The following is a 115,343-nucleotide window of genomic DNA, read 5'->3' on the forward strand; positions in this document are numbered from 1 at the left end:
CGGCACGGGTCCCGCCGCCGAACGCACCACCCGGCCGGTCAGCGGTCCCGTGCACGGGCCCGCGCGGGTGCGGCGGTTCGAGGGGCGCGGCGCTGTAGCCGGCCTGCTCCACGGCCGCCACGAGCCGCCCCGGGTCGACGTCCACCGGATGACTCACCCGGGCCCGCCCGGTGGCGAGGTTGACCGTGGCCGTGACACCGTCCAGCCGGCCGAGCTTCTTCTCCACGCGCCGTACGCAGGCCGCGCAGGTCATGCCGCCGACCGTCAGATCGGTCGTCACCGGGGCGTCCACCGGTTCGGCGGCCATCAGACCCCTCCCCCGCGCCCGTCGCGCCCGCCGTCCACGGGACGGGCCGCGCCGCCCCGCGCGCTCGGGCCGCCGGGCCGCAGGTCACCGAGGCCGAGATGCCCCGTGTGCCCGGAGTGGCCGCCGCCTCCGCCGCCGCCGTCGCTGCTTCCGTCGGTGCTTCCGTCGGTGCTTCCGTCGGTGCTTCCGTCGGTGCCGGAGCCTCCGCCGCCGCTCGCGGGGCCGTGGATGCCCGGCGCGACCGGCCCGACGACGGCACCGGAGGCGTAGGACGCGGCGAAGATCAGGACCAGCAGCAGGAGGAAGCCGCAGAGCGCGGGCGGCACCGGGAACGTCCGCAGCACCGCGCGGGTACCGGAAGGGGGCTGCCGGGACTCGTCCATCAACCGCTTCTCCCTGTCGGAGGGCGCGACGTCGGCCGGATCGCGACGTGCCCCTCAGGGGTCGTACGGGATCCCGCGCGAGTTCCCCGGCCATTCAAGTGACCTGCGTCACACCACGGCCCGGGCCGGACGCACCACCCGCTCCCCTCCCCGACCGTCCACCGTCCGCCCGCCCACCGTCCGCTCGTCCGGCCGTCCGCCCGTCCGCCCGCGTGCCACCGCCACCGTGCGCCCGGTTGCCGGTTGTATGCACGGTATGTCGGATCCCGGGACGCTCATCCTCATCATGACCATCGCGGTGCTGTCCCCGCTGCTGGCGCACGGCGCGAGCCGCTGGCTGCCGGTGCCGCTGGTCATCTTCGAGATCCTGCTCGGGATCCTCGTGGGCCCCGACGTACTCGGCTGGGCCGGGCACGGCTCCCTCATCGACGCCCTGTCCGAGCTCGGACTGGCGATGCTGATCTTCCTGGCCGGCTACGAGATCGACTTCGGCGCGGTGCGCGGCAGTCTGCTGCGCCGGTCGATCGCCGCGTGGGGCGTGTCCCTCGCCGTGGGGCTCGCCGCCGCGTTCGCCCTGAACGGCGGGGCCGCCACGAAGAGCTTCGTGATGGGAACCGCCCTCACCAGCACGGCACTGGGCACGGTACTGCCGGTCCTGCGCGACTCGGGACAACTGCGGGGGCCGTTCGGCACCACGGTGCTGGCGTTCGGCGCGGTCGGCGAGTTCGGGCCGATCATCGCGATCGCGGTGCTGCTCAGCGGGCGCGGGGCGGGCAGGTCGACCGTGCTGCTGCTCGCGTTCGCCGCGATCACGGCCGTGGCCGTCTGGTGGGCGCTGCGCCCCCGCCCCGCCTGGTTCTCGCACGTGGTGCGCCGGACCCTGCACAGCAGTGGACAGTTCGCGGTGCGCTACGTGATGCTGCTGCTCGCCCTGATGCTCGGTCTGTCGGAGGCGTTCGGCCTCGATCTGCTGCTCGGGGCGTTCGCGGCGGGGGTGGTCAGCCGGCTGATCCTGCTCGGGTCCGTGCCCGAGAGCAGCGAGGAGGTGATGGCCCGGATCGAGGGGATCGGCTTCGGTTTCCTGGTTCCGGTGTTCTTCGTGGTCACCGGCATCGACTTCGACCTGGACGCGCTGCTGGACGACGGCCGCCCGCTCGTCCTGCTCCCCGTGCTCCTGCTGCTCTTCCTGCTCGTGCGGGGCGGTCCGGTGCTGCTGCTCGCCCCGCCGGGGATGCCGCGGCACCTCCGGCTCGCCCTGTCGCTGCACGCCTCCACCTGCCTTCCGCTCGTCGTCGCGATCACCACGATCGGCCTGGACGACGAGGTGATCGGCTCGGGCGAGGCGGCGGCCATGGTCGGAGCCGCCATGGTGTCGGTCCTGGTCTTCCCCCTGTTCGCGCTGCGGCTGGGCGCGAAGGGGGCGCCGGTACGTGCGGAGGACGAGGAGACGGAGGCGTGGTGAGGGCCCGCAGGGGCCGAGGAGAGCCCGGCGGCGGTGAGGACACGGCCGGTGAGCACACGGCGGGGCCGGAGAGGACACGGGGCCGGAGAACACGCGAACAGGGCGGGGAGGACACGGAAGCCGGCTGCGGACGCCTGCTGCGGGCGCGGGGTGCCGACGCCGGCAGCGGACGCCGGCAGGCCCTGGCCGGCCGGGCCGGGGGCCGCGCCCGCCGCCCCGTCACCTCGCGGCGTTAGCATCCGGGCCATGACTACCGAACTGAACGGCACCTCTCCCCTCGGCGTCGAGATCGGCGCCCTCACCGGCGGTTCCGCCGACCTGGCCGCCTACGCGGGCAAGGCCGTGCTGATCGTGAACGTGGCCTCGAAGTGCGGTCTGACCCCGCAGTACAGCGGGCTGGAGCAGTTGCACGCCCGCTACGCCGAGCAGGGCTTCACCGTCCTCGGCGTGCCCTGCAACCAGTTCCTCGGGCAGGAGCCCGGTTCGGCCGACGAGATCGCGCAGTTCTGCTCGGCGACGTACGGCGTGACCTTCCCGATGACCGAGAAGGTCGACGTCAACGGGGAGGGGCGGCACGCGCTGTACGACCGCCTCGTCGGGTTCGCGGACCCGGAGGGGCACAGCGGCGACATTCGCTGGAACTTCGAGAAGTTCCTCATCGGCCGCGACGGGCAGGTCGTCGCCCGGTTCTCGCCGCAGACCGAGCCGGACGCCGCCGAGCTGGTGGCGGCCGTGGAGAAGGCCGTCGGCTGAGGAGAAGAGCGTCGGCCGAGGACACGGCCGCGGGCCGGGCGGTGGCGGCGTGGACGCCGTCCGCGGCCGGTGCCGAGCCGGTGAACCCTTCCGGTCGCGGCACCGGGCTCGCGGACCCGGCAGCCGGGGCGGCCCCGGCTCAGAACGCCACCCGGCGCCGGACGGAGTGGGGTCCGCGCGGCGCCGGGTGCAAGCCGAGCCCCCTCGGCTAGGACGGCGAGCTGGTCGAGAGGGCTCTTCGCTTGGTTCTTGTTGAGTTGTCGTGTCATGGGCGGGGGATCAGGAGGTCCCTCCCCCTCACGCCTTGACGGACGTCACGAACGCCTGCCACGCGCCGGTGGGGAAGGCGAGGGTCGGGCCGTCGGTGACCTTGGAGTCACGCACGGACAGTGCGGCCGGGACAGGGGACTTGACCTCGACGCACGCGCCGTTGCCCTGGGAGTAGGACGACTTGACCCACGTGTCCGTCGCGCCCTGCTTGATCGCCATTTTCGCTCCAGTAGCCAGTTGCTTGCCGAGTTGCTGAGTTGCTGAGTTGCTGTGTTTGCGCCAACCCAGGTGCCCGATTGGCGTGATCGACGCTACTCGCCAACTCCACTGACCGGAGGAGCCATTCACTCGACCGGGTGACATATTCCAGAGGGACTTCCCTCTCGGCCGGGCGGCGGTGTATGTTTCCGCGCCAGCATCCTGGCGCCCTACGGAACGGTTTCTGCAACCGACCCGGCCGACGCCTCTCAGCGCTCGCTCGCGTAGTCCTTGGCCACCCGGGAGATGAACTCCCGTGTCTGCTCGACGTTCAGGGCCTGCGCCCTCAAGTGCTCGTACATCACGCTGTACTTGGACACGTCCTGCGCCTTCTCCAGGTACAGGTCGCTGGTGACGCCCTCGATGTAGACGACCGTGGAGTCGGCGGCGTCCGGGAACTCCAGGATGGCGTACTGGCCGCTCACGCCGGGGTGCGCGCCCATGGAGAACGGGATCACCTGCACGGTGACGTGCGGCAGCTGCACCATCTCCAGCAGGTGCTCCAACTGCTCGATCATCACCTGCCGGTTGCCGACCTCGCGGCGCAGCGCCGCCTCGTCGACCACCGCCCACAGGCGCAGCGGGTTCTCCGCCGCGGAGATCCGTTCCTGCCGGCGCATGCGCACCTGTACGCGCTTGTCGACGTCGCCCGGCGCGGCCTCCGGCAGGGCGCCGGAGATGAGCGCCTCCGCGTAGCCGCGCGTCTGGAGCAGGCCGGGCACCACCTGCGGGTCGTACACCCGCAGACTGGCCGCGTCCGTCTCCAGCCCGATGTAGACGCTGTACGGCACATCGCCGAAGGCGTGCCACCAGCCCTGCTGGCGGGAGTCCTTGGCCATCTGCATCAGCGACTCGACGACGCGCTGGTCCTCCACCTCGTAGACCCCGCACAGGTCGCGGACGTCGCGCTGGCTGATACTGCGCCGGCCGTTCTCCAGGCGGCTGATCTTCGACTGCGACACCAGCAGCCGTTCGGCCACCTCCTCCGCCGTCATGCCTTTGAGCTCACGGAGTCTGCGCAGCTCCTGGCCCAGCCGACGCCTCCTGACGGTGGGATTGACATTGGACGCCACGGGACGTGCACCTCCGGCTGCTGCCTGTCTTGACACTTTGCGTATCTGCTGTTGAGCAGATTGCCACCAAGGTGCTTCCTACCGCTGGCAAACGGGGGATATGCGCCGGGTGCACGACAGTGAACGCGCGAGGGCCCGCTCCGGACACGTCCGCGCCCGGATCCGGACACGGACGAGCGGGGCGGCAGGACTCCGTGGTCCTGCCGCCCCGCTCGTCCCGGCGGCTCCCGGCAGCGGGTCCGGGGTCGTACGGCGGCACTGGTGCGCGGCGCCGGCGAAGGCGCCGCGGCTGTCCGGGACACCTGCCCGGGGGCGTCGGGACCGACCCCGGCCGGGGGTCTGCCCGGGGCCCTGGGACCGTGGGGCCGTCCCGGGCCGTGGAGGCCGGCCGTCCCGGCCGTGCGGCTGCGGTTCAGTGGGCTCCGGCGCGGGCCATGGGGCTGCGGTGCGGCTGCGCCGGAACGCCGTGGGCGGGCTCCGGCGCCGGCCTGACCGCGGCAGCCGGGCGTCCGGGGGCCTGGGCCTGACTGCGGCGCGGCTGGGCGGCGGCACCGTTCTGGACGTCCATGACGGCGTGCGCCACGAGACCGCCCATGGGGTCGTGCCGGATCAGATCCCGCAGCCGGGAGCGCGAGGAGCGGCCCTCGTTGCCCGGATACAGGTGCTTGCCGAGGCCGACCGCGTGGGCCAGGGCGGCGAGCGCCGCGGTCCGCGGGTCCGGCGGCACACCGGTGCGGATCGCGGAGTCCAGCCGTGCCCTGATCTCACGGCTGATCGCGGTGTCCGTCGCCTGGTAGCGCGTCGTCGGCAGCACTCCGCACATCTGTCCCGCCACGGCGGCGACCATGCCGCACCGCTCCAGATGCGAGAGGTAGGTCTGGCGGAGCCCGAGACGCGGCCCGCCGATCCAGTGGACGGCCCGCACCGGAGCGCCGCGCCTTCGCAGCAACTCCAACGCGCAGTCCAACGTCGGATCTCCTGTCGGCCGTGGCACCACCACGGCGATACGATCCCCGTCTGGGGCTATCCGTCCGGCCAGCGCCAGCTCCACTAGCTGCGCTCCGGCCAGACCGAGGTCGAGCGACTGCGGCTGCGCAGTGGTACCCGTGGCCGGGTCCAGTGCCAGCAGCAGAAGCTCCTCCGGAAGTGTTCTGCGGCTCCTGCCCATCCATGCCTCCCCGCGTGGATGAATGACAGGGTGACCCCTCTCACATTGGTCTGTCGAGGGTGCGTGACCTGTTTGTGAGGGAACCGGTAGGTATGTCGTTCTCGTCTACCGCTTCGGCCAGGGCCGCACACAGGACACTGGTACATGGTTCGGACAGCGGCGCGGACGCGGGTCCGGGCGGCGGCACACGTTCAGTCAGGCGCACGCAGTGCGCGCGGCACGGAGGAGGCATCGGTGGCGGGCGAGTCCCCCGACAGGTCGAAGCAGCGCGAGTCGTCGGCAGAACCGACGCCGGAGACCGCGGCCCCGGTTCCCGGTTCCCGGCCCGAACCCGGTGACCCCCGGCTCGCCGTGGCCCGCGAGTCCCGCCCACCGGCCCGGCCGGGCGCGACGGACACGGCCACGACCGTCCTCGCCCTCCCGCCGAAGGACGCCGACGGGGAGACCGGCGCCGGCACCGGGGACCGCCGAGAGGACGGCCCCGGGGACGATTCCGGGGACGATTCCGGGAACGGCGAGGACGACGCGCGCCTCCGGGCCGCGGTGGCCGCGTGGGTGACCACGGGCGACGGCGACGGCGACGGCCGCGGCGGGGATGCGGAGAAAGGTTCCGCGGCGTCCGCGCAGGCTGCTCCCGCCGGAGACGCCGAGGACTCCCCGGCGGGGGACGCGTCCGGAGCGGACGCCGCCGCACGCCCCGGCACGGACGCCGAAGCGGGCGCCGAAGCGGGCGCCGAAGCGGGCGCCGACACCAGGGCGGACACCGGCTCCGTCTCCGACTCCGACGTGGACGGTGACGGTGACGGTGACGGTGATGGCGACGCTCCCGCGGCCTCCTCCGACGACCAGGACGACCGCGACGACCACGACGGCCAGGACGGCCAGGACGGCCACGACGGCCAGGGCCGCGAGGACGTCCCGGCCGGCGCCGGCTCCGCCGGGGACCCGGCCGTGGACGGCGACAGTGCGGGCACCGCGACCGGAACCGGCCCCGCCGGGCGCCCGGACGCCGAGGCGGACACCGGCGGCACGGACACGGACACGGACGCCGAGGCACCCGCAACGGCGGACGGACCCGCGAACGAACGCACGGACGAACCCGCGGACGAACCCGCGGACAAGGACTCCGGCGCGGACACCGCCACCGCGGACGGCGACGCCGCAGCCCTCGCGGGTGACGGGCCCGCGTCCCCCGGCACGCGTCCGGCCCCGGACACCGCGCCGGACCCCGGCAAGGGCGCCGGCAGCACCCCCGCCGACGGCGACGCCACCGCCGTCGGCACCGGCACCGGCACCGGCACCGGCACCGGCACCGGCACCAACGAGCGCACCGGCGCCACCGGCCCCCGTCCCGGCGCCGCGTCCGAAGCCGCCTCCGGGCCGGCCTCCGCGGCCGCCCGGCCCTCCGGGTCCACCGAGGCCCGCCCGTCCTCCGGGGCCTCCGGCGGCAGGCCCGTCGACCAGCCCACGGCGGTCTTCCGCAAGCTCGGGGACGTGCCGCCCGACCGGCCGACGACCGGCCTGAAGCTGGGGGACGCCCCCGAGCGGACCACCCAGCAGCCGCTGCCGCCCCGGCCTCCGCTGGATCTGCTGGCCGAGCTGACGAACACCCCTCCGCCGCCGCAGACTCCGCTGCGACAGGCGGTCCGCCGGGTCAAGATCTGGACCCCGCTGGTCCTGCTCCTGCTGATCGTGTTCGCAGTCGTGCAGACTCTGCGCCCGCTTCCGGCGCCGGAGCTGACACTCACCGCGAAGGACAGCCACACCTTCCCCGGTGGCCTGCAGGACATCCCGTGGCCGGAGAAGGGGCAGGCCGCGCTGGACGTGCAGGGCATCGGCTCGTTCGGCTCCTCCGGTGAGGAGAAGCCCGTGCCGATCGCCAGTGTCGCCAAGGTGATGACGGCGTACCTGATCCTGCGCGAGCACCCGCTGAAGAGCGGTGAGGCCGGTCCGAAGATCGAGATCGACCAGACCGCGCAGGACCAGTCGGACGCGGGCCAGGAGTCGACCGTGCAGGTCACGGCGGGTGACTCGATCACCCAGCGGGAGGCGCTGGAGAGCATCCTGATCGCCTCCGCCAACAACGTGGCACGTCTGCTGGCCCGCTGGGACGCGGGTTCGGAGAGGGAGTTCGTGGCGAAGATGAACGCCGCGGCCGAGGACCTCGGTATGACGAACACCACGTACACCGACCCCTCGGGCCTGAACGACACCACCGTCTCCACCGCCGTGGACCAGGTGAAGCTCGCCAAGGCCGCGATGAAGGAGCCCGCGTTCCGCGAGGTCGCGGCGATGATGTCGTACGACGACTACAAGGGCGTCAACCACTCCAACTGGAACCAGCTGGTGGGCCGCAACGGCGTGGTCGGCATCAAGACCGGCACCACGTCCTCGGCGCTCGGCAACCTGGTGTTCGCGGCGAAGAAGGACGTCGACGGCGAGACCCGGACGATCGTCGGCGCGGTGCTGCGGCAGCCGGCGGGCGGGTTCGACAACACGATCCTGCAAGGCGCCCTGTCCGCGGGCGACACGCTGATCAAGGCCGCGCAGGAACGGCTGGAGTCGGCGACGATCCTCAGGAAGGGCGAGGTCGTCGGCTATGTGGACGACGGCCTCGGCGGCCGCACCCCGGTCGTCACCACGGAGGACGTCACCGCGGTCGGCTGGGCGGGCCTGACGGTGAAGGTGAACTTCGCCGCCGACGAGCTGCCGCGCACCGCGAAGGCGGGCACCCGGGTGGGCACGCTCACCGTCGGCGACGGCGGGACGGCGGGCGCGGTGAAGGTGCCGGTGGCGCTGCGGAGCGAGCTGACCGAACCGGGCTGGACGGACAAGCTGACCCGTATCGCCTGATCCACGGCGGGTCCCCGGACTCCCGGCGGTCACGCGGCCCGCCGACGCTCCCCGTGCGGGGTGGCGGCGGCGGGCCGCGTGCTAGCGTCACGAAACGGTACAAGTACAAGTACGAGACAGGTACGAGACAAGTACGAGACAGGTACCGGACAAGTACCGGACGAGTACGGAACGAGCACCGGACCGGCGCGAGCCGGGCACGGGCCATGTGCGGGCCAGGTGCGGCTCACGTGCGAGCACGCGCGGGCCGCGTACAGGTCGGTACGAGGAAGCACGGAACAAGCACGGGACAGGACCGTCGGTCGCGAGAGCCCGGCCGGACGGCCGCGGGGGCCCGCGGCCGACAGCAGAAGACGGGACACGGGGGTGCCAGCAGGTGGCCACTGCGGAGCCGACACGCGCCGAGAACGCCGGTCAGGGGCCGGGCGCCGGGCCGCGAATACCGGTCCCGGCGCAGCCGCGCACCCGCTCCCGCGGGGTTCCGGCCGTCGTCCGCGAGGCGCTGTCGCGGTATCCGGCGCTCGTCTTCACGGCCCTGTCGGGCCTTCTGCACGTCTTCTGGTTCTTCACGTTCGCGAACAGTGGTGGTGATCTCGCCGCGCAGGACGCGTGGGCGGAGTTCGTCGGCCGCCATCCCGACTCGGCGTACAACCTCGCCTGGTACGGGGGCATGCACCCGGTGTCGTACAGCGTGGTGTCGCCGTATCTGATGTCGGTGCTCGGGGTCCGGACGACGATGATGATCGCCGGGACGGTGTCGGCGGGCCTGCTGACGCTGGTGCTGACCCGCAGCCGGTCGGTGCGCAACCCGCTGTGGGCCTCACTCGCCGGGGTGTTCGCCTTCCTGTGCAACGCGATCTCGGGCCGGGTGACGTTCGGGCTGGGCACGATGTTCGCGTTGGGCGCGGTCGCCGTGGTGTTCTGCTGGCCGCACAAGTGGCGCTACAAGCGCTGGGCGAAGGCACTGTGCGCGGCTCCGCTGGCCGCACTCGCCACGATGTCCTCGCCGGTCGCGGGGTTGTTCGTGGGCCTGGTCGCGGTGGCGCTGTTCCTCCAGAAGCGGCTGCCGGGTGCGTGGGCGCTCGGTCTGGGACCGACCGCCGTGGTGGCGGTGTCGGCGTGGGCGTTCCCGTTCTCCGGCACGCAGCCGATGTCGTTCTGGTCGGCGTTCCTGCCGCTGGTGTACGCGGGCGTCGTGTTCGCGGTGGTGCCGCGGGGCTGGACCACGGTGCGGATCACGGCCGCGGTGTACGGGCTGGCGGTGCTGCTGGTGTGGCTGATCAGCTCGCAGATCGGCTCCAACATCACCCGGCTGGCGATGCTGTTCGCGGGGGTGGCGCTGGTGGCGGCGCTGCCGTTCGCGGTGCCGCGCTCGCGCCGCTGGTACGCCATCGTGATCGCCTCGGTCGGGTTCGTGACGTGGATCGGCGTCAAGTCGGCCGGCGACGTCGTGCACACCACTCCGGCCGCGTCCTGGGCACGCGAGCTGGCGCCGCTGGTGCACCAGTTGCAGCGGGCCGGCGCCGACAAGGGCCGGGTGGAGGTGGTGCCCGCCCGGTCGCACCGGGAGGCCTCCGCGCTCGCGCCGTACGTGAACCTGGCCCGCGGCTGGAACCGGCAGGCCGACATGGAGCGCAACCCGCTCTTCTACGACGACACCCTGAACTCGGCGAACTACCGGGAGTGGCTGCGTCGCTGGGCCGTGCACTTCGTGGTGCTGCCGAAGGACGACCCGGACGGGGAGGGCGCCGAGCGGGAGCGGGAGCTGGTGCAGCGGGGGCTTCCCTATCTGCGGCAGGTGTGGGGGGACGCCAACTGGCGGCTGTTCGCGGTGACCGAGCCGACCCCGATGGCGGACCCGCCGGCCACGGTCGAGCGGGCCGAGCAGGGTGAGGTGACCCTGACGGTCAGCGAGCCGGGCCGGATCCTGATCCGGGTGCCCTACTCGCCCTGGCTGAAGCTGGTCGACGCCGACGGCAGGGGTGTGGACCCGCCGCAGGAGACGGAGGCCTCCAAGGCGCGGCCGGCGGGCTCCGCGAAGACGTACGAGAACGTCGCCGGCTGCCTCATGGAGACCGAGGAGGACGACCTCGGCGACAAGTGGACCGAGCTGCTGGCCCCCCGCGCGGGCACCTACCGTCTCGCCTCCCCGTACGACCTGCCACGCGGCACGCCCTGCCCGGAGGAGCTGCGCTGAGCGCCGCACCGGGGCGGTCGGCCGACCGCCCCGGTCCACACGGCCCGGTCCACACGGCCCGGTCGGCGCGGCCCGGTCGGCGCAGCCGGCCGGGGCAGCCCGGTCAGCGCAGCCGGTCCACGTGGCGGTCGGTGCCGGGCACGGTCGGCACGAACGGCGCCGCCAGCTCCACCCGGCCGCCTTCCACGGCGAGGTCCGCGAAGTGCTCCTGCCAGCAGTCGCGCGGGTCGGCCTCCAGGAACCACAGCAGGGTCAGCCGGGTGTCGACGCCGTCGACCTGCCGGACGTAGGACATGCGGTCCAGGGGCAGCGGGGTGGGCCGGAAGACGGTGACGAGGGCGGCCGGGGAGCCGGCCAGCCGCCGCGGCAGCTCCCGTGCGCACATCCGGTCGAGCAGGGCGGCCCGTTCCGCGGGCGAGCCGGCGTCGACGACCTGGAGCACGAGTCCGGCGTACGGGTGGTCGAGCGCGTGGATGTCGCGGGGCCCGGCGGCACCGTCGCGGTAGACGGTGGCCTCGTGGTCCTGGAACGCGGTGAACACGTGGGTGCGCTCGCGGTGGACGCGCGCGTCCCGGTTGAGGCGGCGGTTGATCGCCACGGTCCAGCGCATGTGGTCGTCGTAGCGGCCCTCGGTGATCCAGTACGTGGACAGGTAGCAGCCCGCCGTGACGGGTGCGGCCACGGCCGACTCCGCGGGATAGCGCAGCAGTTGCAGATCGCGGGTGGCCACCCAGCGGCGGCCCGCGAACATCCAGGGCATGGCCATCGCGCCCGCGTAGTAGTGGTCGTCCTCGTACCAGCGGTTGTAGGCGTACTCGTGGCCCGGGTGCGGCTCGACCAGGGTGATCAGCGCGTGGCCGGGGCGGACGGCGTAGGGGCCGACGGAGGCCAGTTCGGCGTACTGCTCGCTGCGGGTGTCGTCGCTCATGCCGGTTCCCCTTTCCGGTCCTCCCTCCTATCCTGACGGACCGTCAGATGATGCGCCAGGGTGAGGGAGGGCTCGCATGGCACTGCTCACGGGCAGGACCGTGGTCGTCTCGGGGGTGGGGCCCGGGCTCGGTCACCGGGTCGCGGCGGCGGTCCTGCGCGACGGCGGCACGGCCGTCCTCGGGGCCCGTACCGAGGAGCGTCTGGCCGCCTGCGCCGCCGCCCTCGACCCGGAGGGCACGCGGACGGCGTACCGGGCGACCGACATCACCGACGAGGCCCGCTGCGAGGCGCTCGCCGCTCTGGCACGCGAGCGGTTCGGGCGGATCGACGCCGTCGTCCACGTCGCCGCCTGGGACGGCCTGTTCGGCGGGCTCGCGGACGCGGACTTCACCACCTGGCAGCGGGTGCTCGACGTCAACCTGCTGGGGACGCTGCGGATGACCCGGGCCTGTCTGCCGCTGCTCCGGGAACGCGGCGGCTCGGTGGTGATCATCGGCACCCAGTCGGCGGTGGCGGCGCCCTCGCAGGTCCGGCAGGCGGCCTACGCGGCCTCGAAGGGGGCGCTGACCAGCGCGATGTACTCGCTGGCGCGGGAGCTGGGGCCGGACCGGATCCGCGTCAACACGGTGCTGCCGGGCTGGATGTGGGGCCCGCCGGTGCAGGCGTACGTGCGGTTCGCGGCACACACGGACGGCGTGGCCGAGGAAACGGTGCTGGAGCGGCTGACCTCACGGACGGCACTGCCGGAGCTGGCGACGGACGCGGACGTGGCCGACGCGGCGGTGTTCCTCGCCTCCGACCGGGCGCGGTCGATCACCGGCCAGTCGCTGCTGGTCAACGCGGGCGAGGTGATGCGCTGAGCGGCACGGCGGGGCTGCCGGGGAGGGCCTTCCCGGGAAGCCGCCCCGGGGACGCGGGCCCCGGCCGGAGAGAAGACCGGTCCGGCGGTCGGCCACAGTTGACGCGCCGCGGCGGTCGGCAGCCGCTGACCGGTCGCGCCGGTCGGCAGCCGTTGACCGCTCGCGCCGGTCGGCCACCCTTGACCGGTCACGGCCGGTCGAGGCGGCGGATCGCGGCCCGGCCGGCCCCGGCCGGGCCGCTGACGGCCGGGTGCGGGACCTGGGCCGCGACCGGGCGGCGGCCTTCGGTCACGACCGGGCACGGACCTCGGGTCACTGCTGCCCGGTGCCGCGCGGGTAGCGGGCGAGCCAGCCCGGTGCGACGCCCTGCGGGCCGTGCAGGGCGGGCCCCTGCGTCATCTCCATGGCGAAGTCGTCGGCGAGTTCGAGGAGGGTGGCGCGGCCCTCCAGTTCGGCGAGCCAGGCCGGCGGCAGGGACGTCTCGCCGTGCAGGGCGCCGAGCAGTCCGCCGGTCAGACAGCAGGTCGCGGCGGACGGGCCGTCCTGGTTGGCGGCCAGCCGCAGGCCGTGCCGGACGTCCTCGGCGACCAGTGCGCAGTACACGGCCGCCGACAGGACCTGTCCGGCCGAGCCCGCGCCGGACAGCTCCGCCACCTGCTCCGGGCCCGGGGCGCCCCGGCGGACCGCGTCCAGTGCGCGCCCCAGCGCCTCGGTGACCGGCTCGTGTCCGGGGCGCGCGGCGAGCAGGCCCGTCGCGTGCCGGACGGCCCCGCCGAGGTCGTCGCCGCGGGCGAGGGCGTGCACGATCACGGCGTAGCCGCCCGCGGTGAGGCAGGCCGCCGGATGCCCGTGCGTCTGGGCGGCGCACTCCAGCGCGAGTTGCATCACGAGCTGCGGCTCCCAGCCGACGAGCAGGCCGAAGGCCGCCGAGCGGGCCGCCGGTTCGGGGCCCGGGTCGGTGGGGTTCTTGGGGACCTCCAGGGTGCCCATGGTGGCGTCGCCGAGGCCGAGCAGCAGGGCGCGGGCGGGGCCGCGGCGGGCGTACAGCCACTCCTCGCGGGCCAGCCAGCCGTCGTCCTTGCGGCGCTCGTCGGGGCCCCAGTCGCGCTGGGTGGCCGCCCAGCGGAGATAGGCCCGGTGCAGGTCGGTCGGCGGGTGCCAGGCGCCGGTGTCGCGGCGGACCTGGGCGCGGATGAGGCCGTCCACGGTGAACAGACCGAGCTGGGTGAGGTGGGTGACCGCGCCGCGCCGGCCGTACGCGGGCGCCAGGTCGGTGAGACCGTCGGGTCCGTGCGCCGCGCGGATGCCGTCCAGGCCGAGGGTGTCCACCGGCGTACCCAGGGCGTCGCCGACGGCGGCCCCCAGCAGCGTGCCGCGCACCCTGCTGCGGAAGTCCTGCTGTTCGGCGCGGCCCCACACGGCCCCGGTCGTCGCACCCACCTAGACCTCCCCAGGGCACCGTCTGCACGGACGACAGTTCAGCACTGTAATCGACCTGGAACGGTCGGCTCAGGGCACGATCCGGTCCGTTTCGGAGCGCGTCCATGCCCGCGCCCGGGCGGCGGAGCGGCGGGAGGCGGGCCCGGACCGGCCGAGGGCGGCCGGGGCCCCGCCGAGGGCGGTCCGGTGGCGCGTCCACCTGCCGGTGACCGGCCGGTGGCGTGTCCCGGCCGGCCGGAGTCGCGCTCCCGCGCGGGCGGGGCGGCCTCGGGGATGATGGCCGCCATGTCCGCCGACCACTCCCCCCGCACCCCTGACAGTCCCGGCAGTCCCGGTACTCCCGGCAGTCCCGGTACTTCCGGCAGTCGCGGCACTGCCGGAAGTCGCGGCACTGCCGGCACTCCTCGTCTCCTCCCGCTGGCGGCCGGTGTGCTGACCGCCACGCTCGCGCTCTACACCGCCCTGGCCGCCTTCGGGAACATCACCGACTTCGGCTCCAACCGGCAGTTCGTGCGGCATGTGCTGGCCATGGACACCACGTTCCGGGACGAGGACCTGATGTGGCGGGCCGTGACCGGCGGAGCTCTCCAGGACACGGCGTACGTCGCGATCATCGTCTGGGAGACGGTCGCCGCGCTCGTGCTGGTCGCGGCGTCCTGGCGGTGGGCGCGGGGGCGCCGCGACGCGGCCCGGCGCGCCTCGACGTACGGACTGCTGATGCTGATGCTGCTGTTCGGCGCCGGGTTCGTCGGGATCGGCGGCGAGTGGTTCGCGATGTGGCAGTCGGAGGACTGGAACGGTCTGGCGGCGGCGACCCGGGTGTTCCTGATGAGCGGCGTCACCCTGGTCGTCGTCCACCTGCCGCAGCAGCAGGAGTCCCCCGCCGGACCCGCCTGACCGCTGTCCGCCTCCACCGCCGCATGCCGGGCACCGCCCGCGGAGGCGGCTTTGCGACCGCCCGGAGCCCCGGCCGGGTGAGCGGTCGTACGCGCCCGGTCCGACGCCCGCGAGGACGGAGGACGGTGGCACGGCCCCCGCGGGGCCGGCCGCGCGGACAGGTCAGCCGACCACCCGCACCGTCGTCCCCGGTGTCGCGAAGGCCCACAGGGCGTCGCCCGCGTCCTTCGGAGTGCGGATGCCGCCGGTGCGCCGGCCCTCCGCGGGCGGCGGCGAGGAGCCGTCCAGGGCGTTGGAGAAGGCGATGTTCACGCCGGACCGGAGGGCGAAGTACACCACGTGCTCGATCGGGACGCCGTCTGTGCCCTTGGTGCTCTCGGTGCGGGTGCCGACCGTGTAGCTGCCCGGGTCGGGGGTGACCGTGCCCGGCCAGACGGTGAAGCTGAGGCGCACCGCGTCACTCGCGTCGACGAGCCAGACCCGTTGCTGCGCGAGCGCGTAGACGATCCGTCGCCCGGTGCCGGACCCGGCCGGCGCCGCGGGCGGCTGCGTCGCGGCCGGGGACGGGGCGGGGCTCGCGGAGGCGGGGGCGGCGGGCCGGGCCGCCGTGGGCTGCGGGTGCGTGCCCCGGTCGGCCTGGACGGCGAGCACGGCGACGGCGGCGACCGCGCCCGCGGTCAGACCGGTGACCCAGGCCCACGAGGGCAGTCGGGCAGACACGGGCGCTTCTCCTCCGTCGACACGGGCAGCTCACCGCGGCCGCCACGGTCGGATCATCGTACTGCCCGGGCGGGGTGGTCAGTCGAGCACCGGCAGCAGGGGCGGCAGCCGGCCGTCCGATGCCTGCGCGGCCCTCCGGCGCTCCTCGGGGACCTCCCCGTACAGGGTGGTGCGGGGGCGCGCGGGGCGGCCGGCCGCCTCGGCGATGGCGACCAGGTCCGCGACCGACTTGTGCGAGCCGTACGACGACCCCGCCATACGGGAGATCGTCTCCTCCATCAGGGTGCCGCCCAGGTCGTTCGCGCCGGAGCGGAGCATCTCGGCCGCGCCCTGCGCACCCAGTTTGACCCAGCTGGTCTGGATGTTCGGGATGTGCGGGTGCAGCAGCAGGCGGGCCATCGCGGTGACCGCCCGGTTGTCGCGGGCCGTCGGACCCGGACGCGCGATACCCGCCAGGTAGACCGGCGCGTTGGTGTGGATGAACGGCAGCGTGACGAACTCGGTGAACCCGCCGGTGCGTTCCTGGATCCGGGCGAGCGTGCGCAGATGACCCAGCCAGTGCCGGGGCTGGTCGACATGGCCGTACATCATCGTCGAGGACGAACGCAGGCCCAGCTCGTGCGCGGTGGTGATCACCTCGATCCAGGTCGCCGCCGGCAGCTTGCCCTTGGTCAGCACCCAGCGGACCTCGTCGTCGAGGATCTCCGCCGCCGTGCCCGGCACCGAGTCCAGGCCCGCCTCCTTCGCCGCCGTCAGCCACTCGCGGACCGGCATCCCCGTGCGGCTCGCGCCGTTGACGATCTCCATCGGGGAGAACGCGTGCACATGCAGGCCGGGCACCCTCTCCTTCACCGCCCGTGCGATGTCGAAGTAGGCCGTGCCCGGCAGGTCCGGGTGGATACCGCCCTGCATGCACACCTCGACCGCGCCCACGTCCCACGCCTGCCGGGCCCGGTCGGCGACCTGTTCCAGGGACAGCGTGTAGGCGTCGGCGTCGGTGCGCCGCTGCGCGAAGGCGCAGAACCGGCAGCCGGTGTAGCAGACGTTGGTGAAGTTGATGTTCCGGGTGACGACGTACGTCACCTCGTCGCCGACCGCGGACCGGCGCACGTCGTCCGCGACCCGGCACAGCGCGTCCAGCGCGGGCCCGTCCGCGTGCAGCAGCGCCAGCGCCTCGGCGTCGGTCAGCCGGGTGGGGTCGTCCGCGGCCGTGCCGAGCGCCTGCCGCACGTCGGTGTCGATCCGCTCCGGCACCATCCCCGGCGCGGCCGCCTCACGCAGCGCGTCCCAGTCGCCGTACACCTCGTCGAAGTCGGCGCGGCGGTCACCGCTGCGGCCCTCGGTGTCGATGGACGCGTGCAGGTCCGTACGGCCGGACGGCGTGAAGACCTCGTCCGGCTCCTGCCAGGGCAGCCCCTCGGGCATCGCCCCGGCGCGCGCCAGCCCGGTCTCCGGGTCGGCGAGGGCGGCCACGTGCGGGCGCAGCCGCGGGTCCAGCCAGGGCTCGCCGCGGCGGACGAACTCCGGGTAGACGCACAGCCGTTCCCGCAGCTCGAAGCCGGACTCCGCGGACCTCTCGGCGAGTTCCCCGATCTGCGGCCAGGGGCGTTCGGGGTTGACGTGGTCGATGGTCAGCGGGGACACCCCGCCCCAGTCGTCGATGCCGGCCGCGATCAGCCGCCCGTACTCGCTGTCGACGAGGTTCGGCGGGGCCTGCAGGCAGGCGGAGGGGCCCAGCACGAGCCGGGCCACCGCCACCGCGGCCACCAGTTCGTCCAGGTCGGCGTCGGGCATGCCGCGCATGGCGGTGTCCGGCTTGGCGCGGAAGTTCTGGATGATCAGTTCCTGGACACCGTGGTAGGCGCGGGCGACGCGGCGCAGCGCGAACAGCGACTCGGCCCGCTCCTCGTACGTCTCCCCGATGCCGATCAGGATGCCGGAGGTGAACGGCACCGAGGAGCGGCCGGCGTCCTCCAGCACCCGCAGCCGTACGGCGGGTTCCTTGTCCGGGGAGCCGTGGTGCGGGCCGCCGGGCTCGGACCACAGGCGGGTCGCGGTGGTCTCCAGCATCATGCCCATCGAGGCGGCGACGGGCTTGAGCCGCTGGAAGTCCGCCCAGGACAGCACCCCGGGGTTGAGGTGCGGCAGCAGGCCCGTCTCCTCCAGGATGCGGACGGACACGGCGCGGACGTAGGCGAGGGTGTCGTCGTAGCCGTGCGCGTCGAGCCACTCGCGCGCCTGAGGCCAGCGGTCCTCCGGCTTGTCGCCGAGGGTGATGAGGGCTTCCTTGCAGCCGAGCGCGGCGCCCTTGCGGGCGACGTCCAGGACCTCGTCCATCGACATGAACATCCCGTGGCCCTCGCGGCGCAGCCGGCCCGGCACGGTGACGAACGTGCAGTAGTGGCAGGTGTCCCGGCACAGCCGGGTCAGCGGTATGAAGACGCTCCTGGAGTACGTGATGACGCCGGGGCGTCCCGCGGCGGCGAGGCCGGCGTCCCGCACCCGGGCGGCGGACGCGGCGAGGTCGTCGAGGGCCTCCCCGCGGGCCTGGAGCAGGACGGCCGCCTCGGTGACGTCCAGGGCGACACCGTCACGGGCGCGCCTGAGAGCGCGACGCAGGGAGTTCTCGGTCGGTCCGGTTCCGGAGGTCGCGGAAGTCGTCATTCTCGAAGCATACGGGCGCGCCGACCGGTGCTGACCAGCGCTTTGCGGACGTTGCGGCGGCCCGTCCGGAGAGCCCGGGCGGGCCGGCCGGCCGGGCTCCCCCGGCGGGCGGCCCGTCCCGGCCGCCGCCTCGGGCATGGCGCCGGGACCGTCCGGGCGGCTCACCCGGGCAGGAAGCCGGCCAGCGCGTCGAGCGCGCCGAGCACCTCCGGCTCGGCCGCGGGCGGCAGCTGCACGACGGTCTCCTCGATCCCGAGGTCGGCGTAGTGGGCGAGCTTGCCCGCGCTGGGGTGGACGGCGTACGGCACGACCTGGAGGGCGTCGGGGTCCCGGCCCGCGTCGGCCCAGCGGGCCCGCAGCGCCGGCAGCGCCTCGGTCAGGCCGCGTCCGCCGATGGGCAGCCAGCCGTCGGCGTAGGCGCAGATGTCGTCGAACAGGCGGGGTCCGGCCGCGCCGCCGACCAGGATGCGCGGGCCGGTGACCGCGCCGCGTGGCTTCCGGACCGGCTTGGGGTGCGCGAGGCTCGGCCGGACGGCGGCGAACTCACCGTCGTAGCCGGTGGGTTCCTCCGCCCACAGCGCCTGCATCAGCCGCATCCGGTCGCGGACCAGGGCGCGCCGGGTGCGCCACTCGACGCCGTGGTCGGCGGCCTCCTCCACGTTCCAGCCGAAGCCGGTCCCGAGGGTGAGGCGGCCGCCGGAGAGGTGGTCCAGCGTCGCCGCCTGCTTGGCCAGGCCGATCGGGTCGTGCTGGGCGACCAGGGTGATGCCGGTGCCGAGGCCGAGCCGCTCGGTCACCGCCGCCGCCTGGCCGAGCGCGACGAACGCGTCGAGGGTACGGCCGTACTCGCGCGGCAGTTCGCCGCCCGCGGGGTAGGGCGAGGTCCGCTCGACCGGGATGTGGGTGTGCTCGGGCAGATACAGCCCGTCGAACCCCCGCTGCTCCAGCTCGCGGGCGAGCCGGACCGGGGTGATCGTCTCGTCGGTGAGGAAGATGGTGACGGCGATACGCATGACCCATCTCTACCGGGCCGGGCCCCATCTGTCCATACCGACCAGTCGGCATCCGCGTGTCGCGGGCGGGCGGCGGCGCCGGCCCGGGCCGCCCCGCTCACCCCGCTCACCCCGCTCACCCCGCTCACCCCGCTCACCCCGCCCACACCAGTGACTGCACCTCGCTGTAGGCGTGCAGGGCGTAGGAGCCGCAGTCGCGGCCCACCCCGCTGAGGCCGAAGCCGCCGAAGGGGGCCTCCATGTTGCGGGCGACGGTGTTCACCCCGACCCCGCCCGCCCGCAGCCGGCGGGCGATCCGGAACGCGCGCGCGGTGTCGGCCGACCACACGTAGTCCAGGAGGCCGTAGTCGCAGTCGTTGGCGAGCGCGATCCCCTCCTCCTCGTCGTCGAACGGGATCACCACGACGACCGGCCCGAAGATCTCCTCCCGGGCCACCCGCATCCCGCCCGTGCACTCGGCGAGCACGGTCGGCGCGACGTAGAACCCCCGCTCCCGGTCCGGGCGTTCACCGCCCGCGACCACCACGGCCCCCTCCTTGCGGCCCAGTTCGACGTACGACTCGACGCGGTCGCGGTGCGCCGCGGAGACGACCGGGCCCACCACGGTGTCCCGGGCCCGCGGATCCCCCACCGTCAGCCGGCCCGCGTACGCCGCCAGCCGCTCCACCAGCCGCTCGTAGACCCCTCGCTGAGCCAGCACCCGGGTGGGGGCCGTGCAGATCTGGCCGCTGTAGAAGGAGAACGCGGTGCCGACGCCGGCGACCGCCGAGCCCAGGTCGGCGTCGTCGAGGACCAGCGCCGCACCCTTGCCGCCCAGCTCCATCAGCTGGCGCTTCATGTGCCGCCCGCACACCTCGGCGATCCGGCGCCCCACCGCGGTGGAACCGGTGAAGCTCACCATGTCCACGTCGGGCGACTCCACGACGGCCTCCCCGACCGCCACCGACCGCCCCGACACCACGTTCACCACACCCGGCGGGACCCCGGCGGCCTCCAGCGCCTCGGCCATCCGGTACACCGACAGCGGGTCCTGCGGGGCGGGCTTCACCACCACCGTGTTCCCCATGGCCAGGGCGGGCGCGACCTTCCCGGCGGGGTTGGCCCAGGGGTTGTTGTACGAGGTCACGCAGGCGACCACGCCGACCGGCTGGCGCACCGCCAGCGCACCCACCACGGACGCCCCGCCCAGCGGGCCCGCCTCGTTGACCTGCGGCGGGATCGCCCACTCGGCGGGCTCCACACGCGCGTACCGGCGGAACCGGGCCGCGCCCACCCCGACCTGCAGGGCGCGCGCCGTCGCGGTGGTCGCCCCGGTCTCCGCCTGCGCGAGCCCGGCGTACTCGGCGGCGTGCTCCCGGATGACGGCCGCGGTGCGGGCGAGCAGCGCCGCCCGTTCCTCCGGCGGCGTCCGCGACCAGGCGGGCAGCGCCGCACGGGCCGCCGCGCAGGCCGCGCGCACCTGCTCGGGCGAGGCCTCCGGGGCACGGCCGACGGCCCGCTCGGTCGCCGGGTCGACGACGTCGTAGTGCCCGCCCTCCGGCTCGGTCCAGGCACCGGCCACGAACAGCCTCTGCGGGTGCCGGTGGTCCGGGGCCGGCCGGGCCGGGCGGCCACCACCGCCCCCTCGCCCCGCCCCGCGCGCCATGCCGCTCACCCGGTCGCCTCCCTCGCCGCGCCCCGCCCCGCGCGCCATGCCGCTCACCCGGTCGCCTCCCTCGCCGTCGCGTCCCGCTGCGGTCATGCGGCTGCCGCCCTCCGCCCGTCCCGGACCGTCACCCGACCGCCCCTGCGCCCGCCCCGGCGGGCCGTCCGGCCGACACCGCCCGGGTGTCCCGGCCGCTCGGACGGCCGCCTGCGGGCGCCGCGGCCGCTCACTTGGTCGCCACCGTCCGGGTGTCCCGGCCCGAGCGCAGCACCCGGCCCCGCACCGTCCCGGTGACCCGCCCGTCCCGGACCGTCTCCGCCCCGTTGACCCACACGGCCCGGACACCCTCGGCCCGGGAGTCCAGGCGCGGGCTGTCGCCCGGCAGGTCGTGCACCAGCGTCGCGTCGCCGGCGTCGATCCGCTCCGGGTCGAACAGCACCAGGTCGGCGTGGTAGCCCTCGGCGATCCGGCCCCGCTCGCGCAGCCCGAACAGCCGGGCCGGGTCGTCGGTGAGCATCCGCACCGCCTCCTCCAGTCCGGCCAGCCGGCGCCCGCGCAGGCAGTCCCCGAGGAACCGGGTCGTGTACGGCGCGCCGCACATCCGGTCCAGGTGCGCGCCCGCGTCGGAGCCGCCCAGCAGGACGTCCTCGTGGCGCCAGGTACGGGCCCGCAGTTCCCAGGACGCCGGGTCGTTGTCGGTCGGCATCGGCCAGAGCACCGTCCGCAGGCCGTCTTCGACGCAGATCTCCACCAGGCAGTCGAACGGGTCCTGTCCGCGTTCGGCCGCGATGTCCCGGACCACCCGGCCGGTGAGCCCGGCGTTGCCTGCGCCGTAGGTGTCGCCGATGACGTACCGCGCGAAGTCGGTCAGCCGCCGGAAGACCCCCGCCTCCTCGGAGCGGGCGTGCCGCAGCAGCTCGCGCCGGACCCGCGCGTCCTGCAGCCGTTCGATGCGCTCGGGGACCGGCAGGCCCAGTACCGGGCCCCAGCCCGGGACGAGGTTGAGCGCGCAGAACGTGCCCAGTGACATGTTCATCGGGGTGAGGATCGGCATGGTCAGCGCCACCACGCGGCCGCCCGCCCGCCGGGCCCGCTCGGAGGCCAGCAGCTGCCTGGGCACCCGTTCGGGCCGCGCCGCGTCCACGGTGAGGACGTTCCAGTTGAGCGGGCGCCCGGCGGTGGCGCTCATCTCCGCGAGGAGGTCGATCTCCGGGTCGCTGAAGCGGTCCAGGCAGCCGGCCACGATCGCCTCCAGCTGGGTGCCCTCGTGCGCGCCGACCGCCGCGGACAGGGCGAGGAGTTCGGCGGGCCGGGCGTGCCGGGAGGCGACCGGTCGTCCGTCGCCGTCCGAGTGGGTGGCGGACTGGGTGGTCGACAGGCCCCAGGCTCCGGCGTCCATCGCGTCGTGGAGCTGCCGCAGCATGGCGTCCAGCTGCTCCGGGGTGGGCTGTCCGCCGACCGCGTCCGCGCCCATCGCGTACCGCCGCAGCGCGCAGTGGCCCACCATGAAGCCGGCGTTGACGGCGATCCGCCCGTCCAGGGCGTCCAGGTACTCCCCGAAGGTGTGCCAGGTCCAGGGCGCCCCCTCCTCCAGCGCCACCAGGGACATGCCCTCCACCTTCGCCATCATCCGCCGGGTGTAGTCGGCGTCCTGGGGGCGGGCGGGGTGCAGCGGGGCGAGGGTGAAGCCGCAGTTGCCGGCCGCGACGGTGGTCACGCCGTGCTGGAGGGAGGGCGTGGCGTACGGGTCCCAGAACAGCTGGGCGTCGTAGTGGGTGTGGGGGTCGACGAACCCGGGGGTCAGGACGAGTCCCGCGGCGTCCTCCCGGGTGCGCGACTCCTCGGTGATCCGGCCGACGGCGGCGATCCGGCCGTCGAGCACCCCGACGTCGGCGGTGCGCGCGGGGGCTCCGGTGCCGTCGACGACGGTCGCGCCGCAGATGACGTGGTCGAGCATGGGCGGTGGCTCCTTCGGCCGCTTCGGCTGTGCGGGGGGAGGACGGGAGCGGGACGGGACGCCCCGTCCGGTCTGCCGGGCGCGCCCGCCGGCCTGCGGAAGGCTTCCCGCGAGGCCGCGGGGCGGGCGCGGCCGGCCCGGTCCCGGGGCGGGCGCCCGCGGCGGGGCTCAGGCGCTGCGGCGGAACCGGGTGGTCCGGTGCACGGGGTCGGTGTCGACCTTCGGGATCACGTGCTCCCCGATCAGCCGGATCGTCTGCAGCGTCTCCTCCCGGGGCACCCCGGCGGGAAGTCCGAAGCACAGCTGGTCCGCGCCGGCCTGCTCCCACCGCTTGCACTGGCGCAGCACCTCGTCCGGGTCGCCGCAGATGAGCAGTTCCTCCTCGATGAGGACCTCGACGAACTCGGGGGTGTACTCGGGCAGTGTCTCGGGCCAGACGGGGAAGCCCTCGGGGCGGGGGAAGGTGTCGTGGTAGCGGAAGACGAGGGAGGGCAGGTAGTGGAGCCCGCCGTTGACGGCGATGTCGACGGCCTCGGCGTGGGTGGGGGCGCAGATCGCCGTCGTCGTCACCATCACGTTGTCGTTGACGAAGGCGCCCACCGGCTCCGCCTCCGCGATCGCCGTCTTGTACTGCGCCAGCACCCACTCCATGTCCGACACCTTCTGGATGCTGAAGCCGAGCACGCCGAGCCCCTTGCGGGCGGCCATCGCGTACGACGGCGGCGACCCGGCCGCGTACCACATCGCCGGGTGGGCGGCCCCGTACGGTTTGGGCAGGATCTTGCGCGGCGGCAGCGACCAGTGCTTGCCCTGGAAGCCGGGGTACTCGTCCTGGAGCCACATGCGGGGGAACTCCGCGATGGTCTCCTCCCACATCTCCTTGGTGTGGTTCATGTCGGTGATGCCGGGCAGGAAGCCGAGGATCTCGTGGGACCCGGCGCCCCGCCCGCTGCCGAACTCGAAGCGCCCCCCGGAGAGGTGGTCGAGCATGGCGACCTTCTCGGCCACCTTCACCGGGTGGTTGACCGGTGCGAGCGGGTTGAAGATGCCGGAGCCGAGGTGGATGCGCTCGGTCGCGTGCGCGAGGTAGCCGAGGAACACGTCGTTGGCGGACAGATGGGAGTACTCCTCCAGGAAGTGGTGCTCCGAGGCCCAGGCGTACTTGAACCCGCACCGGTCGGCCTGGATGACGTACTCGGTCTCGTCCATCAGCGCCCTGTGCTCGGCGAGCGGGTCGGTCTCGGCGCGCCTTCCCACGTATCCCTGTACAAAGAGCCCGAATTCCACGGAGGTTCACCGTCCCGGCGTCGAGTGTGCCGCTGCTGCGACCGGGCTGCTGGACGGAGCCCGGCTGCCAGTTTCTGACGTACCGTCAGGTCCAGGACTGTGACACCACGGCCCCGGATGGTCAATACCTGACGACTCGTCAGACAATGCTGATTCCCGCCAGCCATCCGCCGTCGATCACGAACGGCTGCCCGGTGATGTACGACGACTCGTCCGAGGTCAGGAACAGCGCCAGCCGCGCCACCTCCTCCGGCCTGCCGATCCGCCCCAGCGGCACCAGCCGCCGGTACAGCACGTCCAGCGCCCGCCCGGTCTCCTCCGGATCGGCGTCCGGGTCCAGCAGGGCGGGGTTCGACATGGGAGTGTCCACGGCGCCCGGACAGATCGCGTTGACCCGGATGCGCCGCGGCGCCAGCTCCAGCGCCGCCACCCGCGTGAGCCCCAGCACCGCGTGCTTGCTCGCGGCGTACGCCCCCACGGCCGCCATCCCGGTCAGACCGGTGTACGAGGCCGTGTTCACGATCGTCCCGCCGTCCGCCAGCCGCGGCGCCACCGTCTTCACGCCCAGGAAGCAGCCCACCTGGTTGACCCGCACCACCTGCATGAACTCCTCCAGCGGAGTGTCCGCCAGAGAGTTGAACCGCAGCACGCCCGCATTCGCGACCAGCCCGTCGATCCTCCCGTGCACCCGCAGCACGGTGTCGACGGCCGTCCGCCAGTCGGCCTCCTCGCCCACGTCGAGCCGCACGTACAGGCTCCCGAGCTCCTTCGCCAGCGCCTCCCCCGCCTCGTCCAGCACGTCGGTGACCACGACCTCGGCACCCTCCTCCCGGAACAGGCGCGCCTCCTGCTCGCCCTGCCCGCGCGCCGCGCCCGTCACCAGCACGACCCGGCCGTCCAGCCTGCCCATCGGTCCTCCTCTACAGCCGCGGCGCCACCTCGGCGCCGAACGCGGCGATCTGATCGGTGAGTTCGCTGCCGCTCCGGCTGCGGAAGCGCACCTGGAGCCGGTCCACGCCCATCGCCCGGTACGCCCGCAGCGACTCGGCGAGGGCCTCCGGGCCGCCGGCCAGGGTGCGGCGCCCCACGTCCCACCCGGGCCGCCCCACGTAGAGCGGCTCGGCGATGGCCCCGTAGGCGAAGGGCCCGTGCAGCCCGGCCGTCTCGCGCAGCCTCCGGATCCGGGCGATCCGCACCGCCAGCCGGTCCCGCGGATCGCCCTGCGGCAGCCATCCGTCGCCCTTCAGCGCGGCCCGGCGCACGGCCGCGGGCGACGACCCGCCCACCCACACCGGGACCCGGGCCTGCACGGGCCGGGGCCGCTGCCCGAGCCCCTCGAACGCGTACAGCTTCCCGTGGTGCTCCGGGAACTCCTCCGGCCCGAGCGCCGCCCGCAGCGCGTCGATCGTCTCGTCGAGTACGGCACCGCGCCGGGCGAAGGCGGCGCCGAGCGCCTCGAACTCCTCCGGCACGTGCCCCGCCCCGACCCCCAGCAGCAGCCGGCCGCCGCTGAGCCGGTCGACGGTGGCGTACTGCTTGGCCGTCAGCAGCGGATGCCGCAGACCGACGACGGCGACGTGGGACAGCAGCCGCACCCGGCGCGTCCCCGCCGCGAGGAACGCCAGCGTGGCGACGGGGTCGTACCAGACCGTGCTCATCGCGGCCGCCAGCCGCCGCGGCACCGCGACGTGGTCGCAGCAGGCGACGTACCCGAACCCGGCCGCCTCCGCCGCCCGCGCCGCCGCCAGCAGCTCCCCGGGTCCGGCGGCCGCCTCCCACGGCTCGGCGTAGAGCGTGCTCTGGGACTGGACGGGCAGCTGGATGCCGTACGCGAAGCCGCCCGACGGGCCGGAGACGACGGGGGCGAGCGGAACGGTGCCGGGGGTGGGGCTGGAGACGGAGGTGGGGGCGGAGGCCGGGTCGGAGACGGAGGTGGGGGCGGAGGCCGGGTCGGAGACGGAGGTGGGGGCGGAGGCCGGGTCGGAGACGGGGGCGGGGGCGGAGGCCGGGTCGGAGACGGAGGTGGGGGCGGAGGCCGGGGCGGAGACGGGGGCGGGGGCGGAGGCCGGGTCGGAGACGGGGGTGGGGGTGGTGCCGGGGTCCGGCGTCGCCGCGTGGGGCGTCATCGGGGCCAGAGCCCCTCGGGAGTGAGCCCGAGCAGCTCGATGGCGTTGCCGCGCACGATGCGGGTGACGGTGTCCGGGTCGAGGTGGGCCATCTGGGCCTCGCCGACCTCGCGGGACCGGGGCCAGGTGGAGTCGGAGTGCGGGTAGTCGGTCTCGTACAGGACGTTGCCGACGCCGATCGCGTCGAGGTTCCGCAGCCCGAAGGCGTCGTCGAAGAAGCAGCCGTGGACGTGCCCGGCGAACGTCTCGGAGGGCGGCCGGGTGACCCTGTCGGCGACGCCGCCCCAGCCGCGGTTCTCCTCCCAGACGGTGTCGGCGCGCTCCAGGATGTAGGGGATCCAGCCGATCTGCCCCTCCGCGTACATCACGCGCAGGTTCGGGAACTGCTCGAACTTGCCGCTCATCAGCCAGTCGACCATCGAGAAGCAGCAGTTGGCGAAGGTGATCGTGGAACCGACGGCGGGCGGCGCGTCGGCGGAGGTCGACGGCATGCGGCTGCTGGAGCCGATGTGCATCGCGACGACCGTGCCCGTCTCGTCGCAGGCCGCGAGGAACGGATCCCAGGCGCCGGTGTGGACGGACGGCAGCCCGAGGTGCGGAGGTATCTCGGAGAAGGCCACGGCCCGCACCCCGCGGGCGGCGTTGCGCCGGACCTCGGCGGCGGCGAGCCCCGCGTCCCACAGCGGCACGAGCGTGAGCGGGACGAGCCGGCCACCCGCCTGAGGGCCGCACCACTCCTCCACCGTCCAGTCGTTGTAGGCGCGCACGCACAGCAGCGCGAGCTCGCGGTCACGGGCCTCGGTGAAGGTCTGTCCGCAGAAGCGGGGGAAGGTGGGGAAGCACAGGGCGGACTGCACATGGTTGACGTCCATGTCGGCGAGCCGGGCGGGGACGTCGTACGAGCCGGGACGCATCCGCTCGTAGGTGATGACCTCCAGTCTGATCTCGTCCCGGTCGAAGCCGACGGCGGTGTCGAGCCGGGTGAGGGGGCGGTGCAGGTCCTCGTAGACCCACCAGTCGCCGACCGGCCCGTCGTCCCCCGGCGAACCCATGACGGGCTTGAAGCGGCCACCGAGGAAGGACATCTCCTTCAGCGGGGCGCGGACGATGCGCGGGCCGGTGTCCCGGTACTTCTTCGGGAGCCTGTCCGTCCAGACGCCGGGCGGCTCCACGGTGTGGTCGTCGACGGAGACGATGCGCGGAAAGGCGGGGTCGGTGTCCATGTCCGCCACGGTAGCGCTGATCTGACGGACCGTCAGTATCACTGCCGGGCGTTCCGCGCCGACCCCGGATGTGAGAGGCCTGTGCACGCCCACCAGCCGCGATGTGATCGGCGTCTCGCACGGCTGACGCACCCGCTGTCAACAAGGCACACTGACGGAGTTGTTCGGGATGCCTTGGGGGGACGGCGATGGACGGGGTACCGCGAGTACCGGAGCAGCGCAGCACGGGCCCGCACGAGCCCGTGCCGCTGCGCTTCGGCGTGCTCGGACCGGTGCGCGCCTGGAGCGGCCCGCAGCCGCTGACGACCGGCTCCCCGCAGCAGCGCGCCCTCCTCGCCGCCCTGCTGCTGCGCGAGGGCCGCACCGCCACCGCCGCCGAACTCATCGACGCCCTGTGGGGCGAGGAACCGCCCTCGCAGGCCCTGGCCGCCGTGCGCACCTACGCGTCACGGCTGCGCAAGGTCCTCGGGGCCGGCGTCGTGATCAGCGACTCCGGCGGCTACGCCGTCCGCGGCCTCGCCGAGGGCTCCCTGGACCTCGCGGTGGCGCAGGACCTCGCGGCCGAGGCCGAACGGGCCCGCCACGCCGGCGACCTGTGCCGGGCCCGGGAGACACTGGGACGGGCGCTGGGCCTGTGGGACGGCGAGCCCCTGGCCGGCGTACCCGGACCGTACGCCGAGGCACAGCGCGTCCGCCTGGACGAGTGGCGCCTCCAACTCCTCGAATCCCGCCTGGACATGGACCTGGAGCAGGGCTGCCACGCCGAGGCCGTCTCCGAACTCACCGCCCTCACCGCGGCCCACCCCCTGCGCGAACGCCTCCGCGAACTCCTCATGCTGGCCCTCTACCGCGGCGGCCGCCAGGCGGAGGCCCTCGCCGTCTACGCCGACACCCGCCGCCTCCTCGCCGACGAACTCGGCGTCGACCCCGGCCCCGGCCTGCGCGAGCTCCAGGACCGCATCCTGCAGGCCGATCCCGGCCTGGCCGAACCGTCCGCCCCGGCAGCCGAACCGTCCACGGTCCCCCTCCGCCCCGCACAACTGCCCGCCACCGTATCCGACTTCACCGGCCGGGCATCCTTCGTGCACCAGCTGACCGAAGTGCTGGCGTCGGCCGAAGGCCGCGTCATGGCCGTCTCGGCACTGGCGGGCATCGGCGGCGTGGGCAAGACGACCCTGGCAGTGCACGTGGCCCACCAGGCACGGTCGGCGTTCCCCGACGGCCAGCTGTACGTGGACCTCCAGGGCACCGGGCCGAGGGCGGCGGACCCGGAGACCGTCCTCGGCGCCTTCCTGCGCGCCCTGGGCACCGCGGACTCGGCGATGCCCGACTCCCTGGCGGAGCGGGCGGCGCTGTACCGCTCGGTCCTGGACGGCCGGCGCGTGCTGGTACTGCTGGACAACGCCCGCGACGCCGCCCAGGTCCGGCCGCTGCTGCCCGGCACCGACGGGTGCGCCGCACTCGTGACCTCCCGGGTGCGGATGGTGGACCTCGCCGGAGCGCACCTCGTCGACCTCGACGTGATGTCCCCCGACGAGGCACTCGCCCTGTTCACCAGGATCGTCGGCGAGGAACGCGTCAGCACCGAACGGCAGGCCGCGCTGGACGTGGTCGGAGCCTGCGGCTTCCTCCCCCTCGCCATCCGCATCGCCGCCTGCCGGCTCGCCGCCCGGCGCACCTGGACCGTCTCCGCACTCGCGGCGAAACTCGCCGACGAACGCCGCCGCCTCGACGAACTCCAGGCCGGCGACCTCGCCGTGAAGGCGACCTTCGAACTGGGCTACGGCGCACTCGAACCCGCCCAGGCCCGCGCCTTCCGCCTGCTCGGGCTCGCGGACGGGCCCGACATCTCGCTGCCCGCCGCCGCCGCCGTGCTCGGCCTCGGCCCCGACGACGCCGAGGACCTGCTGGAGTCGCTGGTCGACACGTCCCTGCTGGAATCCGCGGCCCCGGGCCGGTACCGGTTCCACGATCTCGTACGGCTCTACGCCAGGGCCTGCGCGGAGCGGGACGAATCGCCGCCCGGCGAACGCGACGCCGCGCTCTCCCGGCTGCTCGACTTCTACCTGACCACCGCCGCGCGCGTGTACGCCATCGAACGGCCCGGCGACCGCACCGTCGCCCACCTCGAACCGGGCCGCCAGGACCACGGCCGCCACTTCACCGACGCGCCCACCGCACTGGACTGGCTCCACGCCGAGGCCGAGCCCCTCCTGGCCTGCGTCCAGCAGTCCCTCGGCCCCGGCACCCTGCGGCGGGCCGTGGACCTCCTCCTCGCCGCGATCGACCTCGCCGAGTCCGGAGCCGGCTCCCGGCGCTACGAACTCACCGCCCTCGCGGCCCGCGACGCCGCCGCCGTCCTCGGCGACCTGCGCGCCGAGGTGCGTGCCCGCATCACCCTGGCCCAGGTCCTCAGCCAGGCAGGGCGGTTCGACGAGGCCGAGCGCGAGGCCGAGCAGGCCGACCTGCTCAACGGGCAGGCCGGCGACCCCTGGACCAGCAGCACCGCACCCAACCAGCTCGGCATCATCGCCAACTGCACGGCCCGGTTCGCCGAGGCCGAGGTCTACCTCCTCAGAGCCGTCGAAGCCTTCAGAGCCGACAGCAACCAGCCCGGCGAGGCCAGCGCCGTGTGCAACCTCTCCCGCGTCCTGGCCTCCATGGGCCGGACCGAGGAGGCCGTGGAACTCTCCAAGCGCGGCATCGACATCTACGACGAACTCGGCCTCTCCGTACGCCTCGCCAACGCCCGCTACGCCTCCGGAATCGTCCTCACCCAGGCCGGACGCCTCCCGGAAGCCCTGGACCAGCTCCAGCAGGCCGTTCAGATCTTCTCCGAGAGCCGGCAGCGCCTCTGGGAGGGCACCACGCACTTCCGCATCGCGCAGGCACATCTCGCGGCCCGGCGCCCCGCCCAGGCCGCCCAGCACGCCGAACAGGCCCTCGCCACCGGATGCATCGGCGGCGAGTGGATGCGCGGAAACGCCCTCACGCTCCTCGGCAAGTCCCTGCGCTCCCTGGGCCAGTCGGGGCGGGCCCACGCCTGCTGGACCGACGCGCTCGCCATCTTCGACCAGCTGTCCTCGCCCGAGGCGACGGAGGTGCGCGGGCTGCTCTCACCCAGCGCGGCGGCCTGACCCGGGGGCACCCCGGACACGGGCGCGGAGTCGGACAAGGCAGGGCGGGGGCGGGTCGGGGTCGGGGTCGGGGTCGGGGTCGGGGTCGGAACAAGACAGGGGCGGGACGGGGGCGGGGCGAGGCGGGGTGAGGGCACGGACAGGCGCGTTCATCGAACGTTTATGGCCACCTGCGACTCTCCCTGCATCGATCCGTCGCGTCGGGGGGCACACGGGTCGACCGGGCTCGCGGCTAGTGTGAGAGCCCTTGAACGTCTGTTCGGCGACCCTCGGGGGAGTCGCCGAACAGACGCTCCCCTTTCAGCACGTATTTCAGCAGTTCCTTCAGCAATTCCTTCAGCACATCCCGAACTTCCTGGGAGTACCAGTCATGAGCGATTCCACGCAGGCCGCGAACGCCGAGAACACCACGAGCGCCGCCGGCACCGAGAACGCCGAGGCCTTCGTCGTTCAGGACCAGCACTCGCCCGTGCCGCCGAAGGGCGAGGACACGGAGTTCACCACGCTCGACCAGCACTCGCCCGCACCGCCGGCCCTCGGCGCCGACGCCCTCACCACCATGGACCAGCACTCCCCGGCCCCGCCCGCCCTGGGCCGGGACAGCCTCTGACCTCCCGCACCGCCGGAGCAGGTCCGACCGCGGCGGCGCGGAGGGGAGCCGCCGCGGTCGAGGCATCCCCAGGGGGCAGACGCCCGACCTCCCCATACGGGACCCGATCCAGGCTGACCGGTCCGAGCCGCACCGGCCCCGAACCGGGCCCGCCCCCGAACGGGACACGCACCGGACCCGAACCCGAACGAGGCACAAACCCGGACTCGCACCGGACCCGAACCGCACGCGAACCCGAACCCGAACCCGAATTCAAACCCGACGCGAACCGGACGCGAACCGGACGCGGGCCCGAACAGAACCCTGACTCACCCCCAGCTCGACCCCGAGCCACCCCTGGTCGTCCCCAGGCACGCGTCCCCTGTCGGTGCCGTCGCCGACAGTGGAGGGCATGAAGCGCGAGGAGTTGAGAGCACTCGCGGAGGGTGGGGTACTGCTCGTCCCGCGAGCGGTGGCAGCGGGATGGCCCGGACGGACCCTCACCCGCCGCCTCAAGGCCGACGGATGGACCAGGATCAGGGCCGGCGCCTGGGCCGAGCCCGGCAGAGGCATCGGACTGGACGAACGACTCAGAGCGGTCCAGCTCCAGCACCCGCACCTCGTGGTGAGCCACGACTCGGCGGCCCGCCTGTGGCGCATCGAGACGCTGGGCAAGGCGGCGCCCCCGCCTCCCGTGGAGTTCACCGACGGGGAACTGAACTCCTGCAGCCGGCTCACAGGCCTGCGCGTGCACCGCGTCCCCCTGCCACCCGACGAGGTCACCGCACACGCCGGCCTGCGCGTCACCGAGGTCCCGCGCACTCTCGCCGACCTGCTGCACCACGGCCCCCGGGACAGCGCCGTCGTCGCCGTCGACTCAGCGCTCACCTACCGCCGGGTCAACGGTATCCGCCGCCCGCCCCTCACCACCCCGGCCGCCATCGCCCTCGCCATGGAAGCACCCCGCCGCGGAGCCCGCCGGGCCCGGGAGTGGCTCCGCCTCGTGGACCGCGGCTCCGGCTCACCCGCGGAGACCATGGCCCGCCTGCGCATGCACGACGCCGGCCTCCGCCCCGAGACCCAGGCCGAGGTCCACCCGCCCGGCGGCGGACGCCGCTACGTCGACTTCCTCTTCCGTGCCGCCCGACTCGCCGTCGAGATCGAGGGCTACGCCTTCCACGGCACCCGAGACGCCCACCGCCGCGACGTGTCCCGCTTCAACGAACTGATCCGCTGTACGGAGATCCGCCGCATCCTCCGCTACACGGCCGAGGACGTGTTCCACCGACCCGCCCGGATGATCACCGAGATCCACGAGGTGCTGGCCGACACGGAGAGGAGTCCACGAGAAGGAGCGCTTTGAACGCCGTTCCGTTCCCCGGAAGGAGGCGCGCCCCCTGGCCGCCGACACCGCCCCGGCAGTGCCGGCCCGAACCCGCCCCGAGCAGAGGCTGCGTGCCGAGGATGGCCACGGCATAGCGAGGGAAGCCCGGCAGCGCCTCGCCCCGCTCCGAGTTCGGGGGGGCAGCCGTCGTCCGGTGACAGGGTGCGCGCGGGCAGGTGCGGGCCAGTGCTGCCCGGAGGTCTCGGCGGCTGCCGTGTTGGTGGGCGTCGTGGGCGAAAGGCATCGGGGCAGCGGGTCGGTGGAGGTCGAGTCCGTGAGGGACGGGTCCGTGAGGGACGGGTCGGTGGGTTGCTCTCGGGGGTTGGAGTGGGGAGAGGTGAGGTGTGGGGGGCGTGCCGGAAGGGGGCGTGCCGGAAGGGGGCGTGCCGGAAGGGGGCGTGCCGGAAGGGGATCGGGGGTGTTGGTGTGGGGGTTGGCCGGTTGGCGGGGGTGGGGCCGCCCGCTTCTTTCGCAGTGTCGTGCTTGCGCGGGGCGCGTCAAGGGCGCTGCGCCTTCGGCTCCGCGTCGCCTGCGGCGATGGCCCTGCGGGCCACCCTTGACCCGCCCCGCTCCAGCACGGGTGGGAGCGTGCCGGGACCGCCGGGGAGAGCGGGGGGCCGGGAGCGTCGCTCGCAGCGGCGTTGCGCAGGTTCCACCCGGCCGGACGGCGCGTCCGCGCCTCGCCAGCACGCCGGCGGGCCGCAGCGGCTTCCCGCCGGTGGGGAGCGCGGGGTGGGCACCGGGACGGGCGTCGCATGGCCGGTCCTCGTCGGGCGGGACGCGCATCCGCGCCTCGCGAGCACGCCGGGACGGCCTGGCGGCTCCCGGCCGCGCGGGGTTCGGGGGTGGGCACCGGGGGGACGGACGTCGCATGGGCAGAGCCCGGGCGGGTGGGGGCGCATCTGCGTCTCGCCTGCACGCCGGGCAGGTTCGGCTAAGCTTCCCGCCGGTGGGCGGCTTTGGGGACGCCGGGGATGGGCGCCGAAAGGGCCGGTCCCCGTCGGGCGGGACGCGCATCCGCGCCTCGCCAGCACGCCGGGACGGCCTGGCGGCCACCCGCCGGTGGGGGTTTCCGGGGCAGGGACCGGGACGGGCGCGCTGAAAGGCCGGTCCCTGTCGGGCGGGGCGCGCATCGGCGTCTCGCCTGCACGCCGGGCAGGTTCGGCGGCTTCCCGCCGGTGGGCGGCTTCTGGGGACGCTGGATGGGGGCGCCGAAAAGGGCCGGTCCCCGTCGGGCGGGGACGCGGACTCCCGGCGCCTCGCCAGCACGCCGGCAGGCCTGGCGGCCACCCGCCGGCGGGGGTTTCCGGCAGGCGCCGGGGATGGGTGCTGAAAGGCGGGGTCCCTGTCGGGCGGGGTGCATCGGCGTCTGCCTGCACGCCGGGTGAGTTCGGCGGCTTCCGGCCGGTGGCGGGTGAGGGGGTGGGGGTGGTCTGTGGGAGGGGTGGTGTTGGTGGGGTTCGGGTGGGGTGGTTGAGGGGTGTCGGGGTGGTGATTGGAGGACTTCGGGTCACGTGCGGGGCAGGAAGGGGAGGGTGAGCGAGGGTGCGGGTGCCGAGTCCCCCTTTCGGCGTGCTGGAGTGTTGTGGGTGTGACTCACGGGGCCGGTGGGGGTGTCTGGTGCGTCGCCCGGGCGGGACTGACTGGCACGGACTGACCGGTGTGGCCGGTGTGGCCGGTGTGGCCGGTGTGGCCGGTGTGGCCGGTGTGGCCGGTGTGGTGTGGCTGGTGTGGCGGCGGCGCGGGCGTGTGCGGCTGTGTACTCGGCTGCCCGGCGGCAGCCGTCCTGACCCCGGCCTGTGCTCCCCCGCCTCACCTCACCTCCCCCACCTCCCCCAGCTCCCCCCCGCTCCTCCCTTTCCCTCCTCCCGTCTGTGCTGCCCCGCTGCCTCACCCGCCCCCTCACCCTTCCCCCACTCACGACCGCCGGTCACCGGCCGCCATCGGCCGGTGACCCCGGGGGGGGCCGCCCCGGGCACGCCCCCACAACCCGCCGGGGCGCACCGCCCGCCCACCGGACATCAGACACCGGACACCGGACACCGGACGTCTCTGCACCGGTCCTACCGGCCCACCGGTCCCACCGGCCCACCGGCACGCCCCCACACCCCCACCGGGCGCACCCCGCCACCGGCCGGAAGCCACCACACCCACCCCCACGAGAACCCGCCCCGCCAGACCCCTCCCCGCACCCACCCCGCCCCTCACCGACGGCCGCCGCCCCCCGGCGTGCAGGCCGGGCAGCGCCGATACACCCCACCCCGCAGGGACCTGCCATGCAACGCCCACCCCCAGCACACACACCGCCCCCCACCGGCCGGAAGCCGCCAAGCCGACCCGGCGTGCAGGCGAGACGCCGATGCGCCCCACCCGCCCGGGCCCTGCCATGCAACGCCCATCCCCGGCGCCCGCCCCCAAACCTCCACCAGCCGGAAGCCGCCAAGCCGCCCGGCGTGCTGGCGAGGCGCGGATGCGCGTCCCGCCGACGAGGACCGGCCCTTTCGGCACCCCACCCCGCAGGGACCTGCCATGCAACGCCCACCCCCAGCACACACACCGCCCCCCACCGGCCGAAAGCCGCCAAGCCGACCCGGGCGCAGCGGCAGGCTGAGACGCCGACGCGCCGCCGCCGTAGCCCCGCCATGGAACGCCCATCCCCGGCGCCGCAGTCCCGGCCGCCGGAAGCCGCCAAGCCGCCCGGCGTGCTGGCGAGGCGCGGATGCGCGTCCCGCCGACGAGGACCGGCCCTTTCGGCACCCCACCCCGCAGGGACCTGCCATGCAACGCCCACCCCCAGCACACACACCGCCCCCCACCGGCCGGAAGCCGCCAAGCCGACCCGGCGTGCAGGCGAGGCGCGGATGCGCGCCCCACCCGACGGGGACCGGCCATGCAACGCCCATCCCCGGTGCCCAGCCCCAAACCCCCACCGGCCGGAAGCCGCCAAGCCGACCCGGCGTGCTGGCGAGGCGCGGATGCGCGTCCCGCCCGACGAGGACCGGCCATGCGACGCCCATCCCCGGTGCCCACCCCCGCACTCCCCACCGGCGGGAAGCCGCTGAGCCCGCCCGGCGTGCTGGCGAGGCGCGGACGCGGTGGCCGTCCGGCCCGGCCGATGCTGCGCAACGCCGCTGGGGCGGAGACGCTGCCCGGCCCCCGCTCTCCCCGGGCCGTCCGCACGCTTCCCACCCGTGCTGGAGCGGGGCGGGTCAAGGGTGGCCCGCAGGGCCATCGCCGCAGGCGACGCGAAGCCGAAGGCGCAGCGCCTACCCGCCCCGCGCGAGCGCGACGGCTGAAAGAAGCGGGCGGCCCCACCCCCACCCACCGGCCAACCCCCACACCAACACCCCCGATCCCCTCCCGACACACCCCCTCCCGACACACCCCCCACACCTCACCTCTCCCCACCCCAACCCCCGAGCGCAGCCCAGGGACTGGACCCGCCCGACTCCGACCCCGATACCTCACGCCCACCCCCACCCCCACCCCCTCCCCTCCCCACCCCTCCCCACAAGCCCCCCGAGCCCTCCCGGCGCACGGACCCGCACCAGCCGTGCGCACACCGGCACCGGCCGACGGGCGTCACACCTCACCCTGCGGGCAGGGCCGGTGTGCGTGGGGGTACGCCTCGGCGGGGCTGCCTTTCGGTGCTCATGCTCGGCGTTGCTCTCGAACCCGCCGCCTGTGGGCGGCCGCGGAACCCACTCGTGTTCCTGTGAGGTGTCGATGCGGCCGCCGAGCCCGGGCCCCACCGCACAGCGCAGCGTCGCGTCGGTGGGAGCCCCGCCCGGCCCGGCAGTCTCCCGGGTCGGCGGCCCGCTTCTCACCCGCGTGAGCGCGAGGTCGGTGAGAGAGCGGGCGGCCCTCTCGGCTCACCCCGGGCGTAGGCCGGTCTTGACGAGCTTGCCGCTGGCGTTGCGGGGGAGGCGGTCGACGAACCTCACGTGCCGCGGCACCTTGAAGTTGGCCATCTCGCGGCGGGACCAGGCGATGAGGTCCGCTGCGGTCAGCGAGGAACCGGCCCGGCGCACCACGTAGGCCATGCCGACCTCGCCCAGCCGCGCGTCGGGGACGCCGATCACGGCCACGTCGGTGACGTCCGGGTGGAGGGTCAGGCGGCGTTCGATCTCGGCGGGGTAGGCGTTGAAGCCGCCGACGACGTACATGTCCTTCAGCCGGTCCGTGATGCGGAGGTTCCCGGCGTCGTCGAGGACGCCGATGTCGCCGGTGCGCAGCCAGCCGTCCTTGTCGAGGGCGTCCGCTGTGGCGGCGGCGTCCTGGTAGTAGCCGCGCATCACATTGAAGCCTCTGACCAGGATCTCGCCCGGCGCCCCGGCCGGGACATCGGCGCCGGCTCCGTCGACGGTCCTCACCTCGACCCCCGGTATCGCCCGCCCGGACGTTGCGGCGACGACCTCGGGCGGGTCACCCCGGCGGCACATGGTGACGACGCCGCTCGCCTCGGACAGGCCGTACGCGGTGAGGACCGTCTCCACGGCGAGGTCGCTGCGCAGGCGTTCGACGAGGCGGAGGGGGACGACCGCAGCGCCCGTCACCACCAGGCGCAGGGCGGTGAGGTCGTGGTCCCGGCGGGCCGGATGGTCCAGCAGGGACTGGAAGAGGGTCGGGGGGCCGGGGAGGACCGTGATCTGCTCGGCTGCGATGTTGGCCAGGGCGGTCTCCACGTCGAACACCGGCTGCGGGATCATCGTGGCCCCCCTGGTCAGGCAGGCGAGGACGCCCGCCTTGTAGCCGAACGTGTGGAAGAAGGGGTTGACGATCAGATAGCGGTCGCCGTGCCGCAGGCCCGCGAGCCCGGCCCAGGTGTCGTACGCCCGCACGCTCTGCGCGTGGCTGACCACCACGCCCTTGGGGCGTCCGGTCGTGCCCGAGGTGAAGACGATGTCCGACCACGAGTCGCCGTCGAGCGCCGCCGACCGGTCTCGGACCGCCCTTCCCTCCACCCCCTCCCCCGCGGCCAGGAAGTCCCGCCACGTCGTGAAGCCCGGGGGGACGTCTCCGGTCCCGGTCCCGGTCCCGGTCTCGGACCCGGACCCGGACTGCGCCTCAGACCCGGACCCGGACTTCGCCTCGGCCTCGGACTCGGCCTCGGACTGTTCCCCGGCCCCGGCAGCGGCGCTGGCCCCGGGGCCAGTGCCGGTGCCGGACAGCACGACCGCCGTCTGCAGTTCCGGGAGGCCGGGCAGTGGACGAGCCGCCGTACGGCCGCCGACTCCGGCGTCATCTGCTCGCCGTGCCGCCCCCTTCCCCTCTCCCCCGGCCCCCTCACCCCTCCCCGTCCCCGCCGCGCGGCGCAGGGACGCCACGTACGACGTGCCGAGGAAGGTGCCCGTCACGAAGAGGAGGCGGGTGCCGCTGCGGCGGAGCACGTCGGCCGCCTCCGCGCCCTTGAATCGGGTGTTCAGCGGGACCAGGACCGCGCCCGCGGAGACCGCGCCCAGGGCGGCGACGATCCAGTCGAGGGAGTTGGGCGCCCATACGGCGACGCGGTCGCCCGGTCGGACGTCCGAGGCGATACAGGCCGCGGCGGCGCGCTCCACCCGGCGGGCGAGTTCGGCATAGGTGACCCGTACGCGGCCGCCGGAGTCGATCACGGCTTCCGTGCCGGGGAACCGCTCGGCCGCGGACCGCACCAGATCGGGGATCGTCTGCCATTCTGCGCCGAACCGCCCGCTCTCCGCGGCACCGGACTCCGCGACCCCTGCAGCAGCGTCCTGCGTCTCCGCGGACCCGCCTCTCGTGTCACTGCCTCGCACGATCCGGCTCCCCTCACGATTGACCGACCCCTTCGACTGACAGGACGTCAGATTATCGCTAATCTGACGGATAGTCAGCTCACCCTGTCGGGAGGGGTCATGGCCGGGATCAAGGACGCCGCCGCCATCGTCGGGATCGGGCAGACCGCCTTCGCCCGGCACCTGCCCGAGGACGAGAAGACCCTCGCCTGCCGGGCCGTGCTCGCCGCGCTCGACGACGCCGGGATGGCGCCCGGCGAGGTGGACGCGGTCGCCTCGTACACCATGGAGGAGACCGACGAGGTGGAGCTGGCGAAGGCCGTCGGCTTCGGGGACCTGACCTTCTTCAGCCGCGTGCCGTACGGCGGGGGCGGGTCCTGCGCGACCGTCGCGCATCTGGCCGCCGCCATTGCCACCGGTCAGGCCACCGTGGGGGTGGCCTGGCGGTCGCGGAAGCGGGGCAGCGGGCCACGCCCCTGGACCGACACCGCCCGCCAGTTGCCCACCCCCGCCCAGTGGACGCGCCCCTTCGGACTGCTGCGGCCCGCCGACGAGATCGCGATGCTGGCCCGGCGCTACATGCACGAGTACGGCGTCACCCGCGAGCACCTCTTCAACGTCGCCCTCGCCTGCCGGAACCGGGCCAACCAGAACCCGGCCGCCGTGATGTACGACCGGCCCCTCACCCGCGAGATGTACATGACGGCGCGGTGGATCAGCGAACCCCTGTGCCTGTTCGACAACTGCCTGGAGACCGACGGGGCCTTGGCGTGTGTGGTCACCGGACGGGACCGTGCCCGCGACGGCCGGCGCACCCCGGTGCTGGTGCACGCCGCCGCACAGGCGCTGCCCGCCCAGCACCACGGCATGGTCAACTACTGGAACGACGACCCCCTCACCGGTCCCGCCTGGACCGCCGCCCGACAGCTGTGGAAACAGGCCGACTTCGGGCCGGAGGACGTGCATGTGGCCCAGATCTACGACGCGTTCACGCCGCTCGTGCCGCTGTCCCTGGAGGGCTACGGCTTCTGCCGGCGAGGGGAGGGCGGCGCGTTCACCGAGCAGGGCGCGCTGGAGACCGGCGGCCGGCTGCCGCTCAACACCGGCGGGGGCGGGCTCAGTGAGGCCTATGTGCACGGCTTCAACCTGATCACCGAGGGTGTGAAACAACTGCGCGGCGCCGGCACCGCGCAGGTCCCGGGCGCCGCCACCTGCCTCGTCACGGCCGGCGAGGGCGTGCCCACCTCCGCACTGCTCCTCCGGACGTAGCCGCTCCTCGGGCCGGGCGGAGAGGCGGAGGCAGAGGAGAGAGACGGAGACGAAGACGGAGACGAAGACGAAGACAGAGACGGAGACGGAGACGGAGACGAAGACGGAGGCAGAGGAGGGAGGCGGAGGCCGGAAGCGGCGGCTGCGAGCAGCGGCCGGGAGAGACGTGCGAGCCGAGGGAGCCCCGACATGCTCAGTCCCGTGACCGACGCCGACGGCGCACCGTTCTGGGAGTACGCGGCCCGCGGCGAACTGCGGGTTCAGACCTGCGCCGACTGCGGTGAACCACGGTTCCCGCCCCGTCCGTGCTGCCCCCGCTGCCAGTCCTTCGGGAGCCGGTGGAAGGCGGTGTCGGGGCGCGGGAGGGTGTGGTCGTACGTCGTGGCGCACCCGCCGCTGCTGCCCGCGTACGCGGCGCGGGCACCGTACAACGTCGTGGTCGTGGAGTTGGAGGAGGCGCCGCGGATCCGCATGGTGGGGAATCTCGTGCCCCGGCCCGGCGCTCCGCTCGGTTCGCTCGACGGCGGACGTATCCGGATCGGCGCCCGGGTGCGGGTCGTGTTCGCGGACGGGCTGCCGCAGTGGGTGCCGGCGTGAGCGCGCCGCCGGTGCGGCTGGACACCGGCGGCGACGACGGGGTCGCCGTCGTCACGCTGGACCGGCCCGAGCGGCTCAATGCGCTGGACCTGACCGCCGTCGATGAACTGGCCCGTATCTGGCGGGCGTTGCGGTACGACGACTCGGTGCGGTCCGTGGTGCTCACCGGGGCGGGGGTGCGGGCGTTCTGCACGGGCATCGACCGGGACGTCGTCGTACCGCAGCCGGGGTCTCCGTACATGCAGGACGACCCGCTGCTGCGGGCCGGGCCGAAGGCCAACGACCTGTGGAAGCCGGTGGTCGCCGCGGTGGAGGGGATGGCGTGCGGCGGGGCGTTCTATCTGCTCGGGGAGTGCGAGTTCGTGGTCGCGGGGGCGGGGGCCTCCTTCTTCGACCCGCACACGTCGTACGGGATGGTCAGCGCCTACGAGGCGGTGCTCATGGCGCAGCGCCTGCCGTACGGGGAGGTCGCGAGGATGGTGCTGATGGGGGTGCGGGAGCGGATCGGGGCGGAGCGGGCGTACGGTCTGGGGCTGGTGTCCGAGGTGGTCGCCGAGGGCGGGGCGCGGGAGGCGGCGGTGGCCTGTGCGCGGGTGATCGCCGAGTGCCCCGCGTCTGCCGTGCAGGGGTCGGTGCGGGCGCTGTGGGCGGCCCGGGAGGGGGCGCTGCTGCGGGGGTTCGCACAGGCGCCGCATCTGATCGCGCTGGGGAATCTGTCCGCCGGGCGGCAGGCCGAGCTGTTCCGGGAGCGGAAGCCGGCACCCGGCGGGCACCGTACGCGCTGAGCGTGCGGCGCGGGTCGCCGCGGCCCGTGCCGCCCGCCGTCATACGGTCGCGGGCGTCCCCGGCCCGCGTGGCGGGTGGCGCGGACCGGGCGTAGCGTCTGCCGTGAGAGCAGCGAGGAGGCCGAGCGCGGCCCGGGACGTGCGGGATCCGGCGCGAGGCTTTCGCCCCTCCCCAGCGACGGCCGCCGTCCGGCCCCTTCCGTGTCCCGGTACGACGGCCGTCCCCCCGTGCCCGAGTACGACGGCCGTCCCGCCGTGCCCGAGTACGACGGCCGTCCCGCCGTGCCCGAGTACGACGGCCGTCCCGTCACGCGCCGGTACGGCGGCGGTCCCGTCACGCGCCGGTACGGCGGCGGTCCCGTCACGCGCCGGTACGGCGACGGTGCCGTCACGTGCCGGTACGGCGGCCGTCCCGTCACGTGCCGGTACGGCGGCCGTCCCGCGGCGCCGGGCCGGGGGCGTGGGCGTGACCTGACCCGTCGGCGGGCTGTCCGCGCACCGGCGCCCGCGGGCTTCCCTGCCGGTGTGCGTGCCCGCACCCCTGACCGCACACGTCAGCAGGCATGTGAGCGCACGGGTGAGCGTGCAGTGAGCACATCCGTGATCGCATCCGCGGTCGCATCCGCGGTCGCATCCGTGATGGCATCCGTGCTCGCATCGGTGAGTGCCGTCGTGAGTGCCCTCATGAGGGCCCTCGTGGACGCGCACGTGACTGCCTCGTACCGGCGTCGCCGCGGCGGTACCGGCGCCACCGCGGCAGCCGTCGGAGGCGCCCCCGGCGGGCTCCGCGCCGGGCGCCGCGCCGGGTCGGCCCCTGGTGGGCGCGAGGGGGTGGGGCGGCTGGGGTGGCCGCCCCCGGTCAGGTCGTACGGGCTGTTCCGGTGCCCTTCTCCGCGTCGAGCGCGTACACGCAGCGGTCCTTGCTGCAGGCGTAGACGATGCCGTCCCGGACGACGGGCGAGCCGGTGATCTCCCCGCCGGTGGCGAGTTTCCAGCGCAGGCGGCCGTCGTCGGCCTTGAGGGTGTAGAGGAGGTGGTCGGTGGAGCCGAAGTGGATGCGGCCCTCGGCGACGGACGGGGTGCCGACGATGTCGCCGCCGGCCTGGAAGCGCCACTTCGGGGTGCCGGTGACGGCGTCCAGGGTGTAGAGGCCGTTGCCGCTGCCGACGTGGACGTGTCCGGCGGCGACGAGCACCGGCTCGATGGAGGCACGGCTCTCGGTGGCGATGCGCCAGCGGTCGCGGCCGTCGGTGGCGTCGAGGGCGTAGACGGTGCCGAGGTAGTCGGCGAGGTACACGCCGCCGCCCGCGACGGCGGGGCCGGGGGCGTGGGCGGGCGGGCTGAGGAACACGGCGGGCGCCTCGAAGTGCCATCTGACGTGGCCGGAGGCGATGTCGACGGCGAGGACGCGGGTGCCGGCGCTGATGTAGACGTGGCCGTCGGGGGCGGGGGTGAGACGGACGGGGACACCTCCGCAGGAGGCGGCGTCCCCGATGGGGTAGGACCAGCGCTCGTCGCCGGTACGGGCGTCGAGGGCGCGCAGCCGGGCGTCCTGCCAGACGTAGACGGTGCCGTCGTGGACGGCCGGGCCCGCCTCGGGGGACTCGAAGTCGGTCTGCGCTCCGGTGATCTCCCAGAGTTTCTGCCCGCTCGCGGCCTCCCAGGCCTGCACGCCGCCGCCGCGGGTGCCGGTGACGACGGTGCCGCGGTCGGCCTTCAGCGAGTACACCCACGCGTCGGTCTGCAGGCGCCACAGGTCGGCGCCCTCCCGGGCGTCGAGGGCGAAGAGGCTGGGGCCGTCCGAGGCGTGGATGCGGCCGTCGGCGACCGCCATGGACCAGGCGACGTCGCGGGTCTTGAAGCGACGGCGGCCGGTGGCGACGTCGAGGGCGTGCACTTCGAAGGAGGTGACGTAGACGAGGTCGCCGGCGACGGTGGGGGTGCCCCAGACGTCGTTGGACATGCGGAAGCGCCACGGGCGCCAGCTGCCGGGCGGCTCGGGGGCCGGGGCGGGCGGCTGGGCCGGGGCGGGTGCGGTGCCGTTGGCGCCGGGGCGGGGTCTGGACCAGGAGGCGACGAGGCCGGCCTCGGGCGGGGGTGCCTTGACTGCGGCGGCGCGGGCGTCGGCGACGCGCGGCCCCGGGCCGATGGCCAGGGCGGCGCCGGCCAGGCGTACGGGGCTGTCGTCGGGCGCGCCGTGCGGGGCGCCGACGGGGGCGGGCGGCACGGCCGGCGGGTGCTGCGGCGGGGGCGGGGCGGGAGGCCCGCCAGGGTGCCCGGCGGGAGGCCCGCCGGGGTGGCGGCCTCCGGCGCTGCGGCCGCCCCCGGCCGGGGCGGGCTTGGGTGCGAGGCGGCCGCCGCGGCGGGTCTCGATGAGGGCGACGGCCTTCTCGGGCAGCCAGGCGGAGGCGGTGCCGCTGTCGTCGGAGCCGGAGCCGAACAGGTGGGGGGCGAGCTGGGCCTGGAGGTCGGCGGGGGTGGGCCGGCCCGGGGCCTCCATCTGCATGCAGGACTCGATGAGGGGGCGCAGCTCCTCGGGCAGGCCCTGCAGGTCGGGGCCCTCACGCAGCAGCATGAAGACCGTCTCGACCGGGTTGGCGCCGTGGAACGGCGGGTGGCCGGTGGCGGCGAAGACGAGGGTGGAGCCGAGCGAGAAGACGTCGCTGGCGCCGGTCACGCTGCGGGAGTCCTTGGCCTGCTCGGGCGACATGTAGGCGGGGGTGCCGACGGCCACGTTGGTCATCGTCAGACGGGTGTTCGACACGCCGGACGCGATGCCGAAGTCGATCACACGGGGGCCGTCCTCGACGACGAGGACGTTGGACGGCTTGAGGTCCCGGTGCACGAGCCCGGCGCCGTGGATGGACTGCAGAGCCTCGGCGATGCCTGCCGCGAGCCAGCGCACGGCCGGTGCGGGCAGCGGCCCGCAGTCGTTGACCAGGTCCTCCAGCGAGGGCGCCGGGACGTAGGCGGTGGCCAGCCAGGGCACCGCGGCGCGCGGGTCGGCGTCCACGACGGCGGCCGTGTAGAAGCCGGAGACCGCGCGGGCGGCCTCCACCTCGCGTGTGAAGCGGACGCGGAACAACTGGTCCTCGGCGAGTTCCGTGCGGACCGTTTTGATCGCGACCCGCCGGCCGGACGCCGAGCGCGCCAGATAGACCAGCCCCATACCGCCGGCCCCCAGCCGTCCGAGCACCTCGAACGGCCCGATGCGCCGCGGATCGTGCTGCGTCAGCTGATCCACCACTTGCCTGCCACCTCCCCGTACGGGTCGCGCACCCCACCTGGGTACGCCACCCCGTGCAGCGTCTCACCACCGCACCGCCGCGGCGGCACGCACCCCGATTCTTCCTGGCCGAGCCCCGGGTTGCGAACCCGGGGAGAAGACGGGTGTCAGGGTGCAAAACAGTGCAAAAGTGGCAGCCGAGTGCTTGTCGGTCGCCGGGTCGCGCCCTGCCGGCCGGTGAGCCGGGGCGTCCCGGGCGCGGCGGTCAACCCGTTCTACGGTCGTGCCCCGCCGGCCGGCGAGCCGGGGCCGCGGCCCTGCCGGCCGGGCGGCTACCCGACGGGCCCGGGCCGTGCCGTGCGGCCTGCGAGGTCCCCCGGTCAGCGGGCCAGGACGGCGAACGACGCCCCCTGGTCGTCGGTGACCACCCCGACGGTGCCGTACGAGGTCGTGAACGGGCCCGCCTGGACCCGCCCGCCGAGCCGGTCCACGTCGGCCAGGGCCGCCGCGCAGTCCTCGACCCGGAAGTGGACGAGGAAGTGCGGGGGCATCTCGGCCGGGAAGACGTCGGTGACCGGGGCCCGGCCGAAGTCGGGCTCGGCGCCGGGCCCGAACAGGGCGTCGCGGAAGAGCTCGCCGTAGAACGCGTTGGCGGCGGCGGTGTCGCGGGCGTACAGCTCGGCCCAGACGAACGCCCCGGGCTCGCGGCGCACGCCGAAACCGGGGTGGCTGCCGGGCTGCCAGAGACCGAACACGGCGCCTTCGGGGTCGGCGGCGAGCGCGGCCGTGCCGAGGTCGCCCATGGGCATCGGGACCGCCACCACCTGGCCGCCCGTCTCGCGGATGCGCCGGGCCAGGGCCTCGACGGCCGGGGTGGCGAAGTACACCGTCCAGACGGTGGGCATCCGCCCGTCCGTCTTGTGGGCGAGCGCGGCGACCGGCTCGCCGGCCTTCAGGGCCCGGACGGAGCCGCTGTACCACTCCTCGAAGGTCCATCCGAAGAGCTCACCGTAGAACCGCTGCCCCGCCCGCAGGTCGGGGAGCTGGGCATCCACCCAGCAGGGGACGCCCTCCGTGTACCGCGATGCCCTGTTTTCGGCCATACAAGAAAAGTAACGGCCGCTCACGCAGCGCGCAGACCAGGCACGCCTTCCTCCGATCCGCTCTGCACCCCATTTGCAGTCGGCCGAATCGCGCTCCGATCACCCCTCGGTAAGCTGACGGCATGACAGGACAAGTGCGTACCGTCGACGGCCGCGTTGCCGGTCGACGCGGGCAGGCGACGCGGCAGAAGCTGCTCGACTGCCTCAGCGAGATGCTCAGCTCCTCTCCCTACCGGGACGTCAAGGTCATCGATGTCGCCCGGAAGGCGGGCACTTCGCCCGCGACCTTCTACCAGTACTTCCCGGACGTCGAAGGCGCCGTCCTGGAGATCGCCGACCAAATGGCGGCCGAGGGCGCCGGGTTGACGGAACTCGTCGAGGGCCGCAGCTGGGTCGGCAAGGCCGGCTGGCAGACGGCACAGGAACTCGTGGACGGATTCCTGGAGTTCTGGCGCAAGAACGACGCGATCCTCCGCGTGATCGACCTCGGGGCCGCCGAGGGCGACAAGCGCTTCTACAAGATCCGTATGAAGATCCTGAACTCGGTGAACAACTCCCTCGTGGAAGCCGTCGCCGAACTCCAGTCCAGGGGCAGGGTCGACAAGGACGTCAACCCGGCCGCCGTGGCGGGCTCCCTCGTGGCCATGCTCGCTGCCGTCGCCTCGCACCAGAAGGGCTTCACGTCCTGGGGCGTCAAGCAGGCCGAACTCAAACCGAATCTGGCCCTGTTGGTCTATCTGGGCGTCACCGGCAGGAAGCCCACGAGGTAGGGCCGCCGAGCCTGCCGCGCGGACCCTTCCCGTCCCCTCCCCCGTCTTGTCAAGCGCCCCGCGAGGGGCGCGGGGATCGTGTGAGGGACCTCCCCGCCGCCGCCCCGCCCACCCGTGAGCCGGGCTCCGCCTCGGGCGGGCGGCTCGGCCGGCCGGCGGCGCCCCCGCGGGGCACTCCGGCCCGCCCTGCGGCGCCGCGGTACCGGCCGCGGCAGGAGCCGCACGCGCTCCGCCGGAGCCGTACCGGCCGGATACGCCGTTACCAGTCGGATACGCCGTTGCCGATCGGATACGCCGTTACCGGTCGGACGAGACAAGCCACGCGGGTCGGCCCTGTCCCGCGGGCCGCGGTACGAGTCGTCCGCACGCCTCCTTCCACCTCACATGTATCCAGATACCACACATGTTCCATGCACCCTATATGCCCTATATGCCCAACAGGCCGCACAGGCGCCGAACAGGCCGCGCCGGGACCCGGCTCCGCGGCCACCCGAAGGCTCCGGGCCGGCCCCGTCGCCGCGCGCTCGGTGCCGCGCTCTCCCGCTCAGGCGGGCAGGGGCCGGTCCCGGACCACGTGCTTCATCACGAGCGTGGACGTGAGGCGCTGCACGCCCGGCAGGGTGGCGAGGCGTTCGTCGTAGAGGCGCTGGAAGGCGGCGAGGTCGGCGGTGGCCACCCGCAGCAGATAGTCGGGGTCGCCGAACAACCGCTGGGCGTCCAGGACGTGCTCGACCTCGGTGAGGGCCCGTTCGAACTCGACGACGGTGTCCCGGTCCTCCTGCCGCATGGACACGAACACGAGCGCCTCGAAGGTCAGCCCGACGGCCGTCGGCTCGACCACCGCGCGGTAGCCGCTGATCGCCCCGGACCGCTCCAGTTCACGCACCCTGCGGTGGCACGGCGACACACTCAGCCGCACCCGGCCCGCCAGCTCGGTGACGGTCAGCCGCCCGTCCTGCTGAAGCTCGGCAAGAATCTTCCGGTCCATGTCATCCATGAGGTAGATCTTCCCTCAGTTTATGCGAAGCCGGGAAAATTTCGGCAACACTTTCGGGCCATTCACGCATAGCGTTCCCGCCATGGACTCGGGAGCTCTTCTTTCCTTCCTCGCGATCGACCTGCTGCTGGTGTGCGTGCCGGGCGCCGACTGGGCGTACGCCATCGCCGCCGGGCTGCGCGGCCGGTCGGTCGCGGCGGCGGTCGGGGGCCTCGTCTCCGGGTACGCGCTGCACACGCTGCTCGCGACGGCCGGCCTGGCGGTGCTGGTGGCGGGCTCCCCCGCGCTGCTCACGGCGCTCACGGTGGCGGGCTCCTGCTATCTGGTGTGGCTCGGCTGGGGGGTGCTGCGGCGCCCGGGTGTCCCCGACGCGGACGAGGAGGCGGTGGACGGCGGCCGGACCGGGGTCTTCCTGCGCGGAGCGGCGATCAGCGGCCTGAACCCCAAGGGTCTGCTGCTCTATCTCTCGGTGCTCCCGCAGTTCCTCTCCGTCGGGGGCGGGCGGCTGCCGGTGCCGGCGCAGACCGCCACGCTGGGCCTGCTGCACATGGCGTGCTGCGCGGCGGTGTACGTGACGGTCGGCGTGCTGGCGCGCGCGGTGCTGGCCGCCCGCCCCGCGGCAGCGCGGGCGGTGACCCGCACCTCCGGCGCGGCGATGCTGGGGATCGGCACGTTCCTGCTGGTGCAGCACACCCTATGAAGGCGCCCTCGGCGTGACCCGGAACAGTCGGATCTCGCGCTCCACCCGCGCCTGGTAGGTGGCGTACGGCGGCCAGAACTCCACTGCCGCCCGCCAGGCCGCGGCCCGTTCCGGTCCGGTCAGGAGACGGGCCGTGACGGGGACGTCCCGGCCGTTCCAGCTGATCTCGGCGTCCGGGTGGGTGAGCAGGTTGGCGGTCCATGCGGGATGCCCGGCCCGGCCGAAGTTGGAGCCGACCAGCAGCCAGCGGAGTCCGCCTTCCTCGGGGATGCAGGCCAGCGGGGTGAGCCGGGGCAGTCCGCTGCGGGCGCCGGTGGAGGTGAGCACCAGACCCGGCAGCAGTCGGGCGCTGAGCAGCAGCCTTCCCCTGGTCAGCCGGTGGACGGCCCGGTCCAGGGCGGGGATGAGGTGCGGGGCGGCCCGGGCGAAGCCGCGCGTGGAGGACACCCTCTGCACCCACCGCAGGACCCGCCCTCCGGGGCGGCCGCTCACCGCGCGGCCTCCGTCCGGGTGAAGAGCCCGGCCGTGTCCGCGGCGTGGGCGCGCAGCCGGTGGACGGGGCCGAGGAGCAGCGCGTCCCCGGCCGCCCTCTTGAAGTACAGGTGGGCGTCGTGCTCCCAGGTGAAACCGATGCCGCCGTGGAACTGGATCGCCTCGGAGGCGGCGAGCCGGAGCGCGTGCAGGGCCTGGGCGAGGGCGAGGGGGCCGGCAGCGGGGTCGGCGTCGGCGACGGTGGTGGTGGGGGCCGCAGAGGTGGCGGTGGTGGGGGCGGCAGAGGTGGCCATGGTGGGGGCGATGGCTGTGGCGTCGGCCGGGGTGCCCGTGGCGGAGCCGGTGGCACAGCCGGTGCCGGAGGCCGCGGGGCCGGCAGCGGCGCCCGGGCCTGACGGCACGGTGGCGTGGTGGCCGGCGGACGCGGCGGCAACAGGGGCCCGGTCGCTCGCCCAGGCGGCGTAGCAGGCGGCCGAGCGGGCGGCCTCGACGGCCACATGGACGTCGGCCAGCCGGTGCTGGAGGGCCTGGAAGGACCCGACGGGCCGGCCGAACTGCTCACGGTGCCGCACGTGGGTGACGGTGAGCTCCAGTGCGCGCGCGGCGGCGCCGACGGCCTCGCAGGCGAGGAAGGCGGCGGCACCGGCGCCCACCCGGGCGAGGGCCGTGCGCACCTGGGCGGCGTCGTCCTCGCCGAGAAGCTCCGCGGGGACGTCGCGCAGGTGCAGCCGGGCCCGGGGCCGGGTCGCGTCCAGCGCGGTCTGCCGTACGCGGGTCAGGCCGGGGGCGTCGCCGGGGACGAGGTAGAGGAGGGTGCGGGAACGGGTGTAGCCGCCGGTGTGGGCGGGGACGAGGAGCAGGTCCGCGCTGTGCCCGTCGAGGACCTGGCCGGTCCCGCCGTACAGCCGCCAGGTGCCCGCCTCACGCCGCGCCTGCACGCCGCCGGCCCGGCCGCCTCCGGACCAGGGGCCGTCGTTGCGGCGGGTGAGGGCGAGGGCGGTGGCGAGCACGCCGCCGGGCGCGGCGAGGGCGGCGGTGAGGCTGCCGTCGGCGAGCAGCGGCAGCAGCTTCTCGCGCTGGAGGCGGGAGCCGAGGGCCAGCAGGGCGGGGGCGGCCAGAACGGTGGTCGCGAGCAGCGGGGAGGGCAGCAGGACGCGTCCGGTCTCCTCGCCGGTGAGGGCGAGGTCCGCGGTGGTGCCGCCGGCTCCGCCGCAGGACTCGGGCAGGGCCAGGCCGGGCAGGCCGAGCTGCCGGGCGAGGGCGGACCACAGGGCGCGGTCGTACCCGTCGGGTGTGTCCACTGCTTCGCGCACGCCCGTGGGGTGGGCGTGCAGCAACTCCCGCAGGGCGCGCCGGAACTGGTGCTGCTCGGGTGTGAGGGCGGTGTCCACGAAGACCCCAATCTGACGGGCCGTCATCTTAGGTCGGCGGAGACGGAATGCGAAGGGGCCGGACGGCGCGACCGCCACCACGGCCGTCACCGCCACCGCGACCGTCACCACCGCCGCGACCGGACCACCGGTACGGCCGGACCACCACTACGGCCGACGCCCGGTCGCGATCGGCACCGCGTCCGTCACCCGGGGGGCGCCCGGGAGGAGCCCGGGAGGAGCCCGGGGCCGCCCAGGGGTGCTCGGGGGGCGCCGGCATTGCGGCTGGGCGCCCCCGGCCGGGCGTCCTGCCGGACGTCTCGACCCGGCACCCGATCTGACGTACCGTCACTTCTCATGCCGGATGCTGCTGCGATCGTGGGTGTGGCCCTCTCCTCGTGCGGCCGGGTCGACGACGCGACCCCGTACGCCCTGCACGCCGAGGCGGCGCGGCGGGCGCTGGCCGACTCGGGGCTGGACCGGTCGGTCGTCGACGGGTTCGCCTCGGCGGGCACCGGAGTGCTGGCGCCCGTCGAGGTCGCCGACCATCTGGGGCTGCGGCCGACCTGGGTCGACTCCACGTCCGTGGGAGGCGCGACCTGGGAGGTGATGGCGGCGCACGCGGCCGACGCCATCACCGCGGGACACGCCCGCGCCGTTCTGCTGGTGTACGGCTCCACGGCCCGCGCCGACGTCCGCGCGGGCCGCCGCGGCGGCGAGGTGTCCTTCGGCGCGCGCGGGCCCGCCCAGTTCGAGGCGCCGTACGGGCTGACGCTGATCGCCAAGTACGCGATGGCGGCCCGGCGTCACATGACCGAGTACGGCACGACGGTGGAACAGCTCGCCGAGGTCGCCGTACAGGCCCGGGCGAACGCCGCGCTGAACCCCGACGCCCTGCACCGCGACCCGCTGACCGTCGACGAGGTGCTGTCCGCGCCGATGGTCGCCGACCCCTTCACCAAGCCGCACTGCTGCCTGCGGTCGGACGGCGGGGCGGCGGTGCTGCTGGCCGCGCGGGAGTACGTCCGTGACTGCCGCACCCGCCCGGTGTGGATCCTCGGTACGGGCGAGCACGTCTCCCATTCCGCGTTGTCGTCCTGGCCCGACTTCACCGTCTCACCGGCCGCGGTGAGCGGCCCGCTGGCGTTCGCACGGGCCGGGGTGCGTCCGGCGGACATCGACCTCGCCGAGATCTACGACGCCTTCACCTACATGACCCTGGTGACGCTGGAGGACCTCGGCTTCTGCGCCAAGGGCGAGGGCGGGGACTTCGTGTCCGGGGGACGGCTGCGGGTGGCGGGGGGCGCGCTGCCGGTAAACACCGACGGCGGCGGCCTCTCCGCCCAGCACCCCGGTATGCGGGGCCTGTTCCTGCTGGTCGAGGCCGTACGGCAGGTGCGCGGCGAGGCGGCCGGGCGCCAGGTCCGGCGGGCGGACGGCTCCCTGCCCGAACTCGCGGTGGCGTCGGGCACCGGTGGCTGGTTCTGCTCCTCGGGGACGGTGGTGCTGGGGAGGGGATGACCGGGCGCGGGGCGGACGGGCGCCCGGGGGAGGGGTGAGCCGTGGCCGGTACGGGAGCGGGCCGACGCGGCGCGACGGGCGACGCGAACGAGGGAGGCGAGGCGGTGCGGCGACGGAGGCGGTGCGGCGAGGGAGGCGAGGCGGCGAGGGAGGCGAGGCGGCGAGGGGGGCGAGGCGGTGCGGCGGGTGCCGTCCCGCGCTCCGCCGGGGGCGCGCCTCGTCCCGCGGCCCGCCCGGGGATACTGCGGGGCATGGCACAGGATCTCCATGAACTGCTGCGGTCGTTGCGGGTGTGGGACCCGGGGTTCACCACGCTGGCGCCGTTCGACCCGGACGCGGCACCCGACGAGCCGCTCGGTCTCTTCGCCCGCTGGATGGCGCAGGCGGTGGCGGCCGGGCAGCCCGAACCGCACACGATGAGCCTGGCCACGGTGGACGAGGACGGCCTGCCCGACGTACGGACCGTGATGCTGCACGGCGCCGACGCCGACGGCTGGTCCTTCGCCACCCATGTGACCAGCCGCAAGGGCCGCCAGCTCGCCCGTCACCCGTACGCCGCACTCGGGTTCTACTGGCCCGCGCAGGGCCGCCAGATCCGCCTGCGCGGCCCCGTGCGGACGGCTCCGCCCTCCGCCTCGCACGCCGATCTGCTGGCCCGCTCCACCGGCGCTCTCGCCGCGGCGCTCACCGGTCGCCAGAGCGAGCCGCTGGACTCGGTGGCCGACCTGACGCGGGCCTCCGAGGCCGCCTGGGAACGCGCCCGCGCCGAGCCGGAGGCCGAGGCCCCCACCTGGACCCTGTACCACCTGGACCCGGACGAGGTGGAGTTCTTCCAGGGCGACGGACGCCGCCGTCATGTACGCCTGCGCTACCAGCGCTCCGGACAGCACTGGGACAAGGGCCTGCTCTGGCCGTGACGGGCGCGGCCGGCGCCGCGGCCGGAGCAGGCCGGGCGGCACCGGCGGCCCCGCGGACGGCGGCGGCCCCGCGGACGGCGGCGGTCGCGGGGACGGCGGCAGCGGCGGTCCGCCCGAGGGCCGGGGCGGTCGGGCAGCGGTCGGCTCGGGCGGTCGCTACCGTCCGCCGGGCGGCCGGCCCGGGCAGTCCGCGCCCCGGCAGTGCGCGCCCGGGCGGTCGGGCCGACGGCTCGGACGGTGTCAGCCGGCCGGGTCCGGGTCGGTGGCCAGCCGGGCGTGCAGGTGCACGTCCCGGAAGGCCGCGCGGTGCTCGTCCGCCCACATCGCGCCGCGCAGAGTGCCTTCGTAGCGGAAGCCGCAGCGTTCGGCGATGCGGCAGGAGGCGTCGTGACCCACCGCGTGGCCGAGTTCCAGGCGGTGCACGTCGAGGCAGGTCAGCGCCCACCGGGCGGCGACCCGCAGGGCCCGGGAGGCCACGCCGCGGCCGCGGGCCTCGGGCAGCACCCAGTAGCCGACCCGGGCCGAACACGTGACGTGGTCGATCATGTTGACGCCGAGCTGGCCCAGCGTGGCGCCGCTGTCGGCGTCCGTCACGCGAAAGGTGACGTCGGTGCCGTCCGCCGCGCCCCGCGCCTTGGCCCGTAGCGAGTCCCGCGCGGCGGCGAGGTCGGCCACCGGCCTCAGTGGGGTGTTCCAGCGCCGGAACTCCGGGTCGGTCAGCCCGCGCAGCCAGGCCTGCGCGTCCGCCGGGGAGGAGGCGTCCCAGGGCAACAGCCGCAGGCCGTGGCCGGCCGGGCCGGAGACGGGGCTGGTGAGGAACCGTGCAGGCGTCGACGTCATGCACCCATTCAAGCGAGCCCGCGCCCCGGCCGGTCGGGCGGCCCGAACACCGGCACACCGTCCTGGAAGCGCGCGTCCAGCTCCATGCCCGCCCGCAGCGCACCCGCCGCGCACCCCACGATCAGCGTCGCCATGCGAGGCCCCTCGGCGAGGTCGACGACCGCCACCACGTACGGGGTGCGCTCCCGGAACGGCGGCAGGTCGCTGCGGTGCACCTCGGACCACGAGTAGAGCGTGGCCCGCCCGCTCGCCTCCTGCCACACCACGTCCTCACTCCAGCAGAACGGGCAGAACTCCCGCGGGTGATGGTGGGCCCGGCCGCACTCACGGCACCGGCGCAGCAGCAGCCGGCCGTCCGCCGCCGCCTGCCAGTAGGGCCGGGAGAAGGCGTCCGTCTCGGGAACCCCGGTCACCCGAACCACCCCAGCGCGCCGTCCAGCGACCATGCCTGCCACGACATCCCGAACAGCGCCACCACCGATATCAGCGCCATCATCGCGTTCTGCCCCTGTTCCGCCCAGTCGTGGACCATGAGGGCGAAGTACAGGGCGTTGAGCAGCAGTCCGCCGACGAGGGCGACCGGTGTCAGCAGACCCGCGACCAGCCCCAGGCCGAGGGCGAGTTCCACGTAGACGACGACGTACGCCATCACCCGCGGGCGGGGCGCCACCACGGTGCGGAAACCGGAGCGGACGGCCGCCCAGCGGTGCTCGGCCGCGATGCCCGCCGCCCACGCGATGCCGCTGCCCCGCTCGAACCACGCCTTCTTGTCCTTGTGCCGCCAGCTCTCCAGCCACCACAGCCCCAGCCCGACGCGCAGCACGGCGAGCCACTCCGCACCGGTCAGCCAGATCGCGTCCACGCCCGCGCCCCCTGTCTGCGTGCCGCCCAGAACAGAACTGACGGTACGTCAGTTCGGGAACGGCGGGAAGACGCCGAGGGGCCGCCGGGAGATCCGTGGCCGATTCCGGGAAGCGGCGGAGCGGCGCCGGGGATCGGGCAGGGGCCGGACGCGGGAAGGCGGTTGGGCGCGGGTGGAGTTGAGCGAGAAGGGCGCGAGAACGGCGCGCGCGGAGGGCGCCGGAGGGACGACCGGGCGGCGCACCCCGGGCGGCGCGCGTCAGGCAGCGCGCGTCAGGCAGCGCGCGTCAGGCGGCCGGGGAGGTGTCCGCACGGTGCGGTCACGCGTCAACGCCCCACTCGTGACCATTCCGCAACCAATTCCGGTCTTGACCGAGACCCATCAACGCCCTTACTGATTACGCTCGCGGACATGTCCGACTCCATACCGTCCGCACCCCTCACGGCTCCGCCCGCCGAACGCCCCGTCTACGTCGTCGGTGGCGGCCCGGGCGGGCTGGCCACGGCGCATGCCCTGCGCGCCCGGGGCATACGCGCAGTCGTGCTGGAGCGGTCCGACGCCGTCGGCGCGTCCTGGCGCCGCCACTACGACCGGCTGCGCCTGCACACCACCCGCCGGCTCTCCGCGCTGCCGGGACTGCCGATGCCCCGCCGGTTCGGACGGTGGGTGACGCGGGACGACCTGGTGCGCTACCTGGAGAAGTACGCCGAGCACCACGACCTGGAGATCGTGACCGGTGTCGAGGTCTCCCGCGTGGAGCGCTCGCCGGACGGCACCGGCTGGCTGCTGCACGCCACCGGCGGCCGTCTGCTCAGCGGTGCCGCCGTCGTCGTCGCCACCGGATACAACCACTCCCCCCTGATTCCCGACTGGCCGGGCCGCGAGGCCCACTCCGGCGACTTCCTGCACGCCTCCCGCTACCGCGACGCCGAGCCGTTCGCCGGCCGGGACGTGCTGGTCGTCGGCGCCGGCAACTCGGGTGCCGAGATAGCCGTCGACCTGGTGGAGGGCGGCGCGAAGCGGGTACGGCTGGCCGTGCGCACCACCCCGCACATCGTCCGCCGCTCCACGGCCGGCTGGGCCGCGCAGTACACCAGTGTTCTCGTCCGGCGCCTGCCGGTGCGCCTCGTGGACGCGCTCACCGGGCCGCTGACCCGGCTCGCCGTCCCCGACCTCGCCGCCCACGGCCTGCCCCGCCCCGGCAGCGGGCTCTACCTGCGCGCCGCCCAGGGCGCGATCCCGGTACAGGACACGGGCCTGATCGACGCCGTCCGCAAGGGCCGGGTGGAGGTGGTCGCCGCCGTCGACGCCTTCGACAGCGGCGACATCGTCCTCGCCGACGGCTCCCGCCTCACGGCCGACGCCGTCATCGCCGCCACCGGCTACACCCACGCGCTGGAAGGCCTGGTCGGTCACCTCGACGTCCTCGACGCCCGCGGAAGACCCCGCACTCGCGGTGCCCGCACCCTGCCCGGCGCACCCGGCCTGTACTTCACCGGCTTCACCAACCCCGCCAGCGGCATGCTCCGCGAACTCGCCCTCGACGCCCCGAAGATCGCCAAGGCCATCGCCAGGCAGGCCGGCTCGGAGGTCTCCCGCCTGCCCAGGTGACCGGCCAGACACGACCACACCCTCCGGCACGTCTCGGGCCGAGGAGCAGAGCACCCGCTCACGCACCACCGCAACGCCCCCGCCCGGAACGGACCTGGAGCAGACTCCCGTCCCCCGCCCCCGCCGTCCGCGCACGGGAGGGGGCCGGGCAGGTCAGCGCCGGTACGAGCCGGCCGTGATGCCGCCCCGCCCGCCGTCCGCGGCGGGGCGGTTCCGTGTCCGCGCCGGGGCCGTCCGCCCCGAAGCCGCCCCGTGTCCGCGCCGGGGCGGTCCCGTCCCGGCGGCGACCGCGGGACGGACGGCCGCAGACCGTCGACAGGTACACCCGGACGCGGGTCTCGCGACGCCCCGAGCGTTCCCCTCCCTTCTCCCTCGAAATGTTTGCGCGTCCTAGCAGTTCCTGACGTTGTGTCCATTCAGTAACCTGACAGAGCGTCAGTTACCGAGCTGTCACGACAGGAGCGGGCGGACCGATGCTTGGATCAACCCACGGCACCCTCACCACCGACTCCCGCCGGGCCCGGGCCATCGCCTGCGGAGAGCACCGTCCCGGGCCCGCCGTCCACGGCCGCCGGGACGGCGACCTCGACGTCAGCGGGCGCCCGCTGCACGCCGAGGTGCCCGGCCTGGACCGGCTGTTCCGGCCCCGGTCCGTCGCCGTGATCGGCGCCACCGACTCCGAGGGGCGCCCGGCCCGCGGCATCACCCGGCAGGTCATGGCATGGGCCGAGGAGCGGGGGGCCCGAGTCCACCCGGTGCATCCCCGTCGCCCACACGTCTTCGGTATCGCCTGCGTCTCCTCCGTCTCCGACCTGCCGGAGCAGGTCGATCTCGCTGTGCTGCTGGTGGCCGACCCCCTTCCGGTGGTGGAGGAACTGGCCGGGGCCAAGGCCAGGTTCGCCGTCGTCTTCGCCTCCGGTTTCGCCGAGACCGGTGCGCAGGGTGCTGTCGAACAGGAGCGGCTGGCGGCCGCCGCCGCCCGCTCCGGTCTTCGCCTGCTGGGCCCCAACACCAACCTGAACGCCTTCGAGAGGTTCCGCGAGGATCTCGACGGTCCGGCGATCGCGCTCGTCACCCAGTCCGGCCACCAGGGCCGCCCGCTCTTCGCCCTGCAGGACCTGGGTGTGCGGCTCTCCCACTGGGCGCCGACCGGAAACGAGGCCGATCTGGAGGCCGCCGACTTCGTCTCCTACTTCGCCGAGCAGCCCGAGGTCGGCGCCATCGCCGCCTACCTGGAAGGCCTGAAGGACGGGCGGGCCTTCCAGCTCGCCGCCGACCGGGCCGCCCGCAACCGGGTGCCGGTCGTCGCCGTCAAGGTGGGCCGCACCGAGACAGGCGCCCGGACGGCGGCCTCACACACCGGGAAGCTGACCGGCGCGGACGCTGTCGTCGACGCGGCCATGCGGCAGTGCGGCGTGATCCGGGTCGACGGGCTCGACGAACTCCAGGACACCGCGACCCTGCTGGCCCGCGCCCGCCCCCCGCGCGCCGACGGTGTCGCCGTGTATTCGATCTCGGGCGGCACGGGCGCGCACGTCGCCGACCTCGCCGTGGGCCTCGGCCTGCGGCTGCCGGAGCTGTCGCCGCAGAAGCAGGCCGAGCTGCACCAGTGGATACCGGCGTACCTGAGCGTGGCCAACCCGATCGACAACGGCGGGCATCCGGTGGGCGACGAACGCGGCCGGAAGATCATCGACGCACTGCTGGCCGATCCTGAGGTCGGAGTGCTGATCTGCCCGGTCACCGGGCCCTTCCCTCCGCTGAGCGACCGGCTGGTGCGTGACCTGGTGGAGGCCGCGGAACACACCGACAAGCCGGTCTGCGTGGTGTGGGGTTCCCCGGTGGGGACCGAGCCCGCATACCGGCAGATGCTGCTCGGCTCCTCCCGCGTGATCACCTTCCGCTCGGTGGGCAACTGCCTCTCCGCCGTCCGCGCCTACCTCGACCACCACCGCTTCCTGCGCGACTACCGCTCGCCCTTCGACGAGGCCCCCCGCACCCCCTCGCCCTCCTCCCGCAAGGCGCGCGATTTGCTGCAGGAGAGCGGCCAGTTGAGCGAACACGCGGCGAAGCAGCTGCTGCGCGCCTACGGCATCCGAGTACCGCGCGAGCAGCTGGTGACCAGCGCCGCGGCGGCCGTGCGCGCCGCCGCGCTGGTGGGCTACCCCGTGGTGATGAAGGCCTCCGGGGCCCGGATCGCCCACAAGACCGAGCTGGGCCTGGTCAAGGTCGGGCTCACCTCGGCGGCGCAGGTCCGCGACGCCTATCGCGAGCTGACCGACATCGCCCGCTACGAGGGCGTCTCGCTGGACGGTGTGCTGGTGTGCCAGATGGTCGAACAGGGGGTGGAGATGGTGGTGGGCGTCTCGCACGACGACGTGTTCGGGCCGACCGTGACCGTCGGCCTGGGCGGCGTGCTCGTGGAGGTCCTGCGGGACACCGCCACCGGCGTGCCGCCGTTCCACGAGGAGCAGGCGCGCAGCATGCTCGCCGGGCTCCGCGGGCGGGCCCTGCTGGACGGGGTGCGGGGGCGTCCCCCGGCAGACGTGGACGCGCTGGTCGAGGTGATCCTGCGGGTGCAGCGTATGGCGCAGGAACTGGGCGAGGGCCTCACCGAGCTCGACATCAACCCGCTGATGGTGCTGCCGCGGGGCCACGGCGCGGTGGCGCTGGACGCGCTGGTGGTGTGCCGCTGAGATGGACACGCCCTCCACGCCCTCCACGCCTTCCGCATCCGGCCCGGCCGAGCCGCCCGCCCCTGCTGCGGCAAGAGGCCGTACATATAAGACGCGCATGGTTGATTCCCCCCGATCTCCGGAAAAGTCCACTGCGTCATTGCTACAGCACGCCACTGACAACGCCGTCCTGCACCTGACGCTCAACCGCCCCGAAGCACTCAACGCCATCACCCCCGACCTGCGGGAACTCCTGGTCGAGCAGCTTGTGGAGGTCTCCGCCGACCCCGGCGTGCGGGCGGTGGTGCTCACCGGTGCGGGCCGCGGCTTCTGCGCGGGCGCGGACCTCCGCGCCGGTCCGGCGGTCCGGGGGCGGTCCGTCCCGCCCGCTCCCGACGCCCCGGGCCCTCGCCGGGCCGCGGACCGGACCGGGGACGGTACGCGGGACGACTCCGCTGGCGAGCGGGTGGCCGGCGACGTGGCCCGCACGCTGTGCCGGGGCGCGCAGCGGCTGATCGCCGCCGTCCTCGACTGCGAGAAGCCGGTGATCGCCGCCGTGAACGGCGTCGCGGCCGGCCTCGGCGCCCACCTCGCGCTCGCCTGCGACCTGGTCCTGGCCGCCGAGTCGGCCCGTTTCGTCGAGGTGTTCGTACGCCGCGGACTCGTCCCGGACGCCGGCGGCGCCTACCTCCTGCCCCGGCTGGTCGGGCCGCGGCGGGCCAAGGAGCTGATGTTCTTCGGGGACGCCGTCGCCGCCGCCGACGCCGAACGGCTGGGCCTGGTCAACCGGGTGGTGCCGGACTCCGAGCTGGCCGACGAGGCCCGCGCCTGGGCGGCCCGCCTCGCCACCGGCCCCACCCGCGCCCTCGCGCTGACCAAGCAGCTCGTCAACGCGTCCCTCGACACCGACCGGGGTGCCGCGTTCGCCGCGGAGGCGGCCGCACAGGAGATCAACCTGACGACCGCGGACGCCCGGGAGGGACTGGAGGCCTTCACCCGCCGGCGCCCGCCGGACTTCACCGGCCGCTGACCGGCCCGCGCCGCGCCCCGGCCCGCACCCCGGCCGGACCCCTACGCCGGGCCCTCACGGAATGCCCGGCCCCCGCCACCATCCGCCGAGCCCCTCCTCCGCCAGGTCCCGCGCCGGTCCGCCGGCCTCATGCCCTGAGGACTCCGGCGTCCCCCGCCCGTCGTATCTCCGTCCGCCCGTCCTGCTGTCCGCCCGTCCTGCTGTCCTGCCGTGCTCCCGTACTCCCGTACTCCCGTGCTCTCGCGCTCCCGTGCTCCCGTGCTGTTGTCCTCCCGTGCTCCCCGTCCCGGCGCCGGTCCCGCTCCCGCTCCCCGTGCCGGTCCCGTCCAACCGTCGACCGGTCAACGACCGCCTTCCACCCTCCCGTGTAGACCTCTCTCCAGCCCTTCCTATCTGATACCCCGTCAGCTTCAATGAGGATGTGATGGGAACCGCAGGGATGGCGGCAGCCGCCGTCCGCTACCTCAGGACGTCCGGCCCCGGTGCGCCGCGTCCGCGCCCGGTGGAGGCACTGCCCCGACCGGAGTTGCGCTGCGTGAGTGCCGACGAGCGCGCCCCGGTGGACCCGGGAACATTCCGCAGAGTCCTCGGGAACTTCGCGACCGGCGTGGCCGTTGTCACTTCACCTGCCACCATCGGCGAGGCCTCCCCCGCAGGTTTCGCCTGTCAGTCCTTCGCCTCCCTGTCCCTCGACCCGCCCCTGGTCGTCTTCATGGTCGGCCGTACGTCGAGGACCTGGCCGCGCATCGCCCGCGCGGGCAGCTTCTGTGTGAACGTCCTGGCCGCCGACCAGGGCGGGTTGTGCCGAGCCTTCGCCGTGAGCGGCGGTGACAAGTTCGCCGGTGTCACCTACGACGCGGCGCCGGTGTCGGGTGCGCCGCGCCTCGCGGGTGCGGTGGCGTGGATCGACTGCGCGATCCACGCCGTCCACACCGGCGGGGACCACCTGATCGTGGTCGGGCGCGTCGACGCCCTCGGCGAGGCCGGTCCGGGGGACCCGCTCCTCTTCCACCGGGGCGGCTTCACCCGGCTCCACGACTGACTCGCCGGCTTGCCACCACCCCGGTGGCGACGCAGCAGGGCGAAGCCCGATCGGCGCGAGGAGGCACGCCGGACTCCTCGCCAGCGGGGCTCCACGCCGGTGAGGCCTCCCTCCAGCGGGCCTTCCCTCCAGTGAGGCCTTCACCCGGGGGCCTTCCCGCCGGTGGGGTGCCGGTCGGCCTCGCGGCCCGACGGGCGCGACGGGACGGGAGCGACGGGACGGGAGCGACGGGACATGCGTGGCGGGACATGCGGGCGGGACGGGCGCGACGGGACATGCGCGACGGGACGGGCGTGTCCGGCGAGACGGGGCGCCGCCCCGGCAGGGCGCACCGGCGGGGCACACCGGTCGGTCACGCGGCGAGCGGAGCGGCGGCTCGTGCACCCGGCTGCGCGCGACGGATCACCAGGACCATGAGGGCGGCCGCCGCGCACAGGGCGCCCGAGGCGACCCAGACGACGTCGTAGGAGCCGAACGCGTCGCGGGCGACGCCGCCCAGGAAGGCGACCAGGGCGGCGCCCACCTGGTGCGAGGCCAGCACCCAGCCGAAGACGATCGCGCTGTCCTCGCCGTACTGCTCCCGGCACAGGGCGAGGGTCGGCGGGACGGTGGCCACCCAGTCCAGGCCGTAGAAGACGATGAAGAGGACCATCGGCGGATGCACGTTCGGCGCGAGCAGCATCGGCAGGAAGAGGAGGGAGACACCACGCAGGGCGTAGTAGACGGCAAGCAGGCGACGGGCCTCGTAGCGGTCGGTGAACCAGCCGGAGGCCACTGTTCCGGCGACGTCGAACACGCCGATGACGGCGAGCAGCGAGGCGGCTGAGGTGATCGGCATGCCGTGGTCGTGGGCGGCCGGGACGAAGTGGGTCTGGATCAGCCCGTTGGTGGAGGCGCCGCAGATCGCGAAGGAGCCGGCGAGCAGCCAGAACGGCCCGGTGCGCGCGGCGGAGGCCAGCACGCGCACGGCCCGGCGGGCGGCACCGGGGACGGGGCCGGGCTTCGGCACGAACTCCGTCGCACCGTACGGTCGCAGGCCCACGTCCGCCGGGTGGTCGCGCAGCAGCAGCCAGACGAAGGGCACGACGGCGAGCGCGGCCAGGGCCACGGTGACGGCTGCCGGGCGCCAGTCGTGGGTCGCCACGATCCAGGACAGCAGCGGCAGGAAGATCAGCTGTCCGGAGGCGGACGCGGCGGTGAGGATGCCGGTGACCAGGCCGCGCCTGGTGGTGAACCAGCGGTTGGTGACGGTCGCCGCGAAGGCCAGCGCCATGGAGCCGCTGCCGAGGCCGACCAGCAGGCCCCAGCACAGCAGCAGTTGCCAGGGTGAGGTCATCCAGACCGTGAGGCCGGCGCCCAGGGCGATGACGGTGAGGGCGACGGCCACCACACGGCGGATGCCGAAGCGGTCCATGAGGGCGGCGGCGAACGGCGCGGTCAGCCCGTAGAGCGCGAGGTTGACGGAGACGGCGCCCCCGATGGTGCCACGGGACCAGCCGAACTCGTCGTGCAGCGGGTCGATCAGCAGGCCGGGAAGGGAGCGGAAGGCAGCGGCGCCGATGATCGTCACGAAGGTGACGGCGGCGACGAACCAGGCACGGTGGACGCGTCGGCGGCGGTGTACGGAGGCGTGGTTCCCGGGAGTCGTCCCGGGGAGGTCGGTCGTCTGGCTCACGGCACTCAGCCTCCGGGGTGCGGTCCCGCTCATCGAGTGGCCCGGAGGTCAGTGTTCGCTAGGATCGGGCCATGACCCTCCGCATCCCCGAGCCGGCGTTCCGCCCGCACCGCGTGGTCGTCCTGGCGCTGGACGGACTGCTCCCCTTCGAGCTGGGGATTCCGCACCGCATCTTCGGGCGGCCGAAGGACGAGCGGGGGCGGCAGCTGTACGAGGTGGTCACGTGCTCGGTGCGGCCGCCGGGGCCGGTGGAGACCGACGCCGACTTCGCCATCCACGTCGGGCACGGTCCGGAGGCGCTGTCCACCGCCGACACCGTGATCGTTCCGGCCTCCTACCAGCTGGGGCCGGTCTTCGAGCGGGGCGTGCTCACCGAGGAGCTGGCCGCCGCCCTGGCCCGGGTCCGGCCGGGTACCCGCCTGGCCTCCATCTGCACGGGCGTGTACGTGCTGGCCGCCGCGGGCCGGCTCGACGGCCGTCCGGCGACCACGCACTGGGCCGACGCGGAGCACTTCCGCCGGACCTTCCCGCGGGTCGAGCTGGACCCGGACGTGCTGTTCATCGACGACGGCGACGTGCTGACCTCGGCGGGGGTGGCGGCCGGCATCGACCTGTGCCTGCACATGGTGCGCCGCGACCACGGTGCGGCCGTCGCCAACGAGGTGGCCCGCCGTACGGTCGTACCGCCGTACCGGGACGGCGGGCAGGCGCAGTACATCGAGCGGCCGGTGCCCGATCCGCAGCAGGCGACCACCACGGCGGCGCGTGCCTGGGCGCTGGGGCGGCTGCACGAGCCGATCCGGCTGCGGGACATGGCGGCCCGGGAGGCCATGTCGGTACGGACGTTCACACGGCGCTTCCGCGAGGAGACCGGCGTCAGCCCCGGGCAGTGGCTGACACAGCAGCGGGTCGAACGGGCCCGGCAGCTGCTGGAGCGCAGCGACCTGTCCGTCGACCAGGTGGCCAGGGACGCCGGTTTCGGCACGGCCCAGTCGATGCGGCAGCACCTGCAGGCGGCCCTCGGGGTGACCCCGACGGCCTACCGCCGCACCTTCCGTGTCGCGGCGGGCCGCACCGGCCCGAGCCCGGTGCCGCGCCCCGCGACACGCCTCGTACCGCAGGCCGTACCGCAGGCCGCCGGCCCGCGTGCGGGCGCCGCCGTCAGAAGGTGAGCACGGCGCGCGCCACCCGTCCCGCCCGGGCGTCCTGCACCGCCTTGCCGAAGTCCTCCACCGGGTAGGTCCGGGTGACGAGTTCGTCCAGCAGCAGGCTCCCGGACCGGTACAGCTCGGCGTAGCGGGCGATGTCCCGCTGGGGCCGGGAGGAGCCGTAGCGGCAGCCGAGGACGGACCGGTCGAGGTAGAGGGTGGAGACGCGGAAGGACGCCTCGGCGCCGGCGGGCGGGACACCGAGGAGGACGGCCTGCCCGTGCCGGTCCAGCAGGTCCACGGCGCGGCGGACCAGGTCGACACGGCCCACGCACTCGAAGACGTGGTCGGCGCCCGACGGCAGCAGCCCGGTCACGTCGTCGGCGGAGGTGAGGAAGTCGGTCGCACCGAACCGTCGGGCGGCCTCCGCCTTGTCCGGGTTGGCGTCCACGGCGACGATCCGCGCGGCGCCGGCGATACGGGCGCCCTGGACGACGTTGAGTCCGACGCCGCCCGCACCGAGGACGACGACCCGGTCCCCGGCCTCGACGCGGGCCCGGTTCAGCACCGCCCCGACCCCGGTGAGCACGGCGCAGCCGATGAGCGCGGCGGACGTCAGCGGGACGTCGCCGGGCAGCCGGACCGCCTGCACCGCCCTGACCACGGTCCGTTCGGCGAACGCGGAGTCGGACGCGAACTGGAACAGCGGCCTGCCCGCACGGGAGAAGGGCCGTCCCGGGCGTCCGATGCTCTGCCGGCACATGGTCGGCCGGCCCCGGTCGCAGTGGGCGCAGGTACCGCAGCTGGCCAGCGTGGACAGGGCGACGTGGTCGCCGGGCGCGACATGGGTGACGCCCGCCCCGACCCGCTCCACCACACCGGCGCCCTCGTGCCCCAGCACCACCGGCACCGGGAAGGGGATCGTGCCGTCGAGGACGGACAGGTCGCTGTGGCACAGCCCGGCCGCCGCGACGGCCACCAGTACCTCTCCCGCCCCCGGGTCGCGGACCTCCAGGTCGTCCACGACGTCGGCGCCCTTGCCGTCGAACACCACTGCACGCATGCCGGCCACTCCCTATCCCCTGGGTTCCCTGGGCAGTCCGAGCACCCGCTCGGCGATGATCGTGCGCTGTATCTGGTCCGTGCCGCCGTAGAGGGTGTCGGCGCGGGAGAAGAGGAACAGGTGCTGGTCGTCGTCGAGTTCGTACGGTGCCGGCGCCGACCAGTCGGCGGGCCCGGTCCCCGCGGCCGCGCCACGCACCAGCACGGCCAGCTCGCCCAGCCGCTGGTGCCAGCCGGCCCACAGCAGCTTCGCCACGCTCGGCCCGCCCGGGCCGGCCGCCGCCCCGCCGAGGGTGCGCAGCGCATGCCAGCGCATGACCCGCAGTTCGGCCCACTGCCGTACCAGGCGCTCGCGGACGACGGGGTCGGCGTCGGCACCGGTGTCCCGGGCGGTCCGCACGACCCGCGCCAGCTCCTGGGCGAACCCGACCTGCTGGGCGAGCGTGGAGACACCGCGCTCCACACCGAGCAGGCTCATCGCGACCCGCCAGCCGGCACCCGCACCGCCGAGGACGTGCTCGGCGCGGGCGTGTGCCCCGTCGAAGAACACCTCGTTGAAGTCGCTGGTGCCGGTGGCCTGCCGGATGGGCCGCACGTCGATCCGGCCGGGCTGGTCCATCGGGACGAGCAGCAGGCTCAGCCCGTGGTGGCGGCGGGAGCCGGGTTCGGTGCGGGCCAGCACGAAGCACCAGTCGGCCTCGTGGGCGAGGGACGTCCAGATCTTCTGCCCGCTGACCCGGTAGGAGCCGTCCGCCGCGCGCTCGGCCCGGGTGCGCACCCCGGCCAGGTCCGATCCGGCTCCGGGTTCGCTGTAGCCCTGGCACCACAGTTCGTCGCCGGCCGCGACCGGGGGCAGGAAGCGCGCCTTCTGCTCGCCGGTGCCGTGGGCGATCAGAGTGGGCGCCAGCAGGTTCTCCCCGATGTGCCCGGACCTCGGCGGCGCGGCCGAGCGGGCGTACTCCTCCGCCCAGACGACCTGTTGGGTGAGAGTCGCGGTCCGGTTGCCGTAGCCGGTCTCGGCCCAGCCGAGCCCGATCCAGCCCGCCGCGCCGAGCGTGCGCTCCCAGGCACGCCGGTCCGTCCCGGCCCCGGCATGCGCGGCGAGCCAGCACCGCGCCTCCTCGCGGAACGCCTCGTCCTGCGGTGTGAACCCGAAGTCCATGGGACCTCCTCGCGGTCGGCGCCCCGGCGGGGCGCGTCGGTTGCGGCGGGCCGGGGCCCCCGCATCGGGCGGACGACGGATGAAGGACAGCGGATGAACGACGGAGGACGGAGGACCGCAGACGGACGGAGGTCGCTCCCGAACCGCCTCCCAGCGAACCGCCCGTACCCCGAACCGCCCGTCCAGCGGACCAGCCACCCCGAGGACCAGCCACCCCGAGGAGCAGCCAACCCGAGGAGCAGCCACCCCGAGGACCGAACACCCGGCGGACCGGACACCCGGCGGACCCGCCGAGGTCTCAGGGCTCAGGGCCTTCAGTCGTCAAGGCTCAGGGCTCAGGGCTCAGGGCGACACGCCTCAGGCCTCAGGCCTCGGTCGGCCGGGCCCTGCGGGCCGCGGCAGCCCGTTCCATGGCGGCGACCCGCTCCAGCAGCGGCATCGGGTCGGCACCCACGGTCCCCGGCAGCAGGTCGGCGATCCGCTCCGGCGTCCAGGCGCCGTCGGCGTAGGCGGCCCGCAGCTCGCGCGGCTGCGCCCATACGGCGATCTTCGGTCCGGCGACCGTGTACACCTGCCCGGTGACGTCCCGGGCCCGGTCGGACAGCAGGTAGACGACCAGCGCGGCCACGTCGCGGGGTTCCCCGGTCTCGGCGAGGTCCATCGGCACGTTCGCGGACATCCGGGTACGGGCCACGGGGGCGACCGCGTTGGCAGTCACGCCGTACTTGTGGAGGCCGAGCGCGGCGCTGCGCACGAGGGAGATGACGCCGCCCTTCGCGGCACTGTAGTTGGCCTGGGACACCGAGCCCTGGTGGCTGCCGCTGGTGAACCCGACGAGGGTGCCGGAGCGCTGCTCGCGCATCACGGCGGAGGCGGCGCGGAACACGGTGAAGGTGCCCTTGAGGTGGGTGGCGAGGACGGCGTCCCACTCGTCCTCGGTCATGTTGAACAGCATCCGCTCGCGGAGGATCCCGGCGACGCAGACGACCCCGTCCAGGCGTCCGTACGCCGACAGCGCGGTGTCGACGACGCGGCGGCCGCCGGCCATGGTGGAGATGTCGTCCGCGACGGCGACGGCCTCGCCGCCCGCGGCCTCGATCTCCTTGACGACGGCGGCGGCGACCTCGCCGGCCGGTGCGGCGCCGTCGACGGCGACGCCGTAGTCGTTGACGACGACCCGGGCTCCCTCGGCGGCCGCCGCCAGCGCCACCGCGCGGCCGATGCCCCGTCCCGCCCCGGTCACGGCGACGGCCTTGCCGCTCAAGAAGTTCCCCATGTCCGGCCCCTTCCCGCGGTTTCTGACGGTCCGTTAGATTCTAAGCCGGGGCGGACGGGCCAGGACAAGCCCCGGGGAGGCACCGATGGCACTGCCGGCCGAGTTCCACGAGATCGCCGCGCGCGTCAACAACTGGGGCCGCTGGGGCACCGACGACGAGACCGGCACGCTGAACCTCGTCACCGACGCGGTGGTGCGCGAGGCGGCGGGCTGCGTGCGCAGCGGGCGGCGCGTGCCGCTGGCGCTGCCGCTGCGGCAGGACGGGGTGCAGACGGGCGCGATCCCGGGACGGGTCGATCCGCTGCACGCGATGGTGCAGGTGAACCAGGAGCTGTTCGGCCCGGGGACGGTGGCGTGCAGCGACGACGTGGTGACGATGGGGCTCCAGGCGGGCACGCACTGGGACGCGCTCGCGCACGTCACCCACTCGGGACGGCTCTACAACGGCCGCCCGGCGGACACGGTCACCGCGCACGGCGGCGCCCGGTTCGCGGGCATCGACAAGGTCCGGCACGTCGTCTCGCGGGGGGTGCTGCTGGATGTCGCGCGCGCCCGCGGGGTGGCACGGCTGGACGGCGGGCACGCGGTCACCCCGGAGGACCTGTCGGCCGCGGAGGAGTGCGCGGGGGTGCGGGTGCGCGCGGGGGACGTGGTGCTGGTGCGCACCGGGCACGTCCAGGTGCTGCTCGCCGGGGACCGGCACGGGTACGCGTATCCGTCGCCGGGGTTGTCGGTGCGCACCCCCGAGTGGTTCCACGCGCGGGATGTGGCGGCGGTGGCCTGCGACACGCTGACGTTCGAGATCTTCCCGCCCGAGGTCGACGGCCTCTGGCTCCCGGTGCACGCACTGCACCTGGTGGAGATGGGCATGCTGCAGGGTCAGAACTGGAACCTGGAGGAGTTGTCCACAGCCTGTGGAGAAGCGGGCCGCCACACGTTCCTGCTCTCGGCGATGCCCGAGCCCTTCACCGGCGCCACGGGAACCCCCGTGGCGCCCGTCGCCGTCCTCTGAACCGAGCCCCCGAGCGGCGCACGCCCCGCACCCGCCCCTTGGCCGGAACCGGAGCATCCAGGCCACCGACCCGCCCTCCGGACCCCCGCCCGCGGCCCGGACCCTCCGGACGGCGGCGCGCACCTGCCCGCCCCGAGCACGGCATCGCGCACCGCCGACCGGTCCGGCGCTCCCGCCCCTTCCCCGGCCTGCGGGGAACCGGCGCCGGAATCACGACCCACACTCGCCGAGGGCTCCCGTCACCAGAGCCCTCGCCGTCCCCTCACGGCGAATCGCTGCCCACAAGGGTGATCAAACGGACACGCCTCGTCAACACCCGTACGGGGAATTGTCCGGTATGTGCGCTTCATTGTCGGAGCGCACGGAAGCACACCCGGGCGCACCCGTCGACCTCGGGACGGTGCGCGGGGAAGACGCCGCCTCCGTGCCCCGGCTCGCCGCCCGGAGCGCGGAGGCGGCCCGGCAGGGTGCGCCTGCACGCGGCCGGGAAGCCGGGCCGCCGAGGAGCGCCGAGGGGTCAGGCGGCCGAGGAGCCTCGCCCCGCGGGGAGACGCCCCCGCGGCGCACCGCGATGACGCCGCATCAGACGGCCTCAGACGGCATCAGACGGCCTCGTACGCCAGCCCCTCGCAGGCCCCCACACCGGCGCCATAGGCGGTGGCGGTGCGCGGGACGGCGGCGGCGTGCGGGGCGGCGGCGGTGCGCGGTTCGGGGCAGCGGTCCAGCTCGCACCAGATGCGCTTGCCGGCGCCGTCAGGGCTCCAGCCCCAGCGGTCGGCGAGGCCGTCGACGAGGGCGAGCCCGCGCCCTCCGGTCTGCTCGCCGTCGGCGCAGCGCGGCACGGGTGCGCGGGCGCTGGTGTCGGCGACCTCCAGACGGACGGGCGCCGGACCGGCCGCGACCGGCAGCACCAGCCGCAGCACGGCGGGCCGTCCGGTGTGCACCACGGCGTTGGTGACGAGTTCGGACACGAGCAGGATCAGTGTCTCGGCGAGTGATTCGTCGCCCTCCACTCCTGCCCCGGCGAGCCGGGAACGCGCCCACCTCCGGGCCCGCCCCACCTCCGCGGGGTCGGGCCGCACCTCCAGCTGCACTTGAAGCACCTGCACCGCTCACACCATCCGAACCGGCGGACACAAAGGCTCGCGCCTCACGAGGGCCACGATCGTAGCCATTTTCTGCATGACCAGAACAACGGCCAGAGCAAGAGTCACGGAATGTGAATCCCTTGCAGGACAGCTTGATTGACGCTCAGTCACCCGAACAAGCGCTTCGGGCATATTCCAGCGCGAAGGAGTACCCGTGCGGCATACTGTGCGACGCCCGCCGAGAGAGGTCGAACACACAGCGCCTTCTCGCACTCCCACCCCGCGAGCAGCGGCGCGCACCGCCGGATCCGGGGCCGCCCCTGAGGCAGCTCCGTCATGGCTCGTCCCCGGAACCACTCGCATCCCACACAAGGTACCGGAGCGGGACGCCGACTCCAGGACGTGACGAGTCACGCGTAGGACACAACCCGATATCAACGCTCCGTGATCCCGGTATGCCACGATCCGCGACATCTTGGCGGCCGGTGGCGGCCCGTCGCGGCGTCTGCGCAGGCCGGCGGCCCGTCAACCCCCTGAGTCCCACAGGTCACGGGCCAACACCTCCTCACTTTCCGTGCTGTCGCCGGTACGGTACGTCCGCACCCAGGCGCGCTTCAGGTGCAGGTGCACCTCCGACTCCCAGGTGAAGCCCGTACCGCCGTGCACCTGGAGGCAGTCGCGGGCACCCCGCACGGCCGCCTCGTCGGCGAGCAGCCGGGCGGCGGCGATGTCGGCCGGGTCGGCGGTCACCGCGGCCGCGTAGACGGCGGCGCGGGCCAGTTCGGTGCGGACCAGCAGGTCGGCACAGAGGTGCTGGACTGCCTGGAAAGCCCCGATCGGCCGGCCGAACTGCTCCCGCAGCCGCGCGTGTTGCACGGCCAGCTCGCAGGTGCGCACGGCGGAGCCCAGCTGTTCGGCGGCGGTGAGCAGCACGGCCTCGGGGCCGGGGCGGGTGGTGGCGTGCGGCACGCGGTGCAGCGGGGTGAGCGGGTCGACGGAGCGTACGGGGACGGCGTCGGTGGTGTCGCCGAGCGTGACGTCCGCCTCCGCCAGCCACTCCACCAGTCCCGCGGCGGCCTCCGCGACGACGGTCTCCCCGCTCGCCGCGCCGGGCACCGAACCGGCCGCGAGGTGGCTGGCGAGCAGCGGCCCCGGCAGCAGCGCCCGTCCCGCCTCTTCGAACGCCAGCACGGCCTCGGGCAGTCCGAGTCCGACGCCGCCGTCCGCCTCGGGCAGCCGCAGCGCGAAGAGCCCGGCGTCCCCCAGCGCGCGCCACAGTTCCCGGTCGAGTCGGTACCGGTGGGCCTGGTACCGGCCGCGGCCGTACGGGCCTTCGCCGTGCGAGCCTTCGCTGTACAGGTCCCCGCCGTACGGGCCTTCGCCGTGCGAGCCTTCGCCGTACAAGTCCCCGCCATACGGGCCTTCGCCGTGCGGGTCCTCGCCGTTCGGGTCTTTGCCGTACAGGTTCCCGGCGGTCCGGGCCGGATCGGGCCCGTTCCCGCGGTCCTGGCCGGCGGCGGCGCGCAGCGCCCCGGGTCCGAACCGCCGCCCGAGGACGTCGCGTACACCTGCCTTGAGGGCCCGCTGGTCGTCGGTCAGCCGGAAGCGCATCCGTGTCATCTCCCCCTGGGCAGGCCGAGAACGCGTTCGGCGAGGATCGTCCGCTGGATCTGCGAGGTTCCCGCGGCGATGGTGTACGAGAGGGACGCGAGCCGGTCCGGCGTCCAGGGGTCGTCGAGGTCGAGGCCGGCGGCGCCGCGCACCCGGGCCGCGGTGTCGTAGAGCTCCTGCCGGGCCTGGGAGTAGCGCAGTTTGAACACGGAGGCCCCAGCTCCGGGCGGCCCGCCCGAGGCCTCCGCCTCGCTCACGTTCCACTGGACGAGCCGCCACAGCGCCCGGAACTCGGCGTTGAGGCGGCCGAGCCGGCGGCGCAGCGCGGGATCGTCCCAGCGGCCGTTGCGGCGGGCCTCGCGGGCGAGTTCGCCGAGGGTCCGGCGGCAGGCGACGACCTCGCCGGCGAAGGCGGTGCCGCGTTCGAAGGAGAGGGTCACCATGGTCACGCGCCAGCCGTCGTTCTCGGCGCCGACGCGGTGGGACACGGGGACCCGCACCTCGTCGAGGAACACCTCGGCGAACTCCTCGGATCCGGCGAGGGTGCGCAGCGGCCGCACGGTGACGCCGGGCGTGCGCATGGGCAGGGCGAGCCAGGTGATGCCCCGGTGCCGGGGGGCGTCGGGGTCGGTGCGCACCAGCAGTTCGCACCAGTCGGCGACCTGGGCGTGCGAGGTCCAGATCTTGGAGCCGCTGACGACGTAGGTGTCGCCGTCGCGCCGGGCGCGGGTGCGCAGGGAGGCGAGGTCGGATCCGGCCCCCGGTTCGCTGAAGCCCTGGCACCAGACCTCTTCGCCGCGCAGGATCGGGGGCAGCCAGCGGGCCCGCTGCTCGGGGGTGCCCTCGGCGGCGATGGTGGGGCCGGCGTGCAGGAGGCCGACGAAGCAGGCGCCCACGTAGGGTGCGCCGGCGTTCTCGGTCTCCTCCAGGAAGATCAGCCGTCGGCCGGGCGGGGCGTCCTGGTGCACGCCCGCGTACCCGGCGTCGTACAGCATGCGCTGCCACCCCAGGTCGTAGGCTCTGCGGGCCGGCCAGTCGTGCGGCGAGGGCCGGGGCGGCAGGGCGGGCAGGGTGCGGGCCAGCCAGGCGCGCAGGCCGGCCCGGAACTCCTCGTCCTCGGGCGGGTGGGACAGGTCCATCAGCGGTCGAGGTCCAGGCCGAGCATGCGGATGGCGTTGCCCCGCATCAGCTTGTAGACGGTCTCGTCGTCGAGGCCCGCGACGTGGTCGAGGGCGACCTCCCGGGTGTGCGGGAAGGTGGAGTCGACGTGCGGGTAGTCGGTCTCGAAGGTGGCGTTGTCGCGGCCGACCGCGTCGAGCGAGGCGACGCCGTGCCGGTCGCGGAAGAAGCAGCAGAAGATCTGCCGGTAGTAGTACGTGGACGGCGGTTCGGGGACCAGGTCGCGGACGCCGCCCCAGGCGCGGTGCTCCTGCCAGACGTCGTCGGCGCGCTCCAGGGCGTAGGGGATCCAGCCCATCTGGCCCTCGGCGTAGGCGAGTGTGAGGCGGGGGAAGCGGACCAGGACGCCGCTGAAGAGGAAGTCGGCCATCGAGGCCATGGCGTTGTTGAAGGACAGCGCGGCCTGGACGGCGGGGGGCGCGTCGGGGGAGGCGGCGGGCATCTGCGAGGAGGAGCCGATGTGCATGGCGACGACCGTGCCGGTGTCCTCGCACGCCGCGAAGAAGGGGTCCCAGTAGCCGGTGTGGATCGACGGCAGCCCGAGGTGGGTGGGGAGTTCGGAGAAGGTCACCGCGCGCACCCCGCGGGCGGCGTTGCGGCGGATCTCGGCGACGGCGAGGCCGACGTCCCAGAGGGGGATGAGGCACAGCGGGATGAGGCGGCCGCCGCTGTCACCGCACCACTCCTCCACCATCCAGTCGTTGTAGGCGCGGACGCAGGCGAGGGCGACGTCCTTGTCCTCGGCCTCGGCGAAGGTCTGGCCGCAGAAGCGGGGGAAGGTGGGGAAGCAGAGGCTGGCCTCGACGTGGTTGAGGTCCATGTCGGCGAGGCGGGCGACGGGGTCCCAGCAGCCGCGGCGCATCTGGTCGCGGGTGATGCCCTCCAGCGTCATCTCGTCGCGGTCGAAGCCGGCCGCGGCGATGTTGCGCTTGTAGGGGAACCTCAGGTCCTCGTAGACCCACCAGTCGGTGGGCGGGCCGGCCGGGTCCATGGTGACCCGGTACTTGCCCCCGACGTAGGCGAGTTCGCCGATGCCGGCGGTGAGCGGCTTGGGCCCGCGGTCCCGGTAGGCGCGCGGCAGCCAGGTCTCGAACAGGTGCGCCGGCTCGATCACGTGGTCGTCGACGCTGATGATCCGGGGCAGTTCCGTCGTCATGGGTGGCCTCCGCCGGACGGTATGTATCTGATGGTCCGTCAGATAACATGCTAGCTGACGATTCGTCAGTCATGGAGGGGGCAGACGTGAACGACAGTGCGCACGGCCCGCGTTCCCCGCACGGTCCCGGTTCGGCGCGCGAACCGGGTGCCGGTGCCGGGCCGGATGCGGCAGCCGGCCCGGACCCGGCCCGGCAACCGGGCTCCGCCCGCGCACCGGAGACCGCCCGTTCCCCGGACTCCACAGCCGAACCGGACTCCGCGGGCGAACCGGACTCCGCGGGGGAACCGGGCTCCTTCCGCGCACCGGAGCCGGACGGCGGACGGGACACCGCCCTCGCCCTCGGAGGTGCCCGCACCCTGTGGGACCTGCTCGATGGGCGCGCCCGCCTCACCCCGGACCGTCCGGCGCTGCTGACCGGGGGGCGGCCCGGAGTCGGCTTCGGCGCCCTGCGCGCACGGTCCGAGCGCGTCGCCGCCGGGCTGTACGGCATGGGGGTGCGGGCGGGCACGGTGGTGGCCTGGCAGCTGCCCACCCGGGTCGAGACGGTCGTGCTGTCGCTGGCCCTGGCCCGGCTGGGCGCGGTGCAGTCGCCCGTGATCCCCTACTGCCGGGACCGGGAGACCGGCTTCGCGCTGCGGGAGTCCGGGGCGGAGTTCTTCGCGGTGCCGGGGGTGTGGCGCGGTTTCGACCACACCGCGATGGCGCGGCGGATCGGCGCGAACAAGATCTTCGAGGCGTACGGCATCCTGCCCGACGGCGACCCGGCGGTCCTGCCTCCGCCGCCCGCCGAGGGCACGTCCGTGCGCTGGATCTACTGGACGTCCGGCACCACCAGCAGCCCCAAGGGCGTGCTGCACACCGACCGTTCACTGATCGCGGGCGGCTCCTGCCTGGCGCACGCGCTGCGCCCGCGCCCGGAGGACGTCGGCTCGATCGCCTTCCCGTACGCGCACATCGGCGGCCTGGACTACCTGGTGATGCTGCTGCTGTACGGCTTCCCGGCGGTGCTGTTCGAGCGGTTCGAGCTGCCGGAGGCGCTCACGGAGTTCCGTCGGCACGGGGTGACGATCGCGGGCGGGTCCACCGCCTTCTACTCGATGCTGCTCGCCGAGCAGCGCAGGCGGCCGGGGACACCGATCGTGCCGACGCTGCGGCTGCTCGCGGGCGGCGGCGCGCCCAAGCCGCCGGAGCTGTACCACGCGGTGACCCGGGAGATGGGCGTGACGCTCACCCACGGCTACGGCATGACCGAGGTGCCCATGGTCACCATGGGCGACCCGGACGACTCTCCCGCGAACCTCGCGACGACCGAGGGGCGGCCGCCGGAGGGCATGGAGATACGGATCGTCGACGGGGAGGTGCGGCTGCGCGGCGAGGCCGTGTGCCGGGGCTATCTCGACCCGGCACAGAGTGCGGAGGCCTTCGACGCGGACGGCTTCCTGCGGACCGGCGATCTCGGGCGGCTCACCCCGGGCGGCCATCTCGTGCTCACCGGACGTCTGAAGGACGTCATCATCCGCAAGGGGGAGAACGTCTCGGCCAAGGAGATCGAGGACCTGCTGGCCGCACACCCGGCGGTGGGGGACGTGGCGGTGATCGGGCTGCCCGACGCCGAGCGCGGGGAGCGGGTGTGCGCCGTGGTGGAGCAGCCCGCCGGGGCAGGCCCCCTGACCCTGGCGGACGTCGTGTCGTATCTGCGGGCGGCAGGGCTGGCCGTGCACAAGCTGCCGGAGCAACTGGAGGTCGTGGACGCCCTTCCCCGGGGCGAGACCCTGCGCAAGGTGCTCAAGTACCGCCTGCGGGAGCGCTACTCGGGCACGGTGAAGTAGCGGGCGAAGGCCGGCACCAGCTCCGCCTCGCCGACCTTGCCGTCGCCGTCGGAGTCGAGGGCGGCCGCGGCCGCCTGCGCGGCCTCGCGGCCGACACCGAGGACGGTGAGCACGCGCGCGGTGTCGGCGACCGTGGCGGCACCGTCGCCGTCGGTGTCGGCGAGGTCCAGGGCCGCGTGGAGGAAGGGGCGGGCGATCTCCGCGAACCGCTCCGGGTTGTCGCGCAGCCGCTTCACCGCGCTGCCCACGAACTCGTCGCGGCTGATGCGCTGGTCGCCGTCCCGGTCCGCTATTCCGGCCATGCCCTGCCAGAACGCCTCGGCGCCCGCGTACAGCGCCTGCCCCTGGTCGGAACGGGCGGGCGTGCCGAACTCGGCGAGCAGCGCCTTCGCGGCGCCACTGAAGTCCTGCCGGTCGATGTAGCCGTTGCCGTCCTGGTCGAAGCCGGCGAACCTGGCCGCGATCCTGCGCTCGTACTCGCTGCTGACCATGTCTTCGGGCCGCCTCACATGACGTCGGGAGTGCTTCCGGCACGGAGCGTACGACGTCGGACGGCGCGTCGGAGCGGGAACCCGGCGGATGTACCGGGACCGGGGAGGTTCCGGGACGGCGACGTGGCATTGCGAGCACCTCGTCACAGCGCGGGCGGGCGGGTGGCCGCACGGGGTGCCAGGGGGTGTCAGGGGGGGTCGTCGCAGCGGGGGCGAGCGGGTCGTCGCAGCGGTCACCACGCCGGGGCAGGACGCGGCAGCGGGGGCGGGCCGGGCGCCGCACCGGGGGCGGGCACGACGTGGCACCGGGGGCGGCGGGGTTCCGTCCGCCCGGCGACCGGGGTTCCGTCCGCCCGGCGACGAGGGCTTGGTCACACCGGGCAGCGGGTGGAACGCCGGACCGGCCTCGGAAGGGCCGGGCGTGTCGTCACGCCGACAGCGGGCGGTCCTCCCCGGGGACGCCCGAGGCGTGTGCGGCCTCGGCGACCGCCGCGCTGACATCGGGGTGGACGTCGAACAGCCGGCGCACGCCCAGGGCGCCGATCACACGGTTGACGTGGGAGCCGTCGGGGGCCCCCGCGGCGGGCAGGATCAGGCGGAGCCGGCCCTGGCAGGAGCGCAGCAGCCGGCGGGCGGCGATGAGCACGCCCACCCCGCTGGAATCGCAGAAGAAGACCTCGGAGAGATCGAGGACGATACTGCGGCGGCCGTCCGCCACCATGTCGTGGACGCGCTGGCGCAGCACGGGCGACGTCACCAGATCCAGTTCGCCCGTCACGCTGAGCACGGCCCAGTCGCCCCGCTCGTCATCGGTCACGTTGAACGCCACCACCGTGCCCTTCACTCGCCGGAACGTCCCGGAAACAGCCCGGAAGAAAGCGGTCCGTGCGCTCCCTGTCAGCGCGGCTGCCCAGCCGCCGTTCCCTGAAACACGACCCGGAAAACGAGAAACGGTCGAAAGAGGCTTGTTTCAGTCGTACTCGATCCTGTTCGATCGAGTTGGCAACAGGCTTGATCATGCATGAGGCGGGTAGGCGCGGCAGAAGGCACGAGGTGCACCAAAGGTCCCTTATCACTCGGGGCGCACAGGGGGGCGCACATTGCCATAAAGGGGCGTGCGCCGTCAGACGTGCCGACTACATTCGGGTACGCGGCGGAAGCACGCTTGTCACAGACCGGGCAGCAGCAGGGGAGGGGTCCATGGCGGCGCAGGACGCACCACCCCGCTGGGACCGCAGGATGCAGCAGCGGCTCGCCCGGGGCGAGGCCGCGGCCCTCGGCGAGTTCTACGACCGCTTCGCCTCGCTCGTGCACGGCCTCGCGCACACCGTGCTCGGCGACGAGCACGCCGCCGACATGATCACCCGCGACGTCTTCGCGCACGTCTGGGAGCACCCCGAGAGCTACGACCCCCGGCAGGGCCCGCTGCGGTCCTGGGTCGCCACGCTCACCCACCGCCTCGCCGTACAGCGGCTGCGCGCCACCGGGACCGCCGCGCTGGAGCAGGGCGGCCGCACCGCCGGGGACGCCGACGGCCCCGAGGATCCCAGGGCTCCGGGCGGCCTCGGCCAGGGGGATCCGGAGGACCTGGAGAACCGGGAGGAGCTGGAGGGCCGGGAGGACCGGGAGGACCGGGAGGACCGGGAGGACCGGGAGGACCGGGAGGACCTTGAGGACCTTGAGGACCTTGAGGACAGGGTCCGCCGCGCCTCCGTCGCCGCCCGCGCCGACTACATCGTCCAGTCCATGCCCGCGCCGCTGAGCGCCGCCCTGGAACTGGCCTACTTCCAGCGCCGCGACTACCGTCAGGCCGCCGCCGACCTCGGCGTCACCGAGGACGAGGCCCGCCGCCGCCTGCGCCTCGGGCTGCAGCTGCTGTCCACCGCACACGACGCCGGCCGCCCCGGCGCACCCCCGGGATACGGAGACCTGACGTGACCGGGCCGAACCCGTTCGAGGCGTACGACGACCAGCCGGGCCCCCGGGGCCGGGGCGGCCCGCCGGACGGCACGCCGCTCCCGCCCGACGGCGCGCGCGGCTCCGGCTCACCGGGCGGTCCCGGTGACGGCGCCGTCGGGTCCGGCGCCCCCGGCCCGGACCGGCCGCCCCGCATACCGCTGCCGCGTTCCTCGGTCGAGGACAGCGGCCTGCCGCTGCCGGACCTGCCGGAGGGGGCGCCGCCCGTGCTGGCGCACCAGGTGTTGAAGGCGCTGCTGGGCGCGTGGGCGCTGGCCGCGTGCTCGCCGGAGGAGACCGCTGCGGTCGAGGAGCATCTCGGCACCTGCGGGGCTTGTGCGGAGGAGGCGCTGCGGCTGCGTGGGGCGGTCGGGCTGCTCCAGCGGGCCGAGCCGCTCGACCTCGACCCCGGGCTGCGCACCCGCGTGCTGCAGGACTGCCTGGAGCGCCGCCCTCCCCGCGTCCCGGTGCCCGACTGGGCCGCCGCCTACGACGCCGAGACCGCACGCCTCGACGCGCTGCTGCAGGACTTCGGGGACGCGGAGTGGCATGCCCCGGTGCGGCTGCGCTGGTTCGGGGGACGGGAGTTCACCCACCGCCGGACGACCGTCGCCGGGGTGATCGCGCACCTGATGGCCGTCGACGGCCTCGTCGCGGTCGCCCTGGGGCTCGCCGACCCTCTCGGGAACACCCTGAAGGAGTCCGCGGAGGGCGGTCCGGCCGCCCGCACCGAGGCCTGCTGGCGGGCCTCTCGTCTCCCGCCCACCCGCACCGTGCGGGCGCCCTGGCGGGAGCAGAGCCACGCCATCGTGCGCACCGCGGCCTTCACCGGCGGCACCGGCGGCACCGGCCGAGTGGACGGCTCCGGCGGCGGCCCCGGCGTACCCTACGGCGGCTTCGAGCTGCCGCTGCCCGACGCGATGCTCGACCGTGCCTTCGAGTGCTGGGTGCACGCGGAGGACATCGCCGAGGCCGTGGACTACCCGTACGACCCGCCCGCCGGACGGCATCTGCACGGCATGATCGACCTTGCCGCGCGGCTGCTGCCCACCGTGCTCGCCGTCCGCCGCCGGGACGGCCTGGCCGCGGCGGGTCCCGGGCGCCACCTGGTGGCCGCCGGTGAGCCCGGCCGGACGCTCCGCCTGGAGATCGAGGGCAGCGGCGGCGGCGAGTGGCTGATCCCGCTGGACTCCCCCGCGGCGGTCGGCTCCGCGGCGCTGGAGGTCGCGCACGTGGCCCTCGACGGCGCCGAGTTCTGCCGGCTGGCCGCGGGCCACGTACCGCCGGAGGAGGCCGCCGTGGGACAGGGAGGCGACCGCGCTGCGATCAGAGAGGTGCTGTACGCGGCGGCGTCCCTCAGCCGGATGTGACGGGCAGGACCGGATGTGACGGGCAGGACGGGAGAGCCGCGGGCGGGGACCGGCACGAGCCCCGGTCACCCGGGCCCCAGGCACGGTACGGACCCCGGGCACGGTACGGGCCCCGGGCACGGTACGGGCCCCGGGCACGGTACGGGCCCCGGCCGGGCGCGCGGGGCGGGCCCGGCACGGTTCACCCGGTCCCGCGGTGGATCAGGCGAAGACGACGGTCCGGCGGCCGTTGAGCAGGATCCGCCGCTCGGCGTGCCACTTCACGGCCCGCGCCAGCGCCTGGCACTCCACGTCGCGCCCGACGGCCACCAGCTGGTCCGGCGTCACGCCGTGGCCCACCCGCTCGACCTCCTGCTCGATGATCGGGCCCTCGTCGAGGTCGGCGGTGACGTAGTGCGCGGTCGCGCCGATGAGCTTGACGCCCCGCGCGTGCGCCTGGTGGTAGGGCTTGGCGCCCTTGAAGCTCGGCAGGAAGGAGTGGTGGATGTTGATGATCCGCCCGCTGAGCTGCTTGCACAGGTCGTCCGAGAGCACCTGCATGTAGCGGGCGAGCACGACGAGCTCGACGTCCCGCTCCCGGACGATCTCCAGCAGCCGCGCCTCGGCCTCGGCCTTGGTCTCCTTCGTGACCGGGATGTGGTGGAAGGGAACGTCGTACGAGGCCACGAGTTCGGCGAAGTCGGTGTGGTTGGACACCACCGCCGCGATCTCCACGGGGAGGGCCCCGATGCGCGCCCGGAACAGCAGGTCGTTCAGGCAGTGCCCGAACCTGCTGACCATCAGCACGACCCGCATCTTCTCCTCGGCCAGGTGGATCTGCCAGTCCATCTGGAAGGAGTCGCCGACGGCCGCGAAGCTGGCCCGCAGCTTCTCCACGGTCACCGGCGGCTCCGCCGAGAAGTGCACCCGCATGAAGAACAGGCCGGTGTCGTGGTCGCCGAACTGCTGGCTGTCCTCGATGTTGCATCCGGTCATGAACAGGTAGCTCGACACGGCGTGCACGATGCCCTGCTTGTCGGGGCAGGACAGGGTCAGGACGTACTGATCGGCCGGGGCCGCGGCGCTGGGCTGCTCGTTCATGCAGGAAAGGGTCCCATACGCGGCCCGGCGGACGGGCAGCCGTTCCGCTGGGCGGACCACCGCCCGGACGACCGCCCGGAATGCCGCCCGTACCACCGCCCGGAGTGCCGCTCGAAGCGCCGCGCACCTGCCCGGTCGGAACCCGTGCACCCGGCGCACCACCGCCGGCCCGGACCGCCGGGCGCCCCCTGCGCGAGCCGGTGACCCCCTGCGGTTCCAGCCCCCGGCAAGGCGCGATGCCGGTGACTGCGGCTAGGCGGACCGCGTCAGGATCTGCAGCACTTCGAGGGTGCGCGGCGGCGTCTCGGGGTCCTCGCCGTCGCTCGTCGCCATCCGCACATGCGCGTCCCGGGCCGCCCGCACCGCCTCCGGCCAGCCGGCGTTCTCCAGGTACGAGGCGACCGGGGCGTCCGGGCCGACCTGGTGCATGATCCGCAGCACGCGCAGCACGGCGGTGTCGACGAGCGCGGCCTCCTGCGAGTCGCGGAAGATCGTGCCGACGTACTTCTCGGCGGACCAGTTGTCCAGCCAGGTGTCCTCCACGAGCCGGTACACGGCGTCGGTGACGTCTCCGTATCCGTCGACCCCGGCCAGCCAGACCTCGCGCTGGAACACCGGGTCGGAGAGCATGTGCAGCGCGGAGCGCACATTGCTGCGCCAGCGCCACCACGGCATGTCGTTGAGTGGCATGCCGCCCATGGTGGAGGAGCGACGGCCGCGACGGGAAGAGTTCTCCGAACCTTGCACGGTCGTCGATCGTACGTTCCCCGCCGCGCCTGCCGGAACGGTCCCCCGCAATTCACTTCGGCGTCACCCAGCGTTGCCTGAAGGGCACTCCAGGGTTAGCGGTGTGACGGAATCGTGTGGGGACATGACCGGCAGGCCGCACGACCACAGCACCTTCCTCCCCCACCTCACCAGGCCTCTGCGAAGAAGCGTCCGCACCGTGGCCGCGCTGGTGGCGCTGGCGTCGTCGGCCGTCGGATGCGGGGTCCTCCCCGGCGTCACGGGGGGCGACGGGGACGACCGCATCACCGTCATGACCTGGGCACCCCAGGACACCAACCTCACCAACAAGGCCGGCATGCCCGCGTTCGCCCGCGCCTACGCGCGCTGGGTGAACTCCCGCGGCGGCATCAACGGACACAAACTGCATGTGGCGGCCTGCAACGAGCGCAACGACTCGGTGTCCGCCGCCAAGTGTGCCCGGCGCGCGGTCAAGGAGAACGCCGTCGCCGTCGTCGGCTCCTACAGCCTGCACGCCAAGTCCTTCTTCCCCATCCTGGAGAACGCCGGCATCCCCTACATAGGCGGCTACGGCATCACCAGCGACGAGTTCACCTCACCCCTGTCCTACCCGGTCAACGGCGGCCAGCCGACGCTGCTCGCCGGTCTCGGCCGGGAACTCGGCGAGGGCTGCGGCCCCGTCTCCCTGGTGCGGCCCGACACGATCTCCGGCGACGAACTGCCCGTCATGCTGAACGCGGGCCTCAAGGCCGCCGGGCACGCGCCCGCCGCCGACCTGCGGGCGCCCGAGGACGCCACCGAGTTCTCCACGCAGACCCGGCGCGCCCTGGACGGCGCGACCGCCGGGGACGGAGGCGCCGGCTGCGTGGTGCCCTCCCTCGGCGACCGCACCAAGACCTTCATGGACTCCTTCCGGCGGACCCGCGAGGAGTACCCCGAGGTGCGCACCGGCAGCGTCCTGGGCAGCGTCGACCAGACCGTCATCGACGCCTCCGGCGGAAAGTCCGGCCCGTACGAGGGGTCGTACGTCACCGGCTGGTACCCGGTGGAGAGCGACCCGCGCTGGGACCCCATGAAGCGCGTGATCCGCGAGCAGGCGTTCACCGACAACCGCATCGATCCCGCGGATGCCGCGGTGCAGACGACCTGGATCGCCTACACCGTGCTGCACCGCGTCCTGGAGCAGATCGGCGAGGGCGACGTGACGGCCGACACCGTGCGGCGCACCCTCGACTCCGGCCTGAAGGTCGACACCGGCGGACTCACGCCGACCCTGCGCTGGCAGTTCCAGGACCGGCTGGCCTCCATCGGCTTCCCCCGCCTGGTCAACACCAAGGTGAGCCTCCAGGTCGTCCGGGACGGCCGGCTCGTCGCGGCCCGCAAGGACTTCCTGGACATGACGAAGGCCCTCAAGGGCGCCGACGTGTAGGGCCCTGACCCGTGGGGCGGCACCCCGCACACCGACCACGGCGGTCCGCACGGGCGGACCGCACGGGCGGACGTGTGCCGGCGGACGTGTGCCGACGGCACCACAGGGCACGACGGGGAGGTCGCCGCGCGGCGCGGGTCCGGGCGGCCCCTCGGGGCGGGGCCCGGACCCGCGCGCCGCGCCCGGGTCACAACTGGGTCGGCTGCCGCTGGGTCAGGCCGTACTTCGCGGCGATGGTGTTCCACAGCCCGGCCGCCTTGCCCTTCTGCGTGGTGGCGGTGCCGCTGGCCTTGTCACCCGCCCGGGTCTGGCCGGTGGAACGGGCCTGCCCGCCCCGGCAGTACTTGCGCTGGTCGCCCGCCACCTGGTCCGCCCACGCCGCGTAGTGGTCGTCCGCCGATGCGGACGCCTTCCACGCCGCGGTCAGGGCCTTCGTCAGCTCCGCGTGCCCGGGCAGCTGGTCGACGTCCAGCCCCTCCAGCCGCGTCACCAGGCCGTTGCGCTGCTGCGCGGCGCCCCGCAGGTCCTGCGCAGCCCGGGCGAGGCTCGTGCAGGCCCGCACGTCGCCCACCGCGCTGACCACCGAGGCGCGGCCGTTGCCGCTGTCGGCCAGCAGCTTGTCCAGCTCGACGGCCTGCGCCTGCGCCGGGTCGGCCGACGGGGACGGCGACGCGTCCGCGGAGGCCGGGGCCGAGCTGTCCGCGCTCGCCGCGGCCGAGGCGGCCACGTTGCCGGCGTCGCCGTCCCCGTCACCGCCGCCCATGAGGGCGCCCGCGCCGATGCCGAGGACCGCGATGCCGATACCGACCGCCGCGATGAGCGGCACCCGCGAGCCGGCGCGCCCGCCGCGGCCCCGGCCGTCGCCCCCCTCGTCGTACGGGTCCGCGCGCCGGCCCTCACCCGGGTACGGGGCGCCGGCCGCGGGGCCGCCGGGCCGTTCCGCCGCGGGGTACGGCGCCGGGCCGCCCTGCGGCGCCCGCGTGCGCGGCGTCTGGCGGGTACCGCCGGCCGGGCCCGGCTCGTCGCGGAAGAGCCCGGCGAACTCGGCGGGCGGCTGGCGGTCACCGTCGGCCGGCACGGGCGGGAGGTACTGGGTGGCGGCCTCGCCGGGACCGCCCGCGGCCGCGGTGCCCGGGCCTGCCGCGGGTCCTGTCCCGAGGTAGGCCGTCGTCTCCGCGGGCGCCTCCGGGGAACCGCCGTACACCCCGGCGGAACCCCCGTAGGCCCCCGCGGGCCCGCCGTAGGAGCCGCCCGGAGCCTCGGGTGGCAGCGCGCCCGAGGGCACCGGCGGGAGGTACTGGGTGGCGCCCTCGTCCGCGGCGGGCGCGGACTGCACCGGCGGGAGGTACTGCGTCGCGCCCCCGTCCGCGGCGGCCGCGGACGGCACCGGCGGGAGGTACTGCGTCGCGCCCTCGTCCCCTCCGGGCGCGACCGGGGACATGGGGGGTATGGGGGGTATGGGGGGTATGGGGGCTATGGAGCGAGTCGCCTCGTCGGCGGCGTACGGCGACGGAGCCCCGCCGTCGTACGCCGCCCCGTGCGGCCCGGGGCTCTCGTGCCGACCGTGACGCCCGTGCCTGCCCCGGCTCCCGTGGCCGGGACCGCCGTGTCCGGGGCCGCCGTGTCCATGGGTCTCGTGGGTCTCGTGGGTCTCGTGGGTTCCCTGGGTGCCGTGACGTCCGTGGGGCCCGGCCGTTCCCCCGGAGCCGTGCGCGTCCTGGGCGGCATGCGCGCCATGGGCGGCATCGGCGCCGTACGTGCTCTGCGCCGCGTGCGCACCCTGCGGGGCCTGCACCCCGTAGGTGCCGTGCGGGGCCTGTGCCCCGTGGGCGCCGTAGGCGTCATGGGCCGCGGGGCCGCCGCCATGAGCGCCGTACGCGCCTTGCGCCCCGTGGGGGTCATGCGTCCCATGGGGCGCATCGTGAGTCCCGTGAGTCCCGTGAGTCCCGTGGGCACCGTGCGTCCCAGGAGCCTCGTGAGCCCCCTGCGTGGCGTACCCGTCGGGCGTGCCGTAGCCGGCGGGCGGGTAGCCGTACGACGCCACTGCGGGCGGGGCCTCCGGCGGCAGCGGGCCCGGTGCGGCCACGGGCGCGGCCGAGGCGGGCGGTCGTGCGCCGGTCCAGGGCTCCTGGCCGGGCGTCCCCCACGGCTGGTCGGGCGGAGTCGGCCACTGCTGGTCGGGGGCCTGGCCGGAGCCGGTCCCGGACCCCCACGGTGTGCTCCGGCCACGGCTGTCGGCCGGGGCCGGAGCGGGGCCGCCCGGCAGCAGCGGCGCACCGCCGTCGGAGGGCAGCACGACGCCTTCGTGCGCGGACCGCGCCGAGGGCTCCTCGCCCTGTCCACTCTGCGTCACCGGGACTCCTACGAATGGGGGACCTTCGGAATCGTCGGCTCACGCTACCGGGTCCCCGGAGCCGCATGCCACGCAGCTCAGAGAGCGAACTCCCTTCCTGTGACGCCGGTTACACCCCCTCGGGGCGTCCTCAGGCGGCCTGCTGCAGCTCCAGCCGCGCCCCGAACTCCCGGACCACCGCCTCGTCCCGGTAGGGGTCGAGGCGCTGCTGGAAGTCCTCCAGGTACTCGGCGCCGCGGTTGGAGCGCAGGGTCTCCAGGATGCCCACCGCCTGCAGGCCCGTGGCGCAGGCCTGCTCGATCTCGCGCTGCTGCACCTGCGCCGTGGCGAGCAGCACATAGCCGATGGCGCGGCGGCGGGCCCGCGACGGCGGGTGCCCGGCGAGGGACTGCCCGGCGCAGCGGGCGGCGGCTTCGGCCTGCCCGAGGTCGCGGTGGCAGTGCGCCAACTCGTCGGCCAGGTAGGCCTCGTCGTAGTGCGCGATCCATGCCGGGTCGTCCCCGGCCCGCGGCTCGGCGCGCTCCATCGCGGAGACCGCCCGCCCGGCCGCCGCGTGCGCCGCGCGTCCGTCGCCCAGCAGGGCGTGACCGCGGGCCTCGGCGCCGAGGAACATCGCCTCCGCGCGCGGGGTCACGACTCCGCGCGCCCCCTCCTGCGCCGCGCGCGCCAACTGGGCGATCTCGCGCGGGTTTCCGAGCTGGGCGGCGAGGTGGCTCATGGACGCGGCCAGGACGTAGCCGCCGTATCCGCGGTCACCCGCGGCCTGGGCGAGCCGCAGCGCCTGGATGTAGTAGCGCTGGGCGAGGCCGGGTTGTCCGGTGTCCACGGCCATGTATCCGGCGAGTTCGGTGAGGCGGGCGACGGCGGCGAACAGTTCGCGGCCCACGGCCTCCCGGTAGGAGCCCGCGAGGAGGCCGGAGACGACGCTGTTGAGGTAGTGCACGACGACCGGGCGGACGTGCCCGCTGCCGTACTGGTGGTCCAGGTCGACCAGCGCCTGGGTCATGGCACGGACGGCGGCCACGTCGGACATGCCGACCCGCGGCCCCGCGGAGCGCGCCACCTGCGCGTCCGGCGAGGAGATCAGCCAGTCGCGGCTCGGCTCGACGAGCGCGGAGGCGGCGACGGAGGAACCGGACAGGAAGTCCCGGCGGCCCACGTCGCTGCGCCAGAGCTCACACACCTGCTCGATGGCGCCCAGTACCGTCGGCGAGAACTGGAGGCCGACGCCGGAGGCGAGGTTCTTGCCGTTGGCCATGCCGATCTCGTCGATCGTGACCGTGCGGCCGAGTTTGCGCCCCAGTGCCTCGGCGATGATCGCCGGAGCGCGTCCGCGCGGCTGCTGCCCTCGCAGCCAGCGGGCCACGGACGTCTTGTCGTAGCGCAGGTCGAGGCCGTGTTCGGCCCCGCACATGTTGACCCGGCGGGCCAGCCCGGCGTTCGAGCAGCCCGCTTCCTGGATGAGCGCCTGCAGCCGTTCGTTCGGCTGACGCGCGACGAGAGGCCTTGCGGCCATGGTTCTGACCCCCTGTGGCTGTGGTGCCTGCCCCGTGCACCGGTTGTCGTGTCGTGCGGAACCGAACGCGGATCGGCGCACCGGCCGGTGCGCCGAAGAGTTCCGGCTGTGAAGATCGATGCCCAGCGGACATGTCGAACATGCGAGGCATGCCAGGATTGCCGGAGTGAAGCGGTGAGCCGACCCCTCGGTGACTACCCGGCCCGCTCCCCGGATCCTCCCGCGCGCCCCCGCGTGTGCACCCATGCGCCCCGGACGCCGAACCGGTGCTCCCGTTCCGCGCGCGGGCGCGCCCGTAACCCGAGGTGGACGGGGGAGTTGTGTTCAGCGTGGAAGAGACGATCCCGGGCACCCAGGCCGCACAGATTCCGCAGCAGCGCGGGGAATCGCTGCTGGAGACAGCCGTACGCTACGCCGAGGAACGCCACTGGGACGTGTTCCCCGGCACCTGGCTGGAATCCGTCGACGGGGTGCCGTACTGCTCCTGCGCGGACGCGGCGTGCCCGGCGCCCGGCGCGCATCCGGCCCGGCCGGACTGGGCGACGCAGGCGACGGGCAGCGCGACCGTCGCACGCCGGATGTGGCAGAAGCAGCCGGAGGCGTCGGTCCTGCTGCCCACGGGGCGCACGTTCGACGCGATCTCGGTCCCGGAGTCGGCCGGGTTCCTGGCGCTGGCGCGCATGCAGCGGATGGAACTGACCCTGGGGCCGGTCACCTTGACGCCGGACCGGCGGATGCAGTTCTTCGTGCTGCCCGGAGCCTCCGTGAAGGTGCCCGATCTGGTGCGGAAGTTGGGGTGGGCGCCCGCGTCGCTGGACCTCGTGGCGCTGGGCGAGGGCGCGTACGTGGCCGCCCCGCCGACCCGGTTCGGGTCGCGGGGGGCCGTGCAGTGGGCCTGCCGGCCGACGCCTGCGAACCGGTGGCTGCCGGACGCGGAGGAGCTCCTCTCGCCGCTCGCCTACGCGTGCGGCCGGGACCGCTGAGCCGCTCCGCCGCACCGGCTCCGGATGCCGCGCCGCCGATCCGGGCGGCGCGGCCCCCCGGCCCTTCCCGACACCCCGGTCGCCTTCTCCGGACACCCCGCTGAGCGGTCTGGTGATCGCCGTCGGGGCGCAGTTGGTCAACTTCGCCGCTCAGCGGCTCGGTTCGAGCGGGCTCGGTCAGCTGGAGCCGGTCGCCGAGGTGCAGCGCTGGGTGCCGCCGGCGTCGGCGGTCGGCGGGGCTGGCCCTGCTCGGTCTGCGGCTGGCCGCACCGCGCACGGCCCGGCGGCTGCCGGAGATCCTCACCGCCGTCAGCAAGGGCTGAGCACCCCACGGCCCCGGCCCGGCGTCCGGGACGCGAGACGGGGCGCACGGGCCGGAGGCCGGGCAGCCCGGCCCCGCGCGCGGGCGTACGCGGCCGGGCGGCTCAGTCCGCCGGCGCCGCGGCCGGAAGGCGCTGCTGCCGGGAAGCTCGCGGCGTCCGGTGCGGTGCCCGGCGAGGCGGTGGGGCTACCGCGCCGGGACGGCGTCCAGGAACGGCTCGATCGCGGCCCGCCACGCCTCGGGCTGGTCGTAGTGGACGAGGTGTCCGGCGTCGGCGACCTCCGCGTACCGGCCGCGGGGCAGGACGCGGACCATCTCCTGGGCCTCGGCCCGGCCCAGCCTGCCGTCGAGGCCGCGGACGACCAGGGCCGGGCAGCGGACCTGGGCCAGTTCGTCCCAGTGGGCGTCGTAGACCCAGGTCGCGCGGGACTGCAGCATCTGCTCGGGGTCGAAGACGGGCCGCCAGCCGTCCGGCGACTCCTGCATGACCTCGGCGTAGAACTCGCCGCGGGCCGGGTTCGGGCGCTCCACCCAGGGGTCGTCCTCCCCGAACCACTTGCGGACGTCGGCGAGGGTGGCGAAGGGCAGCGGCCAGGACGCGAACCAGTCGGCCCATTCGCGCTGCGAGGCGGCGCCGAGCGCGGAGGCCCGCATGTCGCAGATGATCAGGGCGCGGACCAGGTCGGGGCGTTTCGCGGCGAGCTGCCAGGCGGTCAGCGCGCCCATGGCGTGGCCGATGAGGACGGCGGGGGCCAGGCCGAGCTGTTCGAGGGCGGCTTCGGCGTCGTCGACGTAGGCCTCGCGGGTGAAGGCGGCCTGCGGGGGTTTGTCGCTCTGGCCGTGGCCGCGCTGGTCGAGGGCGACGGCGCGGTGCCGTTCGGAGAGCCAGCGCGCGGTGGGCGCCCAGTGGGAGGCGCGGCCCATCAGTCCGTGCAGTAACAGCACGCCGGGCCGGTGGTCGCCGTCGCCGTCCGGCTCCGGCCGGTCCCCCGGCTTGGGAGGGTCGCCGAACTCCCAGGCCGCGAGGCGTACCCCGCCGCTTCCCCTCACATCGATACGCCGCGCCATACGTTCCGGCACCCCCCAAGCTCCGCTCGGATCGCCCGCTCCCGCCGGGGCCGCGCGCTCCGCGTCCGCGCCCGCCCGTCGTCCCGCTGTACTGCTCGGCCGTGCCGCCGGGCCACGCTGCCCGTGGGCCGTACCCGTGTCGTACGTACCGCTGGTGTCGTCTTCGGTACGGTTCGCCGCCGGTGCGCCTCACCGCATGTACGCCTCACCGCATCCACGCCTCGCCGCATGTACGCCTCGTCGCACCTGCCGCTCGTCGTGCTCAGGGCCTGCCGTGCCTGCGTGTGCTGCGGTGTGCTGCGGACCAGGCCCGTCGTGCACCGGAGCCGCCGCGGACCAGATCCACCGTGGACCGGGCCCGTCACCGGCCAGGCCGTCGCGGCCCGGGTCGCCGTGCCTGCGGGCCGGTGGCCACTCGACGACCTCCGCAGACTATCGAACTCTCATTCGAGATCCGGGTCTTCGCGGACAACACCCCTCGTTCGAGTGACACCGCTCAGGGAATGATCGCCTTCGCCGAGGGGAGACCTTCAGCGGGGGGCGGACCGCTCGGGGAAACCGGTCCGAAGGGCACGACCCTGAGAGCTCGGGGCTCCGGGTCGGCCCGGGGGAGGACAGGCCCCGGCGCCGCAAGGCGCTGGGGCCCTCTCCGCACGTCCGGCGTTTCCGGTGTTCGCGGCGCTCGGGGTGTTCTCGGCACATCCGCCCGACCCTCCTGGTCATATGCCTCACGCCCTCAGCCTGGCACGCGCGGCGCCCCGCCGCTGCCGTTCGGCGCAGCCGGTGCGGGGATTCGCCGCGCCTGCGGCACATCCCGACGGTCCTCGCGCCCCCCGGAGCCGCCGGACGCGCACACCGCCGCGCAGCGCCGGCCCCGGCCGGCGGCGTCCACCGGTGCGCCGGAGAACGCGGCCCGCGGCCCCGGGCCCCGCGCCCGCACTCCGCTCAGCGCTTGGCGACGAACACGTGGGAGGCGACGTCCGACTCCAGCTCGGCCGCCTCGCCGCCGCTGCCCACCAGCACCCCGCCCGCGGACTCGGTCACGCTGACCACCGCGCCGGGCTGCACGCCCGCCCGCCGCAGCGTGTACATCAGCTGCGCGTCCGTCTGGATGGGCTCGCCGATGCGGCGCACGACGACGCTGATGCCGTCCCCGCCCGGCTCCAGGTCGGCCAGCGAGACCATGCTGTCGTCCAGGAAGGGGTCGGCGCCGTCCTTCTCGCCCAGTTCCTCCAGGCCCGGGATGGGATTGCCGTACGGCGACTCGGTGGGGTGGCGCAGCAGCTCCAGCACGCGCCGCTCCACGGCCTCGCTCATCACGTGCTCCCAGCGGCACGCCTCGGCGTGCACCTGCTCCCACTCCAGGCCGATCACGTCCACCAGCAGGCACTCGGCGAGCCGGTGCTTGCGCATGACGCGGGTGGCCAGGCGGCGGCCCTCGTCGGTCAGCTCCAGGTGCCGGTCGCTCGCCACGGACACCAGGCCGTCGCGCTCCATCCGGGCCACGGTCTGGCTGACCGTCGGCCCGCTCTGATCGAGCCGCTCGGCGATGCGGGCGCGCATGGGGACAACACCTTCCTCCTCCAGCTCCAGGATGGTGCGGAGATACATCTCCGTGGTGTCGATCAGTCCGGACATACGTGCCCCTCGGTGAGATTGCCGGAGGCTCGACGGTCTCCGGCCCGTGCGCTGGCCCTGGCCTCAATTCTGCCGGATGCCACCGACAACCGGGCCGCGCAGGCGGAACAGGGCCGTTACGCGTGGGTGAGCACGGCTTCCACGCCCCCGTGCGCACCCGGCCGGGGCCGGGCCGCGGCGCGGGGGAAGGCCTGGCCGGGGCGGGCGTACGGCGCCGGGCCGCCGTATTGACATCTCAGTGGTCCAGACCGCACCGTGATCCGCGACACAGGCACCGCGGGGCGGCGGGACGGGCATGGCGCCGCCGGGGCGCGGTACGGGCACCGCGAGGAGCGAAGGGGCTCTGCATGGGCGACAGCAAGCTGGCCGACCAGTACTTCGACGCCGCGATCGGCCTGCTGCGGCGGGTCCGCGACGAGGAGGCCGAGGCGGTCGCGGCGGCGGGCACGCTCCTCGCCGACACCGTCGCGGCGGGCGGCCGCCTGTTCGCGTTCGGCGCCGGGCACTCCTCGCTGGCCGCCCAGGACGTCGTGTACAGGGCGGGCGGCCTGGCACTGATGAACCTGCTCACCGTGCCGGGAGTGGTGGGCGTGGACGTGATGCCCGCTCCGCTGGGTTCCGCCCTGGAGCGGGTGGACGGCCTCGCGGGCGCCGTCCTGGACTGCTCGCCGGTGCGCTCCGGCGACACCCTGGTGATCATCTCGCTGTCCGGCCGCAACGCGCTGCCCGTGGAGATGGCGATGAACGCCCGCGCCCTGGGCGTGAAGGTCATCGGTGTCACCTCGGTCGCCTATGCGGCCGAGACGAGGTCGCGGCACGTCTCGGGCACCTTCCTCAAGGACCACTGCGACCTCGTCCTCGACTCCAAGATCGCGGTGGGGGACGCCGAGCTGGTCCTGGACAGCGTGCCGGCACCGTTCGCGCCCGCCTCCACCGTCGTGACCACCGCCCTCCTGCAGGCCGTCATGGCCACCGCCGCGGGCTCCCTCGCCGACCGCGGCATCGAGCCGCCGCTGCTGCGCTCGGGCAACGTCGACGGAGGGCACGAGTGGAACGGGCGGGTGATGGAGGAGTACCGGGAGCGCATCTTCTACCGGCACTGACGCACCGGCCCCCAACGGCACCGGCCGCACCCGCGACCCCAGCGGCACCCGCCTCCAGCGGCGCCGGAGCACCGACGGCCGGCGTCTGCAGCCGACGGCCGGCGGCCGGCCGGGCCCGGGGCACGTGACCGGCGGCGGGAACACCTCCGCCGGGCCCGCGCCGGCCACGCGTACGGCCCGGCCGGCGCACCGCCGGCCGGGCGGCGGTCACCCCCGCTCCGCCGGTCCCGCCAGGTCCAGCGCGGCGGCCATCCGCAGCGCGACGTCCTCCGCGTAGGCGGCGTCGGCGCGGTCGAACGGAGTGCGCGCCGGTCCGCGCAGGAACGTCACCACACCGAGGGTGCGTCCCCGGCTGCGCAGCACCGCGCACAGGGCGTGCACGGCGTCGCCGGGCCACTGGCGGGCCAGCGCCCAGGCGCGGGCCCGGTCGGCGGGTACCGGACCGGCGGCGGCCCGCACGGTGCCCGCCCGCTCGGCACAGGCCGGCGCCGGATGCCCCTCCGGGTAGCGGACCGGGAAGCCCGCACGGCCCGAGAGCAGACCCGGCCCCGGCGCACCGGGCGTCGCGGCGAAGCGGACCAGCCGCACCGGGCCCGCGGACCCCTCCCCGTCCGCCGCCGTACCGGAGGCCGGAGAGTCCGCGACCCGGTCGATCAGGGCATGGTCGGCGAACCCGGCGAGCGCGAACTCCAGATGGACGGTGACCGCCTCGGCCGGGTCCTCGCACTCGGCGGCGGCCCGGGCGGCGCGGTGCAGCTGATGGGTGCGGAACCGCAGCAGAGCCGCGTCCTGCTCGCCCTGCCTGGCCTCGGTGACGTCCTGGAACAGCCACCCCACGCCCAGCGGCACGGGCTCCTCCGCCAGCGGGGAGGCCAGCCGGACGAACCCGCAGCGCCAGCAGCGGCGCCGTTCGCCGTCGGGGGTGCGCACCGCCACCCAGATCTCCGCCGGCGCGGGCGGGGCGCCCTCGGCGAGCACGTGGGTGAGCACGCTCTCCAGTTCCTCCACGCCCTGCGTGAGCAGCTCGCCGAGCGGGCGGCCGAGCACCGCGGTGCGGCCGGTACCGAGCGCGCGGGCGGCGTGCGCGTTGACCACGGCGGGCCGCAGGTCGGCGTCGACCAGCACGACACCCCACGACGCGTTCTCGAACAGGGCCTCGCTGAGGGCGATGCACCGTTCCAGGTCGATCTGCGCGTGCACCTCGCTGAACGCGCAGTACACCCCCGCGGGACTGCCGTCGGGGCCGCGGACCGCCGCGGACTGGGTGCGCACCAGGACCCGGCCGCCGTTCTTGGTGAGCAGCGCGAACTCGTGGACCTGGCGGCCGGGCGCGTGCATGGCCGACAGCAGCCGGTCCTGCACCTCCGCGGCGTCGGCGCTGCGCGCCGCCCATCCGGCCAGTCCGCTGCGGCCGACCGCCTCCTCCGCCGTCCAGCCGAGGATGCGCTCCGCCTCCCGGTTCCAGTGGGTGACGGCCCCGTCGGCGTCGAACGCGCACAGCGCCGCGTCCATGCCGTCGAGCAGCGCGGCGAGCAGGTCCGAGCCGTCGGCGGTACCGTCCCGGTCCGGCCGCCCCGAACCTTCCGGGCCCAGTTCGTCCGTGGACCCCCTACGCCGTGAAGCACTCACCCGGACCCCCCAAGCAGGCTGCGTCCGCACGGACGGCGCGCGTCGGATCGCTCACTGCCCGTCATTCAACAAGAACGTGACGGAGCCCACATACGGTTCCCGCAAGATTGCCGGGGAATCGTTGCACGGCGGAGACGCGGCGGGCCCCCGCGCGGCCACCGAGCGGCCGGCCGCGGCCGCAGGCCGGCCCGCACGTCGTCGGCGCCGGGGAGGCTGCCCGCCGAGGGCGGCGGCAGCCGGTCCCGGTGAAGCCGCGGGCCCGCGCGCACACCGTGCCCGGTGCCGTGCCGCCGGGCCGGCCGCGCGGTCCACCGCGGCCCGGGGCGGGGTGAGAAAAGGGGTTGAACGGGCGGGGAGGGGTTTCTAAGGTGGGCGGCACTTCGGAAAGGAGGTGGTTCGGCAGATGTATGCATACCGGACGGAAGAGGTGGCTGCGGGCTAGCGGCCCGCCGTCGTACTCGGTTCGGCGCCGGACCAGCGCGTGAAAGTTGCGCGCAGCCGGCCAGTTCCACGCAGTCACCCGACCCGCGAGTCGCCGGTACGTCCGGCCGGCTCCTCCTCCGGGAGGACCAGGCTCGCGGGTCGCCTGCGTTTCCGGGGGACGCCGGGCATGTGACGCCCGTCATCCTGGATCTGCGCGGCGAGCAGTACGCTGAGGTCATGCTCTCGCTCGTCCGACGCCGCCACGTGGACTACGTCCGCGTCACGAGCATGGGCTGTCGACGCTCCCTCTGAGCCTTCCGGCCCCCCTTCTTCGCATCCTGCGAAACCGCCCCTGGTCGCACCCCGTGGCCGTGCCAGGCCCCGGGAGCCCGTTCCCTCCCCTTCCCCAGCTGGTTCCCCAGCAGGTTGACCAGCAGGTTGACCAGCTGGTTCCCCAGCAGGCGCTCGCGCACCACCCCACCCCTGGTGGTGCCGGGACCCCGTAGACCCGCGGACGCACCCATGACGAACGTTCCGACGCACCCGCCGTCGTACCGGCAACTGCCGGTCATCGACCTCTCCGCCGCCGAGGCAGGACCCGAGGCGCGGGCCCGGCTCCGGGCCCGGCTGCACGCCGCCGCGCACGACGTGGGGTTCTTCCAGCTCACCGGGCACGGCGTCACACCGGCGGAGACCGAGCGGCTGCTGTCCGCGATGCGCCGGTTCTTCGCCCTCCCCGAGGAGCAGCGCCTCGCCCTGGACAACGTCAACTCGCCTCACTTCCGCGGGTACACGCGCACCGGCGACGAGCGCACCGGCGGCCGCCGGGACTGGCGGGACCAGCTCGACATCGGCGCGGAGCGGCCGGCCCGGGTGCCGGGTCCCGGAGAGCCCGCCTACTGGTGGCTGCAGGGCCCCAACCAGTGGCCACGGGCGCTGCCGGAACTGCGTACGGCGGCGCTCGCCTGGATCGAGCGGCTCAGCGGGGTCGCCGAGCGGCTGCTGCACGAGCTGCTCGCCGCCGTCGGGGCGGACCCCGGCTTCTACGACGGCGTCTTCGGCGGGCACGCCCACCCGCACCTGAAGCTGGTGCGCTACCCGGGCAGCTCCCGGGACGGCGCCGGCCAGGGCGTCGGCGCGCACAAGGACTACGGCTTCCTGACCCTGCTGCTGCAGGACGAGGTGGGCGGGCTCCAGGTGCAGCGCGAGGACGGCCTGTTCCACGAGGTGCCGCCGCTGCCGGGCGCGTTCGTGGTCAACCTGGGCGAGCTGCTGGAGGTGGCCACCGACGGCTACCTGATGGCCACCAACCACCGCGTGGTGTCACCGCCCGGCGCGACCGAGCGGTTCTCCGTGCCGTTCTTCTACAACCCGCGGCTCGACGCCCGCGTCGAACCGCTCGTCTTCCCGCACGCCTCGGCCGCCCCGGGCGCCACGGCCGACCCGTCGAACCCGCTGTTCGCCGAGTACGGCTACAACGAGCTCAAGGGCAAGCTCCGCGCCCACCCGCTGGTGGCCCGGCGGCACCACGCGGGCCTGCTGACACCCGCGTGAGCGCCGTGCGCCGAAGGCCCCGCCCGCGGGCCTGCCGGATTCGAGGGGCCCCGCCCCGGGCTCAGCGGACGATGTCGGCGTAGCCCTCGACCGCACGCGGGTCGCGCGGGCCCGGCCCGACGTAGCGGGCGGAGGGCCGCACCAGCCGGCCGGTCCGCTTCTGCTCCAGGATGTGCGCGGACCAGCCGGCCGTGCGGGCGCAGCTGAACATGGAGGTGAACATGCTGGACGGCACCTCGGCGAAGTCGAGGACGATCGCCGCCCAGAACTCCACGTTCGTGGCCAGGACCCGGTCGGGGCGGCGGCTGTGGAGTTCGGCCAGCGCCGCCTTCTCCAGGGCCTCGGCGACCTCGTAGCGGGGTGCGCCCAGTTCCCGCGCGGTGCGGCGCAGCACGCGGGCGCGGGGGTCCTCGGCGCGGTAGACGCGGTGGCCGAAGCCCATCAGCCGCTCACCCTTGTCGAGGGCCTGCCGGACGTAGGCGTCCGCGTCCCCGGTCCGCTCGATCTCCTCGATCATGTGCAGGACGCGGGAGGGGGCCCCGCCGTGCAGCGGGCCGGACATCGCGCCGACGGCTCCGGACAGGGCGGCCGCCACGTCCGCGCCGGTGGAGGCGATCACGCGGGCGGTGAACGTGGAGGCGTTCATGCCGTGCTCGGCGGCGGAGGTCCAGTAGGCGTCCACGGCGGCGACGTGCTTGGGGTCGGGCTCGCCCCGCCAGCGGATCATGAAGCGCTCGACGACGGACTGCGCCCTGTCGATCTCGCGCTGCGGCACCATCGGCAGGCTCTGGCCGCGCGCGGACTGGGCGACGTAGGACAGCGCCATCACGGCGGCGCGGGCGAGGTCGTCGCGGGCCTGCTCGGCATCGATGTCGAGCAGCGGTTTCAGGCCCCACACGGGGGCGAGCATGGCGAGCGCCGACTGCACGTCCACGCGGATGTCCCCGGAGTGCACGGGGATCGGGAAGGGCTCGGCGGGCGGCAGTCCGGGGTTGAAGGCGCCGTCGACGAGCAGGCCCCACACGTTGCCGAAGGAGACGTGGCCGACGAGATCCTCGATGTCGACGCCCCGGTAGCGCAGGGCGCCGCCCTCCTTGTCCGGTTCGGCGATCTCCGTCTCGAACGCGACGACTCCTTCGAGCCCGGGTACGAAGTCCGACATCATGCGGCTCCTCATGATCTGTTCGCGAGATGACGCCGAAGGATCCACGGTCCGTGCGGGGCTGGCGGTCCTGGCCGTCACTCCAGTGATGCCCCGTACGGTCGGCGGTCACCCAATCCGGATGGGACCAGCACCATATCCCCGGGTGCCGGACTCGGGGAGACGTCGCGGCACTGAGTGCCATCGGTGCTCTGCCGCCGTCCCGGCGGAGCGCTGCCGGAGCGTCGTCGCAGTCCCCTCGCGGTCCCGTCGCAGTCCCCTCGCGGTCCCGTCGCGGTCCCGTCGGAGCGCCGGGCGGCGCGGTCCGCTCGCAAACCCGTCGGAATCCCGTCGCGATCCCGTCGCGGTCCCGTCGCGATCCCGTCGCGGTCCCGTCGCGGTCCCGTCGGAGCGCCGGGCGGCGCGGTCCGGGCATGCGGCAAGATGAGCTGCGTGAGTGACCCGAGCGACCTGAGCGACCCGAGCACCGCGGGCGGCATCAGCGACACGGACGCCGCGCCCGCGGCCCCCGATCCCGCCGCGATGCGCCGGCAGTACCGCACCCGGGGGCTCGCCGAGACCGACCTGGCCGGCACCCCGGTGGAGCAGTTCGCGCGCTGGTTCCGGCAGGCCGCCGTGGAGGCGCACCTCTACGAGCCGAACGCGATGGTGGTGTCCACGGCGGACGCGGCGGGCCGGCCCAGTTCGCGGACGGTGCTGCTGAAGCACTTCGACGAGCGGGGCTTCGTCTTCTACACCAACTACGACTCCCGCAAGGCCCGCGACCTCGCGGACAACCCGTACGTCTCGCTGCTCTTCCCGTGGCATCCGATGGCCCGCCAGGTCATCGTGCACGGAGTGGCCCGGCGGACCGGGCGGGACGAGACCGCCGCCTACTTCCGCAGCCGGCCGCACGGCTCGCAGCTCGGCGCCCTGGCCAGCGCCCAGTCCTCGGTGATCGGCGCCCGCGCCGACCTGGAGGCGTCCTACGCGCGGCTGGAGGCCCGCTATCCGCCCGGCGAGCAGGTGCCGCTGCCGTCGCACTGGGGCGGGTTCCGGGTGGCGCCGCACACCGTGGAGTTCTGGCAGGGACGCGAGAACCGGCTGCACGACCGGCTGCGGTACGTCGGGCAGCCCGACGGCGGCTGGCGGGTGGAGCGCCTCAGCCCGTGACCGGGCGCCCGGCACGCCGCGACGGGCCGGCCGGGCGGGCACGGGGCCGGGCCGGGAGCGGTGGCCCCGCCCGCAGCCTCCGACCGGCCCTCGCGGCGCCGCGCCTCCGCGACCCGGCCGCGCACCCTCCGGCCCGCGCGGCGCGGCCCGGCCGCGCACGCCTCAGCCCAGCGCCGTGTCCAGCAGTCCCGCCCACTGCGCCACGACCCGCTCGCGCCGGGCACCGTCGTCGGTGAGGAGGTTGGCGAGGCCCAGGCCGCGGGCCATGTCCAGCAGGCCCTGGACGGTCTCCCGCACCCCGGGCCGGGACTCGTCGGCGCCCAGCAGTTCGACGGCGATGCGGTGGGACTCCCGGCCCACCCGGGCCTCCAGCTCGGTCACCCGGCCGCGCAGCTGCTCCTCGTCGGACGCGGCCACCCACAGGTGCAGCGCGGCGCGGAACAGCGGCCCGGTGTAGAGGCCGACGAGGGCGGCGACGACGGCCCGCCGATCGCCCGCGCCCTCGGGGAACAGGGCGCGCAGGGCGGTGGAGCGTTCCTCGGCGACGTACTCCACGGCCGCCGTGAACAGGTCCTCGCGGGTGGGGAAGTGGTGCTGGGCGGCGCCCCGCGAGACGCCGGCGCGTTCGGCGACCGCGGTCACCGTGGAGCCCGCCCAGCCGTACTCGGCGAGGCAGGCCACGGCGGCCTCCAGGAGCCGCTGCCGGGTGGCCCGGCTGCGGTCCTGCTTGGGGAGGCGGTCGACTGCCGTCACAGCACCCATGGAGGTTCCCGTCGTTCGAGGAAGGCCGTCATGCCCTCCCGCGCGGCCGGGGAGGCGAACAGCCGTGCCGAGAGCGCGGTCAGCCGCTCCGCGTCCCGGTCGAATGTCTCCAGCACCCTAGCCGTGAGCAGCCGCTTCGTCTCGGCCAGGGCGTCCGGCGCGGACCGGCGCAGACCGTCCAGGACGGGTGCGAGTACGGCGTCCACGTCGTCGCCCGCCGCGGTCAGCAGGCCGATGCGGGCGGCCTCGGCGGCGTCGAAGCGCTCCCCCGTGAGGTAGTAGCGGGCGAGGGCGCGCGGGTCGGTGCGCGGCAGCAGCGGCAGCGAGACGACGGCCGGGGCGACGCCGATACGGACCTCGGTGAAGGCGAAGCTCGCCGTGCCGGAGGCGGCCGTGATGTCGCAGGCGGCGAGCAGGCCGAGGCCGCCCGCGCGGACGTGCCCGGTGACGCGGGCGACGACCGGGCGGGGCAGCCCGACGATCTGCCGGAGCAGGGCGACCAGCGCGTCCGGGTCGGGCGGGTCACGCAGGTCGGCGCCGGCGCAGAAGGTGCTGCCGGTGTGGGTGAGGACGACCGCGCGGACGTCGTCGTCCTCGCCGCAGGCGCGCAGGGCGTCCGCGAGTTCGCCCACGAGGGCCGAGGAGAGCGCGTTGCGGGTGTCCGGGGAGTCGAGGGCGAGGGTCTCCACTCCCCGGACCCGGGTCCGCCGGATCGGTGTCACGTGCGCTCCCTGAGTTCCCGCCGCAGGATCTTGCCGGACGTGGCCCGCGGCACGCTGTCGATGAAGGTGACCTCACGCACCCGCTTGTACGGTGCGACGCGTCCGGCGACGTACGCCATGACGTCGGCCGCGGTCAGGGCGTCCGCGCCGGTCTGGCGGACCACGTGGGCGTGCGGGACCTCGTTGCCGTCGGCGTCGCGGGTGCCGACGACGGCGGCGTCCGCGACGCCGGGGTGGGTGAGCAGCAGCGCCTCCAGTTCGGCGGGGGCGACCTGGTAGCCCTTGTACTTGATGAGCTCCTTGACCCGGTCCACGACGAACAGCCAGCCCCCGTCGTCGACCCGGCCGACGTCGCCGGTGTGCACCCAGCCGTCGGGGTCGATCATCTCCGCGGTGGCGTCGGGACGCCCGAGGTAGCCCTTCATCACCTGCGGGCCGCGGATGAGGATCTCCCCGGTCTCGCCGACGCCGAGGTCCTTGCCCGGCTCGTCGAGGGACACGATGCGCATCTCGGTGCCCGCGATGAGCCGGCCGACCGTTCCGGGCGGCGCCTCGGCCATCGCCTCCAGCGGCACGACGTGCGTGCCCGGCGACAGTTCCGTCATGCCGTAGGCCTGTCCGACGGGCGGCAGTCCGAGTCGCGCGGAGCAGGCGGCGGCGAGTTCGGCGTCCAGCGGGGCGGCCGCACTGACCACGTACGTCAGGGAGGACAGGTCGTACCGGGCGACCGCCGGGTGCTTGGCGAGGGCGAGCACGATGGGCGGGGCGACGTACAGGCCGGTGATGCGGTGCCGCTGGATCGCCGCCAGGAACCCCTCCAGTTCGAAGCGGGGCAGCACGACGACGGTGGCGCCCTGCCGCAGCGGGGCGTTCATCAGGGCGGTCAGGCCGTATATGTGGAAGAACGGCAGGACGGCGAGGATGCGTTCGCCCCGCGCGGCACGGATCGACGGCTCCAGCTGGGCGAGGTTGGTGGCGATCTGGCGGTGGGTGAGCATCACACCCTTGGGTGTGCCGGTGGTGCCGGAGGAGTACGGCAGGGCGGCCACGTCCTCGGCCGGATCCAGCACGGCGTCCGGCTCGGGGGCGGTGCTCGTCAGCATGTCGAGCAGGCTGCGGTGACCGGGCGCGCTGTCGCACACGAAGATCTCCCGCACCCCGCCCGCGAGTTCGGCGGCCCGGCGCGCGGTCTGCAGCAGCGGTGAGACGGTGACGATCCAGCGGGCCGCGCTGTCACGGAGCTGCTTGGCGAACTCCTCCGCCGTCGCGAGCGGGTGCACGGTCGTGACCGAGGCACCCGCTCGCGTGGCGGCGTAGAACGCGGTCGGAAAGGCGATGGTGTTGGGGCTGTGCAGGGCGAGGACGTCGCCCTTGCGGACCCCGGTCTCGGCGAGCGCGGCCGCGATCCGCCGGTGGAACCGGTCCAGTTGGGCGTACGTGAGGGTGGTGCCGTCCGTGCCGTCGATCAGGGCGGGCGTGTCACCGAACTCGGCGGCGCGGCCCAGGACCGCTTCGTGGATGGGCAGTTCTACGGGCGGGACGTCTGCGTACTCGCTGCGGAACACGGTTCCTCCTCGCGGTGCGGCGCGATGCCGGTCAGTACGACTTGGGCAGACCCAGGGTCTGGTGGGAGACGTAGTTCAGAATCATCTCCCGGCTGACCGGTGCGATACGAGACACGCGCGCGGCCGTGATGAGCCTGGCCAGACCGAACTCCCGGGTGAGCCCGTTGCCGCCGAGGGTGTGCACGGCCTGGTCGACGGCCCTCACGCAGGCCTCGCCCGCCGCGTACTTCGCCATGTTCGCGGCCTCGCCGGCGCCCACGTCGTCACCGGCGTCGTACAGCGCGGCCGCCTTCTGCATCATCAGCCGGGCCAGTTCCAGCTCGATGTGGGCCTGCGCCAGAGGGTGGGCGATGGCCTGGTGGGCGCCGATGGGCGCCTTCCAGACCGTGCGTTCGCGGGCGTACTCGACGGCCTTGGCGAGGGCGTGCCGGCCCATGCCGATCGCGAACGCCGCCGTCATGATCCGTTCGGGGTTGAGTCCGGCGAACAGTTGCAGCAGACCGGCGTCCTCGTCGCCGACGAGGGCGTCCGCGGGCAGCCGTACGTCGTCCAGGACCAGCTCGAACTGCTTCTCCTCGGCGCGCAGTTCCATGTCGATCGGAGTGCGCCGGAACCCTTCGGCGTCCCGGGGCACGATGAACAGGCAGGGCTTGAGGCGGCCCGTGCGGGCGTCCTCGGTGCGGCCGACGACGAGCGTGGCGTCGGCGATGTCCACGCCGGACACGAACACCTTGCGGCCGGTCAGGATCCAGTCGCCGGAGGCCGGGTCGCGGCGGCCCGTGGTGGTGATGCGGTGGCTGTTGGAGCCGGCGTCGGGCTCGGTGATGCCGAACGCCATGGTGCGGGTGCCGTCGGCGAGGCCGGGCAGCCAGGCCCGCTTCTGCGCGTCCGTGCCGTAGCGGGCGATGACGGTGCCGCAGATCGCCGGGGACACGATCAGCATCAGCGGCGGCGAACCGGCCGCCCCGAGTTCCTCCAGGACCAGGGAGAGCTCGGTGATCCCGCCGCCTCCGCCGCCGTACTCCTCCGGCAGGTTGACGCCGAGATAGCCCAGCTTGCCGGCCTCGGACCAGAGTTCCTCCCGCCGGTGGTCGGGGCCGTGCCGCCGGCCGAGCGCGGCGACGGCCGAACGCAGGGCCTTGTGCTCGTCGGACTCGATGTGGGTGCTCACTTCGCTCCTCGGGGCTGTGCGTCGTCTGTCCAGGTCTGCTGTCGGGGTCGCCCGGCAGGAGTGACCTGCCGCAGCCGTCCGGCCATGCGGCCATGCGGCCGTCCGGCCGTGCGGCCGTGCGGCCGGAGCGATCCGACGTGGCCGTTCGGCCGTGGCCGTTCATCCGTGGCCGTTCGGCCGTGGCCGTCGTCGTGATCGTCCGTCGTGGTCCTCCTCCGTTCGTGGCTGTGGCGGTGGCCGTGGCCGTCCGTGCGTTGGGGCCGTCCGTGTGTTGAGGCCGTCCGTGCGTTGGGGCCGTCCGTGTGTTGAGGCCGTCCGTGTGTTGGGGCCGTCCGTGTGTTGAGGCCGTCCGTGTGTTGAGGCCGCTTCGCCCGGTCGGCGTCTCCGTCCGCCGCCGCGGCCTCCGGCCGCCCGCTCTCCCGGCCCCGGTCGTGGGCAGCGCCGTCCCTCAGGCGTCTGCCGGCTTCTCCCGGAGGTCGCCTCCGTCGACCACCGCCAGCAGCGCGCCGACCTCCACCTGCTGTCCGGGAACCGCGTTCAGCGCGGTGAGCGTGCCGGTGGCCGGGGCGGTGATCCGGTGTTCCATCTTCATCGCCTCCAGCCAGACCAGCGGCGTCCCGGCCGCCACGAACACGCCCGTCCGCAGCCCGTCCGCGACCCGCACGACCGTGCCCGGCATGGGCGCCAGCAGCGAGCCCGGCGCATGCACGGCCTGCGGGTCGGGGAACCGTGGGAGCACACGCAGGCGGGTGCCGTTCACATGGACCTCGTCTCCGTGACGCGCCACCGCGTACGTCCGTTCCACCCCGTCCACGTCGAGGACGACACCTGCGGCGTCCGCACGCACCACACGCACCCGGTCGGCCCCCGGCCCGTCCGCGCACAGGCCGCCCCGCGTGTGCCGGTAGCGGACCTCGTGCTCCTCCCCCGCCATCTCGTACCGCCTGGCGTGCGGCTGGGAGGGCAGGTTGCGCCAGCCGCCGAAGCGGGAACGGCCGCACGCGTCGGCGAGGGCCGCGGCGAGCGGGGCGTACGGGTCGGTGCGCGGCGTGCAGAGCGCCGGCAGGTGCCGGTCGTAGAAACCGGTGTCCATGCGGCCCGAGGTGAACTCCTCGTGCCGCAGCGACGCCAGCAGCAGGTCCCGGTTCGTGGTGGGGCCGTGCAGGGTGAGGCGTTCCAGCGCCCCGGCGAGCCGCCGCACGGCCTGCGCGCGGGTCGGCGCGTGGGCGACCAGCTTGGCGAGCATCGGGTCGTAGTGCACGCCGATCTCGTCGCCGTCGCCGTACCCGGTGTCCAGGCGGACCCCGTCGGGCGCGGCGAGCCGGTGCAGGGTGCCGGTCTGCGGTGCCCAGCCGCGAGCGGGGTCCTCGGCGTACAGACGGGCCTCCACGGCGTGCCCGCGCGCGCAGGGCGGCTCCGCGGCGAGGGCGTCACCCTCCGCGATCCGGATCTGCTCGGCGACCAGGTCCAGCCCGAAGACCTCCTCGGTGACCGGGTGTTCCACCTGCAGGCGGGTGTTCATCTCCAGGAAGTGCGCCCGGCCCCCGGCGACGAGGAACTCCACCGTGCCCGCCCCGGTGTAGCCGACGGCGCGGGCGGCCCGCACGGCCAGGGCGCTCAGCTCGTCCTCCAGGCCCGGCGGCAGACCGGGGGCCGGGGCCTCTTCGACGACCTTCTGGTGCCGGCGCTGGAGGGAGCAGTCACGTGTGCCGAGCGCCCACACGGTGCCGTGCGTGTCGGCGAGGATCTGCACCTCGACGTGGCGGCCGTTCTCCACGTACGGCTCGGTGAACACCTCCCCGTCGCCGAAGGCGCTCACCGCCTCGGCGCGCGCACTCTCCAGGGCGGCGTCCAGCTCCTCCATACGGCGGACCACCCGCATCCCGCGGCCGCCGCCTCCCGCAGCCGCCTTCACCAGAACCGGCAGGTCTGCCTCGGTGACCTCGGTGAGGGGCGCGATGCCGAGGAGCCGCTTGGCACGCGTCTTGGACGCCATGGCCTCGATGGCCTCGGGCGGCGGCCCGATCCACACCAGCCCGGCATCGAGGACGGCCCGCGCGAACCCGGCGTCCTCGGACAGGAATCCGTAGCCGGGGTGCACGGCGTCCGCCCCGGCGGCGAGTGCGGCCTTCACGACGAGGTCGCCGCGCAGGTAGGTGTCGGCGGGTGTGTCCCCCGGCAGGCGTACGGCGGCGTCGGCCTCGCGGGTGTGCAGCGCTCCGGCGTCGGCGTCGGAGTGCACGGCCACCGTGCGGATACCGAGCAGGCGGCAGGTGCGGAAGACACGGCAGGCGATCTCGCCGCGGTTGGCGACGAGCAGACTGGAGATCACGGGGTCCCTCACATCCGGAAGACGCCGAACCCGCCGCGCACACCCTCGAACGGCGCGGTGTGGACGGCGGACAGGCACAGGCCGAGGACGGTGCGGGTGTCGCGCGGGTCGATGACTCCGTCGTCGTACAACCGCCCGGACAGGAACATCGGCAGCGACTCGGACTCGATCTGCTGCTCCACCATGGCGCGCAGGGCGGCGTCCGCCTCGTCGTCGTAGGGCTGTCCCTTGGCGGCCGCGGACTGGCGGGCCACGATCGACAGCACCCCGGCGAGCTGCTGCGGGCCCATCACGGCCGACTTGGCGCTGGGCCAGGCGAACAGGAAGCGCGGGTCGTAGGCGCGGCCGCACATGCCGTAGTGACCGGCGCCGTAGGAGGCGCCGACCAGGACCGACAGGTGCGGCACCGTCGAGTTGCTGACCGCGTTGATCATCATCGAGCCGTGCTTGACGATGCCGCCCTGCTCGTAGTCCCGGCCGACCATGTAGCCGGTGGTGTTGTGCAGGAACAGCAGCGGGATGTCGCGCTGGTTGGCGAGCTGGATGAACTGGGCGGCCTTCTGCGACTCCGCGCTGAAGAGAACCCCCTGCGCGTTCGCCAGCACCCCCACCGGGTAGCCGTGCAGCCGCGCCCAGCCGGTGACCAGGCTCGCCCCGTACAGCGGCTTGAACTCGTCGAAGTCGGACGCGTCGACGATCCTCGCGATCACCTCGCGCGGGTCGAAGGGCGTCCTCAGGTCGCCGGGCACGATCCCCAGCAGTTCCTCCGGGTCGTACTTCGGCGGCTCGGCCGGACCCGGATCCTCGTACGCCTTGCGGTGGTTGAGGCGCGCCACCACCCGGCGGGCCTGGCGCAGCGCGTCGGGCTCGTCGACGGCGAAGTAGTCGGCGAGGCCGGACACGCGCGCGTGCATGTCGGCGCCGCCCAGCGACTCGTCGTCGCTCTCCTCCCCGGTCGCCATCTTCACCAGCGGCGGACCGCCGAGGAACACCTTGGCCCGCTCCTTCACCATGATCACGTGGTCGGACATGCCGGGGACGTAGGCGCCTCCGGCCGTGGAGTTGCCGAACACGACCGCGACCGTGGGGATTCCGGCCGCCGACAGCCGGGTCAGGTCCCGGAAGACCGCCCCGCCGGGGATGAAGATCTCCTTCTGGGAGGGCAGGTCGGCGCCGCCGGACTCGACGAGGCTGATGAGGGGCAGGCGGTTGGCGAGCGCGATGTCGTGGGCCCGCAGCGCCTTCTTCAGCGACCACGGGTTGCTGGCGCCGCCGCGCACGGTCGGGTCGTTGGCGGTGATCAGACACTCCACGCCCTCGACCACGCCGATCCCGGTGACCAGGGACGCGCCGACGGTGTAGTCGCTGCCCCACGCCGCCAGCGGCGACAGCTCCAGGAACGGGGTGTCGGGGTCGAGCAGCAGCTCGACCCGCTCCCGCGCCAGCAGCTTGCCCCGCCCGCGATGCCGTGCGACGTACTTCTCCCCGCCGCCCGCGAGGGCCTTGGCGTGCTCGGCCTCGACGTCGGCGAGCTTGGCGAGCATGGCCTCGCGGTGCGCCCGGTGGTCGGGGCCCGTGGGGTCCAGGGCCGAGGACAGGACGGTCACAGCGGGGCCTCCGGCAGGTCGGGGACGGACGGCGGCAGGGCCGCCTCGGGCGGACCGGGGACGGACGGCGGGGCCTTCGGCGGACCGGCGCCGAAGGGCGGCCGGCCGGCCTCGGGCGGACCGGGGGCAGGCGACGCCGGCCCCTCCGGGGTCCCGGCTGCGGTGGGCGCCAGGAGGGCCTCGGGGATGTCCAGGTGGCGCGAGCGCAGCCACTCGCCGAGCGCCTTGGCCTGCGGGTCGAACCGGTGCCGGGCGGCGACCCCCTGCCCGAGGATGCCCTCGACGACGAAGTTCAGGGCGCGCAGGTTCGGCAGCACGTGCCGGGTGACCTTCAGGCTGCGGCTCTCCGGGATCAGCTCCCGGAACCTGTCCGCGGTCAGCTCGTGCGCGAGCCAGCGCCACGCCTCGTCGGTACGCACCCACACGCCCACATTGGCGTCACCGCCCTTGTCCCCGCTGCGGGCCCCGGCGACCAGCCCCAGCGGGGCGCGCCTCAGCCTCCCGGCGGGCAGCGGGTCGGGGAGCGCGCCGGACGGGGGACGGGACAGGGGGTCGGGGTGAGGGTGGGGGTGGGTCAGGAGACCGGTCAAGGGATCGGCATGCGACTCGGAATGCGGCTCGGGGTGCGACTCGGGGTGCGGACCGGGGTGCGGACCGGCGGACGAATCGGGCTGCGGCTCGGGCCGGGCAGACTGCGGAGGGCCGGTCCGGGACCAGGTGCCGGTGGGCGGCGGCACGGGTACACGCCGCCCGTCATCGAGGACGGCCACGTGATCGACGTCCCCCTGGGCGACGGAGGCCGCCTCGAACACCCCGTACGGGGTGCCCTTGCCGGGCAGGTCGGCGACATGGAATCCGGGATAGCCGGCCAGCGCCAGCTCCACCGCGGCACCGCTCAACGCCTTGCCCACAGCCTCCTGGTCGGGATCGCGCACCGCCAGCCGCAGCAGCGCGCTCGCGGTCTCCTCGCTGTCCGCGTCGACGTGGTCGGTACGGGCCAACTCCCACCGGGCCTCGGCGACCTTCGCCAGAACGGGCGCCAACTGCCGCCGCACGAGCGCTGCCTTGGCGTCGATGTCGAGGCCGGTGAGGACGAACACCACCTCGTTGCGCCACCCGCCGAGCGTGTTCCGGCCGACCTTCAGCGTCGGCGGCGGGGCCTCACCGCGCACACCGTCGACCCGGACCCGGTCGGGTCCGGCCTGGGTGAGCCGTACGGTGTCCAGGCGGGCCGTCACGTCGGGTCCGGCGTACCGGGCGCCCGCCGTCTCGTACAGCAGCTGCGCCGTGACGGTACCCACGTCGACGAAGCCGCCCGTGCCGGGGTGCTTGGTGACGACGCAGCTGCCGTCCTCGTGGACCTCGGCGAGCGGGAACCCGCAGCGGGTGACGTCGCCGTCGGTGAAGAAGGCGTAGTTGCCGCCGGTGACCTGAGGCCCGCACTCCAGCAGATGCCCGGCGACGACCGCGCCCGCAAGCCGGTCCAGGTCGCCCTGCCCCCAGCCGAAGTGCGCCGCGGCGGGCCCGGTGACCAGCGCCGCGTCGGTGACCCGCCCCGTGACCACGACGTCCGCGCCCTCGCGCAGACAGGCCGCGATACCGAAGCCGCCCAGGTAGGCGTGCGCGGCCAGGCTGCCCGGGTGGGAGGCGGTCAGGTCGTCGCCCTCGACATGCGCGACCCGCGCGGGCACACCCAGACGGGACGCCAACTCCCTGACGCGGGAGGCCAGTCCGGCCGGGTTCAGCCCGCCCGCGTTGGCCACGATCCGCACGCCCCGCTCGTGCGCGAGGCCCAGGCACTCCTCCAACTGCCGCAGAAACGTGCGCGCGTACCCGCCCTGCGGGTCCTTCAGCCGGTCCCGGCCGAGGATCAGCATGGTCAGCTCGGCCAGGTAGTCCCCGGTCAGCACGTCGAGTGCGCCGCCGGTGAGCATCTCACGCATCGCGTCGAAGCGGTCGCCGTAGAAGCCGGAGGCGTTCCCGATACGAAGCGGGCGGGACGCGCCGTGGCCGGCCGAGCTGCGGCCGAGGCCGGGATCAGGACCGGGACCGGGATCGGGACCCGGACCGGGATCAGAACCCGGACCGGGGCGGCGGAGAGTCACTCCCGAGCTCCCGCGCCGTCCCCCGCGCCGCCCCCCGCGCCGCCTTTGGGCGCGCGGCCGTCTCCGGGCGGACCGGCGAAGGCCTGCGCGATGTCCAGCCACCGGTCGGCGTCCGCGCCCTCCGCGCGCACCGCGAGGTCGGCCCGGTGGGCGCGCTGCGTGACCAGCAGGCAGAAGTCGAGAGCGGGTCCGGTGACCCTCTGTGCGGCATCCTCGGGCCCGTAGCTCCACACTTCGCCGGAGGGCGCGACGAGTTCGACACGGAACTCCTCCGCCGGAGGGGTCAGGCCACGTGCCCCGTACGCGAAGTCCCGCGCCCGCACCCCGATCCGCGCCACATGCCGCAGCCGACCGGTGGCCGGACGTACGACACCCAGCGCGTCGGCGACGTCCTGCCCGTGTGCCCAGGTCTCCATCAGCCGACCCGTCGCCATCGAACCACCGGACATGGGCGGCCCGTACCAGGGGAACCGTGCTCCGGGCGGGGCGGCCCGCAGCGCCGCGTCGAGCGCCGCGCGCCCCTCGCGCCAGCGTGCGAGCAGTTCGTCGGGCGGCAGCAGAGCGCCCTCGGCGGCGGCGTCGTCGACGAAGGTCTCGGGCGTCTTCAGCGCCTGCTCCACCAGCTCCTGGAACGCCTCGGCGTCGGTCACGGCCAGCAGGGCGGAACGGTCGGTCCAGGCCAGATGGGCGATCTGGTGCGCAACGCTCCAGCGCGGCGCGGGCGTGGCAACACGCCACCGCTCGGGCCCCAACTCGGCCACCAGGCAGTCGAGTTCCTCGCTCTCAGCACGCAGATCGTCGAACACAGGCGTCGGATCGGACACAGGTGCGCTCCCCTCGGGGCACGGCGGTGTGCGGGGCGGTGCGATGTGCGTCGGGGCGCGTCGCGTGATGCGTCGTGACGCGCAGTGGGGAGGAGCATGGCAGCGCCACCAGAAACAATCAAGCGTGCTTGCATGAATTGCTCGCAGAAAGACCTCCCTTACCCGCTGGACGACATCGTCCCCGGAGTGGACGGCCTCTCCCACGGACTCACCGCACCGGCACTGAGCAGCCGCCCGCCGAGCCGGAGTCGAGCAGCGAACCCCAGCCCCGCTCCAAGGTCGATAGCAGCGAGGCCCGGCCGTCACCCGCATCACGTCCCACCTGCAAGCCGGGGGGTGTGACGCCCGTCGGCCGGTGCCGGTGTGCGCACGGCTGGCGCGGGTCCGTACGCCGGGAGGGCTCGGGGGGCGTGCCGGGAGGGGGCGTGCCGGGAGGGGGCGTGCCGGGAGGGGGCGTGCCGGGAGGGGGCGTGCCGGGAGGGGATCGGGGGTGTTGGTGTGGGGCGGTGTCGGAGGAGTCCGGGTGGGGCCGCCCGCTTCTTTCGCAGTGTCGTGCTTGCGCGGGGCGCGTCAAGGGCGCTGCGCCTTCGGCTTCGCGTCGCCTGCGGCGATGGCCCTGCGGGCCACCCTTGACCCGCCCCGCTCCAGCACGGGTGAGAAGCGTGCGGACGGCCCGGGGAGAGCGGGGGCCCGGCAGCGTCTCCGCCCCAGCGGCACCACACACCGCGACCGAGCCGGACGGCCGCGTCCGCGCCTCGCCAGCACGCCGGGCGGGCTCAGCGGCTTCCCGCCGGTGGGGGTTCGGTGGTGGGCGCCGGGGATGGACGTCGCATGGCAGAGCCCGGGCGGGTGGGGCGCATCGGCGTCTCGCCTGCACGCCGGGACGGGCTGGCGGCTTCCGGCCGGTGGGGGTTCGGGGGCGGGCACCGGGGATGGGCGTCGCATGGCAGGGCCCGGGCGGGTGGGGCGCATCGGCGTCTCGCCTGCACGCCGGGCAGGTTCGGCGGCTTCCCGCCGGTGGGCGGCTTTGGGGGGCGCCGGGGATGGGCGCCGAGGGGCGCACCCGTCGGGCGGGACGCGCATCCGCGCCTCGCCAGCACGCCGGGACGGGCTGGCGGCTTCCGGCCGGTGGGGGTTCGGGGGTGGGCGCCGGGGATGGGCGTCGCATGGCAGAGCCCGGGCGGGTGGGGCGCATCGGCGTCTCGCCTGCACGCCGGGCAGGTTCGGCGGCTTCCCGCCGGTGGGCGGCTTTGGGGGGCGCCGGGGATGGGCGCCGAAAGGGCCGGTCCCCGTCGGGCGGGACGCGCATCCGCGCCTCGCCAGCACGCCGGGCGGGCTCAGCGGCTTCCGGCCGGTGGGGCTCTGCGGACTGGGCGTGCGGTGTCAGCCGGGGCCCGACCAGCACCCAGCAAGATCACCTCTTACACAGAGGAGTAAACAGCCTCGGTCAGGGCAGCCAGTCTCGCAGCACACACCACACCGCCGGCCACACCAGCCACACCACACCGGCCACACCGGTCAGTCCGTGCCCGTCAGTCCCGCCCGGGCGACGGACCAGACACCCCACCGGCCCCGTGAGTCACACCCACAACACCCAGCACGCAAAAGGAGGATCAGGGCCACCGCACCCCCGCTCACCCTCCCCTTCCTGCCCCGCACATGACCCGAATCCTCCAATCACCACCCCCACCCCCCCTCAACCACCCCCAAAGCCGCCCACCGGCCAGAAGCCGCCGAACTCACCCGGCGTGCAGGCGAGACGCCGATGCGCGCCCCGCCCGACAGGGGACCCGCCTTTCGGCGCCCATCCCCGGCGCCTGCCCCGGAAACCACCACCGGCCGGAAGCCGCCAGGCCGTCCCGGCGTGCTGGCGAGGCGCGGATGCGCGTCCCGCCCGACGGGGACCGGCCCTTTCGGCCGACCATCCCCGGCGCCCACCCCCAAACCCCCACCAGCCGGAAGCCGCCAGCCCGTCCCGGCGTGCTGGCGAGGCGCGGATGCGCGTCCCGCCCGACGGGGACCGGCCCTTTCGGCCGACCATCCCCGGCGCCCACCCCCGCACTCCCCACCGGCGGGAAGCCGCTGAGCCCGCCCGGCGTGCTGGCGAGGCGCGGACGCGGTGACCGTCCGGCCGGGCCGATGCCGCGCAACGCCGCTGGGGCGGAGACGCTGCCCGGCCCCCCGCTCTCCCCGGGCCGTCCGCACGCTTCCCACCCGTGCTGGAGCGGGGCGGGTCAAGGGTGGCCCGCAGGGCCATCGCCGCAGGCGACGCGAAGCCGAAGGCGCAGCGCCCTTTACCCGCCCCGCGCAAGCACGACACTGCGAAAGAAGCGGGCGGCCCCACCCGGACTCCTCCCACACCGCCCCACACCAACACCCCCCACACACACCAACACCCCACACACCTCGCATCCCCCACCCCAACCCCCGACAACAGCCCACCGACCCGACCTCACCCGGGCCGCCACCCCGATACCTCACACCCACCGCGCCCACCGCGCCCACCACCCGGACTCGCCAAGCCCGCAGCCCTTCGACGCCCATCCCCAGCGCCCGCCTCCAAAGCCGCCCACCGGCGGGAAGCCGCCGAACCTGCCCGGCGTGCAGGCGAGACGCCGATGCGCGCCCCGCCCGACAGGGGACCCGCCTTTCGGCGCCCATCCCCGGCGCCTGCCCCGGAAACCACCACCGGCCGGAAGCCGCCGAGCCCGTCCCGGCGTGCTGGCGAGGCGCGGATGCGCGTCCCGCCCGACGGGGACCGGCCCTTTCGGCGCCCATCCCCGGTGCCCGCCCCCGAACCCCCACCGGCCGGAAGCCGCCGAGCCCGTCCCGGCGTGCTGGCGAGGCGCGGATGCGCGTCCCGCCCGACGAGGACCGGCCATGCGACGCCCATCCCCGGTGCCCACCCCCGCACTCCCCACCGGCGGGAAGCCGCTGAGCCCGCCCGGCGTGCTGGCGAGGCGCGGACGCGGTGGCCGTCCGGCCCGGCCGATGCTGCGCAACGCCGCTGGGGCGGAGACGCTGCCCATCCCCGCTCTCCCCGGGCCTGCTGCACGCTTCCCACCCGTGCTGGAGCGGGGCGGGTCAAGGGTGGCCCGCAGGGCCATCGCCGCAGGCGACGCGAAGCCGAAGGCGCAGCGCCCTTTACCCGCCCCGTGGAAGCACGACACTGCGAAAGAAGCGGGCGGCCCCACCCGGACTCCTCCCACACCGCCCCACACCAACCCACCCGAACCTCACGTCCGCCGCGCCCACCTCGCCCGGGCACCGGCTCACCGCACGCCTCGCGTGCCCCCCCGAGGCACCGGCTCCACCGGTACACGGGCTCCACCGGTACACGGGCCCCACCGGTACACGGGCTCCACCGGTACACGGGCTCCACCGGCAAGGAAGCCCACGGACACACCGGCCCGACCGACCAGCCCCGGCCCACCACAGGGGCTCACCCACCGCAGCGGCTCAAGCCGCTCAGGGGGTCGCCTCGGGGGTGGCCCTGCCCTGCCCGACCTGGGTGCGTACGGCGCCCATGCTCGCGGCGATGACCAGGGCGATCGCCGCGGACTGGGTGGGGGTGAGGGTCTGGCCGAGGATGAGGAACCCGGCGGTTGCGGCGATGGCCGGTTCCAGGCTCATCAGGACCGCGAACGTGGAGGCGGGCAGGCGTCGCAGTGCGAGGAGTTCGAGGGTGTAGGGGAGCACGGAGGAGAGCAGGGCGACGCCCGCGCCCAGGGCGATCGTCACCGGGTCGGCGAGCCGCGCACCGGCGTCGGCGATGCCCAGCGGCAGGAAGAGGACCGCGGCGACCGCCATGGCCAGAGCAAGCCCGTCGGCCTGCGGGAAGCGGCGTCCGGTGCGCGCGCTGAACACGATGTACGCCGCCCACATGGCGCCCGCTCCCAGGGCGAAGGCCGCGCCCACCGGGTCGAGCGCGTCGAAGCCTCCGCCTCCCAGCAGGAACACTCCGGTGAGGGCGAGCCCCGCCCACACGAGATTGACGGCACGCCGGGAGGCGATGACGGACAGGGCGAGCGGGCCGAGGACCTCCAGGGTGACGGCCGCGCCGAGGGCGATGCGGTCGACGGCCGCGTAGAACAGCCCGTTCATGGCGCCCATGACGACACCGAAGACGACGACCGTGCCCCAGTCGGCGCGCGCATGGCCGCGCAGCCGCGGCCGGCACACGACGAGCAGCACGATCGCCGCGACGAGCAGCCGCAGCGTCACCACGCCGAGCGCACCTGCGCGCGGCATGAGGGTGACGGCGAGGGCGCCGCCGAACTGCACGGAGATCCCGCCGGCGAGCACCAGTCCGACCGGTCCGAGGGAGCCGCCGCGCCCTCGTCCGGCCGGCCGTCGTCCGGTACGCCGCCACCCGGCACCGGGCGCGGCCGACGGTGCGGTGACCGGAGCGCTCACGGCGGGCGTTGCAGCGGCAGCGGCAGCGGCGGACGCGGACGTCCCGGTGGACGTGGGCGTGGTGCTCGGTGTGCTCACGGGGCTTCCTGGGGGCTGGAGCGAATGCGATCATGTTCATCACGCTGGACTAGCCAGTCCAGAGTAATGGACTCATGTCAGGTGTGCACTCCTTTTACGCACCTGACGCCTCGTCGGTCGGCGGCTCCGCCGAGGCGCCCCCCGGAGCCTCCTCCCGGACCCTTCCCGGAGCCTCCTCCCGCACCCTTCCCGGAGCCTCCCCGGACACCCCTCCCGAGACCTCCCCCGGCCTCTCCCCGGACGTCTCCCCCGGCGTCTCCCCCGCCCCCTCCCCGAGCCCCTCCCCGAGCCCCTCCGCCAGCACCTCGGCCAGGTGCCGCCCGCGGACCCCGCCGAGCTGTTCCAGCTGGGTGCGGCAGGAGAAGCCGTCCGCGAGCAGCACCGCCCCCGGCGGAGCCGACCGCACCGAGGGCAGGAGCCGTTCCTCGGCGCACGCGACCGAGACGTCGTGGTGGCCGCGTTCGAAGCCGAAGTTCCCGGCGAGCCCGCAGCACCCGCCGGACAGCTCCCCGGTCAGTCCCGCCGCCGCGCGCAGCTCCCGCTCGGCGGCGTCCCCGAGGACGGCATGCTGGTGGCAGTGGGTCTGCCCGGCCACCGGCCGGTCCAGCACGGGCGGCCGCCAGCCGGGCGCGTGCCGCTGCAGCGCCTCGGCGAAGGTCAGCACGCGGCCCGCGAGCAGGGCCGCACGCGGGTCGTCCGCCAGCAGCTCCGGCAGATCGGTGCGCAGCGCGGCCGCGCAGCTCGGCTCCAGCACGACGACCGGCAGCCCGGCGTCGAGGACCGGCCCCATCAGGTCCAGGGTGCGGAGCAGCACCGTACGCGCCCGGTCGAGCTGGCCGGTGGAGACGTAGGTCAGTCCGCAGCACACCCGTCCCCGGCGGACTCCGAGGAGAGCGGCGGCGGACCGGGTGCGGCCGTCGGCCAGCCGCCGCCCGCGGGCGCGCAGCGTCGGCGGCAGCACCACCCGCAGCCCGGCCGCCTCCAGCACCCGTACGGCGGCCCGGCCCACGTCCGGCGTGAAGTGCTCGGTGAAGGTGTCCGGCCACAGCACCACGGTGCCGGGGGCACCCGCCGGGGCGGCCCGTTCCCGCCGCCACCAGCGGCTGAACGTCTCCCGCGCCGGCCTCGGAAGGTCCCGCTCGGGTGCGATGCCGCCGAGCCGCTTGGCGGCGCCGGCGAGGGCCGGGACGGCGGCCAGCGCGTTCACGGCGGCCGTCAGCCGGAGCCGGTCCGTCCAGCGCAGCCACTGCGGCAGCCGGCCCATGCTCAGGTGGGCGGCCGGACGGCGGCGGCCCGCGTAGTGGTGGTGCAGGAACTCCGCCTTGTACGTGGCCATGTCCACACCGACCGGGCAGTCGGAGCGGCAGCCCTTGCAGGCCAGGCAGAGGTCGAGGGCGTCACGGACCTGCGTCGAACGCCACCCGTCGGTCACCAGTTCCCCCGCGAGCATCTCGTGCAGCAGCCGGGCCCGGCCGCGGGTGGAGTGCTCCTCCTCGCCCGTCGCGCGGAACGACGGGCACATCACCGACGCGCCCGCCGTCTCGGTCGTACGGCACTTGGCGACGCCCACGCAGCGGCGGACGGCGGCCGTGAAGTCGCCGCCGTCGGACGGATAGCCGAAGGCGACGTCGACCGGGCGGCGCGGCAGGGCCGCGAAGCGCAGGTTGGCGTCCAGCGGCGCCGGGCGGACCAGGATGCCCGGGTTGAGCAGGTCGTCGGGGTCCCACACGGCCTTCGCCCGCTCGAACAGGGCGACCGTGCGGGCCCCGTACATCACCGGCAGCAGCTCGGCGCGCGCCTGCCCGTCGCCGTGCTCCCCGGACAGCGAACCGCCGTGCGCGACGACCAGCCGCGCCAGATCCCCGGAGAAGCGGCGGAACCGTGCCACGCCCGCCTCGCTCAGCAGGTCGAAGTCGATCCGGACGTGGATGCAGCCGTCCCCGAAGTGCCCGTACGGCGTCCCGCGCAGGCCGTACTCGGCCAGCAGCGCCCGGAACTCCCGCAGATAGCCGCCCAGGCGGGCGGGCGGCACCGCGCAGTCCTCCCAGCCCGGCCACGCCTCCCGGCCGTCCGGCGTGCGGGTCGCCGTACCGGCCGCGTCCTCCCTGATCCGCCACAGCGCCCGCTGGCCCGCCGGGTCCGTCACCACCAGCGCGTCCCCGGTGCCGGCCGCCCGCACGACCGCCTCCGCGCGGGCCCGCGCCTCGCCCGCGCCGTCCCCGCCGGTCTCCACGAACAGCCACGCCCCGCCGCGGGGCAGGCCGGCGGAGGGCGGCACCAGATCGGCCGCCATGCCCTCCACGGTCAGCGGCCCGTGCGGCAGCAGCCCCGCCGCCGCGTCCGCCGCCGCGCTCTCGTCGCCGTAGCCGAGTACCGCCAGCGCCCGCGCGCGCGGCGCCCGGACCAGTGTGACGACGGCCTGCGTCAGCACGCCCAGCGTCCCCTCGGAGCCGCAGAACGACCGGGCGACGTCCGCGCCCCGCTCCGGCAGCAGCGCGTCCAGCGCGTACCCGGAGATACGGCGCGGAAGGTCCGGGAACCCGGTCCGCAGCCGGGCCAGTTCCCCCTCGGCGAGCTCGCGCAGCCCGCGCGGCGCCCCGGCCCAGTCCCGGCCGGGCCGCAGCCGCTCACCGCGCGCGGTGAGCACGTCCAGCTCGCGTACGTGGTCGGCGGTCGTCCCCCAGGCCACCGAGTGCGAGCCGCACGCGTTGTTGCCGATCATCCCGCCGAGGGTGCAGCGGCTGTGCGTGGAGGGGTCCGGCCCGAACCGCAGCCCGTGCGCGGCGGCGGCCTCCTGCAGCCGGTCCAGCACCAGCCCGGGCTCCACGACCGCCGTGCGCGCGACCGGGTCGAGGGACACCAGCCGGTTCATGTGGCGGGTGAAGTCCAGGACGACGCCCGTCCCGGTCGCCTGCCCGGCGATGGACGTACCGCCGCCGCGCGGCACCACGGGCACGCCCTGTGCCCGGCACACCGCCAGTACGGCCGCCACGTCGTCGGCGTCCCGCGGCGCGACCACCGCCCGCGGGACCCGCCGGTAGTTGGACGCGTCCATGGTGACCAGGGCGCGGGCGGTGACATCGCGGCGGACGTCACCGCGGACGGTCGCGCGCAGCGCGGCTTCCAGCTCCGAATCCGACATGCCCCCAGCCAACCAGCCCGCCCCGGCCCTCCCCGGTCGAACCGAGCGCGTCCTGGCTCCCCCGGCCCTCTCGGGGCTCCCCCGGCCCATTCGGGGCTCCCGTGCGCGCCCCGGTGCGCCCGGCGCTCCAGCGCGTCTCAGCGGACGGACGGCGTTTCGACCGGGTTTCCCGCAACGGCTAACCTCACCCCGTGGCTGAGATCCAGATTCCTGCTGACATCAAGCCCGCCGACGGTCGATTCGGCGCGGGTCCCTCCAAGGTGCGGGTGGAGGCGCTGGACGC

General features: G+C 74.7%; 85 protein-coding genes and 1 pseudogene (2 of these 86 cut by a window edge). 33 read left to right on the forward strand and 53 right to left on the reverse strand.

Annotated elements, in window-relative coordinates; translation table 11 throughout:
- Together AC5K6T_RS29575 and AC5K6T_RS29580 are read right to left on the reverse strand one after the other, a co-directional pair.
- On the reverse strand, positions 1–307 hold the 5' end (the start) of the coding sequence (locus AC5K6T_RS29575; protein WP_493213908.1) for a heavy metal translocating P-type ATPase. The gene continues 2,246 nt to the left of window position 1, outside the view; the window shows 307 of its 2,553 coding nt (coding positions 1–307); the start codon lies at positions 305–307; its stop codon lies beyond the left edge, outside the window.
- Positions 307–690: a hypothetical protein gene (locus AC5K6T_RS29580; protein WP_493213909.1), complete on the reverse strand. Its 384-nt coding sequence runs from the start codon at positions 688–690 to the stop codon at positions 307–309. The genes AC5K6T_RS29575 and AC5K6T_RS29580 overlap by 1 nt, the downstream gene beginning before the upstream one ends.
- Before the next feature lie 256 nt (positions 691–946).
- Between AC5K6T_RS29580 and AC5K6T_RS29585 the strand changes: the two genes are divergently transcribed.
- Together AC5K6T_RS29585 and AC5K6T_RS29590 are read left to right on the forward strand one after the other, a co-directional pair.
- Entirely contained in the window at positions 947–2,152 is a 1,206-nt protein-coding gene (locus tag AC5K6T_RS29585; RefSeq protein ID WP_493213911.1) for a cation:proton antiporter, read from the forward strand.
- Positions 2,153–2,398: 246 nt separating this feature from the next.
- Positions 2,399–2,905 (forward strand): glutathione peroxidase, encoded by a 507-nt coding sequence (locus AC5K6T_RS29590; RefSeq protein ID WP_493213913.1) that lies wholly within the window; start codon positions 2,399–2,401, stop codon positions 2,903–2,905.
- A gap of 297 nt (positions 2,906–3,202) precedes the next feature.
- Here the strand turns inward: AC5K6T_RS29590 and AC5K6T_RS29595 are convergent, their stop codons facing one another.
- The 3 genes from AC5K6T_RS29595 to AC5K6T_RS29605 all read right to left on the reverse strand — a co-directional run bounded on the left by AC5K6T_RS29595 (position 3,203) and on the right by AC5K6T_RS29605 (position 5,674).
- On the reverse strand, positions 3,203–3,394 hold the full coding sequence (locus tag AC5K6T_RS29595; protein ID WP_356688680.1) for a DUF397 domain-containing protein: 192 nt from the start codon (positions 3,392–3,394) through the stop codon (positions 3,203–3,205).
- Positions 3,395–3,642: 248 nt separating this feature from the next.
- A complete protein-coding gene (locus AC5K6T_RS29600; RefSeq protein WP_493213915.1) occupies positions 3,643–4,506 on the reverse strand; it encodes a helix-turn-helix domain-containing protein in 864 nt (287 codons plus the stop codon).
- 412 nt (positions 4,507–4,918) lie between these two features.
- Positions 4,919–5,674 carry a GOLPH3/VPS74 family protein gene (locus tag AC5K6T_RS29605; protein ID WP_493213917.1) on the reverse strand — a complete coding sequence of 252 codons (756 nt, stop codon included), beginning with the start codon at positions 5,672–5,674 and terminating at the stop codon, positions 4,919–4,921.
- Positions 5,675–5,908: 234 nt separating this feature from the next.
- On the opposite strand from AC5K6T_RS29605, the gene AC5K6T_RS29610 reads away from it, so the two are divergent.
- Entirely contained in the window at positions 5,909–8,527 is a 2,619-nt protein-coding gene (locus AC5K6T_RS29610) for a D-alanyl-D-alanine carboxypeptidase (RefSeq protein ID WP_493213919.1), read from the forward strand.
- Positions 8,528–8,903: 376 nt separating this feature from the next.
- Positions 8,904–10,724 (forward strand): DUF8823 domain-containing protein, encoded by a 1,821-nt coding sequence (locus AC5K6T_RS29615; protein ID WP_493213920.1) that lies wholly within the window; start codon positions 8,904–8,906, stop codon positions 10,722–10,724.
- A 103-nt stretch (positions 10,725–10,827) separates the two neighbouring features.
- Here AC5K6T_RS29615 and AC5K6T_RS29620 read toward each other — a convergent pair whose 3' ends face one another.
- On the reverse strand, positions 10,828–11,652 hold the full coding sequence (locus tag AC5K6T_RS29620; protein WP_493213922.1) for a hypothetical protein: 825 nt from the start codon (positions 11,650–11,652) through the stop codon (positions 10,828–10,830).
- A 76-nt stretch (positions 11,653–11,728) separates the two neighbouring features.
- Between AC5K6T_RS29620 and AC5K6T_RS29625 the strand changes: the two genes are divergently transcribed.
- Positions 11,729–12,514, forward strand: a complete 786-nt coding sequence (locus AC5K6T_RS29625; RefSeq protein WP_493213924.1) for an SDR family oxidoreductase — start codon at positions 11,729–11,731, stop codon at positions 12,512–12,514.
- 312 nt (positions 12,515–12,826) lie between these two features.
- On the opposite strand, the gene AC5K6T_RS29630 is transcribed toward AC5K6T_RS29625, so the two are convergent.
- Entirely contained in the window at positions 12,827–13,954 is a 1,128-nt protein-coding gene (locus AC5K6T_RS29630) for an ADP-ribosylglycohydrolase family protein (RefSeq protein WP_493213926.1), read from the reverse strand.
- Positions 13,955–14,383: 429 nt separating this feature from the next.
- Between AC5K6T_RS29630 and AC5K6T_RS29635 the strand changes: the two genes are divergently transcribed.
- The gene (locus tag AC5K6T_RS29635) at positions 14,384–14,851 is read left to right on the forward strand and encodes a DUF2165 domain-containing protein (RefSeq protein ID WP_493213928.1); all 468 of its coding nucleotides are present in this window, start codon (positions 14,384–14,386) and stop codon (positions 14,849–14,851) included.
- A gap of 162 nt (positions 14,852–15,013) precedes the next feature.
- Here AC5K6T_RS29635 and AC5K6T_RS29640 read toward each other — a convergent pair whose 3' ends face one another.
- The 9 genes from AC5K6T_RS29640 to AC5K6T_RS29680 form a co-directional block, all read right to left on the reverse strand.
- On the reverse strand, positions 15,014–15,571 hold the full coding sequence (locus AC5K6T_RS29640; protein WP_493213930.1) for a hypothetical protein: 558 nt from the start codon (positions 15,569–15,571) through the stop codon (positions 15,014–15,016).
- A gap of 78 nt (positions 15,572–15,649) precedes the next feature.
- Complete coding sequence (locus AC5K6T_RS29645) at positions 15,650–18,235, reverse strand: bifunctional FO biosynthesis protein CofGH (RefSeq protein WP_493213931.1); 2,586 nt, start codon at positions 18,233–18,235, stop codon at positions 15,650–15,652.
- A 161-nt stretch (positions 18,236–18,396) separates the two neighbouring features.
- The gene (locus AC5K6T_RS29650; RefSeq protein ID WP_493213933.1) at positions 18,397–19,248 is read right to left on the reverse strand and encodes an LLM class F420-dependent oxidoreductase; all 852 of its coding nucleotides are present in this window, start codon (positions 19,246–19,248) and stop codon (positions 18,397–18,399) included.
- A 133-nt stretch (positions 19,249–19,381) separates the two neighbouring features.
- The gene (locus AC5K6T_RS29655; RefSeq protein ID WP_493213935.1) at positions 19,382–20,989 is read right to left on the reverse strand and encodes an aldehyde dehydrogenase family protein; all 1,608 of its coding nucleotides are present in this window, start codon (positions 20,987–20,989) and stop codon (positions 19,382–19,384) included.
- A gap of 130 nt (positions 20,990–21,119) precedes the next feature.
- Entirely contained in the window at positions 21,120–22,850 is a 1,731-nt protein-coding gene (locus tag AC5K6T_RS29660; protein ID WP_493213937.1) for an N-acyl-D-amino-acid deacylase family protein, read from the reverse strand.
- Between the two features lie 168 nt (positions 22,851–23,018).
- Entirely contained in the window at positions 23,019–24,137 is a 1,119-nt protein-coding gene (locus AC5K6T_RS29665) for an LLM class flavin-dependent oxidoreductase (protein ID WP_493213939.1), read from the reverse strand.
- Positions 24,138–24,276: 139 nt separating this feature from the next.
- Entirely contained in the window at positions 24,277–25,047 is a 771-nt protein-coding gene (locus AC5K6T_RS29670) for an SDR family NAD(P)-dependent oxidoreductase (protein ID WP_493213941.1), read from the reverse strand.
- 10 nt (positions 25,048–25,057) lie between these two features.
- Entirely contained in the window at positions 25,058–25,960 is a 903-nt protein-coding gene (locus AC5K6T_RS29675) for a TIGR03619 family F420-dependent LLM class oxidoreductase (protein WP_493214297.1), read from the reverse strand.
- A gap of 299 nt (positions 25,961–26,259) precedes the next feature.
- Positions 26,260–27,486, reverse strand: a complete 1,227-nt coding sequence (locus AC5K6T_RS29680; RefSeq protein WP_493213943.1) for an amidohydrolase family protein — start codon at positions 27,484–27,486, stop codon at positions 26,260–26,262.
- 188 nt (positions 27,487–27,674) lie between these two features.
- Between AC5K6T_RS29680 and afsR the strand changes: the two genes are divergently transcribed.
- The 3 genes from afsR to AC5K6T_RS29695 all read left to right on the forward strand — a co-directional run bounded on the left by afsR (position 27,675) and on the right by AC5K6T_RS29695 (position 32,575).
- Positions 27,675–30,623 carry an SARP-family global regulator AfsR gene (gene afsR, locus AC5K6T_RS29685; protein WP_493213945.1) on the forward strand — a complete coding sequence of 983 codons (2,949 nt, stop codon included), beginning with the start codon at positions 27,675–27,677 and terminating at the stop codon, positions 30,621–30,623.
- 370 nt (positions 30,624–30,993) lie between these two features.
- Positions 30,994–31,233, forward strand: coding sequence for a sigma-like protein (locus AC5K6T_RS29690; protein WP_493213947.1), 240 nt, complete (start codon positions 30,994–30,996; stop codon positions 31,231–31,233).
- Between the two features lie 391 nt (positions 31,234–31,624).
- Positions 31,625–32,575 carry an endonuclease domain-containing protein gene (locus AC5K6T_RS29695; RefSeq protein ID WP_493213948.1) on the forward strand — a complete coding sequence of 317 codons (951 nt, stop codon included), beginning with the start codon at positions 31,625–31,627 and terminating at the stop codon, positions 32,573–32,575.
- Positions 32,576–36,468: 3,893 nt separating this feature from the next.
- Here AC5K6T_RS29695 and AC5K6T_RS29700 read toward each other — a convergent pair.
- Positions 36,469–38,250, reverse strand: coding sequence for an AMP-binding protein (locus AC5K6T_RS29700; RefSeq protein WP_493214298.1), 1,782 nt, complete (start codon positions 38,248–38,250; stop codon positions 36,469–36,471).
- A 222-nt stretch (positions 38,251–38,472) separates the two neighbouring features.
- On the opposite strand from AC5K6T_RS29700, the gene AC5K6T_RS29705 reads away from it, so the two are divergent.
- The 3 genes from AC5K6T_RS29705 (at position 38,473) to AC5K6T_RS29715 (ending at position 41,003) form a co-directional block, all read left to right on the forward strand.
- Positions 38,473–39,621: a lipid-transfer protein gene (locus AC5K6T_RS29705; protein ID WP_493213949.1), complete on the forward strand. Its 1,149-nt coding sequence runs from the start codon at positions 38,473–38,475 to the stop codon at positions 39,619–39,621.
- 189 nt (positions 39,622–39,810) lie between these two features.
- Positions 39,811–40,218 (forward strand): Zn-ribbon domain-containing OB-fold protein, encoded by a 408-nt coding sequence (locus AC5K6T_RS29710; RefSeq protein WP_493213951.1) that lies wholly within the window; start codon positions 39,811–39,813, stop codon positions 40,216–40,218.
- The gene (locus AC5K6T_RS29715; RefSeq protein ID WP_493213953.1) at positions 40,203–41,003 is read left to right on the forward strand and encodes an enoyl-CoA hydratase/isomerase family protein; all 801 of its coding nucleotides are present in this window, start codon (positions 40,203–40,205) and stop codon (positions 41,001–41,003) included. Before AC5K6T_RS29710 ends, AC5K6T_RS29715 begins: the two co-directional genes overlap by 16 nt.
- 859 nt (positions 41,004–41,862) lie before the next feature.
- Here the strand turns inward: AC5K6T_RS29715 and afsK are convergent.
- Together afsK and kbpA are read right to left on the reverse strand one after the other, a co-directional pair.
- Positions 41,863–44,250, reverse strand: coding sequence for a protein serine/threonine kinase AfsK (gene afsK, locus AC5K6T_RS29720; protein ID WP_493213955.1), 2,388 nt, complete (start codon positions 44,248–44,250; stop codon positions 41,863–41,865).
- Positions 44,251–44,609: 359 nt separating this feature from the next.
- Positions 44,610–45,332, reverse strand: a complete 723-nt coding sequence (gene kbpA, locus AC5K6T_RS29725) for an AfsK-binding protein KbpA (protein ID WP_493213956.1) — start codon at positions 45,330–45,332, stop codon at positions 44,610–44,612.
- Between the two features lie 134 nt (positions 45,333–45,466).
- On the opposite strand from kbpA, the gene AC5K6T_RS29730 reads away from it, so the two are divergent.
- Positions 45,467–46,102: a TetR family transcriptional regulator gene (locus tag AC5K6T_RS29730; protein WP_493214299.1), complete on the forward strand. Its 636-nt coding sequence runs from the start codon at positions 45,467–45,469 to the stop codon at positions 46,100–46,102.
- 544 nt (positions 46,103–46,646) lie between these two features.
- Here AC5K6T_RS29730 and AC5K6T_RS29735 read toward each other — a convergent pair.
- Positions 46,647–47,099: an Lrp/AsnC family transcriptional regulator gene (locus AC5K6T_RS29735; protein ID WP_493213958.1), complete on the reverse strand. Its 453-nt coding sequence runs from the start codon at positions 47,097–47,099 to the stop codon at positions 46,647–46,649.
- A gap of 82 nt (positions 47,100–47,181) precedes the next feature.
- Between AC5K6T_RS29735 and AC5K6T_RS29740 the strand changes: the two genes are divergently transcribed.
- Positions 47,182–47,799 (forward strand): LysE family translocator, encoded by a 618-nt coding sequence (locus tag AC5K6T_RS29740; RefSeq protein WP_493213959.1) that lies wholly within the window; start codon positions 47,182–47,184, stop codon positions 47,797–47,799.
- Here the strand turns inward: AC5K6T_RS29740 and AC5K6T_RS29745 are convergent.
- Together AC5K6T_RS29745 and AC5K6T_RS29750 are read right to left on the reverse strand one after the other, a co-directional pair.
- Complete coding sequence (locus tag AC5K6T_RS29745; RefSeq protein WP_493213961.1) at positions 47,794–48,246, reverse strand: nitroreductase family deazaflavin-dependent oxidoreductase; 453 nt, start codon at positions 48,244–48,246, stop codon at positions 47,794–47,796. The two genes, AC5K6T_RS29740 and AC5K6T_RS29745, sit on opposite strands and share 6 nt — an antisense overlap.
- A gap of 41 nt (positions 48,247–48,287) precedes the next feature.
- Positions 48,288–49,682 carry an acyl-CoA dehydrogenase family protein gene (locus AC5K6T_RS29750; RefSeq protein WP_493214300.1) on the reverse strand — a complete coding sequence of 465 codons (1,395 nt, stop codon included), beginning with the start codon at positions 49,680–49,682 and terminating at the stop codon, positions 48,288–48,290.
- Between the two features lie 336 nt (positions 49,683–50,018).
- Here AC5K6T_RS29750 and AC5K6T_RS29755 point away from each other — a divergent pair, with 336 nt between their 5' ends.
- The gene (locus AC5K6T_RS29755; RefSeq protein WP_493213962.1) at positions 50,019–51,182 is read left to right on the forward strand and encodes a thiolase C-terminal domain-containing protein; all 1,164 of its coding nucleotides are present in this window, start codon (positions 50,019–50,021) and stop codon (positions 51,180–51,182) included.
- Positions 51,183–51,433: 251 nt separating this feature from the next.
- On the forward strand, positions 51,434–52,099 hold the full coding sequence (locus AC5K6T_RS29760) for a pyridoxine/pyridoxamine 5'-phosphate oxidase (RefSeq protein ID WP_493213964.1): 666 nt from the start codon (positions 51,434–51,436) through the stop codon (positions 52,097–52,099).
- A gap of 240 nt (positions 52,100–52,339) precedes the next feature.
- Here AC5K6T_RS29760 and AC5K6T_RS29765 read toward each other — a convergent pair whose 3' ends face one another.
- From AC5K6T_RS29765 to AC5K6T_RS29775, 3 genes are read right to left on the reverse strand one after another with little or no spacing between them, the layout of a single operon-like run.
- Positions 52,340–52,939 (reverse strand): GNAT family N-acetyltransferase, encoded by a 600-nt coding sequence (locus AC5K6T_RS29765; RefSeq protein ID WP_493213966.1) that lies wholly within the window; start codon positions 52,937–52,939, stop codon positions 52,340–52,342.
- Positions 52,940–52,947: 8 nt separating this feature from the next.
- On the reverse strand, positions 52,948–53,352 hold the full coding sequence (locus AC5K6T_RS29770) for a Zn-ribbon domain-containing OB-fold protein (protein ID WP_493213967.1): 405 nt from the start codon (positions 53,350–53,352) through the stop codon (positions 52,948–52,950).
- The gene (locus tag AC5K6T_RS29775) at positions 53,349–53,801 is read right to left on the reverse strand and encodes a DoxX family protein (protein WP_493213968.1); all 453 of its coding nucleotides are present in this window, start codon (positions 53,799–53,801) and stop codon (positions 53,349–53,351) included. The genes AC5K6T_RS29770 and AC5K6T_RS29775 overlap by 4 nt, the downstream gene beginning before the upstream one ends.
- Positions 53,802–54,212: 411 nt before the next feature.
- Here AC5K6T_RS29775 and AC5K6T_RS29780 point away from each other — a divergent pair, with 411 nt between their 5' ends.
- The 4 genes from AC5K6T_RS29780 (at position 54,213) to AC5K6T_RS29795 (ending at position 60,159) form a co-directional block, all read left to right on the forward strand.
- Positions 54,213–55,412: a flavin-containing monooxygenase gene (locus AC5K6T_RS29780; RefSeq protein WP_493213970.1), complete on the forward strand. Its 1,200-nt coding sequence runs from the start codon at positions 54,213–54,215 to the stop codon at positions 55,410–55,412.
- 473 nt (positions 55,413–55,885) lie between these two features.
- Positions 55,886–58,108: an acetate--CoA ligase family protein gene (locus AC5K6T_RS29785; protein ID WP_493213972.1), complete on the forward strand. Its 2,223-nt coding sequence runs from the start codon at positions 55,886–55,888 to the stop codon at positions 58,106–58,108.
- 97 nt (positions 58,109–58,205) lie between these two features.
- Positions 58,206–59,117 (forward strand): enoyl-CoA hydratase/isomerase family protein, encoded by a 912-nt coding sequence (locus AC5K6T_RS29790; RefSeq protein WP_493213973.1) that lies wholly within the window; start codon positions 58,206–58,208, stop codon positions 59,115–59,117.
- Between the two features lie 424 nt (positions 59,118–59,541).
- Complete coding sequence (locus AC5K6T_RS29795) at positions 59,542–60,159, forward strand: flavin reductase family protein (protein ID WP_493213975.1); 618 nt, start codon at positions 59,542–59,544, stop codon at positions 60,157–60,159.
- 352 nt (positions 60,160–60,511) lie between these two features.
- Here the strand turns inward: AC5K6T_RS29795 and AC5K6T_RS29800 are convergent, their stop codons facing one another.
- Positions 60,512–61,834, reverse strand: a complete 1,323-nt coding sequence (locus AC5K6T_RS29800; protein WP_493213977.1) for an MFS transporter — start codon at positions 61,832–61,834, stop codon at positions 60,512–60,514.
- Positions 61,835–61,905: 71 nt separating this feature from the next.
- On the opposite strand from AC5K6T_RS29800, the gene AC5K6T_RS29805 reads away from it, so the two are divergent.
- Positions 61,906–63,006, forward strand: a complete 1,101-nt coding sequence (locus AC5K6T_RS29805) for a GlxA family transcriptional regulator (RefSeq protein ID WP_493213978.1) — start codon at positions 61,906–61,908, stop codon at positions 63,004–63,006.
- On the opposite strand, the gene AC5K6T_RS29810 is transcribed toward AC5K6T_RS29805, so the two are convergent.
- From AC5K6T_RS29810 to AC5K6T_RS29820, 3 genes are all read right to left on the reverse strand, one after another.
- Positions 62,996–64,045, reverse strand: coding sequence for an alcohol dehydrogenase catalytic domain-containing protein (locus tag AC5K6T_RS29810; protein ID WP_493213979.1), 1,050 nt, complete (start codon positions 64,043–64,045; stop codon positions 62,996–62,998). The two genes, AC5K6T_RS29805 and AC5K6T_RS29810, sit on opposite strands and share 11 nt — an antisense overlap.
- A gap of 12 nt (positions 64,046–64,057) precedes the next feature.
- Positions 64,058–65,206 (reverse strand): acyl-CoA dehydrogenase family protein, encoded by a 1,149-nt coding sequence (locus AC5K6T_RS29815; RefSeq protein ID WP_493213981.1) that lies wholly within the window; start codon positions 65,204–65,206, stop codon positions 64,058–64,060.
- A gap of 364 nt (positions 65,207–65,570) precedes the next feature.
- Complete coding sequence (locus tag AC5K6T_RS29820; protein ID WP_493213982.1) at positions 65,571–66,482, reverse strand: SDR family oxidoreductase; 912 nt, start codon at positions 66,480–66,482, stop codon at positions 65,571–65,573.
- A gap of 85 nt (positions 66,483–66,567) precedes the next feature.
- Here AC5K6T_RS29820 and AC5K6T_RS29825 point away from each other — a divergent pair, with 85 nt between their 5' ends.
- Positions 66,568–67,494: a cyclase family protein gene (locus AC5K6T_RS29825; RefSeq protein ID WP_493213984.1), complete on the forward strand. Its 927-nt coding sequence runs from the start codon at positions 66,568–66,570 to the stop codon at positions 67,492–67,494.
- 602 nt (positions 67,495–68,096) lie between these two features.
- Here AC5K6T_RS29825 and AC5K6T_RS29830 read toward each other — a convergent pair.
- The 4 genes from AC5K6T_RS29830 to AC5K6T_RS29845 all read right to left on the reverse strand — a co-directional run bounded on the left by AC5K6T_RS29830 (position 68,097) and on the right by AC5K6T_RS29845 (position 72,528).
- A complete protein-coding gene (locus AC5K6T_RS29830) occupies positions 68,097–68,588 on the reverse strand; it encodes an ATP-binding protein (protein WP_493214301.1) in 492 nt (163 codons plus the stop codon).
- A gap of 519 nt (positions 68,589–69,107) precedes the next feature.
- Positions 69,108–70,193 carry an acyl-CoA dehydrogenase family protein gene (locus AC5K6T_RS29835; RefSeq protein WP_493213985.1) on the reverse strand — a complete coding sequence of 362 codons (1,086 nt, stop codon included), beginning with the start codon at positions 70,191–70,193 and terminating at the stop codon, positions 69,108–69,110.
- A gap of 5 nt (positions 70,194–70,198) precedes the next feature.
- Entirely contained in the window at positions 70,199–71,332 is a 1,134-nt protein-coding gene (locus tag AC5K6T_RS29840; protein WP_493213986.1) for an acyl-CoA dehydrogenase family protein, read from the reverse strand.
- On the reverse strand, positions 71,332–72,528 hold the full coding sequence (locus AC5K6T_RS29845) for an amidohydrolase family protein (protein ID WP_493213988.1): 1,197 nt from the start codon (positions 72,526–72,528) through the stop codon (positions 71,332–71,334). The genes AC5K6T_RS29840 and AC5K6T_RS29845 overlap by 1 nt, the downstream gene beginning before the upstream one ends.
- Before the next feature lie 359 nt (positions 72,529–72,887).
- Between AC5K6T_RS29845 and AC5K6T_RS29850 the strand changes: the two genes are divergently transcribed.
- The gene (locus tag AC5K6T_RS29850; RefSeq protein ID WP_493214302.1) at positions 72,888–74,360 is read left to right on the forward strand and encodes a class I adenylate-forming enzyme family protein; all 1,473 of its coding nucleotides are present in this window, start codon (positions 72,888–72,890) and stop codon (positions 74,358–74,360) included.
- Here AC5K6T_RS29850 and AC5K6T_RS29855 read toward each other — a convergent pair.
- Together AC5K6T_RS29855 and AC5K6T_RS29860 are read right to left on the reverse strand one after the other, a co-directional pair.
- Positions 74,339–74,851: an EF-hand domain-containing protein gene (locus AC5K6T_RS29855; RefSeq protein WP_493213989.1), complete on the reverse strand. Its 513-nt coding sequence runs from the start codon at positions 74,849–74,851 to the stop codon at positions 74,339–74,341. The two genes, AC5K6T_RS29850 and AC5K6T_RS29855, sit on opposite strands and share 22 nt — an antisense overlap.
- 427 nt (positions 74,852–75,278) lie before the next feature.
- A complete protein-coding gene (locus AC5K6T_RS29860) occupies positions 75,279–75,695 on the reverse strand; it encodes an STAS domain-containing protein (protein ID WP_493213991.1) in 417 nt (138 codons plus the stop codon).
- A gap of 356 nt (positions 75,696–76,051) precedes the next feature.
- Between AC5K6T_RS29860 and AC5K6T_RS29865 the strand changes: the two genes are divergently transcribed.
- Together AC5K6T_RS29865 and AC5K6T_RS29870 are read left to right on the forward strand one after the other, a co-directional pair.
- On the forward strand, positions 76,052–76,789 hold the full coding sequence (locus tag AC5K6T_RS29865; RefSeq protein WP_493213993.1) for a sigma-70 family RNA polymerase sigma factor: 738 nt from the start codon (positions 76,052–76,054) through the stop codon (positions 76,787–76,789).
- Positions 76,786–78,177, forward strand: coding sequence for a zf-HC2 domain-containing protein (locus AC5K6T_RS29870; protein WP_493213994.1), 1,392 nt, complete (start codon positions 76,786–76,788; stop codon positions 78,175–78,177). The genes AC5K6T_RS29865 and AC5K6T_RS29870 overlap by 4 nt, the downstream gene beginning before the upstream one ends.
- 201 nt (positions 78,178–78,378) lie before the next feature.
- Here AC5K6T_RS29870 and purU read toward each other — a convergent pair whose 3' ends face one another.
- Positions 78,379–79,257 (reverse strand): formyltetrahydrofolate deformylase, encoded by an 879-nt coding sequence (purU, locus tag AC5K6T_RS29875; RefSeq protein ID WP_493213996.1) that lies wholly within the window; start codon positions 79,255–79,257, stop codon positions 78,379–78,381.
- A gap of 252 nt (positions 79,258–79,509) precedes the next feature.
- Positions 79,510–79,956 (reverse strand): SCO4402 family protein, encoded by a 447-nt coding sequence (locus tag AC5K6T_RS29880; RefSeq protein WP_493213997.1) that lies wholly within the window; start codon positions 79,954–79,956, stop codon positions 79,510–79,512.
- A 172-nt stretch (positions 79,957–80,128) separates the two neighbouring features.
- Between AC5K6T_RS29880 and AC5K6T_RS29885 the strand changes: the two genes are divergently transcribed.
- On the forward strand, positions 80,129–81,433 hold the full coding sequence (locus AC5K6T_RS29885; RefSeq protein ID WP_493213999.1) for an ABC transporter substrate-binding protein: 1,305 nt from the start codon (positions 80,129–80,131) through the stop codon (positions 81,431–81,433).
- A 187-nt stretch (positions 81,434–81,620) separates the two neighbouring features.
- On the opposite strand, the gene AC5K6T_RS29890 is transcribed toward AC5K6T_RS29885, so the two are convergent.
- Both AC5K6T_RS29890 and AC5K6T_RS29895 read right to left on the reverse strand, forming a co-directional pair.
- Complete coding sequence (locus AC5K6T_RS29890) at positions 81,621–82,874, reverse strand: hypothetical protein (RefSeq protein WP_493214001.1); 1,254 nt, start codon at positions 82,872–82,874, stop codon at positions 81,621–81,623.
- A 1,042-nt stretch (positions 82,875–83,916) separates the two neighbouring features.
- A complete protein-coding gene (locus AC5K6T_RS29895) occupies positions 83,917–85,302 on the reverse strand; it encodes an NsdA family TPR-like regulatory protein (RefSeq protein ID WP_493214002.1) in 1,386 nt (461 codons plus the stop codon).
- Positions 85,303–85,622: 320 nt separating this feature from the next.
- Here AC5K6T_RS29895 and AC5K6T_RS29900 point away from each other — a divergent pair, with 320 nt between their 5' ends.
- Complete coding sequence (locus AC5K6T_RS29900) at positions 85,623–86,285, forward strand: bifunctional DNA primase/polymerase (RefSeq protein WP_493214004.1); 663 nt, start codon at positions 85,623–85,625, stop codon at positions 86,283–86,285.
- Between the two features lie 100 nt (positions 86,286–86,385).
- A pseudogene (locus AC5K6T_RS29905) lies at positions 86,386–86,577 on the forward strand (transporter); the annotation flags it as partial.
- A gap of 216 nt (positions 86,578–86,793) precedes the next feature.
- Here the strand turns inward: AC5K6T_RS29905 and AC5K6T_RS29910 are convergent.
- Complete coding sequence (locus AC5K6T_RS29910) at positions 86,794–87,675, reverse strand: alpha/beta fold hydrolase (RefSeq protein ID WP_493214006.1); 882 nt, start codon at positions 87,673–87,675, stop codon at positions 86,794–86,796.
- Between the two features lie 945 nt (positions 87,676–88,620).
- A complete protein-coding gene (locus tag AC5K6T_RS29915; RefSeq protein WP_493214008.1) occupies positions 88,621–89,313 on the reverse strand; it encodes an iron-dependent transcriptional repressor DtxR in 693 nt (230 codons plus the stop codon).
- A 347-nt stretch (positions 89,314–89,660) separates the two neighbouring features.
- Here AC5K6T_RS29915 and AC5K6T_RS29920 point away from each other — a divergent pair, with 347 nt between their 5' ends.
- Positions 89,661–90,416, forward strand: coding sequence for an SIS domain-containing protein (locus AC5K6T_RS29920; RefSeq protein ID WP_493214010.1), 756 nt, complete (start codon positions 89,661–89,663; stop codon positions 90,414–90,416).
- 207 nt (positions 90,417–90,623) lie between these two features.
- Here the strand turns inward: AC5K6T_RS29920 and AC5K6T_RS29925 are convergent, their stop codons facing one another.
- The gene (locus AC5K6T_RS29925; protein ID WP_493214012.1) at positions 90,624–92,045 is read right to left on the reverse strand and encodes a PAS domain-containing protein; all 1,422 of its coding nucleotides are present in this window, start codon (positions 92,043–92,045) and stop codon (positions 90,624–90,626) included.
- Positions 92,046–92,657: 612 nt separating this feature from the next.
- Here AC5K6T_RS29925 and AC5K6T_RS29930 point away from each other — a divergent pair.
- The gene (locus AC5K6T_RS29930; RefSeq protein WP_493214013.1) at positions 92,658–92,780 is read left to right on the forward strand and encodes a hypothetical protein; all 123 of its coding nucleotides are present in this window, start codon (positions 92,658–92,660) and stop codon (positions 92,778–92,780) included.
- A 210-nt stretch (positions 92,781–92,990) separates the two neighbouring features.
- On the forward strand, positions 92,991–94,022 hold the full coding sequence (locus AC5K6T_RS29935) for an isopenicillin N synthase family dioxygenase (RefSeq protein ID WP_493214014.1): 1,032 nt from the start codon (positions 92,991–92,993) through the stop codon (positions 94,020–94,022).
- A gap of 61 nt (positions 94,023–94,083) precedes the next feature.
- Here the strand turns inward: AC5K6T_RS29935 and AC5K6T_RS29940 are convergent, their stop codons facing one another.
- The gene (locus AC5K6T_RS29940) at positions 94,084–95,184 is read right to left on the reverse strand and encodes a citrate synthase 2 (RefSeq protein WP_493214016.1); all 1,101 of its coding nucleotides are present in this window, start codon (positions 95,182–95,184) and stop codon (positions 94,084–94,086) included.
- 477 nt (positions 95,185–95,661) lie between these two features.
- Here AC5K6T_RS29940 and pdxH point away from each other — a divergent pair, with 477 nt between their 5' ends.
- Positions 95,662–96,336 carry a pyridoxamine 5'-phosphate oxidase gene (gene pdxH, locus AC5K6T_RS29945; protein ID WP_493214303.1) on the forward strand — a complete coding sequence of 225 codons (675 nt, stop codon included), beginning with the start codon at positions 95,662–95,664 and terminating at the stop codon, positions 96,334–96,336.
- A gap of 162 nt (positions 96,337–96,498) precedes the next feature.
- On the opposite strand, the gene AC5K6T_RS29950 is transcribed toward pdxH, so the two are convergent.
- The 10 genes from AC5K6T_RS29950 to AC5K6T_RS29995 all read right to left on the reverse strand — a co-directional run bounded on the left by AC5K6T_RS29950 (position 96,499) and on the right by AC5K6T_RS29995 (position 115,060).
- Positions 96,499–97,098 carry a TetR/AcrR family transcriptional regulator gene (locus tag AC5K6T_RS29950; protein WP_493214017.1) on the reverse strand — a complete coding sequence of 200 codons (600 nt, stop codon included), beginning with the start codon at positions 97,096–97,098 and terminating at the stop codon, positions 96,499–96,501.
- Positions 97,086–97,820: an enoyl-CoA hydratase family protein gene (locus tag AC5K6T_RS29955; protein ID WP_493214019.1), complete on the reverse strand. Its 735-nt coding sequence runs from the start codon at positions 97,818–97,820 to the stop codon at positions 97,086–97,088. Before AC5K6T_RS29955 ends, AC5K6T_RS29950 begins: the two co-directional genes overlap by 13 nt.
- Positions 97,817–99,385, reverse strand: a complete 1,569-nt coding sequence (locus tag AC5K6T_RS29960) for a 4-coumarate--CoA ligase family protein (RefSeq protein ID WP_493214021.1) — start codon at positions 99,383–99,385, stop codon at positions 97,817–97,819. Before AC5K6T_RS29960 ends, AC5K6T_RS29955 begins: the two co-directional genes overlap by 4 nt.
- Before the next feature lie 31 nt (positions 99,386–99,416).
- Positions 99,417–100,556: an acyl-CoA dehydrogenase family protein gene (locus tag AC5K6T_RS29965; RefSeq protein ID WP_493214023.1), complete on the reverse strand. Its 1,140-nt coding sequence runs from the start codon at positions 100,554–100,556 to the stop codon at positions 99,417–99,419.
- 448 nt (positions 100,557–101,004) lie between these two features.
- Complete coding sequence (locus AC5K6T_RS29970) at positions 101,005–102,888, reverse strand: acetyl/propionyl/methylcrotonyl-CoA carboxylase subunit alpha (RefSeq protein WP_493214024.1); 1,884 nt, start codon at positions 102,886–102,888, stop codon at positions 101,005–101,007.
- An 8-nt stretch (positions 102,889–102,896) separates the two neighbouring features.
- Entirely contained in the window at positions 102,897–104,495 is a 1,599-nt protein-coding gene (locus AC5K6T_RS29975; RefSeq protein WP_493214026.1) for an acyl-CoA carboxylase subunit beta, read from the reverse strand.
- A complete protein-coding gene (locus AC5K6T_RS29980) occupies positions 104,492–106,438 on the reverse strand; it encodes an acyclic terpene utilization AtuA family protein (protein ID WP_493214028.1) in 1,947 nt (648 codons plus the stop codon). Before AC5K6T_RS29980 ends, AC5K6T_RS29975 begins: the two co-directional genes overlap by 4 nt.
- A 158-nt stretch (positions 106,439–106,596) precedes the next feature.
- Positions 106,597–107,424 (reverse strand): TIGR03084 family metal-binding protein, encoded by an 828-nt coding sequence (locus AC5K6T_RS29985; protein ID WP_493214030.1) that lies wholly within the window; start codon positions 107,422–107,424, stop codon positions 106,597–106,599.
- A 3,468-nt stretch (positions 107,425–110,892) separates the two neighbouring features.
- Positions 110,893–111,918 (reverse strand): EamA family transporter, encoded by a 1,026-nt coding sequence (locus AC5K6T_RS29990; protein ID WP_493214032.1) that lies wholly within the window; start codon positions 111,916–111,918, stop codon positions 110,893–110,895.
- 94 nt (positions 111,919–112,012) lie between these two features.
- Positions 112,013–115,060: an FAD-binding and (Fe-S)-binding domain-containing protein gene (locus tag AC5K6T_RS29995; protein ID WP_493214034.1), complete on the reverse strand. Its 3,048-nt coding sequence runs from the start codon at positions 115,058–115,060 to the stop codon at positions 112,013–112,015.
- A gap of 191 nt (positions 115,061–115,251) precedes the next feature.
- Between AC5K6T_RS29995 and serC the strand changes: the two genes are divergently transcribed.
- Positions 115,252–115,343: the beginning of a phosphoserine transaminase gene (gene serC, locus AC5K6T_RS30000; protein ID WP_493214035.1), read on the forward strand. The gene runs 1,027 nt beyond the window's last position; 92 of the gene's 1,119 nt are visible here — the first part of the coding sequence; it begins with the start codon at positions 115,252–115,254; its stop codon lies beyond the right edge, outside the window.

Source organism: Streptomyces sp. B8-7 (genome assembly GCF_058833805.1).

Bases quoted from the DNA above. Each gene is read 5' to 3' on its own strand.
- AC5K6T_RS29580 (WP_493213909.1), bottom strand. From the start codon at position 690: ATGGACGAGTCCCGGCAGCCCCCTTCCGGTACCCGCGCGGTGCTGCGG.
- AC5K6T_RS29585 (WP_493213911.1), top strand. From the start codon at position 947: ATGTCGGATCCCGGGACGCTCATCCTCATCATGACCATCGCGGTGCTG.
- AC5K6T_RS29590 (WP_493213913.1), top strand. From the start codon at position 2,399: ATGACTACCGAACTGAACGGCACCTCTCCCCTCGGCGTCGAGATCGGC.
- AC5K6T_RS29595 (WP_356688680.1), bottom strand. From the start codon at position 3,394: ATGGCGATCAAGCAGGGCGCGACGGACACGTGGGTCAAGTCGTCCTAC.
- AC5K6T_RS29605 (WP_493213917.1), bottom strand. From the start codon at position 5,674: ATGGGCAGGAGCCGCAGAACACTTCCGGAGGAGCTTCTGCTGCTGGCA.
- AC5K6T_RS29620 (WP_493213922.1), bottom strand. From the start codon at position 11,652: ATGAGCGACGACACCCGCAGCGAGCAGTACGCCGAACTGGCCTCCGTC.
- AC5K6T_RS29625 (WP_493213924.1), top strand. From the start codon at position 11,729: ATGGCACTGCTCACGGGCAGGACCGTGGTCGTCTCGGGGGTGGGGCCC.
- AC5K6T_RS29645 (WP_493213931.1), bottom strand. From the start codon at position 18,235: ATGACGACTTCCGCGACCTCCGGAACCGGACCGACCGAGAACTCCCTG.
- AC5K6T_RS29650 (WP_493213933.1), bottom strand. From the start codon at position 19,248: ATGCGTATCGCCGTCACCATCTTCCTCACCGACGAGACGATCACCCCG.
- AC5K6T_RS29655 (WP_493213935.1), bottom strand. From the start codon at position 20,989: ATGACCGCAGCGGGACGCGACGGCGAGGGAGGCGACCGGGTGAGCGGC.
- AC5K6T_RS29660 (WP_493213937.1), bottom strand. From the start codon at position 22,850: ATGCTCGACCACGTCATCTGCGGCGCGACCGTCGTCGACGGCACCGGA.
- AC5K6T_RS29670 (WP_493213941.1), bottom strand. From the start codon at position 25,047: ATGGGCAGGCTGGACGGCCGGGTCGTGCTGGTGACGGGCGCGGCGCGC.
- AC5K6T_RS29680 (WP_493213943.1), bottom strand. From the start codon at position 27,486: ATGGACACCGACCCCGCCTTTCCGCGCATCGTCTCCGTCGACGACCAC.
- afsR (WP_493213945.1), top strand. From the start codon at position 27,675: ATGGACGGGGTACCGCGAGTACCGGAGCAGCGCAGCACGGGCCCGCAC.
- AC5K6T_RS29690 (WP_493213947.1), top strand. From the start codon at position 30,994: ATGAGCGATTCCACGCAGGCCGCGAACGCCGAGAACACCACGAGCGCC.
- AC5K6T_RS29695 (WP_493213948.1), top strand. From the start codon at position 31,625: ATGAAGCGCGAGGAGTTGAGAGCACTCGCGGAGGGTGGGGTACTGCTC.
- AC5K6T_RS29705 (WP_493213949.1), top strand. From the start codon at position 38,473: ATGGCCGGGATCAAGGACGCCGCCGCCATCGTCGGGATCGGGCAGACC.
- AC5K6T_RS29710 (WP_493213951.1), top strand. From the start codon at position 39,811: ATGCTCAGTCCCGTGACCGACGCCGACGGCGCACCGTTCTGGGAGTAC.
- kbpA (WP_493213956.1), bottom strand. From the start codon at position 45,332: ATGGCCGAAAACAGGGCATCGCGGTACACGGAGGGCGTCCCCTGCTGG.
- AC5K6T_RS29735 (WP_493213958.1), bottom strand. From the start codon at position 47,099: ATGGATGACATGGACCGGAAGATTCTTGCCGAGCTTCAGCAGGACGGG.
- AC5K6T_RS29740 (WP_493213959.1), top strand. From the start codon at position 47,182: ATGGACTCGGGAGCTCTTCTTTCCTTCCTCGCGATCGACCTGCTGCTG.
- AC5K6T_RS29755 (WP_493213962.1), top strand. From the start codon at position 50,019: ATGCCGGATGCTGCTGCGATCGTGGGTGTGGCCCTCTCCTCGTGCGGC.
- AC5K6T_RS29760 (WP_493213964.1), top strand. From the start codon at position 51,434: ATGGCACAGGATCTCCATGAACTGCTGCGGTCGTTGCGGGTGTGGGAC.
- AC5K6T_RS29765 (WP_493213966.1), bottom strand. From the start codon at position 52,939: ATGACGTCGACGCCTGCACGGTTCCTCACCAGCCCCGTCTCCGGCCCG.
- AC5K6T_RS29780 (WP_493213970.1), top strand. From the start codon at position 54,213: ATGTCCGACTCCATACCGTCCGCACCCCTCACGGCTCCGCCCGCCGAA.
- AC5K6T_RS29785 (WP_493213972.1), top strand. From the start codon at position 55,886: ATGCTTGGATCAACCCACGGCACCCTCACCACCGACTCCCGCCGGGCC.
- AC5K6T_RS29790 (WP_493213973.1), top strand. From the start codon at position 58,206: ATGGTTGATTCCCCCCGATCTCCGGAAAAGTCCACTGCGTCATTGCTA.
- AC5K6T_RS29795 (WP_493213975.1), top strand. From the start codon at position 59,542: ATGGGAACCGCAGGGATGGCGGCAGCCGCCGTCCGCTACCTCAGGACG.
- AC5K6T_RS29805 (WP_493213978.1), top strand. From the start codon at position 61,906: ATGACCCTCCGCATCCCCGAGCCGGCGTTCCGCCCGCACCGCGTGGTC.
- AC5K6T_RS29810 (WP_493213979.1), bottom strand. From the start codon at position 64,045: ATGCGTGCAGTGGTGTTCGACGGCAAGGGCGCCGACGTCGTGGACGAC.
- AC5K6T_RS29815 (WP_493213981.1), bottom strand. From the start codon at position 65,206: ATGGACTTCGGGTTCACACCGCAGGACGAGGCGTTCCGCGAGGAGGCG.
- AC5K6T_RS29820 (WP_493213982.1), bottom strand. From the start codon at position 66,482: ATGGGGAACTTCTTGAGCGGCAAGGCCGTCGCCGTGACCGGGGCGGGA.
- AC5K6T_RS29825 (WP_493213984.1), top strand. From the start codon at position 66,568: ATGGCACTGCCGGCCGAGTTCCACGAGATCGCCGCGCGCGTCAACAAC.
- AC5K6T_RS29835 (WP_493213985.1), bottom strand. From the start codon at position 70,193: ATGCGCTTCCGGCTGACCGACGACCAGCGGGCCCTCAAGGCAGGTGTA.
- AC5K6T_RS29840 (WP_493213986.1), bottom strand. From the start codon at position 71,332: ATGGACCTGTCCCACCCGCCCGAGGACGAGGAGTTCCGGGCCGGCCTG.
- AC5K6T_RS29845 (WP_493213988.1), bottom strand. From the start codon at position 72,528: ATGACGACGGAACTGCCCCGGATCATCAGCGTCGACGACCACGTGATC.
- AC5K6T_RS29855 (WP_493213989.1), bottom strand. From the start codon at position 74,851: ATGGTCAGCAGCGAGTACGAGCGCAGGATCGCGGCCAGGTTCGCCGGC.
- AC5K6T_RS29865 (WP_493213993.1), top strand. From the start codon at position 76,052: ATGGCGGCGCAGGACGCACCACCCCGCTGGGACCGCAGGATGCAGCAG.
- purU (WP_493213996.1), bottom strand. From the start codon at position 79,257: ATGAACGAGCAGCCCAGCGCCGCGGCCCCGGCCGATCAGTACGTCCTG.
- AC5K6T_RS29880 (WP_493213997.1), bottom strand. From the start codon at position 79,956: ATGGGCGGCATGCCACTCAACGACATGCCGTGGTGGCGCTGGCGCAGC.
- AC5K6T_RS29885 (WP_493213999.1), top strand. From the start codon at position 80,129: ATGACCGGCAGGCCGCACGACCACAGCACCTTCCTCCCCCACCTCACC.
- AC5K6T_RS29890 (WP_493214001.1), bottom strand. From the start codon at position 82,874: ATGTCCCCGGTCGCGCCCGGAGGGGACGAGGGCGCGACGCAGTACCTC.
- AC5K6T_RS29895 (WP_493214002.1), bottom strand. From the start codon at position 85,302: ATGGCCGCAAGGCCTCTCGTCGCGCGTCAGCCGAACGAACGGCTGCAG.
- AC5K6T_RS29910 (WP_493214006.1), bottom strand. From the start codon at position 87,675: ATGGCGCGGCGTATCGATGTGAGGGGAAGCGGCGGGGTACGCCTCGCG.
- AC5K6T_RS29915 (WP_493214008.1), bottom strand. From the start codon at position 89,313: ATGTCCGGACTGATCGACACCACGGAGATGTATCTCCGCACCATCCTG.
- AC5K6T_RS29920 (WP_493214010.1), top strand. From the start codon at position 89,661: ATGGGCGACAGCAAGCTGGCCGACCAGTACTTCGACGCCGCGATCGGC.
- AC5K6T_RS29935 (WP_493214014.1), top strand. From the start codon at position 92,991: ATGACGAACGTTCCGACGCACCCGCCGTCGTACCGGCAACTGCCGGTC.
- AC5K6T_RS29940 (WP_493214016.1), bottom strand. From the start codon at position 95,184: ATGTCGGACTTCGTACCCGGGCTCGAAGGAGTCGTCGCGTTCGAGACG.
- AC5K6T_RS29950 (WP_493214017.1), bottom strand. From the start codon at position 97,098: ATGGGTGCTGTGACGGCAGTCGACCGCCTCCCCAAGCAGGACCGCAGC.
- AC5K6T_RS29980 (WP_493214028.1), bottom strand. From the start codon at position 106,438: ATGCGTGAGATGCTCACCGGCGGCGCACTCGACGTGCTGACCGGGGAC.
- AC5K6T_RS29995 (WP_493214034.1), bottom strand. From the start codon at position 115,060: ATGTCGGATTCGGAGCTGGAAGCCGCGCTGCGCGCGACCGTCCGCGGT.